The 107,986-nt window shown below is 71.6% G+C and carries 92 protein-coding genes and 3 pseudogenes; 47 read left to right on the top strand and 48 right to left on the bottom strand.

The genetic code is table 11. The features are described from left to right. From J2X36_RS18160 to J2X36_RS18140, 5 genes are all read right to left on the bottom strand, one after another. Positions 1–821: hypothetical protein (locus tag J2X36_RS18160; protein WP_310352322.1), on the bottom strand; the 821-nt coding region annotated here is incomplete at its 3' end. Further along, entirely contained in the window at positions 818–1,393 is a 576-nt protein-coding gene (gene gspG, locus J2X36_RS18155) for a type II secretion system major pseudopilin GspG (protein ID WP_132256683.1), read from the bottom strand. The genes J2X36_RS18160 and gspG, both read right to left, overlap by 4 nt. 33 nt (positions 1,394–1,426) lie before the next feature. After that, complete coding sequence (locus tag J2X36_RS18150; RefSeq protein ID WP_132256680.1) at positions 1,427–2,440, bottom strand: SCO family protein; 1,014 nt, start codon at positions 2,438–2,440, stop codon at positions 1,427–1,429. 56 nt (positions 2,441–2,496) lie between these two features. Beyond that, complete coding sequence (locus tag J2X36_RS18145; protein ID WP_245516742.1) at positions 2,497–4,911, bottom strand: multicopper oxidase domain-containing protein; 2,415 nt, start codon at positions 4,909–4,911, stop codon at positions 2,497–2,499. A 273-nt stretch (positions 4,912–5,184) separates the two neighbouring features. Beyond that, on the bottom strand, positions 5,185–5,835 hold the full coding sequence (locus J2X36_RS18140) for a response regulator transcription factor (protein ID WP_310352313.1): 651 nt from the start codon (positions 5,833–5,835) through the stop codon (positions 5,185–5,187). Positions 5,836–6,627: 792 nt separating this feature from the next. Between J2X36_RS18140 and J2X36_RS18135 the strand changes: the two genes are divergently transcribed. Next, positions 6,628–7,107: a MarR family winged helix-turn-helix transcriptional regulator gene (locus tag J2X36_RS18135; protein WP_310352311.1), complete on the top strand. Its 480-nt coding sequence runs from the start codon at positions 6,628–6,630 to the stop codon at positions 7,105–7,107. Between the two features lie 79 nt (positions 7,108–7,186). On the opposite strand, the gene J2X36_RS18130 is transcribed toward J2X36_RS18135, so the two are convergent. The 3 genes and pseudogenes from J2X36_RS18130 to J2X36_RS18120 form a co-directional block, all read right to left on the bottom strand. Continuing rightward, entirely contained in the window at positions 7,187–7,423 is a 237-nt protein-coding gene (locus J2X36_RS18130; RefSeq protein WP_310352310.1) for a hypothetical protein, read from the bottom strand. Between the two features lie 121 nt (positions 7,424–7,544). Next, positions 7,545–8,741, bottom strand: coding sequence for an MFS transporter (locus J2X36_RS18125; protein WP_310352337.1), 1,197 nt, complete (start codon positions 8,739–8,741; stop codon positions 7,545–7,547). Positions 8,742–9,046: 305 nt separating this feature from the next. Further along, positions 9,047–9,523, bottom strand: a pseudogene (locus J2X36_RS18120) (PQQ-binding-like beta-propeller repeat protein); the annotation flags it as partial. Positions 9,524–9,879: 356 nt separating this feature from the next. On the opposite strand from J2X36_RS18120, the gene J2X36_RS18115 reads away from it, so the two are divergent. Further along, positions 9,880–17,112 (top strand): hypothetical protein, encoded by a 7,233-nt coding sequence (locus tag J2X36_RS18115; protein ID WP_310352308.1) that lies wholly within the window; start codon positions 9,880–9,882, stop codon positions 17,110–17,112. Between the two features lie 113 nt (positions 17,113–17,225). After that, positions 17,226–18,689 carry a glucose-6-phosphate dehydrogenase gene (gene zwf, locus J2X36_RS18110; RefSeq protein WP_310352307.1) on the top strand — a complete coding sequence of 488 codons (1,464 nt, stop codon included), beginning with the start codon at positions 17,226–17,228 and terminating at the stop codon, positions 18,687–18,689. A gap of 78 nt (positions 18,690–18,767) precedes the next feature. On the opposite strand, the gene J2X36_RS18105 is transcribed toward zwf, so the two are convergent. Both J2X36_RS18105 and J2X36_RS18100 read right to left on the bottom strand, forming a co-directional pair. Continuing rightward, positions 18,768–19,073 (bottom strand): hypothetical protein, encoded by a 306-nt coding sequence (locus tag J2X36_RS18105; protein ID WP_310352305.1) that lies wholly within the window; start codon positions 19,071–19,073, stop codon positions 18,768–18,770. Continuing rightward, positions 19,070–21,367 carry an FdhF/YdeP family oxidoreductase gene (locus J2X36_RS18100; protein WP_310352303.1) on the bottom strand — a complete coding sequence of 766 codons (2,298 nt, stop codon included), beginning with the start codon at positions 21,365–21,367 and terminating at the stop codon, positions 19,070–19,072. Before J2X36_RS18100 ends, J2X36_RS18105 begins: the two co-directional genes overlap by 4 nt. A gap of 388 nt (positions 21,368–21,755) precedes the next feature. On the opposite strand from J2X36_RS18100, the gene J2X36_RS18095 reads away from it, so the two are divergent. The 6 genes from J2X36_RS18095 (at position 21,756) to J2X36_RS18070 (ending at position 27,744) form a co-directional block, all read left to right on the top strand. Further along, positions 21,756–22,727, top strand: coding sequence for a glutathione S-transferase family protein (locus J2X36_RS18095; protein ID WP_310352301.1), 972 nt, complete (start codon positions 21,756–21,758; stop codon positions 22,725–22,727). 130 nt (positions 22,728–22,857) lie between these two features. After that, entirely contained in the window at positions 22,858–23,739 is an 882-nt protein-coding gene (locus J2X36_RS18090) for a hypothetical protein (RefSeq protein ID WP_310352299.1), read from the top strand. Between the two features lie 82 nt (positions 23,740–23,821). Beyond that, on the top strand, positions 23,822–24,289 hold the full coding sequence (locus tag J2X36_RS18085) for a DUF3617 family protein (RefSeq protein WP_310352298.1): 468 nt from the start codon (positions 23,822–23,824) through the stop codon (positions 24,287–24,289). After that, complete coding sequence (locus J2X36_RS18080) at positions 24,286–25,311, top strand: histone deacetylase family protein (protein ID WP_405029812.1); 1,026 nt, start codon at positions 24,286–24,288, stop codon at positions 25,309–25,311. Before J2X36_RS18085 ends, J2X36_RS18080 begins: the two co-directional genes overlap by 4 nt. Positions 25,312–25,516: 205 nt before the next feature. After that, positions 25,517–26,647, top strand: a complete 1,131-nt coding sequence (locus J2X36_RS18075) for a DUF2778 domain-containing protein (protein ID WP_310352297.1) — start codon at positions 25,517–25,519, stop codon at positions 26,645–26,647. Positions 26,648–26,808: 161 nt separating this feature from the next. Continuing rightward, the gene (locus J2X36_RS18070; RefSeq protein ID WP_310352296.1) at positions 26,809–27,744 is read left to right on the top strand and encodes a hypothetical protein; all 936 of its coding nucleotides are present in this window, start codon (positions 26,809–26,811) and stop codon (positions 27,742–27,744) included. Positions 27,745–27,766: 22 nt separating this feature from the next. On the opposite strand, the gene J2X36_RS18065 is transcribed toward J2X36_RS18070, so the two are convergent. From J2X36_RS18065 to J2X36_RS18045, 5 genes are all read right to left on the bottom strand, one after another. Then, positions 27,767–28,921: a TAXI family TRAP transporter solute-binding subunit gene (locus J2X36_RS18065; RefSeq protein WP_310352294.1), complete on the bottom strand. Its 1,155-nt coding sequence runs from the start codon at positions 28,919–28,921 to the stop codon at positions 27,767–27,769. A gap of 27 nt (positions 28,922–28,948) precedes the next feature. Beyond that, positions 28,949–30,103 (bottom strand): hypothetical protein, encoded by a 1,155-nt coding sequence (locus J2X36_RS18060; protein ID WP_310352293.1) that lies wholly within the window; start codon positions 30,101–30,103, stop codon positions 28,949–28,951. A 395-nt stretch (positions 30,104–30,498) separates the two neighbouring features. After that, positions 30,499–31,338, bottom strand: a complete 840-nt coding sequence (locus J2X36_RS18055; protein WP_132256784.1) for a class II glutamine amidotransferase — start codon at positions 31,336–31,338, stop codon at positions 30,499–30,501. A gap of 140 nt (positions 31,339–31,478) precedes the next feature. After that, complete coding sequence (locus J2X36_RS18050; protein WP_310352289.1) at positions 31,479–33,248, bottom strand: N-acetylglutaminylglutamine amidotransferase; 1,770 nt, start codon at positions 33,246–33,248, stop codon at positions 31,479–31,481. A gap of 131 nt (positions 33,249–33,379) precedes the next feature. After that, entirely contained in the window at positions 33,380–34,711 is a 1,332-nt protein-coding gene (locus J2X36_RS18045) for an APC family permease (RefSeq protein ID WP_310352286.1), read from the bottom strand. Between the two features lie 188 nt (positions 34,712–34,899). Here J2X36_RS18045 and J2X36_RS18040 point away from each other — a divergent pair, with 188 nt between their 5' ends. After that, positions 34,900–35,799, top strand: a complete 900-nt coding sequence (locus J2X36_RS18040; RefSeq protein WP_310352282.1) for an MBL fold metallo-hydrolase — start codon at positions 34,900–34,902, stop codon at positions 35,797–35,799. Positions 35,800–35,826: 27 nt separating this feature from the next. On the opposite strand, the gene J2X36_RS18035 is transcribed toward J2X36_RS18040, so the two are convergent. Together J2X36_RS18035 and J2X36_RS18030 are read right to left on the bottom strand one after the other, a co-directional pair. Beyond that, entirely contained in the window at positions 35,827–36,282 is a 456-nt protein-coding gene (locus tag J2X36_RS18035; RefSeq protein ID WP_310352279.1) for a hypothetical protein, read from the bottom strand. A 67-nt stretch (positions 36,283–36,349) separates the two neighbouring features. Then, positions 36,350–37,531 carry a site-specific DNA-methyltransferase gene (locus J2X36_RS18030; RefSeq protein ID WP_310352278.1) on the bottom strand — a complete coding sequence of 394 codons (1,182 nt, stop codon included), beginning with the start codon at positions 37,529–37,531 and terminating at the stop codon, positions 36,350–36,352. Between the two features lie 674 nt (positions 37,532–38,205). Between J2X36_RS18030 and J2X36_RS18025 the strand changes: the two genes are divergently transcribed. From J2X36_RS18025 to J2X36_RS17995, 7 genes are all read left to right on the top strand, one after another. Further along, the gene (locus J2X36_RS18025) at positions 38,206–38,559 is read left to right on the top strand and encodes a septal ring lytic transglycosylase RlpA family protein (protein WP_310352276.1); all 354 of its coding nucleotides are present in this window, start codon (positions 38,206–38,208) and stop codon (positions 38,557–38,559) included. Positions 38,560–38,639: 80 nt separating this feature from the next. Beyond that, entirely contained in the window at positions 38,640–38,954 is a 315-nt protein-coding gene (locus tag J2X36_RS18020; protein ID WP_132250834.1) for a polyhydroxyalkanoic acid system family protein, read from the top strand. 84 nt (positions 38,955–39,038) lie between these two features. Next, positions 39,039–39,257 (top strand): hypothetical protein, encoded by a 219-nt coding sequence (locus J2X36_RS18015; RefSeq protein ID WP_132250832.1) that lies wholly within the window; start codon positions 39,039–39,041, stop codon positions 39,255–39,257. A 51-nt stretch (positions 39,258–39,308) separates the two neighbouring features. Next, complete coding sequence (locus J2X36_RS18010; RefSeq protein WP_310352271.1) at positions 39,309–41,126, top strand: ATP-binding cassette domain-containing protein; 1,818 nt, start codon at positions 39,309–39,311, stop codon at positions 41,124–41,126. Between the two features lie 427 nt (positions 41,127–41,553). Further along, positions 41,554–43,212 (top strand): porin, encoded by a 1,659-nt coding sequence (locus tag J2X36_RS18005; protein WP_132250828.1) that lies wholly within the window; start codon positions 41,554–41,556, stop codon positions 43,210–43,212. Positions 43,213–43,365: 153 nt separating this feature from the next. Then, on the top strand, positions 43,366–45,378 hold the full coding sequence (locus J2X36_RS18000) for a hypothetical protein (RefSeq protein WP_310352268.1): 2,013 nt from the start codon (positions 43,366–43,368) through the stop codon (positions 45,376–45,378). Positions 45,379–45,392: 14 nt separating this feature from the next. After that, a complete protein-coding gene (locus J2X36_RS17995) occupies positions 45,393–45,680 on the top strand; it encodes a hypothetical protein (RefSeq protein WP_310352267.1) in 288 nt (95 codons plus the stop codon). 48 nt (positions 45,681–45,728) lie between these two features. Here J2X36_RS17995 and J2X36_RS17990 read toward each other — a convergent pair whose 3' ends face one another. After that, complete coding sequence (locus J2X36_RS17990) at positions 45,729–48,032, bottom strand: transglycosylase SLT domain-containing protein (RefSeq protein ID WP_310352265.1); 2,304 nt, start codon at positions 48,030–48,032, stop codon at positions 45,729–45,731. 185 nt (positions 48,033–48,217) lie between these two features. Between J2X36_RS17990 and dapA the strand changes: the two genes are divergently transcribed. From dapA to J2X36_RS17975, 3 genes are all read left to right on the top strand, one after another. Next, the gene (gene dapA, locus J2X36_RS17985; RefSeq protein ID WP_310352263.1) at positions 48,218–49,114 is read left to right on the top strand and encodes a 4-hydroxy-tetrahydrodipicolinate synthase; all 897 of its coding nucleotides are present in this window, start codon (positions 48,218–48,220) and stop codon (positions 49,112–49,114) included. A gap of 81 nt (positions 49,115–49,195) precedes the next feature. Then, positions 49,196–49,669 carry an SsrA-binding protein SmpB gene (gene smpB, locus J2X36_RS17980; RefSeq protein WP_132250820.1) on the top strand — a complete coding sequence of 158 codons (474 nt, stop codon included), beginning with the start codon at positions 49,196–49,198 and terminating at the stop codon, positions 49,667–49,669. Positions 49,670–49,842: 173 nt separating this feature from the next. Next, positions 49,843–50,412: a peroxiredoxin gene (locus J2X36_RS17975; RefSeq protein ID WP_310352259.1), complete on the top strand. Its 570-nt coding sequence runs from the start codon at positions 49,843–49,845 to the stop codon at positions 50,410–50,412. On the opposite strand, the gene J2X36_RS17970 is transcribed toward J2X36_RS17975, so the two are convergent. The 4 genes from J2X36_RS17970 to rpoZ form a co-directional block, all read right to left on the bottom strand. After that, the gene (locus tag J2X36_RS17970; RefSeq protein WP_310352256.1) at positions 50,409–51,077 is read right to left on the bottom strand and encodes an NYN domain-containing protein; all 669 of its coding nucleotides are present in this window, start codon (positions 51,075–51,077) and stop codon (positions 50,409–50,411) included. The two genes, J2X36_RS17975 and J2X36_RS17970, sit on opposite strands and share 4 nt — an antisense overlap. A gap of 393 nt (positions 51,078–51,470) precedes the next feature. Next, complete coding sequence (gene pyrE, locus J2X36_RS17965; protein ID WP_310352254.1) at positions 51,471–52,061, bottom strand: orotate phosphoribosyltransferase; 591 nt, start codon at positions 52,059–52,061, stop codon at positions 51,471–51,473. Between the two features lie 76 nt (positions 52,062–52,137). Next, the gene (locus tag J2X36_RS17960) at positions 52,138–54,378 is read right to left on the bottom strand and encodes a bifunctional (p)ppGpp synthetase/guanosine-3',5'-bis(diphosphate) 3'-pyrophosphohydrolase (protein WP_310352251.1); all 2,241 of its coding nucleotides are present in this window, start codon (positions 54,376–54,378) and stop codon (positions 52,138–52,140) included. A gap of 203 nt (positions 54,379–54,581) precedes the next feature. Then, the gene (gene rpoZ / locus J2X36_RS17955; protein WP_109890881.1) at positions 54,582–54,995 is read right to left on the bottom strand and encodes a DNA-directed RNA polymerase subunit omega; all 414 of its coding nucleotides are present in this window, start codon (positions 54,993–54,995) and stop codon (positions 54,582–54,584) included. A 192-nt stretch (positions 54,996–55,187) separates the two neighbouring features. Here rpoZ and fabD point away from each other — a divergent pair, with 192 nt between their 5' ends. From fabD to fabF, 4 genes are all read left to right on the top strand, one after another. After that, positions 55,188–56,138 carry an ACP S-malonyltransferase gene (gene fabD, locus J2X36_RS17950; RefSeq protein ID WP_310352247.1) on the top strand — a complete coding sequence of 317 codons (951 nt, stop codon included), beginning with the start codon at positions 55,188–55,190 and terminating at the stop codon, positions 56,136–56,138. Positions 56,139–56,168: 30 nt separating this feature from the next. Then, a complete protein-coding gene (gene fabG, locus J2X36_RS17945; protein WP_132250810.1) occupies positions 56,169–56,909 on the top strand; it encodes a 3-oxoacyl-[acyl-carrier-protein] reductase in 741 nt (246 codons plus the stop codon). Between the two features lie 274 nt (positions 56,910–57,183). Next, positions 57,184–57,420 carry an acyl carrier protein gene (locus J2X36_RS17940; protein WP_018044468.1) on the top strand — a complete coding sequence of 79 codons (237 nt, stop codon included), beginning with the start codon at positions 57,184–57,186 and terminating at the stop codon, positions 57,418–57,420. A gap of 78 nt (positions 57,421–57,498) precedes the next feature. Then, positions 57,499–58,758 carry a beta-ketoacyl-ACP synthase II gene (fabF, locus tag J2X36_RS17935; protein ID WP_310352200.1) on the top strand — a complete coding sequence of 420 codons (1,260 nt, stop codon included), beginning with the start codon at positions 57,499–57,501 and terminating at the stop codon, positions 58,756–58,758. A gap of 8 nt (positions 58,759–58,766) precedes the next feature. On the opposite strand, the gene J2X36_RS17930 is transcribed toward fabF, so the two are convergent. The 5 genes from J2X36_RS17930 to J2X36_RS17910 form a co-directional block, all read right to left on the bottom strand. After that, positions 58,767–59,543: a YidB family protein gene (locus J2X36_RS17930; RefSeq protein ID WP_310352197.1), complete on the bottom strand. Its 777-nt coding sequence runs from the start codon at positions 59,541–59,543 to the stop codon at positions 58,767–58,769. A gap of 85 nt (positions 59,544–59,628) precedes the next feature. Next, entirely contained in the window at positions 59,629–59,982 is a 354-nt protein-coding gene (locus J2X36_RS17925) for a hypothetical protein (protein WP_310352196.1), read from the bottom strand. Positions 59,983–60,078: 96 nt separating this feature from the next. After that, complete coding sequence (uvrB, locus tag J2X36_RS17920; protein WP_132250804.1) at positions 60,079–62,787, bottom strand: excinuclease ABC subunit UvrB; 2,709 nt, start codon at positions 62,785–62,787, stop codon at positions 60,079–60,081. A gap of 47 nt (positions 62,788–62,834) precedes the next feature. Then, positions 62,835–63,863, bottom strand: a complete 1,029-nt coding sequence (locus J2X36_RS17915) for a PAS domain-containing protein (RefSeq protein WP_310352192.1) — start codon at positions 63,861–63,863, stop codon at positions 62,835–62,837. An 8-nt stretch (positions 63,864–63,871) separates the two neighbouring features. Beyond that, a complete protein-coding gene (locus J2X36_RS17910) occupies positions 63,872–64,918 on the bottom strand; it encodes a PAS domain-containing protein (RefSeq protein WP_132250800.1) in 1,047 nt (348 codons plus the stop codon). 496 nt (positions 64,919–65,414) lie between these two features. On the opposite strand from J2X36_RS17910, the gene J2X36_RS17905 reads away from it, so the two are divergent. Both J2X36_RS17905 and J2X36_RS17900 read left to right on the top strand, forming a co-directional pair. Continuing rightward, positions 65,415–65,945 carry an ankyrin repeat domain-containing protein gene (locus J2X36_RS17905; RefSeq protein ID WP_132250798.1) on the top strand — a complete coding sequence of 177 codons (531 nt, stop codon included), beginning with the start codon at positions 65,415–65,417 and terminating at the stop codon, positions 65,943–65,945. Then, positions 65,942–67,708, top strand: coding sequence for a pyrroloquinoline quinone-dependent dehydrogenase (locus tag J2X36_RS17900; RefSeq protein ID WP_405029811.1), 1,767 nt, complete (start codon positions 65,942–65,944; stop codon positions 67,706–67,708). The genes J2X36_RS17905 and J2X36_RS17900 overlap by 4 nt, the downstream gene beginning before the upstream one ends. A 27-nt stretch (positions 67,709–67,735) precedes the next feature. Here J2X36_RS17900 and J2X36_RS17895 read toward each other — a convergent pair whose 3' ends face one another. Together J2X36_RS17895 and J2X36_RS17890 are read right to left on the bottom strand one after the other, a co-directional pair. Then, complete coding sequence (locus tag J2X36_RS17895) at positions 67,736–69,061, bottom strand: O-antigen ligase (protein WP_310352186.1); 1,326 nt, start codon at positions 69,059–69,061, stop codon at positions 67,736–67,738. A 147-nt stretch (positions 69,062–69,208) separates the two neighbouring features. Next, positions 69,209–69,646 (bottom strand): DUF6894 family protein, encoded by a 438-nt coding sequence (locus tag J2X36_RS17890; RefSeq protein ID WP_132250794.1) that lies wholly within the window; start codon positions 69,644–69,646, stop codon positions 69,209–69,211. Between the two features lie 149 nt (positions 69,647–69,795). Between J2X36_RS17890 and J2X36_RS17885 the strand changes: the two genes are divergently transcribed. After that, positions 69,796–70,554 carry a Crp/Fnr family transcriptional regulator gene (locus J2X36_RS17885; RefSeq protein ID WP_132250792.1) on the top strand — a complete coding sequence of 253 codons (759 nt, stop codon included), beginning with the start codon at positions 69,796–69,798 and terminating at the stop codon, positions 70,552–70,554. 17 nt (positions 70,555–70,571) lie between these two features. On the opposite strand, the gene J2X36_RS17880 is transcribed toward J2X36_RS17885, so the two are convergent. Beyond that, a complete protein-coding gene (locus J2X36_RS17880) occupies positions 70,572–71,480 on the bottom strand; it encodes an alpha/beta hydrolase (RefSeq protein WP_310352182.1) in 909 nt (302 codons plus the stop codon). Between the two features lie 108 nt (positions 71,481–71,588). Beyond that, positions 71,589–72,620 (bottom strand): lytic transglycosylase domain-containing protein, encoded by a 1,032-nt coding sequence (locus J2X36_RS17875; RefSeq protein ID WP_310352330.1) that lies wholly within the window; start codon positions 72,618–72,620, stop codon positions 71,589–71,591. A 334-nt stretch (positions 72,621–72,954) separates the two neighbouring features. Here J2X36_RS17875 and J2X36_RS17870 point away from each other — a divergent pair. The 4 genes and pseudogenes from J2X36_RS17870 to J2X36_RS17855 form a co-directional block, all read left to right on the top strand. Then, positions 72,955–75,612, top strand: a pseudogene (locus J2X36_RS17870) (S8 family serine peptidase); the annotation flags it as partial. Positions 75,613–75,686: 74 nt separating this feature from the next. Then, positions 75,687–76,265 (top strand): annotated as a pseudogene (locus J2X36_RS17865) (autotransporter domain-containing protein); the annotation flags it as partial. Between the two features lie 122 nt (positions 76,266–76,387). Next, positions 76,388–78,016: an ABC transporter ATP-binding protein gene (locus J2X36_RS17860; protein ID WP_132250786.1), complete on the top strand. Its 1,629-nt coding sequence runs from the start codon at positions 76,388–76,390 to the stop codon at positions 78,014–78,016. An 11-nt stretch (positions 78,017–78,027) separates the two neighbouring features. Beyond that, complete coding sequence (locus J2X36_RS17855; protein WP_310352178.1) at positions 78,028–79,248, top strand: phosphopentomutase; 1,221 nt, start codon at positions 78,028–78,030, stop codon at positions 79,246–79,248. 172 nt (positions 79,249–79,420) lie between these two features. Here J2X36_RS17855 and J2X36_RS17850 read toward each other — a convergent pair whose 3' ends face one another. Beyond that, on the bottom strand, positions 79,421–79,723 hold the full coding sequence (locus J2X36_RS17850; RefSeq protein ID WP_310352175.1) for a hypothetical protein: 303 nt from the start codon (positions 79,721–79,723) through the stop codon (positions 79,421–79,423). Positions 79,724–79,938: 215 nt separating this feature from the next. On the opposite strand from J2X36_RS17850, the gene J2X36_RS17845 reads away from it, so the two are divergent. From J2X36_RS17845 to J2X36_RS17825, 5 genes are all read left to right on the top strand, one after another. Further along, positions 79,939–80,565 (top strand): TetR/AcrR family transcriptional regulator, encoded by a 627-nt coding sequence (locus J2X36_RS17845; RefSeq protein ID WP_132250780.1) that lies wholly within the window; start codon positions 79,939–79,941, stop codon positions 80,563–80,565. Between the two features lie 118 nt (positions 80,566–80,683). Next, on the top strand, positions 80,684–81,148 hold the full coding sequence (locus tag J2X36_RS17840) for a DUF2852 domain-containing protein (RefSeq protein WP_132250777.1): 465 nt from the start codon (positions 80,684–80,686) through the stop codon (positions 81,146–81,148). A gap of 120 nt (positions 81,149–81,268) precedes the next feature. Then, positions 81,269–81,910, top strand: a complete 642-nt coding sequence (gene upp, locus J2X36_RS17835) for a uracil phosphoribosyltransferase (protein ID WP_132250775.1) — start codon at positions 81,269–81,271, stop codon at positions 81,908–81,910. Between the two features lie 106 nt (positions 81,911–82,016). Then, complete coding sequence (locus J2X36_RS17830) at positions 82,017–83,033, top strand: NAD(P)H-quinone oxidoreductase (RefSeq protein ID WP_310352169.1); 1,017 nt, start codon at positions 82,017–82,019, stop codon at positions 83,031–83,033. Positions 83,034–83,296: 263 nt separating this feature from the next. Beyond that, on the top strand, positions 83,297–83,599 hold the full coding sequence (locus J2X36_RS17825; protein WP_132250771.1) for a hypothetical protein: 303 nt from the start codon (positions 83,297–83,299) through the stop codon (positions 83,597–83,599). Positions 83,600–83,629: 30 nt separating this feature from the next. On the opposite strand, the gene J2X36_RS17820 is transcribed toward J2X36_RS17825, so the two are convergent. From J2X36_RS17820 to J2X36_RS17790, 7 genes are all read right to left on the bottom strand, one after another. Beyond that, positions 83,630–84,511 carry a 3-hydroxybutyryl-CoA dehydrogenase gene (locus tag J2X36_RS17820; RefSeq protein ID WP_132250769.1) on the bottom strand — a complete coding sequence of 294 codons (882 nt, stop codon included), beginning with the start codon at positions 84,509–84,511 and terminating at the stop codon, positions 83,630–83,632. A gap of 188 nt (positions 84,512–84,699) precedes the next feature. Next, complete coding sequence (locus tag J2X36_RS17815) at positions 84,700–85,647, bottom strand: electron transfer flavoprotein subunit alpha/FixB family protein (RefSeq protein WP_310352165.1); 948 nt, start codon at positions 85,645–85,647, stop codon at positions 84,700–84,702. A gap of 94 nt (positions 85,648–85,741) precedes the next feature. Next, positions 85,742–86,491, bottom strand: a complete 750-nt coding sequence (locus J2X36_RS17810) for an electron transfer flavoprotein subunit beta/FixA family protein (protein WP_310352163.1) — start codon at positions 86,489–86,491, stop codon at positions 85,742–85,744. Positions 86,492–86,708: 217 nt separating this feature from the next. Further along, positions 86,709–87,281, bottom strand: coding sequence for a cob(I)yrinic acid a,c-diamide adenosyltransferase (locus J2X36_RS17805; RefSeq protein WP_310352161.1), 573 nt, complete (start codon positions 87,279–87,281; stop codon positions 86,709–86,711). A 34-nt stretch (positions 87,282–87,315) separates the two neighbouring features. Beyond that, positions 87,316–87,948 (bottom strand): acyloxyacyl hydrolase, encoded by a 633-nt coding sequence (locus tag J2X36_RS17800; RefSeq protein ID WP_310352158.1) that lies wholly within the window; start codon positions 87,946–87,948, stop codon positions 87,316–87,318. Positions 87,949–88,087: 139 nt separating this feature from the next. Further along, a complete protein-coding gene (locus tag J2X36_RS17795) occupies positions 88,088–88,273 on the bottom strand; it encodes a twin transmembrane helix small protein (protein ID WP_109890937.1) in 186 nt (61 codons plus the stop codon). Positions 88,274–88,352: 79 nt separating this feature from the next. Continuing rightward, positions 88,353–90,989, bottom strand: a complete 2,637-nt coding sequence (locus J2X36_RS17790; RefSeq protein WP_310352155.1) for a TIGR02302 family protein — start codon at positions 90,987–90,989, stop codon at positions 88,353–88,355. 222 nt (positions 90,990–91,211) lie between these two features. Here J2X36_RS17790 and J2X36_RS17785 point away from each other — a divergent pair, with 222 nt between their 5' ends. Genes J2X36_RS17785 through J2X36_RS17775 form a run of 3 tightly spaced genes read left to right on the top strand, consistent with a single transcriptional unit; the run spans position 91,212 to position 93,484 of the window. After that, the gene (locus J2X36_RS17785) at positions 91,212–91,463 is read left to right on the top strand and encodes a hypothetical protein (protein ID WP_132250757.1); all 252 of its coding nucleotides are present in this window, start codon (positions 91,212–91,214) and stop codon (positions 91,461–91,463) included. A 46-nt stretch (positions 91,464–91,509) separates the two neighbouring features. Beyond that, the gene (locus tag J2X36_RS17780; RefSeq protein WP_310352151.1) at positions 91,510–92,559 is read left to right on the top strand and encodes a low specificity L-threonine aldolase; all 1,050 of its coding nucleotides are present in this window, start codon (positions 91,510–91,512) and stop codon (positions 92,557–92,559) included. A gap of 34 nt (positions 92,560–92,593) precedes the next feature. Continuing rightward, positions 92,594–93,484: a dihydrodipicolinate synthase family protein gene (locus tag J2X36_RS17775; protein ID WP_310352149.1), complete on the top strand. Its 891-nt coding sequence runs from the start codon at positions 92,594–92,596 to the stop codon at positions 93,482–93,484. Between the two features lie 9 nt (positions 93,485–93,493). Here the strand turns inward: J2X36_RS17775 and J2X36_RS17770 are convergent, their stop codons facing one another. The 7 genes from J2X36_RS17770 to J2X36_RS17740 form a co-directional block, all read right to left on the bottom strand. Continuing rightward, positions 93,494–93,835, bottom strand: coding sequence for a type II toxin-antitoxin system HicB family antitoxin (locus tag J2X36_RS17770; protein ID WP_310352146.1), 342 nt, complete (start codon positions 93,833–93,835; stop codon positions 93,494–93,496). Then, on the bottom strand, positions 93,832–94,026 hold the full coding sequence (locus J2X36_RS17765; RefSeq protein ID WP_310352327.1) for a type II toxin-antitoxin system HicA family toxin: 195 nt from the start codon (positions 94,024–94,026) through the stop codon (positions 93,832–93,834). The genes J2X36_RS17770 and J2X36_RS17765 overlap by 4 nt, the downstream gene beginning before the upstream one ends. Positions 94,027–94,162: 136 nt before the next feature. Continuing rightward, positions 94,163–95,431 (bottom strand): diaminopimelate decarboxylase, encoded by a 1,269-nt coding sequence (gene lysA, locus J2X36_RS17760; protein WP_310352145.1) that lies wholly within the window; start codon positions 95,429–95,431, stop codon positions 94,163–94,165. 83 nt (positions 95,432–95,514) lie between these two features. Next, positions 95,515–95,862 carry an LPS translocon maturation chaperone LptM gene (locus J2X36_RS17755; RefSeq protein ID WP_132250745.1) on the bottom strand — a complete coding sequence of 116 codons (348 nt, stop codon included), beginning with the start codon at positions 95,860–95,862 and terminating at the stop codon, positions 95,515–95,517. 120 nt (positions 95,863–95,982) lie between these two features. After that, entirely contained in the window at positions 95,983–96,264 is a 282-nt protein-coding gene (locus tag J2X36_RS17750; RefSeq protein WP_310352142.1) for a 3',5'-cyclic-nucleotide phosphodiesterase, read from the bottom strand. A 152-nt stretch (positions 96,265–96,416) separates the two neighbouring features. After that, the gene (locus J2X36_RS17745) at positions 96,417–97,226 is read right to left on the bottom strand and encodes a hypothetical protein (RefSeq protein WP_310352141.1); all 810 of its coding nucleotides are present in this window, start codon (positions 97,224–97,226) and stop codon (positions 96,417–96,419) included. A gap of 157 nt (positions 97,227–97,383) precedes the next feature. Next, positions 97,384–97,998, bottom strand: a complete 615-nt coding sequence (locus J2X36_RS17740; RefSeq protein ID WP_132250739.1) for a DUF1134 domain-containing protein — start codon at positions 97,996–97,998, stop codon at positions 97,384–97,386. A gap of 260 nt (positions 97,999–98,258) precedes the next feature. Here J2X36_RS17740 and J2X36_RS17735 point away from each other — a divergent pair, with 260 nt between their 5' ends. Continuing rightward, entirely contained in the window at positions 98,259–98,717 is a 459-nt protein-coding gene (locus J2X36_RS17735; protein ID WP_310352140.1) for a YHS domain-containing (seleno)protein, read from the top strand. Here the strand turns inward: J2X36_RS17735 and J2X36_RS17730 are convergent. Beyond that, complete coding sequence (locus J2X36_RS17730; RefSeq protein ID WP_310352138.1) at positions 98,714–99,562, bottom strand: 3'(2'),5'-bisphosphate nucleotidase CysQ; 849 nt, start codon at positions 99,560–99,562, stop codon at positions 98,714–98,716. The genes J2X36_RS17735 and J2X36_RS17730 overlap by 4 nt on opposite strands. Before the next feature lie 162 nt (positions 99,563–99,724). Between J2X36_RS17730 and chpT the strand changes: the two genes are divergently transcribed. The 7 genes from chpT to J2X36_RS17695 all read left to right on the top strand — a co-directional run bounded on the left by chpT (position 99,725) and on the right by J2X36_RS17695 (position 107,786). Beyond that, positions 99,725–100,459 (top strand): histidine phosphotransferase ChpT, encoded by a 735-nt coding sequence (chpT, locus tag J2X36_RS17725; RefSeq protein WP_132250735.1) that lies wholly within the window; start codon positions 99,725–99,727, stop codon positions 100,457–100,459. A gap of 376 nt (positions 100,460–100,835) precedes the next feature. After that, positions 100,836–103,592: a hybrid sensor histidine kinase/response regulator gene (locus tag J2X36_RS17720; RefSeq protein WP_310352133.1), complete on the top strand. Its 2,757-nt coding sequence runs from the start codon at positions 100,836–100,838 to the stop codon at positions 103,590–103,592. A 25-nt stretch (positions 103,593–103,617) separates the two neighbouring features. Continuing rightward, positions 103,618–104,100, top strand: coding sequence for a chemotaxis protein CheW (locus J2X36_RS17715; RefSeq protein ID WP_132250848.1), 483 nt, complete (start codon positions 103,618–103,620; stop codon positions 104,098–104,100). Between the two features lie 25 nt (positions 104,101–104,125). Next, positions 104,126–104,506: a response regulator gene (locus J2X36_RS17710; RefSeq protein WP_132250731.1), complete on the top strand. Its 381-nt coding sequence runs from the start codon at positions 104,126–104,128 to the stop codon at positions 104,504–104,506. Positions 104,507–104,576: 70 nt separating this feature from the next. After that, positions 104,577–105,746 (top strand): chemotaxis response regulator protein-glutamate methylesterase, encoded by a 1,170-nt coding sequence (locus tag J2X36_RS17705; RefSeq protein WP_310352129.1) that lies wholly within the window; start codon positions 104,577–104,579, stop codon positions 105,744–105,746. Continuing rightward, the gene (locus tag J2X36_RS17700; protein WP_310352127.1) at positions 105,743–106,609 is read left to right on the top strand and encodes a protein-glutamate O-methyltransferase CheR; all 867 of its coding nucleotides are present in this window, start codon (positions 105,743–105,745) and stop codon (positions 106,607–106,609) included. The genes J2X36_RS17705 and J2X36_RS17700 overlap by 4 nt, the downstream gene beginning before the upstream one ends. 115 nt (positions 106,610–106,724) lie before the next feature. Then, positions 106,725–107,786 (top strand): SDR family oxidoreductase, encoded by a 1,062-nt coding sequence (locus J2X36_RS17695; protein WP_310352125.1) that lies wholly within the window; start codon positions 106,725–106,727, stop codon positions 107,784–107,786. Between the two features lie 71 nt (positions 107,787–107,857). Here the strand turns inward: J2X36_RS17695 and J2X36_RS17690 are convergent. Further along, the coding region (locus tag J2X36_RS17690; protein ID WP_310352324.1) for a helix-turn-helix domain-containing protein at positions 107,858–107,986 on the bottom strand (129 nt) is incomplete at its 5' end.

Raw genomic sequence — 107,986 nt, 5'->3', positions numbered from 1 at the left:
CGCGCCGCCTGCCGCCCCGCCAGGCCGCAGAAGCCCGTCAGAACCAGCGTCAGGCAGGCGAGACCCAGCCCCGCCGCCGCCCGCCCCGCCGAGGCTCGCGCAGGCGCGCGTGCCGGCCCGAACGGCAGCACCAGACAGGCCGCCTCCGGCGAAGCCATCTCGCCCTCCGGCCAAGCGATCTCGCCCTCCAGGCTGGCGATCTCGCCCCGCTTGAGCCCGAGCCGGGCCAGCGTCCGCTCGATCAGGCTGTCGGGCACCACGAGGTAGTGCACCCGCACCCGGTCCCCGCCCCCCGGCGCCACCGCGCAGGCCAGGGCGATCTCCTCCCGGCGCAGGGGCGTCTTGCGGCAGATCTCCTCGCGCACGATCGCCTCGGCCTGGGGCAGCGCCCGCCGGGGCAGGCTCAGGCTGCGCCCGACCGCGTGCGGCAGGGCGAGGCTGAGGGGCACGGGCCCGGCCCCGAGCCCGGCCCGGGCGGCGGCGCGGGCGGCCTCGGCCCGGGCGTGGGCGAGCGCGGCGGGCACGTCGGCGGCCCAGGCGACGCGCCCGGCGGACAGGTCGGAGGACCCGTCGGAGGACCCGTCGGAGGACCAATCGGGGGGCCACGCGGCTTGGGGCGTGCGCAGGCTGAGGCCGAGCCCGTCCGCGTCCGGGCGGAGCACGAGGCGCAGGGGCGGGGCGGCGGGCAGGCCGGAGCGCAGGTCTGGGCGCAGATCGGGGCGCAGGCTGCCGAGGCCGGCGCGCAGCTCCGCCCGCCACCAGGCGGCGAGCGCGGAGAGCGCGGCGGCGAGATGCGCGCGCCAGGGGGCGGCCGGGCTCATTCGGCCCTCCTCGGCCCGAGCTCGGCCTGGCGCCCGCCCGCCGGCGGGGCCGGGGCGGCGGGCAGCAGGGCCGGCCGGGGCGCGCGCGCGCCGGGCTCGCGCCCGTCGGGACCGGTGAAGGTGATGAGGAAGCTGCGGCCGCGGTCGGGCGAGGCGTAGAGGTAGGGGCGGCCCCAGGGGTCCCGGGGCACGGAGGCGCCCTTGAGGTAGGGTCCGTTCCAGGCGGCGAGGCCGCCGGGGGGGCTGACCAGGGCCTGCAGGCCCTCGGTCTCGAGGGGGTAGCGGCCGGTGTCGATGAAGAACAGCTCGACGGCGCTGGAGAGGGTCTCGACCTGGATGCGGGCGGTCTTGGCCTTGGAGTCGGTGAGGTAGCCGAGCACGCGCGGGCCGACCAGGCTCATGATCAGCCCCATGATCGACAGCACCACGATCACCTCGACCAGCGTGAAGCCCGCCTGCGACCGCCGGGCACGGGCTGCCGCCCGGGCGCTTGCCCGTCCCGCGAGGGCGGATCGCTTCGCGGGGTCCTCCGTGCGAACGGACGACGCTGGCGCTCTCGCGTGGCTCGACATGGCTGCGCTCCGTCCTCGAAGGGACCCGTCGCCTCAGTGATGGTGATGATGGTGGTGGGCGTGCGCGTCGGCCGGCTCAGCGCTCGCCTCCTTGTCCTTGGCCGCCTCCCGGGCGCCGTAGGTCATCGCCTCGACATAGGCGAGGACGTCGGCCGCGTCCGTGTCCGACAGGGACAGGTTCGGCATGCGGACCGACGGGAAGGCACGGGCGAGGTCGAGGGCCGTGGCGTCGCCCTGCGCGCGCATCCGCTGAGGGTCGGTGACGTAGGAGACGAGCCAGTCGCGGCTGCGCCGGCTGCCGACCCCCGCGAGGTCCGGCCCCACCCGGGTGCCGCCGCCGACGGTGTGGCAGGCGGCGCAGGTCTTCAGGAAGAGGCTCTGCCCCGGCAGGTCGGGCGCGATGCTGGCCTCGCCGATCGCGGGCGCGCCGCCGGTGGCGGCGGGTGTGCCGGCGCTGAAGGCCGGGTTCATGGCCCGGATGGTGCTGGCGAGGACGGTCAGGTCGCCGAAGGCCGAGTCGCGGGCCCATTCGCCGGTGGCGTCGTTGTAGAGCAGGATGGTCTTGCTGTGGTCCACGAGCTTCCGGCTGCGCTCGCCGAGCTTGTAGCGCACGAGCTCGATATCCTCGGGCCGGCCGGTGAGGAACGACCAGCCGGGGCCGACGCCGAAGGCCTCGGCGTAGTCCTTGAGCCGCGCCGGGGTGTCGGTCACGGGATCGATGCTGATCGCGACGAAGACCGGATCGGCCGCCCGCTCGGCGCCCCCTTTGTCCCGGCGCTCCTGGTTCAGCCTGTCCTGGACCTGCGCGAGGCGGGCGGTGACGACGGGGCAGATGTCCCGGCAGCTCGTGTAGATGAAGGCGATGACGGCGATCCGGCCCTTCAGCACGTCGCTGTAGAAGCGGCGGGTGCGGCCGTCCTGATCGGTGAGCGGCGCGTCCGGCAGGTAGCCCTCGCCCCAGGGAGAGGCCGCGGCGGCCGGGCCGGCCGCGAACAGGGCCAGGGCCATGCCCGCGATCATCGAGGTACGCATCAGAGGGCGGAACATGGGACCAGTCTCTCGCTGCGGGAGGGAGGGCGGCCCGCGGGGCCGCCCGCGGGGCCTCAGGCCCGTGTCGGCGGCTTGAAGGTCGGCTGGGCCTCGGGCAGCACCTCCGGCACGCGGAAGGTGACGCCGTCGGGCGAGGGGATCGGCGTGTTCGAGATCTGCCAGTGCGGCCGGCTGCCGGTCTTGGCGAAGTCCGGGTCATTCGGGGCCGGCGTGAGCAGCTGGTAGCGCAGCAGCATCGCGAAATCCTCGTGGACCGTGTTGTGGCAATGGTTCACGTACGAGCCGCCGAACTCGCCGAAGCGGACCTGAAAGCGCACGGTTCCGCCGGGGCGCAGGCGCCAGACGTCCTTGCGCACGAGCTTCTCGGTCGGGCCGATCGAGGCGCCGCCGCGATCGAGGGTGATGCCCTCCTCGAAATGCAGATGGATCGGGTGGTCCCAGCCCGTGCCCCCGTTCACGAGCGTCCAGTACTCGACCTCGCCGGGCTTCGGCACGAGGGCGCCGATCCGGTTGGCGTTCAGCGAATGGGCCGCCTGCCCGTTGATCTTCACGGCCCAGGGGAAGGATTCGATGGTCCCGCATTCGGGGATGCACTGGCCGGTCTTCGGGTCGCGGGAATCGCCGCCGCCCGACCGGTTGAACTCGATGACGCGCTCGCGCACGGGGGCGACAACCGGGATCTGGGTTGTCAGCGTCCTGAGGCCGCCCTTCCAGTCCGAGGTCGAGAAATCGGCGCTCGGGTCGGCCTCGAGCCCCGTATAGGTGCGGCTCGGGTCGTCGACGCTCTTGATGCCGCCCCTGCGGACGCGGAACTCCATGATCGGGCCGACGCAAGGGTCGGCGGCCACGCCCTTCAGGGCGTTCGACATGGAGACGGCCCCGTCGGGCTTCATGCCGCTCGTCTGCTGCAGCAGGTTGACGAGGTAGACGCTGTCGCCGTCGGCGAAGGCCGAGAAGTCGATGACAATGTCGTAGCGCTCGGCGACGCCCTGCTCCTCCATCTCCATCAGCTGGACCGGATTCACGAGCAGATTGCCGTCGTTGGCGATGAACCAGAACGGCACCGTCGTGCCGGACGAGAAGGTGCGGGAGTTGTTCACCGCCACCGCGAGCTTGATGAAGCGCGACATCGACGCGTTGAGGATGCGGAAGCGATAGCGGCGCGGCAGCACCTCCATGTAGGGGTAGTAGCTCCCGTTGACGGCCAGCATGTCGCCGAGGAAGCCGTCCGTGTCGAAGATGTCGAAGAAGAGCTGCCCGTCCTTGTCGAAGGCCGGGTTGGTGACCGCGAGGTTCACGTCGAAATCCTGGTTGCCCCAGGGCAGCGAATCGCCGCTGGGCAGGAGCAGGTTCACGCCGTCGACGACGCTGGTGCAGGCCCGGTCCGGGCCGCTGTAGTAGTTGCACAGGGCGAAGTTGCCCTTGTGCACGTTCTCCGCCGTGAAGAAGAACCGGTGGTCGTGGAACCAGAGCGTGCCCTGCAATTCCCGATAGTCACCCTCGACCATCACGAGACCGGTCCCGTCGTCTGGGCCGGAGGCCTTCCTCTGGTAGTTCGGGTCGTTGAAGGCGCGAATATTGGGCATGTCCCGCCGCGCCAGCGTCGTCCCCCAGTGATAGTCGTAGAACGTCCCGGGGAAGTGGTAGGCGTTGCAGGCGCCGTCGCTCTCGGCGCCGTTATGCGCGTTGTGGAAGTGGGTCGAGATCTCGTTGCGGCCGAAGCCCCCGTTCTGGGTGCGGTCGACGGGCAGGTCGTTGTAGATGCGCGTCAGCAGCGGCTCGCCGTAGCGGGCCTTGATCAGGCAGGGCGCGCCGTAGCCGAGGCGGGAGCCGGAATTCGAGCCCCGCCAACCCGCTTGGCGCGGCCCGAACGACCACATCGCGTTCGCGTTCTGCGCCGGCATCTCGTTGCAGTACTTGGTGCTCGACCGGCACTGCCCGAGGGACATGATGTAGCCGACCTTCGGGAAGAGGTCGCGGTTCGCGCTCGTCGGGTCCTTGGACCAGCGCTGATGGGCGAAGAACTCGCCCGGCGGGCGGCCCTCGCAGGGGCCGCGGCCGGTGAGCGGGTTCGACAGCCGCTGCCAGTTCGCGCCCTTCTTCGACCACTCGTCGTGGTAGGAGAGGCGCCGGCCCGGCATCTCGTTGGCGTAGGGCCGGCCGTTCGGATCCATCCAGAGCACGTCGTCGCTGCCCGCCGCGGCCACGAGCGGGATGCGCGGCTGCACGACAGCGCGGTTGAGCGGCTCGTGGAATTTCTGCGCGCCGAAGAGGGGGCTTGCCGGGGTGCCGGTCGGCACGGCGGCGTAGGCGCTGCGCACGAAGGGGCTGAGGCCGTGCTTGGCCGCGATCAGGCCGCTCGCACCGTAGATCCCCCAGCGGAACATGTCGCGCTTGGTGATCTCGCCATGCGAATGCGCCTTGACGATCTCGAGCCTGTTTTCGCGGGCGCGCTCGGCTTCCTGCATACGGATCCGAGAAGTCGTTTTACGGTCGAGAAACATGGCATTCGTTCCCGCAGAACTGGGATGATCCGATGTTACCGAGCCCGGTGCGCCCGAATACCAACCAAGGACCAGCTGTTCGCGGGGCCTAGGTCCTACATCCGTTCGGACCTTGGTCTGATCCGGCATCCGTCCCGGAATCGCGCGGGCCCCGCACCGGCACGGGGTGCCGGCGCGAGGCCCGAAGATCGTCCCCCGATGCGCGTCCGGCCCCCCGCGCCGGCGCGTCGACGGCTCTCAATGGCCGACGAGGTTCGAGCGGTTGTAGGCGAGGAGCGCCGCCTGCACGCGGTTCCGCACGTTGAGCTTGTCGAGGATGATCGTCAGGTAGTGCTTGACCGTCTTCTCGCTGATCTCCAGGCGGCCGCCGATCTCCTTGTTGCTCAGGCCCTCGGCCAGCAGCGTGAGGATCTGCTCCTCGCGGCCAGTGAGGCTGGAGAAGGGCGTCGGCTCGGGCTTAGAGGCGGCGGGGCGGGGCCGGGCGAACAGGCGGGCGGCCAGCGCCGGCGTGACGTAGCGCTCGCCGCGGTGGATCACCTTGACCGATTGCACCAGTTCCGGCCCGCTCACGCCTTTCAGGACGTAGCCCCAGGCCCCGCCCTGCATCGCCGAGCAGACATGCTGGTCGTCGACGATGCTCGTGAGCATCAGGATCTTCACGTCCGAGCAGTGGGCGACCAACGTCTCGACCGCCTCCGCGCCGCCGCCCAGCATCCCGATGTCGAGGATGACGACGTTCGGCTTCAGGGCGACCGCGAGCCGGAACGCGTCCGAGGCGGAAGCCCCCTCGCCGACGACCGTGATGTCGGCCTCGGCGTTCAGGGTGTAGGCCACCCCGGCGCGGAACAGCGGATCGCTGTCGATGATGACCACTTGGATCTCGGACACCTTCAACCCCCTGATCTATCGGAGTTGCGCAGAGCATGGGCGGCCGCGGCCGGTTCAGAACCGGCCCGAACGCTCCGATCGTCTGACCACTCTCGTCCTGCTTAATCGGACCCGCGCCGGCTCGTCGCGACGCGCCGACGGCGCGCCGTCACGGCCAGCCGCAATGCCGCGGACCTGTCCGCGCCACCCCCGAAAGCCGCCTCCCGTAAGCCCGCGCCGATGCCCGCCCGCAGGCGGCTCAACAGGTCTGCGACAATCTTCGGAAGGTGCCTGCTCATGGGTCTCGGCCGTACTTCGATTGCTACTTAAGTAATTCGCGCGCCATTCCCTGAGTTTCTTGTTCTTCTGCAGAGGATCCGACGCAGATCCACTGCACGTCCGATGTGCTGAGGCAATCCAAGAATTTTTGCAATAATTTTTTGTAATTAGACCTGTTTAGTACCCCTCTTCGGAAGGTTAGGTTTTCCGTGCGCGACCGTACCGGTCCGTCGGGCGGCTCGCTTGATCAAGGTTAAGCAAGATGACCCCGAGCCTCTGTCCACAGGGCCCTCGCAGGCGGATCCGGGCCGAATCAGGGGCGCGACGGCCCTCTTCGATTCGCCCCCGCGCCGCGCGGCGGCGACGAACCGGCATTTACGTTGATGCAAGGATTCCGTGGGCCGGACGTTTTCGAGGCCGCGAGCCGAGCCGCGAAGCGTCCTTCGGAAGAGCGGTTCCGACCCCGGATTCGGGTCGGCGGCCTGCGCCCGCATCCGCTAACATGTGCGGCGGCCGAGGCGGGGGATTCCGGACATGGCAGCAGGGCCGACGGGAGAGCGGGCGGATCCGAGCCTGTGCAGCAACGAAATGCTCCGGCAGGCGATGCGCAGCCTTGGCCAGATCTACGATGACGCCCTGGCGCCGAGCGGCCTGCGTGCCACGCAGCACGGGCTGCTCGCGAGCGTCGCGCGCCTCGGAACTCCGACGATGGGCGAACTCGCCGAGAGCCTCGTGATGGATCTGTCGGGTCTCGGGCACACCCTGAAGCCGCTCACGCGCGACGGATACCTCCGCCTCGTGCCGGACCTGCACGACCGCCGGGCGCGACGGGTCAGTCTCACCGATCTCGGGCGCGCGAAGCTCGGCGAGACCACGGCCCTGTGGAGCGGGGTGCAGGGCCGGTTCGAGGCGGCTTTCGGGCCGGAGCGCGCGGCCGAGCTTCGCGCGGTGCACGCCCTTCTCGCCTCCCGCGCCTTCCGGGAGCGGGTCGCGAGCGCGGCCAGCCGGGGGTGAGGGCGCCGACGACCTCAACCCGTTCGGGAGAGGGCGCTCCGCCCCGCGCGGGCGTCTCTGGAGGCCCGCTCAAGCCTCACTAGCGCCGCCGCGGCCGGTCATCGTCATCGTCGTCGTCATCCTCGATGTCCCGCCGCCGCTGATCGCGCCTCATCTCGCGGCGGGCGTCTTCCCGGTCCAGATCGCGCTCCCGTTCCCGGCGGCTCCGAAGGTCGATGTTCGGGCCGCCGGGACCGATGTCGATCGATTGCGCGTGCAACGGCGGTGCGCTGGACAGGCCGATCGCGATCAGCGATCCGGCAAGCAGGTATCTCATGGGTCGATCCCTCCTGGGGCTCAACGGCCTCGCGCGGCGAAAGCCGGCGCGACACCGTGATGGTAGGGGGGGCGAGCCGCACGGCAACGGGTCGCGGTTCGCGTTCGCACCGGTCTGCCCGTCAGCCCGGCTGCTCGCAGGCGCGTGGGTCGGCGCGGTCCGCGACCAGCGAGACGGCCCAGATCGCGAATCCCCCCAGCGCCAGGGCGACGCCGACGAAGCCCGTCGCGGGCAGGCCGAGCCCGTGCGCGATGGCGAGGCCCGCCAGCCAGGGGCCGAGGGCGTTCGCGAAGTTGAAGGCGGAGTGGTTGAGGGCCGCCGCCAATGTCTGCGCGTCCTCCGCGACGTCCATCAGCCGCGTCTGCAGGATGGTGGCGAGACCGCCGCCGCAGCCGATCAGGAACACGACGGGGGCGAGCGTCCAGAGGCTCCCCACGGCGAACGGGTAAAGGGCCAGAGCCGCCGCGCTCCAGACGAGGGTGAGGCCCGCCGCCGGCATCAGGGCGCGGTCGGCCGCCCAGGCGCAGGCGAGGTTGCCGACCGTGAGGCCGAGCCCGAACACGGCGAGCATGCCAGGGATCGCGGCGGGCGAGGCGTGCGTTACGGAGAGCAGGGTGGAGGCGAGATAGGTGTAGACGGAGAACAAGCCGCCGAAGCCGATCGCCCCCGTGGCGAGCGTCAGCCAGACCTGCCCGCGGCGCAGCGCGCCGAGCTCGCGCAGCGCGCTGGCGCCCGGGGCGACGGCACCGAGCGGCGCGAACAGCCGCACCAGGATCGCGGTGAGCAGCGCGAGAAGTGCCACGAGGCCGAAGCTCCAGCGCCAGCCGGCGAGCTGACCGATGGCGTTGGCGAGCGGCACGCCGACGACCGTCGCGATGGTGAGGCCGGCAATGACGCGGGAGACCGCCTGGCTCCGCCGCTCCCGCGGGACGAGCGCGGCGGCCACCAGCGCCGCCACGCCGAAATAGGCGCCGTGCGGCAGGCCGGCGAGGAAGCGGAACAGCAGCATCGTGCCGTAGCTCGGTGCCAGCGCCGAGAGGCCGTTGCCCAGGGCGAACAGCACCATCAGGCCGATGAGGAGCGTGCGCCGCGCGACTCGTGCGGCCAGCACCGCGATCACGGGGGCGCCCACCACCACACCCAGCGCGTAGGCGCTGATGACGTGGCCGGCGGTCGGTTCGTCGATGCCGAGATCCGGCGCGAAGTCGGGCAGCAGGCTCATCGCGGCGAACTCGGTCGTGCCGATCGCGAAGCCGCCCATGGCGAGCGCCAGCAGCACGAGGGTCGGGTGGCTCCCCTCGGCTGCCGCTCTCGCCACGGTCGCGGAAGGGCGGGCCGAGGGCTCGCTCAGGATCGCTCGGTCGGTCAATGCGTCGTCTCGCTTCGATCTCACGGGTGCCGGCTGACAGCTCGGGCCCACCTCGCCGGCTCGGGTGGGCCGGTGCGGCGAGGCTCTGCTGCATCTGCTCAGTTCGACGCTGCAGTGCGGCAAGCAGATCGGGACATAGGTCCCGAGGTCGGGCGGGGCGAGGGCGCCACGCTCGGCTCAGGTCTTCGCGGCGGGCATGGCCGCGGGAAAGCCCGATCCCGGATGGGGGGCCTCCGGCGCGTGCCGGTCCGGCGTCATTCGGGCAGCGCGAAGACCGTGAGTTGCTCGCCCGCCGCCGTATCGTGGGAGAGGGCCGCATATCCGCCGACCGCGCCGGATCCGTCGGCCGGGTCGGTCAGGCCCGCGGCAAGGCCGCTCCCCGCCCAGCCGCCGATTCCGGAGAGCACCGCCACGTATTGCCGGCCGCGATGGCGATCGGTGGTGACGTTCCCGACGATGCCGGACGGCGTCTTGAAGCGGTAGAGCTCCCGCCCGGTGCTGGCGTCGACGGCCTTCAGATAGCCTTCGGGCGCCCCGTAGAACACGAGGCCGCCCGCCGTGGCGAGCGCCCCCGACCAGACCGAGAAGGGCTCGGGGTTCGACCACGCGATCCGGCCGCGCGCACCGTCCCAGGCGATGAAGGCGCCGGTCCGCTCCTCGCCCGCCGGCGGGTGCAGGCTCAGCGTGGAGCCGACATAGGGCTGGCCCGGCACGTAGGTCACGCGGAAGGGCACCGGCCATCGGCGCAGCGTGCCGCGAGGTCAACCGGACCGGCTGCAGGATCGCGTCGCCCCGAGCGCGTCGCCGCGACCGACGTGTTCGGGGAGGCAGAGGCTCAAGGTCGCGCAGCCACGTCCGAGCCTCGGTGCCATGCCGCACGAAATCAGTACAGATCGCGGATCGGACTTTGGTCCGAAAAACAATCCGACCTTAGTCCGGCGTCGTTCGGACTTTACGTCCTGAATATCTCTTCAGAAAAATTGTATCCGATCATCAAGAATACTTTCTTCCTTCTCAAGGGAACGGCGGAACGAGGCTGAGTCCTCGGCCGCCCGAGATGGCGCACGCACGCCGGAGGCGACGGGTCATGGTTACATTGACGCGCTGGGGCAACACGCTCACCGACCAACTCAACGGCTTCAAGGTGGCCCAGACGACGGCCGTCGAGGATCAAGTCTCGGCCGCGGACAATGCCACCGATTTCTTCGCGGTCGCCTATCGTTCGACCGAGGCCGGCGGCGCCACGAGCATCTGGCTGAAGGCGCTCAACGCGGGCGGCGGCCTCTTCGACCAGGGATTGCTCAAGATCAGCACCGGACCGGGCATCGTCTCGCGGCCCGTGGTCGCGGGCGCGGGCGATGGGTTCGCGGTCGCCTACGAGTCGCGCTCGGCCCTCGGCGAGCCTGCCGACGTCAAGGTCCGCTTCGTCGGCGCGGTCGGGCTCGTGCCCGGCGAACTGACCCTCGGCTCGGCGGAGGACGACGATCACGGGGCGGTCGTCGCGGGATTCCAGAACGCGCGGGAGAACGCGGACAAGACGGTCGATGCCAAGACGATCCTGTCCACCGGGTTCAACGTCGCCTGGATCGCCACGCCCAAGACCCTGCCGGCCGGTGCCGACGCCCGCTACGGCGCGGTGAAGTTCCAGCGCTACGCGATCGATCCGACGAATCCGGACGGCGTGGCCCCCAAACCCGCCGGTCTCGACGGGGTCGTCGGCGGCACGGACGGCGACGCCGTCCTGACGCTCGCCGCAAGCGGGCGCAACGTCGCCATGACGAGCCTCCACGACGGCGAGAGCGTGATCGCCTGGATCGACCCGAACAACCACGTCCGGTTCGCGATCTTCGACGCCGACGGCTCGCAGAACGACATCCGCTTCAACCCGAACGCGGCCGGCGCGGGCGGGACGCTCGCCTCCGACGCCGCGGCGATGGACACCCTCGTCGATGCCATGCTCGGCACCGCGAATGCGGCGAGCAAGCTCGTGATCGCGAACATCGCGGGCACGACCGATTTCGTGATCGCTTGGGTCGAGACCGTGAACGGGATCACCTCGGTCGTCGCGCAGGTTTTCGCCGCCGGCCCGGTCGCGAACACCTGGACGGTCGATGCCGCCCGCGAGATCCGCTACGACCTGCCCGGCACTTTCGGCGGCACCTTCAGCATCGCCGGCCTCGGCGAGGGCACCTCGCAACTCGTGCTCACCTACGGGGTCACGAATTCCGACAGCACGACCGACGTGGTCTCGGTCGCGTTCGCGACGGACGGGACGCACAGCTCCGCCTCGACCGTCTTCCAGGGCGTCACCAGACCGGACGGCTTCGCCTCGACGGGACTCGCCGGCGACCGCGCCGTCATCGTCGGCAGCAACGGCGACGTGACCGCGCAATTCCTCGACACCCGCGACTACCTGGGACCGCCCTTCTTCCAGGAGGGCGACCGCCACCGCGCGGACGGCCGCGTCGACGCCAAGGTCGACACGATGATCGGCACGAGCTTCGACGACGACCTGCGCCCCGGCCTCGCCGCCGACACCGTCTGGGCCGGCTCGGGCGACGACCTGATCGAGGGCAGCGTCGGCAGCGACGCCATCCACGGCGGCGCCAACGGCTCGAAGGGCGATACGGTCTGGTACACCGGCCTGCAGAGCGCCTACAGCGTCAAGAAGAATGCCGACGGCTCGCTCAGCGTCGCCCACAACGGCGGCACCGAGGGGCCGGACACGCTCTGGGACGTCGAGCACATTGCCTTCAACGTGCATGTGAAGGCGGACGGCACCCTCGACCGCAGCCAGCAGACGATCCTCGACCTCGCCACCGACGTGCAGCCGCGCTCGGATTCCCCCTCGCACTGGGGCAACACCAACGCGGACCTGAACGGCTTCCAGGTCGATGCGGCGACGAGCGACCAGAGCCGGCCGGCCATCGCCGACAATTTCGGCGAGGTCTTCGGCGTGGCCGCGCTTGCGGGCACGGGCGCGGGCACGCAGGTGCGGCTCCAGCTCTACAACCACGACGGGACGCCGGACGCCTTCCTGCCCCTGCCCATGCGGCTCGACGACGGCAGCGGCACCATCAGTGCGGGTACCGGCGTCGCCCTCGTCGGATGGGGCGACGGCTACGAGGCGGTCTGGGGCGAGGCGACGAGCGACGGCGTGCGCCTCGCCGCCCGCTTCCTCGGGCCGGCGAGCATCATCGGCAACGAGGTCAAGCTCGGCCTCGGCGGCCCGCCCGCGGCTGGGCAGGTCGTCGACCAGCACAGCGTGGCGATGGCGGGCTACGAGAAGGTCGTCACCCTCGATGCTGCGGGCAAGCCGCTCGACGTCCGCACCGGCTTCAACATGCTCTGGGTCGAGACCGACCGCGCCGGTTCGCATGCGGCCGGCAACGGGGCTTTGGGCCACGTCTATTTCCAGCGCTACGAGGTGCAGGCGACCGCGGACGGCGCCTCCTTCCAGGAGCCGAAGGCCGCCGGCCTCGACGGGCAGGCCGACGCGACGCTCGCAGAGGGCGCATCGGGATCGGGGCCGAACAATGCCGTCTTCGAACTGACGGGCGGCGCCCTCGGGCGCGACCCGAGCGTCGCGGTGGCGCATGACGGCGAGAGCGTGATCTCCTGGATCGAGCGCGACGGGACGGGGCAGGACCGCCTGCGCGTCCGCCTCCTCGACCAGAACGGCGCCTTCATCGAAGGCGTCGCCCTACCCGACGGCGTCGCCGTGGCGAATGGCCAGCTCGCCCGCGCGGTCGCCCTCGGTGCCGGCAATTTCGGCCTGTTCTGGGTTGCCGATGCCGGCAACGGCGATCTCGTCGTCCTCGGGCAGACCTTCGTCCTCGGCGGCGCGCCGGGCACCTTCGTGGCGGGCGAGATCGTCGAGGCGGGCCGGCTCGGCAAGGCGTCGGTCTCCGGCGGCCCCGGCTTCACGGGCGAGTTCAACGTCGTCGGACTCGGCGAGGACAATGACGGCGGCGTCGTCACCTACAGCGTCTTCGAGAACGGCCAGACCGCCATCAAGGCGTTCAACTTCGACGGGGGCGCCAACGGCTTCGGCCACGCTGTCACCCTCAACACCGCGACGGGGCTGACCGAGAAGGGCCACGGCATCGCGGGCCTCGTCAGCGACAGGGCCGTCGTCGTCTGGAACGAGGTCTCGGCCGGCGACAGCGACATCAGGGTCCAGATCATCGACACCCGCGAGGGGCCGCAAGAGATCTTCGGGGACCTCGTGCGACCGGACGGCACGACGCAGGCGCGCCGCGACCTCATCGTCGGCACCGTCAACGACGACTTCATCAACGGCCAGGGTCTCGACGACACGATCCAGGCCGGGATGGGCAGCGACACCGTCATCGGCGGGGCCGGCAATGACCATCTCGACGGCGGCCAGGAGCGCCTCGGCGACACGCCCGGCCACGGCACCGACGACGACGTGGCGGTCTATTCGGGCACCCGGGCCCAGTATTCGGTGACCCTCAACGGCGACGGCAGCTTCACCGTCAAGGACATGCGCAACCCGCGCGAGCCCGCCACCAATGCGGGCCCCGACGGGCGCGACGTCGTCAAGGATTTCGAGCACCTGAAATTCGCCGACGGCGCCGTCGACATGACGGCCTTCCTTCCGCTTGCGCCGAACGCCTTCGTGCCCCCGACGCCGGACGGCACCTACGCCGTCCGTCCCTGGGGCCCGCATGCCGACACGGGCGACTTCATCGTCAACGACGGCGCCCTGCGCAATCCGGCCGGCACCGCGATCGCCAATCCGCGGGCCGGGCTGCAGCACGACCCCGTCGCGGTCGCGATGCAGGACAATTACGCCTTCCTGTGGGTGGAGGACGATGGCGCGGGCGGCCGCAGCCACCTCTACCTGAAGGCCTACACCTCGCTGGGCGAGGCCGATGCCGCCTTCGGCATCGGCGCGGGCGCGGCGGGCGTCATCCGCCACGAACTCGGCGACGGCACCGGCCTCATCGCCCACGTGGCGGCGAACGTCGCGGGTGATCTCGGCGTCGCGGCGGCCTGGGAAGAGACGGCGAGCCCCGGCGCGACGAGCCGGATCAAGGTCGGCTTCGTCTCGGCACTCACCGGCAATCTCGGCGAGATCGCGGTGCAGGATCACGGAACCGGCGCGCAGACCGGGGCCTCGGTCGCGGGCTACGAACTCCTCGACGCCAACAACAAGACCGCCGAGTTCGGCTTCAACGTCGCCTACGGCCAGGGCGGGCGGATCTACGTCGACCGCTTCGTTCTGCAGACGGGTACGGCCGGGCCCGAAGTGCTGCCGGGCTCAAGCCTCGGCTCCTCGGTCGATCTCGGCGCGGGCAGGGGCGCCTCGACCGCGATGCTGCATGACGGCCAGCTCGTGACGAGCTGGATCGACGACCAGGGCCGCGCCCAGTACGCGATCCTCGATCCCGCCAGGATCGGCACGGGCGCCGACCCGATCCTCGCCCGTTCGCCCGCGGGCGGCGACGGCGCCGCAACGGCCCAGGCGATCGTCGGCGTGGGCTTCAACTTCATCTTGGTCAAGCAAGACGCTGGCGGCCTCGTCACGGCAACGATCCACAACGCCACCGGCGACCCGCTCGGCAGCCTCGATGCGCCCCTGATGCTCACGGGTCTTGCCCCGGGCGCGACCTTCCAGGTGGTGCCGACCGCCGCCGAGCAGGGCTTCGCGATCTACTGGCACGACGCAGCCGCCCATCAGGTGAAAGGGCAGGTCTACGACGCGGCCGGCATCCATCTCGGCGGCATCTTCGACGCCTTCCCGGACGGGTCCACCACCCTCGGCGTGCCGGGCGTGGATCCGAGCTTCTCCTTCTCCGTCGCGGGGCTGGAGGACGGGCGCCAGATCGTGGCGGCCGAGGGCAGCGCCACCGCCGGCGCCACCGAGCAGGACATCGTCGGCCAGATCCTCGACACCCGTCAGCCCGGCAACCTGATCATCGGGCCGCGCGAGGGCGCGCCCCGCGACGTGATCAGCGGTACGGCGGGCGACGACATTATCGACGGGCGCGCGCTCGCCGACGAATTGCACGGTGCGGGCGGCAACGACCTGATCCTCGGCGGCAGCGAGAACGACCTCCTGTTCGGCGACACGGGCGACGACATCCTGATCGGCGGCAGCGAGAACGACACGCTCTCGGGCGGAGACGGGGACGACCTCCTCATCGGCGGCTTCGGGATCGACGACCTCGACGGGAATGCCGGCAGCGACACCGTCTCGTATCGCGGCGAGGTGGCCCGCTTCCTGATCGATCTCCTCGGCGGCCCCACGCCGGCGGACGGCACCACGCGCTCGAACCGCGATCCGAATACGGGGGCGACGAACGCGGCCTTCCAGGCCGAGGACACGCTCCACAACATCGAGAACGCGGTCGGAGGCGAGGCGGCGGACGAGATCCGCGGCACCAATGGCGCCAACGTGCTCGAGGGTCGGGGCGGCGACGACATCATCGACGGCCGCCTCGGCGACGACACGGCCGTCTTCAGCGGCAAGCGCGCCGACTACGACATCACGCAGGATGCGAGCGGCACCATCATCGTCAAGGGCGCCCGCGGCGACGGCCTGGCCGACGGCAGGGATACGGTCTCGAACGTCGAGCATTTCCGCTTCACGGACGGCGACTTCACGGTCCAGCAGCTCTTCAACACGAATACGGGCGGCGGAGGCACCGGCACGCCGAAGATCACCTTCGGCACGAACAGCCCGAGCGTCCTCGAGAATACCGAGCACGCCAGCATCACCACGCTCACGACGAGCGGCTTCCCGACCGGCACACCCGTCCTGAGCCTCGTGAGCAACCCCGGCGGCCTCTTCGCGATCGAGAACGGCGTCCTCGTCGTGGCTCCGACCAAGGCCCTCGATTACGAGACCGCCCGGACCTACAGCCTCGTCGTCCAGGCCCGCACCGCCGATGGAACGACGGCGACCGCGACGCTCAACCTCGCGGTCGGCGATGTGAACGAGGCCGCGACGACGCTGACCGCCGCCGGCACCGGCACGAACGGCGCCCTGACGGTCCTCGAGAATTCGCCCGGCGGCACCCTCGTCGCCAAGCTCGCGGCGAACGATCCGGATGTCGGGGACAGTCTCGTCTACACGCTCGGCGGGACCAACGCGGCCCTGTTCCAGATCGTCGGCAACGAGCTTCAGGTGAAGGCCGGCGCCCTGATCGACTATGAGACGGGGCCGCGCAACCTCAGCGTTGACGTCACCGTCCGGGATGGGGCGGGCCACACCCTGACCCAGACCTTCGGGGCCATCGCGATCGGAAATGTCAGCGGCAATTTCACGGGCACGGCGGCGAATGAGACCTTCGCCGGCACCTCCGAGGAGGACACGATCCGCGCGGGCGGCGGCAACGACGTGCTCAACGGTCAGGCCGGCGACGACCAGCTCTTCGGCGAGGCCGGCACCGACCGGCTCGACGGCGGGCTCGGCGCCGACCGGATGGACGGGGGCGCCGGCAACGATACCTTCGTGGTCGACAACGTCGGCGACGTGGTCATCGAGGGGGCGAACGGCGGCACCGACACGGTCGAATCCGCGATCAGCTTCAGCCTCGCCGCCCTGCCCAACGTCGAGAACGTGACGCTGACGGGTAGCGCCAGCATCAACGCCACCGGCAATGGCGGCCAGAACGTGCTGTTCGGCAATTCGGGCAACAACGTCCTCGACGGCGGCGCCGACCGCGACGCGATGACGGGCGGCGACGGCAACGACACCTACGTCGTCGACAACACGGGCGACGTCGTCACCGAGACGAACGCCAACGCCGCGGGCGGGATCGACACCGTGCTCGCCTCCGTGAACTACCGGCTCACCAACAACGTCGAGAACCTGACGCTGACGGGCAATGCCCAGACCGGACAGGGCAACGCGCTGGCCAACGAGCTGCGCGGCAATGCCCAGAACAACACCCTCGACGGCGATCTCGGCAATGACAGGCTGTTCGGTTTCGCCGGCAGCGATACGCTCCGCGGCGGCGAGGGCAACGACTTCCTCGCAGGCGGGGCGGGCAACGACACCCTCACCGGCGGGAACGGCAACGACGTCTTCGACTTCGAGATCGGGACCGGGCGGGACACGGTGACGGATTTCCGCAACGGCCAGGACCGGGTCGACGTCAGCGCCTTCCTGCACACGGGCACGGAGCTCAACGCCTACCTCAGCGGGACGCGCGCGTCCGGAAACTACGTGACGGCGGCGGGCAACAACGTCGAGCTGCACCATCTCGCCAACGGGGTCGACGAAGTGCTCGTGCTCACCGGCGTCACGCGGGCGCAGATCGACGCGAGCGATTTCCTGATCGGGTAGGCGGCCACGGGCGGGGGCCTCGGGCCCTCGCCCTCCAGACCATATTCCCATTTCCGCCGCTTTGGCGTGGCACTCCGGTTGCTTGCCCGGTCGTAGCGGCGGAGGGGATGCCCGTGCGAAAGATTCCTCCCGGCGTCGGGCCGAAATTCCCGCAGGTGGTGGTCCTCGTCGGGGCCACCGGCGACCTCGCGCGGCGCAAGCTCCTGCCGGGCCTGTTCCATCTCTGCAGCGCGGGCTTCATCCCCGAGTGCCGCATCGTCGGCGTCTCCCTCGACGATCTCGATGCGGCGGCCTTCCGGCGCCTCGCCCGGGAGGCGGTCGACCTGTTCTTCGTCCGCCCCGTCGACGAGGCGGCCTTCGCGGCCTTCGCCGAGATGCTCGACTACGTGCCGCTCTCCGGCGGCGCCCCGGCGCTCAGGGAGGCGGTGGAGCGGGCGGAGGCCACGATCGGTGCCGAGAGCCGGCGCCTCCACTATCTCAGCGTCCCGCCCGCGGCCGCGCTCCCGGTGGTGCGTCTTCTCGGCGAGGCGGACCTCGTCGCGCGCTCGCGGATCATCATGGAGAAGCCGTTCGGGACGGATCTCGAGAGCGCGCGCCTCCTCAACCGGATGCTCCACGAGGTCTTCCCCGAGGATCAGATCTTCCGGATCGACCACTTCCTCGGCAAGGAGCCGGCGCAGAACATCCTCGCCTTCCGCTTCGCCAACGGCCTGTTCGAGCCGATCTGGAACCGCAACTTCATCGACCACGTGCAGATCGACGTGCCCGAGACCCTGGGTCTCGGGCAGCGCGGCGCCTTCTACGAGGCGACGGGGGCCTATCGCGACATGGTGGTGACCCACCTGTTCCAGATCCTCGGCTTCATGGCGATGGAGCCGCCGACCTCGCTCGAGCCGCTGCCGATCAGCGAGGAGAAGAACAAGGTCTTCCGCAGCATGGTGCCGATCGACCCGCGCGACGTCGTGCGCGGCCAGTACAACGGCTACCGTGCGGAGGAGGGCGTCGATCCGGAATCGGATACCGAGACCTTCATCGCCCTCAAATGCGCGATCGACAATTGGCGCTGGGCCGGGGTTCCGTTCTTCCTGCGCACCGGCAAGCGCCTCGCGGAAGGGCAGCGCATCATCTCGATCGCCTTCCGCGAGCCGCCGAAGAGCATGTTCCCCGTGGGCTCCGGCGTGGGCGCGCAGGGGCCCGACCATCTCACCTTCGATCTCGCGGACGCGACCAAGATGTCGCTCTCCTTCTACGGAAAGCGCCCCGGGCCGGGGATGCGGCTCGACAAGCTGAGCCTGCAATTCGCTATGCGCGACACGGGCATGCTCGGCGAGGTGCTGGAAGCCTACGAGCGCCTGATCCTGGACGCGATGCGGGGCGACCACACGCTGTTCACCACCGCGGACGGCATCGAGCGCCTGTGGGAGGTCTCGACGCCGCTCCTCGAAGCGCCGCCGCCGGTGCGCCTCTACGAGCCGGGCTCCTGGGGGCCGAAATCGATCCACCAGCTCGTGGCACCCCATGCCTGGCGCCTGCCCTTCGAGCGCTCCTGGCGCGACCCGGATGCGCACGGGGCTTGAGCCGGGCGCGGGTCGCCTCTCCCGGATGGGAGAGGTGGCGCACGCCCAGGCCGCAAGCGCCCGGTCGAGACGTCGAGATCAGCCGTCGAGCCTCGCGAGGAGCGCCGCGCCCGTCGCGCTCACCGCGTAGCGCGTGCGCTGCGTCCGGGCATCGCGATCGGAGACCGCCAGGAGAGCCGCCGGGCCGGCCAGCGTCGCGAGCGCCCGTAGCACGAGGGCGTGCGCGATGCCGAAGACGCGGGCGAAGGTCAGGCTGTCTGCCGCCAGCCCCAGGCGCAGGCCCGCGAGGATCCCGGCCTCCAGCAGGGCCAGATCCGGCCGCAGGTCGGCGATCCGGTCGGTCTCGGCCAGGAACGTCTCGGCGTCGGCGGGCGGGGCGCTCATGCCGCCACCGCCCGCGGGCGGACCCGCACGAGCACCGATTTCGAGGTCGGCGTGTCCGAGTGCTCGCCGAAGCTCGACAGGGGCACCAGCACGTTGAGCTCGGGGTAATAGCCGGCGAGGCTGCCCCGCGGCATGTCGAACGGCACGAGACGGAAATCCGTCGCCACCCGCTCGACCCCGTCCTCGTGCGCGCAGACGAGATCGACCCGCTCGCCGGCCCGGGCGGTGAGCTCGGCCAGATCGTCTGGATGCGCGAAGACCACCTGACGCTCGCCGTAGACGCCGCGATAGCGGTCGTCGAGGCCGTAGATCGTGGTGTTGTACTGGTCGTGCGAGCGGAAGGTCTGCAGGACGAAGGTGTCGCCTGCCCTGCTCGCGCGCTGATGCTCGGTCTCGCCCGGGAGCGGGTCGGCCGAGAAGGTCGCCCGCCCGCCCGCCGTGTCGAAGACGCGCTCGGCCGCGAGGTTGCGCAGCTTGAAGCCGCGCGGGCGCCGGACACGCTCGTTGAAGCGCGAGAAGCCCGGGATCGTGTCGGCAATCAGGTCGCGGATCCGGTCGTAATCGTCCGCGAGCCCCGCCCAGTCGACCCGTTCCGAACCCACGGTCGCGGCCGCCATCCCGGCGATGATGCCGATCTCCGAGCGCAGCTCCGGCGAGGCCGGCTTGTTGATGCCGCCCGAGCCGTGGACCATGCTCATCGAATCCTCGACGGTCACGATCTGCGTCTTGCCCCGGCTGTTGCGGTCGATCTCGGTCCGGCCGAGGCAGGGGAGGATATAGGCGATCTGCCCCGGCAGCAGGTGGGAGTGGTTGAGCTTCGTCGCGATGTGGACGGTGAGCCTGCATCCGGCGAGGGCCTTGGCCACCACGGCGCTGTCCGGCGTCGCGCGGGCGAAGTTCCCGCCGAGCCCGATGAAGGCCTTGGCCGAGCCGTCGAGCATCGCCCGGATCGCGGCCAGAACGTTGTGGCCGTCCCGGCGGGGCGCCTCGAACCCGAAGCGGCGCTCCAGCGCGTCGAGGAGGGCCGCCGGCGGCCGCTCGTTGATGCCGACCGTGCGGTCGCCCTGCACGTTCGAGTGGCCGCGCACGGGGCACAAGCCCGTTCCGGGACGCCCGATATGCCCGCGCAGGAACATCACGTTGGCGATCTCGCGGATCGTCGCGACGGAGTGGCGGTGCTGCGTCACGCCCATCGCCCAGGTGGCGATCACCGTGTCGGCTCCGAGATAGACCTCGGCCGCGGCCTCGATCTCGTCCCGGCTCAATCCCGACTGGTCGAGGATCGCCGCCCAGGCGGTCGCCTCGACGGCGTCCCGATACGCCTCGAAGGCGGAGGTGTGCTGGCCGAGGAAGGCGTGGTCGAGCAGGGACGGGCGGCCCGCCGCGATCTCGGCCTCGTCCCGCGCGAGGACCACCTTGGCGATGCCGCGGAAGAATGCCATGTCGCCGCCGAGGCGCGGCTGCAGATAGTGGCTCGCGATCGGCCGGCTCGCGCCGCGCAGCATCTCCACCGTGTTCTGAGGATCGGCGAAGCGCTCGAGCCCCCGCTCGCGCACGGGGTTCAGCACGACGACGCGGGCGCCCCGCTCGGCGGCGCGGCGCAGGTCGCCGAGCATCCGCGGATGATTGGTGCCCGGGTTCTGGCCGACCACGAAGATGGCGTCGGCCTTCTCGAAATCCTCAAGCAGCACCGTGCCCTTGCCGGCACCGATCGCCGCCTGGAGAGCGATCCCGCTCGCCTCGTGGCACATGTTCGAACAATCGGGGAAGTTGTTGGTGCCGTAATGGCGCGCGAACAGCTGGTAGAGGTAGGCGGCCTCGTTCGAGGCGCGGCCCGAGGTGTAGAACTCCGCCTGATCCGGATGGTCGAGCCCGCGGAGCGTCGCGCCGATCTCGGCGAAGGCCTCGTCCCAAGCGACCGGCAGGTAGCGGTCGCTGCCCGCGTCGTAGCGCATCGGGTGGGTGAGGCGGCCCTCGCGCTCCAGCGCGTAGTCGGTCCAGCCGCGCAGCTCGGTGACGGTGTGGCGGGCGAAGAAGGCGGGCGGCGTGCGCTTGTCGGTCGCCTCCCAGGAGACCGCCTTCACGCCGTTCTCGCAGAACTCGAAGGAGGAGCCGTGCTCCGGGTCGCCCCAGGCGCAGCCCGGACAGTCGAACCCGTCCGGCTGGTTGGCGCTCAGCAGGGCGCGGGCGCCGGAGAGCGGCGCCCGGCTGCCGAGGAGGTGCCGGCCGCAGCTCTTGAGGGCACCCCACCCGCCCGCGGCGGAGGAGCGCTTGGGGGAAGAGGACCGATCCATCGGACGTGCGGCTCCGGTGACTGCGACCACGCGACCGGGCATGACGAAGCCCTCGCGGCGCACGGGGATGCGCCGAGGAAGCCCTCTCGGGCCGCACTCGCCTGTCCGGAACTTCGCCCTCCGCGGCACCTCTCAAGCGGGGCCGCGTCAGCAGGTCAGAAATAGCATCTCGCCGCGCCTCGTGGGTGACCGTTTCGCTGCCTGCGAGGTATGGGTGTCATGCATGGCTCGCGCAGCTTCTGCGGTGAGCCCTCTGCTGAGCGGGTAGCTGGTATGCCAAGCTTCGGTCCCGGTCCGCGCCCGTGCTGCCGCGCCGCGACCGAAGGGCGGTTCCGGCGTTGAAGCCGATCCGGCCGGTTCGGCGCCGGCTCCGGACATGGGGGAGACGATGGGTTCGCTCGTCGATGGACATTGGCAGCCGCGGCCACTCGATGTCGCCGGGTCGGACGGTCGCTTCCGCCGCCAGGAGAGCCGCTTCCGCCATTGGGTGACGCCGGACGGCGCCCCCGGACCAACGGGAGAGGGCGGATTTCCGGCCGAGCCCGGCCGCTACTGCCTCTACGTCAGCCTCGCCTGCCCCTGGGCGAGCCGCGCCACCATGATCCGGCGTCTGAAGGGACTGGCCGATCAGATCGAGCTCGCCGTGACCCACTGGCACATGGGCGACCAGGGCTGGACCTTCGCCGAGGGTCCGTGCGTGACCGGTGATCCGGTCAACGGCGCCGCCTACCTGCATCAGGTCTATGTCGCGGCACGGGCCGACTATACCGGGCGCGTCACCGTCCCGGTGCTCTGGGACAAGGTGCGCGGCACCATCGTCAGCAACGAATCCGCCGATATCCTGCGCATGCTGGGCAGCGCCTTCGATCAGGTTGGCGCCCGCCCGCTCGACACCTATCCGCCGGATCTCCGCGAGGAGATCGACGCCCTCAACGCACGGATCTATGCGTGCGTGAACAACGGCGTGTATCGCGCCGGCTTCGCGACGACGCAGGCGGCCTACGAAGAGGCTGTCCTACCCCTGTTCGAGACACTCGACTGGCTGGAGGACCGCCTCGCGCGCTCCCGCTACCTGACCGGAAGCACCCTGACCGAGGCGGACATCCGCCTGTTCACGACGCTGATCCGGTTCGACGCGGTCTATCACGGCCACTTCAAGTGCAACCTGCGCCGGATCGTCGACTATCCCGCGCTCTGGCGCTTCACGCGCGACCTCTATTGCCTGCCCGGCGTCGCGGAGACCGTGAACTTCCACCACATCAAGCAGCACTATTACGGGAGCCATCCGTCGATAAACCCGTCCGGCATCGTGCCGTCCGGGCCCGTGCTCGACCTCGGCTCCGTCGACGCAAGCGGCTGACCGGCGCCAGGGACATGCTCCCGAAGTGGTAGCTCGCATGATCGCGTCGTGGCGGGCCCCGACTCGCGGTAAAGATTCCTGATCTGGGCCGTGCCGCGCGCTGGCACGACCGCATCCGTCGGGAGGGCACATGCGTGCGATCGTTCGGGCGCTCCTCGGGGCAAGCCTCCTGTCCTCGCCGGCGACGCTCGCCCGGGCGCAGGACGTGCCGATCTCCTCGGCCGCGGCGGGCGTGCCGCCGGGACCGGAATCGCGCTCCCTGCCGGCGCCGCAGCCGGACCTGACCGCGCTGCCGGACCTGACCGCGCTGCCGCCCGCGCGGACGGAGGCGCCCACGATCGGTGAGACCACTCCGAACTACGAGACGATCTCGACCTACCAGCGCCGTGCGCAGCAGAAGCTCGACGAGGCCGAGCGGAACTGGAAGCGGATCACTGCCTCGATCTGCTCCGGCTGCGGCACGGCGCCCGCCCCGGCCCGCAGGAATGCCGTCACGCCGGGCGAGGTTCTGGCGCGTCGCCTTGTCCCCGCCGACGCCGCGGTTTCGACCGCGCAGGCGAGCGCACCCGCACCCGCCGCGCGCACGCGGCTCGCGCGCGGCGCCACAGGGGAGGTCGGCACCGTTGCGGCCGCCGAGGCGCCGAAGGTCGCCCGGCCGAGGGCGATCCGCTCGGCGCGCGTCGCCGCGGCTGCGCGCAAGCGGCTCCGCTTGGCCGTTCTGCGCCGCCAGCACGCGATCCGGTCGCGCATGGCCGCTCGACGGGCGCGCCTCGCGATGCTTCGCGCGGCTCGCCGTCAGAGGCAGGTCGCCCGCCCGCGGATCCGGGCTGTGATGGCGCTTCCGCGGGCCCGGCACGGCGTCCGGCAGCGGTTCGTGTCGCTCGGATTCGTGACGCTCGGCGTCCGGGACCGCAGCCTGCCCGCCCTCTCCGTGCGGCCGGGCTGCACCTTCGGCTACGGCTACGCGCCCGATCGCGAGGGGCGCGGTGGCGCCTGTCCGACGGGGCGCTGACGGACCTTCCGGATTCCCGAGCAGGAAGCGGGTCGCGCCGGCTCGCACGCTGTGCTTCCCTGTGCGGACGGGGAGGGGGCCGATGTCGTCGAGGAAGCCGATCCTGCCGAGCTTGTGCCTCGTTCCGCTTCTCGTCCCTCTCCTTGTCGTCTGCGCCGCGGCGACCGGATCCGGGATGCCGGAGGCCGGCCGATACCGGACCGAGATCCGGCTCGAACTGCCCCATCTGGATGGAGCGGGCGCCCGCAAGACCGTCGATCTTTGCGTGACGGAGGAGGCCGGCACGACGGGCGGGTTGAAGGTCCTCAGCGACAACAACCCGTTGGCGTCCTGCCCGATCTCGAACATGATCCGGGACGGCGCGAGCCTCAGCTTCGTGATCGCCTGCGAGGGCCGGAACGCCGCGTGGGGGCATGCGGCCTACACACTCTCGCCGACGGGGTTCGAGGGGCGGATCGCGATGCGGATGGGCGGCAAGAACATGACCATGACTGAGGTCCAGAGCGGGCATCGAACGGGGTCCTGCGCCGCTCCGGCGCCGGCGCCGTGACCGGCCACCTGACCCGGCGCGGCCTGATCGCCGGGGCCGCCTGCCTCCTGCCCGTCGCCGGCCGGGCCGGCGGTGGAGGCACGCTGCTCCTCACCCATCCCGCCTTCGCGGCGCACGAGACCGGCCCAGCCCATCCGGAGCGCCCGGCGCGGATGCGCGTCCTCGACGAGGCCCTGGCGGGACCGGATTTTGCGGGGCTCCGGCGCGAGGCGGCTCCGCTTCGGGCCGATGCCGAGGCGGCGATCCGCCTCGCCCACGATCCGGCCCATCTCGACCGCATCCGCTCGCTCGCCGCCGATCCGGGAGGTCTGCCCGCCCGGATCGACGCGGACACGGTGGTCTCGGCCGGGACCTGGGAGGCCGCCCTGCGCGCGGTCGGCGCGAGCCTGAGCGCCGTCGACGCGGTGATGGAGCCGGGATCGGGCATCGCCAACGCCTTCTGCCAGGTCAGGCCGCCGGGCCACCATGCGGAGCGGGCGCGGGCGATGGGCTTCTGCCTGTTCGACACGGCCGCCATCGCCGCCCTCCATGCCAGGGCCCGGCACGGGGCGGAGCGCGTGGCCGTCGTCGATTTCGACGTGCATCACGGCAACGGCACGCAGAGCATCTTCTGGCCGGATCCGAACCTGTTCTACGCCTCGACACACCGGATGCCCTGGTTCCCGGGCACCGGCTCCGCCTCCGAGCGCGGCGCGGGCAACATCTGGAACGCGCCGCTCAGGGCCGGCGACGACGGCGGCCCGTTCCGGGAGGCGTGGACGCGCCACCTGCTGCCGGCCCTCGACGCCTTCCGCCCCGATCTCATCGTCGTCTCGGCGGGGTTCGACGCGCATGAAGGGGACCCGCTCGGCGGGCTGCGGCTGCAGGCAGCCGATTTCGACGAGGTCACCCGCGCGATCGCCGAGGTGGCGCATCGGCGCTGCCGCGGCCGGATCGTCTCCGTCCTGGAGGGCGGCTACCGCCTCGACGCGCTGGCGGCCTCGGCGGCCGCGCATGTCCGGGCGCTGATCCGGGCGGCGTGAGCCCGCCCGCGCAGGCCCCGCGGGGCCGGACGGCTTCGTAGCATTTCGTTCCATCGCAGATCGGCCACAGGATCGCCCCAGAATGGTCGAGCCCGGGTGGATGTCTGCGCCGCGAGGATGCGGCGCGGAATGTCCGCCCGTCGTGACAGGCTCGGGAGAGCGGGACGGCGGCGGCTCCGGATCAGCGAGGGCCGGCAGCGGGATCATGGAACACGCTTCTCCGTCGACACAGGGGCGCGAGCGCGGTGCCCGGGCGGGCAGCAGCCCGCTGCCGGCGCTGCTCGCGCTCGCGGGTGCGGCCGGCCTCGGCCTCGCCGGCAGCCTGTGGGCCCCGACCTCGCCGCCGGCCCCGCGCCCCCAGCCGCCGACGCTGGCCGCCGCGCCCGTCCTGCCGGCCGCCGAACCCGAGGCGGAGCCGGCGGTTGACACGGCCGAGGCGCCGGCGCCGGACCCGGTCGAGCCCCTGGACGGGCAGGCTCCGATCCTCTGGCGGGAGGCGATCCTCGGGTCGCTGCGCGCGGGATCGCCTGATCACTTCGTGGCGGAATACGATCCTCTCCCGACGCCCTCGACGTTGATCGCGATCATCCCCGAGGACGGGCCGATGCTCGCGCAGACCGTGCCGCTGCCGGTGCCGCGCCCGCCCGAATTCCGGCGCCCGGGCACGACCGACCTCGCCCGCCGGGCGGAGCGCCTCGCGGCGCGCCGGGCCGGCGCGCCGGTACCGGCGGCCGTCGCCGAGGACGACCGGAACTTCTTCGAGAAGCTGTTCAACGTCGAGCGGGCGCCGGCCTCGGCCCTGTCCTACGCGTCGCTGTCGCCGAACCCGGCCGAGTCGCTCGCCCGGCGGTCCGCACCGCCCGCGCCGACGCCCTCGGGCGGGTCCGGCATCGCCGTCTACGACATCAGCGCCCGCGTCGTGGTCCTGCCGAACGGCGAGAAGCTCGAGGCCCATTCCGGGCTCGGCGAGAGCATGGACGATCCGGCCTCGGTCAACATCAAGATGCGGGGTGCAACCCCGCCGGGCACCTACGACCTCACCGAGCGCGAGCAGCTCTTCCACGGCGTGCGCGCGATCCGCCTGAACCCGGTCGGCGGCAGCGCCGCGGTCTACGGGCGGGCGGGCCTGCTCGCCCACACCTACATGCTGGGACCGAGCGGCGCCTCGAACGGCTGCGTGTCCTTCCGGGATTACGACAAGTTCCTGCAGGCCTATCTGCGCGGCGAGATCCAGCGCCTCGTCGTCGTGGCAGGCGCCCGGCAGGACCGGCTGCCGAGCCTCGCGCGGCAGGGCGGCCGGCCGGAGCGGCTGGCGCGCGTCGGCGACGACAGCTGACCGGGGCCACCCGGAGGGGCAATCCCTACTCCTGAAGTCGTAGTCACCTTGAGCCCGTCGTCGCCGTTGGCTCTTTGCGATACCCGTGTCGTCCGGACCCTGTGGGGCCGGGAAACGGGGGGCTCGGTGATCGGCGTCCGCAGGACGCCTCAGGAGGGCTCATGCGCGCAATGGTCAGGGCGCTCCTGTCGGCCGGCCTCCTCGCCGCGGGAGCGGCGCCGCTGGCGACCGCCCGCGCGGAGGACGCGGCCGCCTTAAAGGACGCGGCCGCCCCAAAGGACCCGGCCGCTCTCGGAGCCGCCCCCGAGCGCTCCCCTGCGCGCGACGAGACGGTCACCGAGATCCTGGAGCGCCTGAGGAAGGAGACGGGCGTGGGCCTGAAGGCCGCCCCGGAACCCGCCTCGACCGAGGTGACGATCCAAGCCTACCGGACGCGCGCGCAGCGGAAGCTCGACGAGGACGAGCGCGCCTGGAAGCGCATCACCGCCTCGATCTGCAGCGGCTGCGGCGCCTCCGCGCCGGGGCGGGCCGTCCCCGTGACGCCCGGCGAGGTCCTGGCGCGGACGGCGCCGGCCGCGCGCACCGCCGAGACCGCCGAGAATGCAGGCCCCGTCACCGGGGATCCCGTGCGGACGACCGAGGCGCGAGCGCCCCGGCTGCGCTACGCGCGGTTGCGCCGCCAGCTCCTCGGCCAGCCGCGGGCGCCTGTCGCCCGGTCGAGGCTGGCGACCGAGCAGGCGGCCGCCGCCGGGCGGCGGAAGGCGGCCTATGCCGTGCGCCGCCATCTGCGCTACGCAGCCTACCGGCGCCACCTCCTCCGGCAGGCGCGCGCCGCAGCCGAGATCCGGCGCCGCGCCCGCTACGCCCGGCTGGGACGCGTGCTGCGGCCGGTCGGGCGAGCGCGGGACCGGCTGGCCCTCTCGCGCCGTCCCGTCGAGAGACGGCAGCTCCTCGCATCCCTCGGCGGTGGCGGGGCGGGCGACCGGCGCTCCTCGCTGCCGCGGCCCGTCCGCTCCCACGACGCGCTCTGCACCTACGGGTACGGGCCGTTCGTGCCGACCGGCGGCTACCCGTCGGTCTGCGTGACCGGGCGATAGCGGCCCGGTCCGTCGCGGCCCCTCAGCGCCGGGCCATCCCGTAGCTCGCCTGCTGCGCCCGCCGCCACGCCAGATAGGCCTGGTAGACCTGCTCCTTGTCCGCGGCGAGGTCCTGCGGCTGCTCGCTGAGGAACCGGTCGATCTCGGCGCGCGGAGTCGGCTCCTCGCGATGCGCGTCGAGCCAGTCCTGGGCGGGCTTGAAGCGCGTCCAGCCCGTGACGGAGGCCGCGAGGTTGACCTCCCGCCATTTCGGGTGGCGCTGCGGCGCCAGGAACTTGTCGAACTGGCCGAAGAACGCGCCCACGAAGCGTTCGAGCTTCCTGTAGCGCTCCGACCCCTTCGGGTGGTTGTAGACGCCGAGGATGGTGCCGACCGCGAGGGTCTCGACCGGCTTGCCGCCGTCCACGAGCTTCGGATAATCGGCGCCCGTCAGCGTCGCGGGCACGTAGGCCTCGCTCACGGTCTCGAGGTAGGGGATCGCGACGAGATGGAAGCGGTCCCCGGGATCGAACCCGGCCACCACCGAGACGGGCTTGGCCGCGACCGAGACCACGGCGTCGACCTCGCCCTTGCGCAGCATCTCGAGGGCGGTGGGCTGGTCGACGTTGACCGCCTCCACCTCCAGGCCGAGGCCGCGGAACATGGCCCGGCCGCTGTAGTCGGTGCCGCTGCCCTTCACGTCGAAGGTGACGCGCTTGCCCGCGAGCTGGCGCACGTCGTCGATCCCCTTCGGCGCGATCACGTGGAGCTCGTCGTTGAACAGCTTGGCGATGTAGTGGATGCGCTGCTCGACGTCCCGCAGGCGCTTGTCCTGCCGGAGCTGGTCCAGGGTGTCGGTGCGCACGAAGCCGAGATCGACGCCCTTGAGGAAGCGCAGGTCGTAGGCGTTCTCGCCCGCGCCCTTGCCGAGGATCGGCAGGACGCGGATCCTGTCCCCGTCGTTCAGGACGAAGGCGAGGTCGGCCCCGATGCGGAAGTAGGTGCCGCCGGGCGTCCCCGTGATGACCGAGACCGTGTTCGCGTTCATGGCCTCGCCGATCATCGCCTCGTTCGTCGCCTCGGGCCTGGCCTCCCGAGACGGTTCCGGCGGCCTCGCCTCGCGGGCGAGGGCGGCCGGCGCGGCCAGGAGGGCCAGGGCCCCGAACAGGGCGGACAGCGTGGTGCGCCTCGACGTCATCGGCGTGCTCCGTTTCGATTCAGGGGCTCAGCGCATCGCATCCGCGAGGCTCTTCGGGTCCGCGAGACCCTCCCGGGCGGCGCGGGCGTAGAGGGCGCTCGCCCGTTCCGGGTCCGCCTGCAGGCCCTGGACCTTCCAGGCCCGCAGCATCCGCGGATCGCAGGTCTGGGCCAGCAGGAAGGCGGCGCGGGGTTCGCCCCGCTCCATCGCCCGCTCCAGGACGAGGCGGGCCCCGCTGATGTCGCCGAGCCGGATCAGCCGCTCCGCCCGCTCGACCAGGGCGCGCGGGCTGGGCTCCCCCGGAGCCGGCGGCTTGGCGGCCTGCGCCTGGGCGGTGCGCGTGGGCGCCTGCGCCTCGGTCGGCTGGGGAAGCGGCGCGGGTTTCGCGTCGCCGGGCGTGAGGGCCGACGGCTTGGCGGGAGAAGGACCAGCGAGAGAGGGATCGGGGGGAGACGGCTTGGCGGGAGAGGATTTAACGGGATTGAGCTTGGCGATGGGCGCTTTGGGCTCCAGCGGCGCGATCGGGGGAAGCTGCGGGACGTAGATCTCGGCGGCGCCCGCCGGCGCAGGGGCCGGCAAGTTCGCAGGCGAGTTCGCGGGCGAGTTCGCGGGCATGTTCTGAGGCACGTTCGCTTCCAGGGCCGCCACGGTCGGAGCCGCCATCTGCGCGGCGGCCTTCACAGGCCCCGGGTCGGCAAGGGGCGCGGGCTCCGGCAGATCGGGGGCCTGGGCGTTGATCGTGAAGGTGGAGCGGGCCAGCCGCAGCGGCTCGCCGTTTCCGGGTCGCGTCAGGGCGGCGACCGCGAGCGTGAACGTGCCCGTCTGCTCCGGCTGCAGGGTCACGGACAGGTCTGGCAGGTTCCAGCCGGTCACCTCGACGATCGACTTCTCCTCCGCGGCGGTCACCGCGTGGGTGGCGTCGGCGACGCGCGCGCCCTTGGGAAGGCCAAGGAGATAGGTGCTGGGATCGGACCTGTCCGGCAGCCGCTGCACCTCGATCGCGAGGGGGATCGGCGCCCCGGCCGCCCCGGCGACGTCCCGCGCCAGCACGAGCGGCGGCGGCCCCGGCGTCTCGGATACGCCCTCCGCCGCGAAGGCCGCCGAGGCCATCACCCATCCCGCCGCCACCAGCGCCACGGCGGCGGGTGCGCGGCGGTGCCCGGAACGAGGAGCGCTCGACATTGGCATCCCTCCCGATGAGGGGCCGACGCATCGCGGCCGATTGAGCCGCGTGCGCGCGGCCGCGCGTGACAGTCCCGAGATCGAGGCTTGCGGAGAACCGGCGGGTCAAAGACCTGCTCCACGGCCACGATGACAGATCGCGCGCCGCATCGCAGAATGCAGCGCTCGCCGTGCGCCGATCTACATCAGTGGAAAGGCGCCGAGTTCGGCATCGCGAGCATTAACATATGCGGCCGCTACTCCCTTATAGGCCGCGAAAGACCGTCTCCGCCTGTTCTGGCGGGTGCGACGGCAGATCTCGCGCGGAAATGGCGCCGTTCCGCTTGCGCGTTCCCGTCGCGCGGCGGGTTCCCGATCCGCCCCCCAGATGGCGCGTCCGGGCCCGCCGGGGCCTTCTAGGCGGTCATCCGGGCCGGGAGGCGGGAGATGCCGGCGCGGTGGGGAAGGCCGAGATCGGTGAGCGAGCGAACCTCCACCGCCTCGTCCTTGCGGGCGATCACGACGCTGTGGTCGGGGACCGCGATCCACTCGTCGTGCTTGCGGTCCACCGGCTCCGAGGCGACGACGACCCCGTCCTCCGACTGGCGGTAATAGAGGCTGTTGGCCGCGTCGTTCGCCGCGTAGCGGAAGGCGTAGAGGTCGCGGCCGTCGGCCAGCGCCGCCGTGAAGCGGAACGGGTGCGCCCCTTCGTCGGCGTCGACGAGGCGGGTCAGGGCGCGCAGGGTCTCGAGGGTGGCGGTGATGGGGTCCTGGCGCTCGCCCGGGCCGATCAGGCCCGCCCCGGCGATGGCGAGGAAGATGGCCTCGGAATCCGTGGTGCCGCTGCGGGTCGGGTAGAGCGCGTCCGGGATCAGCCCCTCGATCGGGCGGCGCAGCCGGGTCCAGTCCCCGATATAGCCGTTGTGCATGAACAGCCAGGGGCCGCAGGCGAAGGGATGGCAGTTCGGCCGGGTGATGGGCGTGCCCGTGGCCGCCCGCACATGCGCGAAGAACAGGTGCGAGTGCAGGTGGCGGCACAGGTAGCGCAGGTTGTCGTCCGACCAGGCCGGCTGCACCTCGCGGTAGCGTCCGGGCTCCGGGTGCTCGCCGTACCAGCCGAGGCCGAACCCGTCGCCGTTGAGGCTCACCGTCGATTCGAGCGCCTGGATGCTCTGGGAGACGAGGGAATGGGCCGGCTCGGTCACGTAGTGCTCGAGCGCGATCGTGCGGCCACGATAGGCGATCCAGCGGCACATGATGATCTCTCCCCCGTGATGTCTCGGCTGCAGCCCATTCGGCACGATCGTGGAGAAACGACGTCACCTTGAGCGCTGTGGAACCGCGCCGGCCGGGCGAAGCGCCGGCGCGGCGTGACCGCTGCCCCGGGCGGGCCCGGTCAGAGTCCGTGCGTCTGCAGCCAGCTCTCCAGCAGGGCGACCTGCCAGAGCTTCGAGTTGCCCTTGGGCGTCAGCGTCCCGTCCGGGTCGGCCAGGAGTTTATCGACGTAGGCGCGGTTGAACAGGCCGCGCTCGCGCGCCGCCGGGCGGTCGAGCACCTCGCGCACGAAGTCGAGGAAGGGCCCGCGCAGGTGCTTCAGCGCCGGCACCGGGAAGTAGCCCTTCGGCCGGTCGATCACCGCGGCGGGCACCACCGCGCGCGACGCCTCCTTCAGGATGAACTTGCCGCCGTCCCGCACCTTCAGCTCGGCCGGGATGCGCGCGGCGAGCTCCACCAGCTCGTGATCGAGGAACGGGACGCGCGCCTCGAGCCCGTGGGCCATCGTCATGTTGTCGACGCGCTTCACGGGATCGTCGACGAGCATGATCTGCTGGTCGAGCTGAAGGGTCTTGTCGATCGCGGTGCGGCTCTGCGATTGCGCGAAGAACCGCGCAATGTAGTCGCGGCTGTAATCGCCGTTCAGGAGGTCGGGGGCGAGCGCCTCCCGCATCTCCGCATGGTCCCGGTCGAAATAGGCGCGGGCGTAGTCCGAGACCGGATCCTCCGAGCCCATCAGCTTCGGATACCAATGGTATCCGCCGAAGACCTCGTCCGCGCCCTGGCCGCTCTGGATCACCTTCACGTGCCGGGCCACCTCCTGCGACAGCAGCCAGAAGGCCACCGCGTCGTGGCTCATCTGCGGCTCGGCCATCGCCGCGATCGCGGCGGGCAGGGCGTCGAGGGTGCGCGAGCCGTCGATGACGAGCTTGGTGTGGTCGGTCCCGAACTCCCGGGCGATGATGTCGGAGTACTTGAACTCGTCGCCCTCGACGCCGTTGACCGCGTCGAACCCGATCGAGAAGGTCTTCAGCCCCGCCTGCCCCTTGCGGGCGAGCAGCGCGACGATGACCGAGCTGTCGAGGCCGCCCGAGAGCAGCACGCCGGTCGGCACGTCGGCGACCTGGCGCCGCTCGACCGCGGTGCCGAGCGCCTCGAGCACGGCATCCCGCCACTCGGCCTCGCTCATGCCGCGATCCTGGTCGCGGGCGCCGACCCTGAGGGTCCAGTAGACCTCTTCCCGGCGGGAGCCGTCGGCCTCGAGGGTCAGGATCGTGGCGGGGGCGAGCTTGCGCACGCCCCGGACGATGGTGAGCGGCGCCGGCACGCCCGCGTGCCAGCTCATGTAATGGTGGAGGGCGGCCGGATCGATCGCGGTGTCGATGTCGCCGGCGGCGAGCAGGGCCGGCAGGGTCGAGGCGAAGCGGAAGCGGCCCTTCGGCTCGCTGTAATAGAGCGGCTTGATGCCGAGTCGGTCGCGGGCGAGGGTGACGCGGCCGCTCTCGCGCTCGAGGATGGCGAGGGCGAACATGCCGAGGAAGCGCGCGACGCAAGACGGCCCCCAGGCGTGGAACGCCTTGAGGACGACCTCGGTGTCGCTCGTGGAGAAGAAGCGGTAGCCCTTGGCCTCCAGCTCCGCGCGCAGCGGCTTGTAATTGTAGATGCAGCCGTTGAAGACGAGGGAGAGCCCGAGCTCCGGGTCCTGCATCGGCTGCTGGGAGGCGCTGCTCAGCCCGATGATCTTCAGGCGGCGATGGCCGAAGACGACCCTGTCGTGGCCGAGGATGCCGCCGGAATCCGGCCCTCGCGGCACCATCGCATCCACCATGCGCTTCACGGCGGCCGGATCGGCCGGCCCGTTGAACCTGATCTCGCCGCAGAGCCCGCACATCCGCCGCTCGTCCCTCCGCCCCGTCCTCGCGCCGGTCGCACCGGCATCCTCACAGGGCCGCAACGCATCGGCGCTCGCCCCGGTTCGATTGCTCCGCGGTCCGATGCGATTTCCGAGCCAGCGCCCGGCGCTCAGGTCTGAGGACCGCCGAGACGCCCGGCCCGGCCGAGCAGCACGCCCCCGCCCATCCAGGCGATGACGACGAGGGGCCAGAGGAGCCCAGGCCCATCGGGCAGCGGGTAGAGGCTGTTGAGGAGCGGCCAGGCGAGCAGAGCGGCGCCGAGCCCGCCGACGAGGGCCATCGCGCGGCGTCCCTCGCGGACGGCCTGCACCATCTGCGCGGCGGCCACGGCCATGTAGACGAGGATGAGCACGAGGGTCGCGACCGTCGCGAAGGCCTCGCTGTAGGCCCGCGATCCGGCGAGGCTCCCGAACAGGGCGAGGGCGAGGAGATTGCCGGCACCGACGATCCGGAGCGCCCGCCGCGGCGCGCCGTGCACCGGGTCGATCGCGGCGAGCCGCGCGCCGAGGCCGTTCCGCCCGAGGGTGGCCAGGATCCTCGCCGCCGCCGCGGCGGTGCCGAGGGCGCAGGCCAGCGAGCTCACGCCGGCCGCGAGATCGAGGCAGATCGCGTAGCGGTCCGAGATGAAGCGGGAGGCCAGGGTATCGAGGGGAGCGTGCGCCGCCGCCAACGCCTGCACGCCGTCCGGCCCGTAGCCGGCGACCTGCGCGTAGGAGACGAGCGTGTAGAGGAGCGTCGCGGCCGCGAGCGACCCGACGATCGCGAGCGGGATGGAGCGGTGCGGATCGCGGGTCTCCTCGGCGAGCGTCGCCGCGCCCTCGAAGCCCGCGAGCGAGAGCACGGCGAAGACCATGCCGAAGCCGATGCCCGACCAGCCGCGCCCCGGATCGGGCAGGAAGGGCGCGGCGGAAAGCGGCGTCCGGGCCAGGATGATCCCGGCCAGCACGAGGATCGCGAGGAGGGCCGCCGCCTCGATCGCCAGCATGAGCGCGGTGATGCTGCGGATCTCGCGGCCGCCGAGGTGGATCACGAGCAGGCCGCCCGCCGCCGCGATACCCTGCCAGAGGCCGGGCAGGCCGAGCCCGAGATGCTCCAGCGCCACGGCGAGGAAGCCGCCGACGAGGCCGGTCGCCGAGGCGAGGAAGGCACCATAGGCGAGGAGCAGGCCCCATCCCGCCAGGAAGCCGAGGCGGCGCCCGAACACGGCCTCGACATAGGCGAAGGCGGAGCCGGCCGTCGCGATGCGCCGGCTGAAGGCGACGAAGGAGAGGCCGATCAGCGCCATCGCCCCGCCGCCGATCAGGAAGGCGAGGGGCGCGGCCCGGCCCGCCGCCTGCGCCGCCAGCGGCACGTTGAAGGCCATGGCGAGCGTCGGCGCGATGATCGCGAGGGAGAGGACGAAGGCCTCGAAGGCGGTGAGGGGGCGTCGCGGGGGCATCATCCGGCGATCTTCGCAAATGGGGCGCCGAATGCGACCGCCCCGATCGGCGCCGGGCCGGGCGTCGCGGCCCCGAAGGGTCGCGGGCCCGGAACAGTGGCGCCGGAGCCGGGGTTGGCCGAGCGATCCCCACGTGTGATCCCCACGTGTGGACGCCGTGCGCATCCTCGGCCGCCGGGAGCAGACAGGTCATGGTCCAGCAGATCCCGATCACGCCCGACAGCCGCGCCGACGATCCCCGCGCCGACGCCGCGCGCGGCGACGAGACCCACGCGATCGCGGACGATCTCGCCTACCGCCGCCTCGTGATCGCGAACGTCGTCTTCGTCGGCCCGTCCGGCGCGGGCGATCGCGGCTGGGTCCTGGTCGATGCGGGCGTGCCCGGCTCGAAGGGCGCCATCACGGAGGCGGCCGCGGCGCGGTTCGGGGCGGGCGCCCGCCCCAAGGCGATCGTGATGACGCACGGCCATTTCGACCATGTCGGCGTGCTGGAGGACCTCGCGGCGGAATGGGACGCGCCGGTCTACGCCCACGCCCTGGAGCGGCCCTATCTCGACGGGAGCGCCGCCTACCCGCCGCCGGACCCGAGCGTGGGCGGCGGCCTGATGGCACGGATCTCCCCCCTCTATCCGACGCGCCCGGTCGACGTCTCGCGGCACTTACGCCTCCTTCCGGAGGATGGCAGCGTGCCCCCGATGCCGGGCTGGCGCTGGCTGCACACGCCCGGCCACACGCCGGGCCACGTCTCGTTCTGGCGGGAGGAAGACCGCAGCCTGATCGCCGGCGACGCCTTCGTCACGACGGCGCAGGAATCGGCCTACGCCGTCGCCACGCAGCGGCCCGAGATCCACGGGCCGCCGATGTACCTCACAACCGATTGGGCGGCGGCGCACCGCTCCGTCGAGGCGCTCGCGAGGCTCGAGCCGGAGCGGGTCGTCACCGGCCACGGCCGGCCGCTCGCAGGGCCCGAGATGCGCCGCGCGCTCGCCGCGCTGGCCCAGACCTTCGAGGCGGTGGCGGTGCCGAAGCAGGGCCGCTACGTCGAGACCCCAGCGCGCGCGGAGGACGGATCGGCCTATCGCGAGCCCTGAGAGAGGGCCTCGCCCGTCCGGTCGCCCTCAGCGGGACGGGTCGAACCGCGTGCCGGTCCAGTACAGGGTCGTGCCGCAGGGCTCGATGCCGGCCTTCCCGCAGGCATTGCCGTGCAGGCCGAGCAGCATCGCGGGGCGGCCCTTCACGTGTTTGAAGTCCAGCCTCCGCACGTTCTCGTCCAGGACCTTCGCGTAGCCGCCCTTCGTGGAGGCGAAGACCTGCATCGTGCAGCCCGCGCTGCCGCAGAAATAGGTCGCGTCGCCGCCGCAGGCGAAGGCGCCGTAATCGAGGATGACATCCTCGATCCCGTCGCCGTTGACGTCCTTCCTTGCGATGAAGCCGGGACGGATCTCGGCCTTTTCCGGCGCGCAGGCTTGGCGCTGCTCCCGGATCGCCGCTTCGACGGGCGCCGGCAGGTCGCCCGCGCGCGACGGGGTGGCGGCCGCGAGGGCGAGAGCCATCACGAGCGCCGGTCCGAGCATGGGCGTCATCGTCGGGCTCAAGAATCGGGGAGCAGGGAGGCGGGGCGGTCGATTCCCGGGGCGGGCCTCAGCCCATCCGGGAGCGCATCTCGGCGCGGTAGGTGTCGATCACGACCCGCCGCCCGTTCCGCTCCGCGTGCCAGAAATCCCACCCGTTGCAGGCCGGCAGGCCCTGGACGAGGGCGCCGATCTTGTGGATCGAGCCGCTGACGGGACCCGCCATCAGGGTGCCGTCCGGCCGCACCACGGCCTTGAAGCGTCCGCGCGCGTCGGTGAGCGTCTCGCCCGGGCGGACATGGCCCGCCTCGACGACGCTGAGGAAGGGGACGCGCGGCTCGGCGCGCTTGGTGGGCGCGAGGGCGAGCGTCGCCTGGGAGAGGGGCTCGACGGCGGCGATGCGGCGGCGCGCGGCGTCGGCATAGACGGTCTCGCGCTCGATGCCGATGAACCGGCGCCCGAGACGCTTGGCGACGGCGCCGGTCGTCCCGGTGCCGAAGAACGGATCGAGCACCACGTCGCCGGGATTCGTCGCCGAGAGCAGGGTGCGGGCGAGAAGCGCCTCCGGCTTCTGCGTCGGGTGGACCTTCTGGCCGGCGGCATCCTTCAGCCGCTCCTCCCCCGTGCAGAGGGGGATGAACCAGTCCGAGCGCATCTGGAGGTCCTCGTTGCCCCCTTTCAGCGCCTCGTAATGGAAGGTGTATTTCGCGCTCGGATCGCGCGAGGCCCAGATGAGGGTCTCGTGGGCGTTCGTGAAGCGCTTGCCGCGGAAGTTCGGCATCGGGTTGGCCTTGCGCCAGACGATGTCGTTGAGGATCCAGAAACCAAGATCCTGCAGCACGCTGCCGACGCGGAAGATGTTGTGGTAGGAGCCGATCACCCAGAGCGTGGCGTTGGGCTTCATCACCCGGCGGCAGGCGGCGAGCCACTCGCGGGTGAAGGAATCGTATTGCGACAGGCTCGCGAACTTGTCCCAGTCGTCGTCGACGGCGTCGACGCGGCTCTGGTCCGGACGCAGGAGCGAGCCCTCTCCGAGCTGGAGATTGTAGGGCGGGTCGGCGAACACGCAGTCGACGGAGGCAGCCGGCAGGCTGTTCATCGCGGCGACGCAGTCTCCGATCAGGATATCGTCGAGGGGAAGACGCTGGACGGCGGGTACGAGACCCATCCGTGGCGCCGACGCGAGCCGCCCGGTACGCGAAACTTGTTTCCGGGCGGCGGCGCCGGCGACCACGGTACGCGGGGAAGCCATGGCAAACACCGGTTACGCGACTGACCGGGGCACCATGCTGCGGGTAGGGTAAAGGTCGGGTTGCCGAGTCGATGAGAATGCGTCTCGATTTGGGGCTGCAGATTTTGCCCAGTCCCCCGCATCATCTCGAACAATCCGACGCCGCGCTGCGGTAAGCCTTGCTCTCGCATGCGAAAATCGCTGCCTGTTCACGCCTGTTCTTCGATTGCGCGGATGGGTGCTTTCCGATGCGCTGACCGGCTCCGACCCGTCGGACCGACAGCGGCCTGATCCCGGATCCAGGCGACATTTCGGGCCACGCCATCGCGAGTGGCGGCCGCGCCGGATAAGCGTGCTGGCCAAGGGTGCAGGCCAAGCGTCGCGGCCGATCCCGGATTTTGTTCCCGCTCCGAGCGGGAGGCAGGGTTTCGCTGCGTGCAGATCTCGGGCGATGAGCACCGGTTTTCGATCGACTTTCGCACTTCTTGCGGCGTCTGCACACCGATGTATTTCGGGAATTTTCCGAAATGGTGGCAAAGATGTCAGATCTTGCCCGATGCTTTCTGGCGGCGAGGCGATTTTTCGCGGGAGATATAGCCTGAATCTCCCCTGAACGCCTTCCGGAAATCGCGTCTCATTTTGGCCGAGATCCGGTTCATTTTCCGCGGCCATCATCAACAACAAGGGAATGCGGGATGCACACGAAGCCCGTTCGTTGGACCGCCGCCGCCATCTTCGGAGCCGTTCTCTCCGTTGCCGCCCTGAATGCCGCCTCGGCCCAGTCGGGTGCGGCCTCCTGGTACGGCAGCGGCAGCCGGACCGCGAATGGCGAGCGCTTCAACCCGAACGGGTTGACCGCCGCCCACCGCAGCCTGCCCTTCGGCACCCGCGTCCGGGTCGCCGATTCGCGCACGGGGCGCTCGGTCGTGGTCCGCATCAACGACCGGGGTCCCTTCGTGCACGGGCGCATCATCGACCTGTCCCGCGGCTCGGCCCGGGCGCTCGGCATGGGCGGAACGACCTACGTCTCGCTCCAGGTCCTCGACTGAACCGCGCTCCGGCCGGCGTTGTCCGACGCGCCGGCCGGCCCCATCTGTGCGAGACATCCCAACGAGGACGACACGCACACATGGCCAAGCCCCTCATCGTCGACATCCCGCACGACCTCGGGCGGGACGAGGCCCGGCGCCGCATCGAGACGGGCGTGGAGCAGGGGCGGGCGCTGCTCGCCAAGAGCGGCGTCACCATCGGCAATCTCGCCTGGACTGGTGATCGGCTCGATTTCGCCCTCTCGGCGCTGACGCAGAGCGTCGACGGGCAGATCGATGTCGGCCAGGACAGCGTGCGCGTCGAGGTTCGGCTGCCGCTCCTGCTCGCCCTCTTCGCCGAGAAGATCCGCAAGTCGGTCGGCAAGGAGGGCAATCTCCTCCTCACGAAGAAGTAGGAGACGCGCGCCGCTCCGGAGGAACTGCCTCACCCGGGCGCCGTTGGCGACGAGATCCCCTCCGCACCCAGAGGACTGTCGCGCATGTCGAATCCCGGCCCGATCCCCGAGGCTCCGATCCCGGAGACCCCCTACGAGCCGCCGCAGACCCCGACGCCCGGTCCCGGCCCCGAGATCCCGGGCGAGACACCGCAGGAATCTCCGGGCGGGCGCCCGGCCGAGATCCCGATCAACGATCCGGGCGAATCCCCGCAGATCACGCCCGACCCCGCTCCGACGGGCCCGGCCAACCCGACGGCGTGAGGCGCGCGCCCCTCGATTGTTCGCGGCCGCGCGCACTGTCATAAGCCCGCGATGGCCGCACCCCCGCTCCTCACCCTTCAGGACGTCGCGCTCACCTTCGGCGGCACCCCGCTGATCGAGCGCGCCGAGATCGCGATCGCGCCGGGCGAGCGCGCCTGCCTCGTCGGCCGCAACGGCTCCGGCAAGTCGACGCTGCTGCGCATCGCCGCCGGCCTCCTGGAATCCGACCGCGGCGCGCGCTTCGTGCAGCCGGGGACGACAATCCGCTACCTCGCGCAGGAGCCCGACTTCTCCGGCTTCGAGACGGTGCTCGCCTTCGCCGAGGCCGGCCTCGCGCCGGGCGACGACCCGCACCGCGCCCGCTATCTCCTGGAGAATCTCGGTCTCACCGGGGCCGAGGACCCGCGCCGGCTCTCCGGCGGCGAGGGGCGGCGTGCCGCGCTCGCCCAGGCGCTCGCGCCCGAGCCGGACGTGCTGCTCCTCGACGAGCCCACGAACCACCTCGACCTGCCCGCGATCGAGTGGCTCGAGTCCGAATTGAAGACCACGCGCTCCGCCCTCGTCCTGATCAGCCACGACCGGCGCTTCCTCTCGGCCCTGTCCCGCTCCACGATCTGGCTCGACCGCGGCGTCACGCGGCGGATCGAGCAGGGCTTCTCCGGCTTCGAGGCGTGGCGGGACGCCTTCTTCGAGGAGGAGGAGCGGGACCGGCACAAGCTCGACCGGAAGATCGCGGCCGAGGAGGATTGGCTGCGCTACGGCGTCACCGCGCGGCGCAAGCGCAACGTCCGGCGCCTCGGAAACCTGCACGATCTGCGCCGGCAGCGCCGGGAGGACCGGCGCCCGGTCGGCACCGTGACCATGAATTCGACGGAGGCCGAGGCCTCCGGCACCATCGTCGTCGAGGCGCGCGGCGTCGGAAAATCCTACGGCGCGCGGCGCATCGTCGACGGCCTGTCGCTGCGCATCGCCCGGGGCGACCGCCTCGGCATCGTGGGCGCGAACGGGGCGGGCAAGACCACCCTCGTGAACCTGCTGACGGGCAAGCTGGAACCCGATTCGGGCGCCGTGCAGCTCGGCACGAATCTCCGGATGATGCTGCTCGACCAGGCGCGCGCCGTGCTGGAGCCGGGCCAGACCGTCACCGAGGTGCTGACGGGCGGGCGCGGCGACACGGTCTCGGTCGGCGGCCAGAGCCGGCACGTCATCGGCTACCTGAAGGACTTCCTGTTCACGCCCGAGCAGGCGCGCACGCCCGTGAGCGTGCTCTCCGGCGGCGAGCGCAACCGGCTCCTCATCGCCAAGGCGCTGGCCCAGCCCTCGAACCTCCTCGTCCTCGACGAGCCGACCAACGACCTCGACCTCGAGACCCTCGACCTCCTGCAGGAGATGCTCGGCGAGTATGCGGGCACCCTGATCCTCGTGAGCCACGACCGCGACTTCCTCGACCGCGTCGTCGGGAGCGTGCTGGTGAGCGAGGGGGAGGGGCGCTGGATCGAGTATGCGGGCGGCTACTCGGACATGGTGTCCCAGCGCGGCGCCGGCGTGCAGGCCCGCGAGGCGGCCAAGCAGAAGGCGCCCCCGCGCGAGCGGGCCGCCGCGCAGGATCCTTCGCCCGGGAGCCCCGCCCGGACGAAGCTCGGCTTCAAGGAGCAGCACGAGCTGAAGACCCTGCCGGCGCGGATCGAGAAGCTCGAATCGGCCATCGCCAAGCTCCGCGAGATCCTGGCCGACCCCAACCTCTACGCCCGCGACCCCGGCCGATTCGAGAAGGCGTCGGCGACGCTCGTCGACGCGGAGACCGAGCTCGCCGCCGCCGAGGAGCGCTGGCTGACCCTCGAGATGCTGCGCGAGGCGGCCGGCGCCTGACGCCTCCCGAGTCGAGGTCGAATCGAAAGCCTGATGCAGCCGAGATTAACCTTCTGCCGGAAGTTCAACCTACGCGCGATACCTTCTCCGATCTTGTGAAGTCGGCTCTCGATCGCCGATTTCTCGCGCCGGGCGAGCGGAAAGTCTCGGGTTCGACGACGGATTCGTTGCCGGCCTGCAACAGCGCCCTGCAAAGCCTCCTCACGCGGGTTTGAAGGCGCTGATCCATGTTGCCGCGGGCCGGCCCCTCCCTCATGGTACGGCCAAGGCAGGGATGAAGTCCCGCCCAAGGTTCGGCCGATGCCCGTGCGGGGAGGGCCAGACCTCCACGGGGTAAAAGGACGAACGGACAAGCCGGCGCACAACGGAAGCCGGTGCCGACATAACGTCCGGTCCCGAGGGTCTCGAAGCTTTTGGAGGTTTCACTATGAAGCTCGTGAAGAGCCTTCTTCTGGGGTCGGCGGCGGGGCTGACCGTCGTCGCAGGGGCTCAGGCCGCGGACCTTCCCGTCAAGAAGGCCGTTCCTGTCGAGTACGTCCGCGTCTGCTCTGCCTACGGGGCCGGCTTCTTCTACATCCCGGGCACCGAGACCTGCCTGCGTATCTCGGGCCGCGCCCGGTACGAGGTCGGCTACATGACGGACGGTAGCCGTCAGATCGCCGGCGCCGGCGACGCCCTCCAGAACCGCGGCCTGCTGCGCCTCAACCTCGATGCGCGCACCCAGACGGGCTACGGCACGCTGCGCGCCTTCGTCCGCGCCGAGATCGCGAGCCGCACCGGCCAGAGCAAGATGTCCTCCGGCACGCAGCAGCGCATCGCCAACGCCTTCCCGGCCTTCGGCCAGGATACGTTCGGCCGCGTCCAGGAATTCGTCGTCGCCGACAAGGCCTTCGTGCAATTCGCCGGCCTGACCGCCGGTCGCGCCTCGTCGTTCTTCGACTTCTACGCCCACGACTTCGAGATCATCGCCTCGACGCTCGGCTCCGACGTCCCCTCCACGAACCTCCTCGCCTACACGGCGAAGTTCGGCGAGGGCTTCTCGGCGACGATCTCGATGGAAGATCCGATGTTCCGGAAGAACCCGCTCTACTCGCAGGCCGCGGGTCCCGCGGCCGGCGCCGGTACGGCGGCCGCCTTCTTCCAGGGCACGACCGCTCCGACCCCGATCATCATCTCGCGCAACGCCGCGGGCGTGGTCACCGGCGTCACCCAGATCGACGCCGTCGAGCGCTCGCGCATGCCCGACTTCGTCGGTGCGCTCCGCTACGATGCGGCCTGGGGTTCGGCCCAGCTCTCGGCTGCCGTCAAGGACGTCAACGTCGGCGGCCCGCTCGCGAACTCGACCTTCGTCGGCGGCGCGGCCGGAGCCCGCATCGCGACCAACGCCTTCGCCGGCGCTCAGACCGCCTACGGCTGGGCCGTCCAGGGTGGCGTGAAGGTCAACGCGCCCTTCATCGCCCCCGGCGACGCCCTCTACCTGCAGGGTGCCTACGGCGAGGGTGCCTCGATCTACACGGGCTACACCGCCTTCACCGGCACCTACATCAACCAGACCTCGGTTTACGGCGGCAACCCGTTCAACCAGTGGCTGGCCGACGCCGTCGTAAACCCGAACACCGGCCGCATCGAGCTGTCGAACAGCTTCACGGTGGTCGGCTCCTACCTCCACTACTGGGCGCCCGAGTGGCGGTCGGCCTTCTTCGGCAGCTACGGCGAGATGCGCTTCCCGTCTGGCGTCCGTGCGGCCCTGGCCAACATCGGAACCGCCGCCGGCACGCTCACCAACGGCGCGACCACCTACACCACGACCAACCTGATCACCTCGGCTCCGGGCACCCTCGGCTTCGGCCTCAGCCCGGTCCTGCGCGACACGTACCAGGTCGTCGCGGGCGCCAGCCTGATCTGGTCGCCGGTGAAGGATCTCGATATCGGCGCCGAGGCCCAGTACATCCGCGTCGGCACGCTGAACGGCCGTGTCGCCAACGCCGACCGCACCACCGCGGCCAACGGCGTGGCGGGCGCCCTCTACAGCGTCACCAAGGAAGACACCTTCCAGGCCCGCTTCCGCGTGCAGCGCGACTTCTAAGTCGCCGCATCGGGCGAGCCCCGCGCTTCAGAACCCCGGCCGAGAGGCCGGGGTTTTTTCGTTGACCGACCGCAGGATTGCGGGGATGGCCTTCAAGCTGCCGTGAAGGCAGCGTCCACTCGACCGACGCCGAGGCTCATCATCGGACGCATCGTGGTCTCCCTTCTTCCCTCTCCCACGGCCCGCCGGCGCCATGGCTGGCTGCTCGGCCTGCCCCTCCTCGGCCTGGTCTGGGTCGCGGCCACCCTCCACGCGCAGCCCGAGGTCGAGCGCGCGGTCGAGGCATCCGCGCGGGCGGCGTCCTCGGGCCAACAGGATGCGGTGGACGCGACCGGGGAGACGTGGTTTCGCCTGACGGGGCAGGGGCGCGACCTCGTCGTGAAGGGCGACGCGCCGGATGCGGCCTCTCGCGAGCGGCTCCTGCTGCGCCTCGCCGATGCGGGGGCCCCGCGGCGCGTCCTGTCCGCCATCGGGCTCGTCGAGGAAGTCTCGCCCTTCGTCTGGACCGCGATCCGGACCCGCGAGGACCGGATCGACCTGTCCGGCAGCCGGCCGGCCGAGATCGGCCGCAGCGCCCTCGACGCGCGGCTGAGGGCGGAACTGCCGGCCTCCGTCGCCCTCGCCGATGAGGCGCGCGCCGTGCGCGGCGGCCCTCCCGATTTCCCGTCCGTGGCGGCCTTCGCCCTGGCGCGGCTCCAGGCCCTGGCACCCGGCGGCGTCGCGACGGTGCGCGACACGACGCTGGGGCTCGAAGGCGAGGCGGCGGGGCCGGACAGCTACGAAACCCTGCGCGCGGACCTTGCGAACCTGCCCGCCGGCTACAGTGCCGGCCGTATCGAGATCCGGCCGCCCCGCGTCGCCGAGTTCCGTTTCGGCGTCGAGCGGCGGGCGGATGGCGGCCTGACGCTGACGGGCAACGTGGTCTCCGAGACGGCCCGCACGCTCCTGCGCAAGGCGGCCCAGGAGGTCGCCGAGGGCGCCCCCGTCGAGGATCGCACGCGCACGGCGCGGGGGCTCGGCGAGGGCATCGATCCGGAGGCCCTGACGCGCTTCACCCTCCAAGCCGCCGGGTTGCTGCGCGAGGGCAGCGTGACGTTCGACGGGATTCGCCTCTCCGCCGCCGGCAGCGCCGTGGACGGGCAGGCGGTGGCCGAGATCGGGGTCCTGCTGCGCGAGCGCCGCCCGCAGGGTGTCGCGCCGGGCAGCCTGGACCTGCGCGCCGCGCCGCTCTCACCCTACCGGGTGACCCTCCGGCGGGACGGCGACGGCCTCACGCTCGCCGGGCACCTCCCGGACGCCGCCGCGCGCGAGCGCGTCCTCGCCGCGATCCGCCCCCGGTTCATCCGCGAGCGCATCGTCGATCGCACGCGGCTCGCGGAGGGCGCGCCCCCCAACCTCGTCGCCGCCCTGGAGACCGCGATCCCGCAGCTCGCGCTCCTCGCGAGCGGCGAGCTCGCCGTTGCCGACCGAGACATCGCCCTAACCGGGACGAGCCTCTATCCGGAGAGCGGCCGTCGCCTGCGCACGAGTTTCCCGGCGGCGCTTCCGGCCGCGTGGCGGGCCACCGCCTCGGTCAGCACGCCGGGCGCTCCGGAGCGGCGCGAGATCGAGGCCTGCCGGCGCGACCTCGCCGCCGAGACGCGCGCCCATCCGCTGCATTTCGCGCCCGGGAGCAGCGCCTTCGCCGCGGATTTCTATCCGGTGCTCGACGCCATCGCCGCCCTGGCCAAGCTCTGCCCCGATCTCCGGTTCGAGGTCGCCGGGCATCTCGACCCGCCGGGCAGCCGGCGCGAGACGCCGTCAGCCGACGCGGGCGCCGTCCAGACGACGGCCTCGATCGACAAGGACGCGGCGAAGGAAGCCGCAGGACGCAGCGCGCCCGGCAAGGACGCCGCCCCCGGCAAGGATGCGAAGGCGGGCAAGGCCGCCGCCGACAAGAACGCCACCGCCGACAAGAACAAGGCCGACAAGAGCGCCAAGGCCGCCAAGGGCGCGAAGCCGGCCGACGCTCCCGTTGCCGAGCCGGAACCGGACATCGCCCGCCTGCGCGCGCAGGCGATCGTGGATTACCTCCTCCAGGCGGGTGCCGCGGCCGATCAGGTCGGCGCGGCCGCCGGCGCGCCCGAGGCCGGCGCGCAGGCCATCGTCTTCACGCTGCGGGGGTGAGTGGGATGGATTCGGTGACCCTGCTTCTCGGAAGCCTCTGGCCCGGTCTCGCCGCCGGCCTCGCCCTCGGCCTCTGCGCCGGCTGGCTCGGCGGCTGGCCGCGCGGCGCCGCGGCCGGGCTCGGGCTCCTCACCGCCGCCTCGCTCCTCGGCGCGGTCGCCATGGCCGGGCTGGTGCCCGGGGAGGCGGGCTTCTGGACGGAGAGCGCGGCGCTGATGCTCTGGACCTATCTCGGCGGCTGCGCCCTCGGAGCCCTCGCGCGCGGTGAGCGCAGCGATCACGAGCCGGCCGCCGGCGCGTAGATCGCGATCATCCCCCGAGGCCGGCCCGGACCGGCGCTCGGCAGCCCCTCAGCGCGCGCCGCGCTGCAGGTCGCCCTCGATCAGGAGCGCGCTCTTGCCGTCGAGGCGGTTCCGGTAGACCTGCAGGTTCTCCATCACCCGCTGAACGTAGTTGCGGGTCTCCGTGAAGGGGATGCGCTCGACCCAGTCGATCGCGTCGACCTGCCCCTTGCGGGGGTCTCCGTAGGCGTCGATCCACTTCTTCACGTTGCCGCCGCCCGCGTTGTAGGAGGCGAAGGCGAGGATGTAGGAGCCGCGCCAATCCTCCATCAGCTCGCCCAGATGGGCTTGGCCGAGGCGGGCATTGTAGGCGGGGTCGCTCGTGAGCCGGTCCTGGTCGTAGCTTGTGCTCACGCGCTTGGCCGTGCGCTGGGCGGTGGCCGGCATCATCTGCATGAGGCCGCGGGCGCCGACGCCCGATTGCGCCCGCGGATCGAACTGGCTCTCCTGGCGGGCGATCGCGTAGACCATCGCCCGCTCGACCAGGGGCACGGCGGAGAAGGCCTCGAAGGCCGGGATGCCGATCGTCGGGTAGGCGTGGGCATCGAGCGGCAGGCCGCGCTGCACCGCGAGCTTACCGATGGCGACGAGGGCGCGGGCATCCTTCAACTCGGTCGCGAGGTCGCCGAGCGCCTGCAACTCGCTCGGGTCGGTGAGCTTCTGCGCCGCGTCGATGTAGAGCGGCAGCGCGAGTTCCTTGAGCGAGGCCTCGCCGAGGAGGCGCAGGGCGCGCACGCAGAGGCGCTGGTCGAAGGCCGCGCGGGCGGCCGCGTCGAGGGGGGCGGGGCTGCGCAGGGGCAGGCTGGTCTGGCCGAGCTTCGCCCGGGCGAGCTGCCCGTAATAGGCGATCGGCTGAAGGGCCGCCCGCTCGTAATAGGCCTTGGCGTCGGCGGGCTGGTCGAGCACCTCCGCGGCCCGGCCCTGCCAGTAGGCGGCCCGCGCCACCGAGATCGGGGTCTCGGCGATGTCGGCGGCGCGCCGGAAATGCAGGCTCGCGGCGACCGCGTCGCCCCGGAAGCGCAGGGCGATCCAGCCGGCGTGGAACTCGGCCTCGATCCGCTTCTCGACCGTGCGTGCGCTGTGGCCGCTCGCCACCGCGTAGGCGGTCCGGGCGTCGCCGAGATCCATCAGCTTGCGGGCGACGATCCGGCGCTCGACCCACCACTCGTCCCCGTCGGCGAGGACGTCGGGGTTCGTGGGCGCGGCGGCGAGCAGCGTCGCCGCCTCCCCCGTCCGGTCCGCCCGGCGGTGATACTGCGCGCGGGACAGGATGTAGGACGAATCGCTGCGCAGGCTCGGCGGCACGGCGTTGAGCGCGGCGAGCGCGCCCGAACTCTTGTCCTCGACCGCCCGGCGCGCCCGCACCAGCGTCGCGTAGGAGCCGCCCGCCTGGGCCGCCGCGCGGCCGGCCGTCTCCCAATCCTCCTTCAGGAGTGCGCGCTCCATGCGGTAGCGGTGGTCCGCCCGGCCGAGCACGCCGGGAAACGCGTCGAGCACCTTGGCTTCGAGGGTGCGCCCGAACGTGTCCTCGCGCCACAGCTCGCGGACGAGCGTGGCGGCATCCTCGTTCAGCCCCTCCGCCCTGAAGGCGAGGGCGAGGGCGAAGCGGCCCGGCGCGCTCGACGGCTTCGAGGTCGCGAAGAAGGCGCGCACCGTGGCGGGGCTCTTCCGCTCGGCGAGCAGCGCCTCCTCGGCCCGGCGGCGCAGGAGCGGGCCGGCCGGCCAGTCCGGGTTGGTCCGCTGGAAGGCCGTGACGCGCTCGAAGCCGATCCCGGCGCCGGCGCGGATCGCCACCCATTCGAGGAGGGCGCGGGCGGCGGGGTCGGCGAAGCCGTCGCGCAGGCGGTCGCCCTCCGAGACCTTGCCCTTGCGGTAGAGGTCGATCGCCTGGCGCAGCTGCGTCACGTCGGTCTCGCCGCTGCGGGCGGCGCGGGCCGGATCGGGCAGTTCCGGCACGGGCGCGGCCGGCGTCATCCCGGCATCGGGGAGCGGGAAGGCGATCGGCGCCTCCGGATCGGCGGAGGCGTAGGAGGTGGCCGCAGGCGGCACGGCCTTCGCCGGCGGCGATTCCTCGGTGCCCGTCTCGACCCGGAGGGCGTCCGCCGCGACCGGGTCGGCCGGCTTCGCGTCGGAGACCTGGGCGGAGGGCGCCGTCGCGTCGCTCGCGGGCGGCGTCGGCTGCGAGGCCGGCTCGCTGGCCGGCGCCTGCTGCGCCGCGGGCAGCGTCGCGGCGAGGGCGACGCCGGCCAGGGTCGCGCCCGCCATCAATGTGAGGGCGAGGGCCGCCAGCGGGGGCCGGGAGAGTGTCGCCATGGCTCGGATCAGTCCCCGACGGGAGGGCGCATGTCCCAGGCTCGCCCCTCCTCCGTTAAGAAGTCATTAGCTGCGTCCGCAGATGGTTTGCGCGCGCGGTAGGGAAGCCCTATGTCTGCGCCGCTCCTCGCGGGGAGCGGCCGGGCATCCGGCGAGAGAGCAGACCGACGGCTGGGAACGCCAGGATGACCGAGACACACCCGCGCCTTCGCGGCTCGATGACCGCGCTTGCGACCCCGTTCCGCGAGGGCGCCTTCGACGAGGCGGCCTTCCGCGCCTTCGTCAGCTGGCAGATCGCGCAGGGCACCCACGGTCTCGTGCCGGTCGGCACCACCGGCGAGACGCCGACGCTCAGCCATGCCGAGCACGACCGCGTCGTCGAGGTGTGCATCGACGAGGCCGCCGGCCGGGTGCCGGTGGTGGCCGGCGCCGGCTCGAACTCGACCGCGGAGGCCGTCGAGCGGGCGCGTCATGCGGAGCGGGCCGGAGCGGACGCGGTGCTCATCGTCACGCCCTACTACAACAAGCCGACGCAGGACGGGCTGTACGCCCACTTCAAGGCCGTCAACGACGCGGTCGGCATCCCGATCATCATCTACAACATCCCCGGCCGGTCGGTGGTCGACATGAGCGTCGAGACGATGACGCGCCTGTTCGAGCTGAAGAACATCGCCGGCGTGAAGGACGCCACGGCCAAGCTCGACCGTGTCAGCCTGCAACGCCAAGCCATGGGTGAAGATTTCATCCAGCTTTCTGGCGAAGATGCGACGGCTTTGGGGTTCAATGCGCACGGAGGCCGCGGCTGCATCTCCGTCGTCTCGAACGTGGCCCCGCGTCTCTGCGCCGATCTGCAGGAAGCGACGCTCGGCGGAGACTACGCGAAGGCCCTGCGCATCCAGGACCTTTTGCTGCCGCTGCACACGAGCCTCTTCCTCGAGACCAACCCGTCCCCGGTGAAGTACGCTCTCGCCCGGCTCGGACACATGCGCGAGGACGTCCGCCTGCCGCTGCTGCCGGTGAGCGCCGGCACCCGCGCCATCGTCGATGCCGCCCTGCGCCACGCCGGGTTGCTCGAGGTCTGATCGGCCTCGCCGCGCGCGGGCGCGAACCCCATATGGACCGGCCCGGTCGCACCTTGGCGGCCGGCGTGAGACGAAAGCGCGATGGCCCCGAAACCCGATCCGTCCCGCCGCGTCGTCGCGGACAACCGCGCGGCGCGCTTTCACTACGCCATCATGGAGACCCTCGAGGCCGGCATCTCGCTGACCGGCACGGAGGTGAAGTCCCTGCGCAACGGCAAGGCGACGATCGGGGAGGCCTATGCCGGACCGTCCGGCAACGACCTGATGCTGTTCAACGCCTACATTCCCGAATACCTCGAGGCGAACCGCTTCAACCACGACACGAAGCGGCCGCGGCGCCTCCTCCTGCATCGCCGGCAGATCGACAAGCTGATCGGCGCCACCCAGCGGCAGGGTTTCACGGTGGTCCCGCTGAAGATCTACTTCAACGAGCGCGGCCGGGCGAAGGTCGAGCTCGGCCTCGGCAAGGGCAAGCAACTCCACGACAAGCGCGAGACCGCCAAGCAGCGCGACTGGGAGCGCGACCGGGCCCGCCTCCTGCGCGACCGGGGCTGAGAGGCGGGCTGGAAGCGAGCGCGGACGGATCCCGAGCCGCCCACCTCTCCCGAACGAGAGAGGTCGCATCCCTCACCCCAGCCTTCTCCCCAACGGGAGTGGGGCTGCGTCGCGCTCTCCTCGCCGCCCGCGGCTCCGGCGGCTAGGATGAACGCCCGCGCGGAGGGTCTCTCATGGAACCGGACTTTCTCAGCCTGCCCCCGGACCTGCCGGTGCCGGAGGATGACGGGGCGGCGGCCCATCTCGTCGGTCGGCGGCTGCCGAACGTGTCGCTCGAGGCGACCGATGGCGGGCGCGTCGCGCTCTCCGCTCTCGCCGGGCGCAGCGTCGTCTACGCCTATCCGCGCACCGGCGAGCCGGGGCGCCCGAACCTCGTTCCCGATTGGGACCTGATTCCGGGCGCGCGCGGCTGCACCCCGCAGACCTGCAGCTTCCGCGATCATCACGCGGCGTTGCGCGCCCTCGGCGTCGCCCACCTGCATGGGCTCTCGACGCAGACGAGCGCCTACCAGCGCGAGGCGGCGGAGCGGCTGCACCTGCCCTTCACGCTGCTGGCCGACCCGCATCTCGCCTTCACCAAGGCGCTCGGCCTGCCGACCTTCGTCGCGGCCGGACAGACCCTCCTGCGGCGCCTGACGATGATCGTCGACGAGGGCGTGGTGACGAAGGTGTTCTACCCGGTCTTCCCGCCGGATCGCAGCGCCGACGACGTCCTCGCCTGGCTGCGCGCCCCGGACGCCTAGACCTCGCCGGATTCGTCGGGCGCCGGCCCCTGGCGGATGCCGTAGCGGGTCTCCAGGCCCGGATTGCTGCGCGGCGGCGCCCGATCGGCGAAGTCGCGGGACGGGCGCCCGTTCTCGCCGGCGGACCGCGTATTCCGCTCACCCGGATCGCGCCCGACCTTGGGCATGAGGTGGACGAGGTCGACGAACTCGTCGGCCTGCCGGCGCAGGTCGTCCGCGATCATCGCGGGCTGCGTCTGGATGGTCGAGACCACCGTCACCCGGACGCCGCGGCGCTGCATCGCCTCGACGAGCGAGCGGAAATCGCCGTCGCCCGAGAACAGGATCATGTGCTCGATGTAGGGGGCGAGCTCCAGGGCATCGATCGCGAGCTCGATGTCCATGTTGCCCTTGATCTTGCGGCGGCCCATCGAATCCGTGAATTCCTTCACGGGTTTCGTGACGACGCGGTAGCCGTTGTAGTCCAGCCAGTCGATCAGCGGGCGGATGGAGGAATATTCCTGATCCTCGATCATGGCTGTGTAGTAGAAAGCCCGGATCAGATTATCCCGGCTCTGAAATTCCTTCAGCAAACGCTTGTAGTCGATGTCGAAGCCGAGTGATTTCGTTGTCGCGTAAAGATTGGCGCCGTCGATGAAAAGGGCGCTTCGTTGTTGTGTGCTCATGGCGCGGTTCGCCTGTTCTGAAAAAATGAATCGATCGAAGGGATTTAATGGCTCTGGGCTTCGGCAATGCACGGCAGTTTCAGATTGGTACCTGACGCCCGGGAGATGAATGGCTGAGTGGAATGTTACCGACTGAAGTCTTGAAAAACGATTGCGACAAAGATTGTGCGCCAGGCTTTTCGAGTAAAAAGGCGTTCGTTTCTCAGCCGACTTGCTTGGTGAACCTGCAAAGAGCTTTGGAAGCCGGATTCGCGCGTGTCAAGCCGCGCCCATGACAATGTCATGTGCAGGTGCCGGCAGCGGATGCGGGCATTTGCGTGCCCGAAACCTGAGGTTACCTGCGCGCTCGCTCCCAGCCGGAGGCGGGCGCAAAGGGAGCCTCGGGCAGAGGCGTCAGGCGAGCGGTATGGCGCGGCTGCCCGGCTTCACCGCCGGGATGGCGGCGAGGTCCGGCGGCAGCGCGTCGGCCGGATAGGCCGGGATGTCGAGGGTCACGAGGGAGAGCAGCGGCACGCCGATCTCGCCGCGCCCGCCCGAGCGGTCGATCAGGCAGGCTGCGCCGACGATCTCGCCCTCCTGGTCCCGGAGCGAGGCGAGGCATTCGCGCGCCGACAGGCCGGTCGTCACGATGTCCTCGACGATGACGGCCCGGGTCCCTTTCGGAATCGCGAAGCCGCGCCGGAGCTGGAAGGGGCCGCCGGGCTCGCGCTCGACGAAGATCGCCCGGGCGCCGAGATGGCGCGCCGTCTCGTAGCCGGGCACGATGCCGCCGATCGCGGGCGAGACCACGATGTCGATCGCGCCGAAGCGCGCGCGGATGGCCTCGGCGAGCGCCCGGCACAGGCGCTCGGTCCGCGGCGGCTCGGAGAAGATCGCCATCTTCTGCAGGAACACGCCCGAATGCAGGCCGGAGCTGAGGACGAAATGCCCCTCCAGCAGGGCTCCGGCATTCCGGAATTCTTCGAGCACCTGCTCCGGCTTCATGGGGTCGCGGCTCCGCGGCGGGGGATCACGGGCCGCTTGTGGCAGCGGCGAAACGGCGAGGCAAGCGGAGCGGCCCTCAGCCGTTGACCCGGTCGACCCGGCTGACCGCGCGCTTGCCGCGCAGTTCCGCGACGATCGCGTTGAGGTGCTGCAGGTCCCAGACCGAGAGATCGATCACGATCTCGGTGAAGTCCTGCGTGCGCCGCTTCATCGAGACGTTGTCGATGTTGCCGTCGTGGTCGGCGATCACCTGCGCGATCTGCGCCAGGGTACCGGGCTCGTTGATCGATTGCAGGGCGATGCGCGCCGGGAAGCGCTCGCTCGATCCGGCCTCCACGTCCCAGCGCACGTCGAGCCAGCGGTCGGGCTCGTTGTCGAAGGCGGCGAGCGCCGCCGACTGGATCGGGTAGATCGTGACGCCGATGCCGGGGGTGAGGATGCCGACGATGCGGTCGCCCGGCACCGCGCCGCCGTTCGGGGCGAAGCTGACGGGCAGGTCGCCGTCCAGCCCCCGGATCGGGATCGCGTCCGATTGCCCGTCCTCCGCGGCGCCGTTCCCGCCGGGAAAGGTGAGCCGCATCGTCTGGTCCTTCGAGCGGGTGAGGCGGCCGGCCCCGTTCGCGGGCGGCTGCTGCACGGAGGCGCCGCCGGCGCGCCGCTCGTCCTTGTAGTCGGGATAGACCGCCTTCACGACGTCGCCCGAGAACATCTCGCCGCGCCCGACCGCCGCGAACACGTCCTCCGTCGAGCCGCGGGCGAGGCGGGGGAGGGCACCCCGCAGCTTGTCCTCGGAGAAGCTCTTGCCCGCCCGCTCGAAGGCGCGGTCGAGGATCTGGCGGCCGAGGCCGGCATATTGGCGGCGCACGGCCGAGCGCGTCGCCCGCCGGATCGCGGCGCGGGCCTTGCCGGTGACGACGAGGGATTCCCAGGCCGCGGGCGGCGTCTGCCCGTCGGAACGGGCGATCTCGACCTCGTCGCCGTTGGCGAGCTCGTGCAGGAGCGGCGCCATCCGGCCGTTGATCTTGGCGCCGACCGCCGTATTGCCGACGTCGGTGTGGACCGCGTAGGCGAAGTCGATCGGCGTTGCGCCCCGCGGCAGGGCGATGAGCCGGCCCTTGGGCGTGAAGCAGAAGACCTGGTCCTGGAACAGTTCGAGCTTGGTGTGCTCCAGGAACTCCTCCGGGCTGTCGCCCTCGGCGAGCAGCTCGATCGTGCGGCGCAGCCACTGGTAGGCGCCGCTCTCGGTGGCGAGCTTCGGGTGGATCGAGCCGTCGCCGGCCCGGTTCGCCTCCTTGTAATGGGCGTGCGCCGCGATGCCGTACTCGGCGATCTCGTCCATCTCCGCGGTGCGGATCTGCAATTCGACGCGCTGGCTCTTCGGTCCGATCACCGTGGTGTGGATCGAGCGGTAATCGTTCTGCTTCGGGGTCGAGATGTAGTCCTTGTAGCGGCCCGGCACCATCGGCCAGCTCGTGTGGACGACGCCGAGCGCGCCGTAGCAATCGGCCACCGTGTCGACCACGACGCGGAAGCCGAAGATGTCGGAGAGCTGCTCGAAGGCGACCGACTTGCGCTCCATCTTCGACCAGATCGAGTAGGGCCGCTTCTGGCGCCCCGACACCTCCGCGGTGATGCCGCGGGCGCCGAGCTTGGCCGTCAGGTCCTGCTCGATGCTCTCCACGAGCCGCTCGGACTTCGCCGAGAGATCGGTGAGGCGCTGCGCGATGGTGGCGTAGATCTCGGGCTTGAGATTGCGGAAGGCGAGGTCCTCGAGCTCGTCGCGCAGTTCCTGCATGCCCATGCGGCCGGCGAGCGGCGCGTAGATGTCGAGCGTCTCCTCGCCGATGCGGATCCGCTTCTCGGGCGGCATGTGGTGGAGGGTGCGCATGTTGTGCAGGCGGTCGGCGAGCTTGACGAGGAGCACGCGCACGTCCGCCGCCACGGCCAGCAGCAGCTTGCGGAAGTTCTCGCCCTGGGCGGCCCGCTTCGAGACGAGATCGAGCCGCTTCAGCTTGGTCAGCCCGTCGACGAGGGCGCCGATCTCGGGGCTGAACAGCTCGCGGATCTCGTCGAGGGTGGCGGCGGTGTCCTCCACCGTGTCGTGCAGCACCGCGGCGACGATCGTCGCATCGTCGAGGCGCAGATCCGTGAGGATCGCCGCGACCTCGAGGGGATGGGCGAAGAACGGGTCGCCGGAGGCGCGCTTCTGCGTGCCGTGGGCCCGCATGGCGTAGACGTAGGCGCGGTTGAGCAGGGCCTCGTTCGCGGCGGGGTTGTAGCGTTTCACCCGCTCCACGAGTTCATACTGGCGCATCATCCGCCGACGGACCCTTCCCCTGCTTGCAATGCCGCGCCGCGAGACCGCGGCGGGCGCTGTCCCGCGCGATCGGGCGTCAAGTCTCCCGCATCGCACAGGCGCGCGCCAGACCCTCGGCGTCGCAGAGGCGCCGAATTCGGCCGGAAACGAGAAAACCCGGCCTCGCGGCCGGGTTTCGAGACGGGGAGCCTGTCCGTTCCGGCTCAGTCGCCCTCGTCGTCGGTCTCCACCGGCGGGGCGAGGTTCTCCAGGCCGCGCAGGAGGTCCTCCTCGCTCATCCGGTCGAACTGCACCGCGCTGTCGTCGCTGGAGGCGGCCTGCGGGGCCACCGCCGCGGCGGCGGGCGAGGAGGAGAGCAGCGGCACGGTCTCGGCCTCCGGCTCGTCCACCTCGACGTATTTCTGCATCGAGTGGATCAGCTGCTCCTTGAGGTCGTCCGCCGTGATGGTCTCGTCGCCGATCTCGCGGAGCGCCACGACGGGGTTCTTGTCGCGGTCGCGGTCGACGGTGAGCGGCGCGCCGGCGGCGAGCAGACGGGCGCGGTGGCTGGCCAGCAGGACCAGCTCGAAGCGGTTCTCGACCTTGTCGATGCAGTCTTCAACGGTGACGCGAGCCATGGGCGGCGGCTCCTTCCTGGACTTAAGACGCGAGGATTTTCGGAGATGATCGCGCGTCTTACACCGGTTGGCGCCCTGCAACAAGCTGAACGGTGGCGGCGATTTGTGCGCTGCATTGTTGACACCCGAGGGCTTGCGATGCGACTGCGCCGCGCTTTCTCAAGCCTTCAGAGCGACGAAGGGCGGCTCTCCATGACGCGAGCACTCATCTTCCCCGGTCAGGGCAGCCAGGCGGTCGGCATGGGCAAGGCGCTCGCCGAGGCGCACCCGGCGGCCAGGGACGTGTTCGCCGAGGTCGATGCCGCGCTCTCGCAGAACCTGTCCCGGATCATGTTCGAGGGGCCGGCCGAGGAGCTGACGCTGACGGCGAACGCCCAGCCCGCCCTGATGGCGGCGAGCCTCGCGGTGCTGCGCGTGCTGGAGGCCGAGCGCGGCCTCGACCTTTCCCGGGACATCGCGAGCGTGGCCGGCCATTCGCTGGGCGAGTACTCGGCGCTGGCCGCCGCCGGGACCTTCTCGGTGGCGGATGCGGCCAAGCTCCTGCGCATCCGCGGCGAGGCGATGCAGCGGGCGGTGGCGCCGGGCGAGGGCGCCATGGCGGCGCTGATCGGCGCCGAGCTGGAGGCCGCCCGCGAGATCGCGGCGGAGGCCGCAGAGGAGGCCGCAGGGGGCGGGGTCTGCGACGTGGCGAACGACAACGGCGCCGGTCAGGTCGTGCTCTCCGGCCACAAGGCGGCGGTGGAGCGGGCCGTGTCCATCGCCCAGGCGCGCGGCATCAAGCGGGCCGTGCTCCTCAACGTCTCCGCCCCCTTCCATTGCAGCCTGATGGGCCCGGCGGCCGACGCGATGCGCGAGGCGCTGGGCGCGGTCCGCATCGCCGCCCCGATCATTCCCGTCTACGCAAATGTCCGCGCCGCGCCCGTGACCGATCCGGAGGCGATCCGCGCCGCGCTCGTCGAGCAGGTGACGGGCACGGTGCGCTGGCGCGAATGCGTCGCCGCCATGGCCGGGGCAGGCGTCGACACGTTCTACGAGCTGGGTTCCGGCAAGGTGCTGACCGGCCTCGTCAAGCGCATCGCGCCGGGCGCCGCGGCCAGCCCCGTCGGGACGCCGGACGACGTCGCGGCCTTGCCCACGCTCTGACCATCCGCCACACGCGAGGGACGTAACCCCATGTTCGATCTCACCGGCCGCAAGGCCCTCGTCACCGGCGCCACCGGCGGCCTCGGCGGGGCCATCGCCCGGGCGCTGCACGCGCAGGGCGCCTCCGTGGCGTTGTCGGGCACCCGCCAGGAGGCGCTGGAGGCGCTGGCGGGCGAGCTCGGCCATGAGCGGGTCCACGTCACCCCCTGCAACCTCGCGGACGCGCAGGCCGTCGAGGCGCTGGTGCCGGCGGCCGAATCGGCGCTCGGCGGGCTCGACATCCTCGTCAACAATGCCGGCATCACGCGGGACAACCTGTTCCTGCGCATGAAGGACGAGGAGTGGGAGCAGGTGCTCGCGGTCAACCTCACCGCCGCCTTCCGCCTCTCGCGCGCGGCCGTGAAGGGCATGATGCGCCGCCGCTCCGGCCGCATCGTGAATATCGGCTCGGTGGTGGGCTCCACCGGCAATCCGGGCCAGGGCAATTACGCGGCGGCGAAGGCCGGCCTCGTCGGCCTCACCAAGGCGCTCGCCGCCGAGGTCGCCTCCCGCAATATCACCGTCAATTGCATCGCGCCCGGCTTCATCGCCTCGCCGATGACCGACGAGCTCAATGACAAGCAGCGCGAGGGCATCCTGACCCGCGTGCCGATGGGCCGGCTCGGCAGTGGCGCGGAGGTCGCGGCGGCCACCGTCTACCTCGCCTCGGACGAGGCGGCCTACGTCACCGGCCACACGCTGCACGTGAACGGCGGCATGGCCATGCTCTGACCGGCGGGGCTCCCCCGGCGCATCCTCCGGCCCCGGTACAACCCGAGGAAAACGTTCGGAAAACCACAGGGATGAACGGTTCGTGAACCGGCTCTCGCCAGCGCGGGAACCCTGTGTTAACACCCCGGCAGCCGTGCAAGGGGGGTTGACGGTTCAGCGGGTTGCAAGTCCAAGACGACACGCGATCGGACACCGGCCGCTTGAGCGAAACGCCCGGCAACGGGAGAGCGGCCACGGCGCCTTCACCATCACGATGGACACACGAGGACCAACAATGAGCGATATCGCTGAGCGCGTGAAGAAGATCGTCGTCGAGCACCTGGGCGTGGAGCCCGAGAAGGTGGTCGAGGGCGCGAACTTCATCGACGATCTCGGCGCCGACAGCCTCGACACCGTCGAGCTCGTGATGGCGTTCGAGGAGGAGTTCAACGTCGAGATCCCGGACGACGCCGCGGAGACCATCCAGACGGTCGGCGACGCGGTGAAGTTCCTCGAGAAGAACTCCGCGTAAGATATTTCGAGCGGCGCGGCCGGGGCCGAAACGCCCCGCCCGCCGTTCATAGGGAACGGAACGGTTCGGGATAGCGCGATGCGTCGGGTTGTCGTTACGGGTCTGGGCATGGTCACGCCGCTGGGCAGCGGAGTGGAGCACACCTGGAGCCGCCTGATCGCGGGCGACAGCGGGGCGGCGAAGGTCACGGCCTTCGCCACGGACGACCTCGCCTGCAAGATCGCCTGCTCGATCCCGTTCGGCGACGGCACCGACGGCACCTTCAACCCCGACCGGGTGATGGAGGTGAAGGAGCAGCGCAAGGTCGACCCCTTCATCGTCTACGCCATGGCGGCGGCGGACGAGGCGCTCAACGATGCCGGGTGGCACCCCAAGACGGATGACGATCAGTACGCCACGGGCGTGCTGATCGGCTCCGGCATCGGCGGCATCGGCGGCATCTACGACGCCTCGATCACGCTCCACGAGAAGGGGCCGCGGCGGGTCTCGCCCTTCTTCATCCCCGGCCGCATCATCAACCTCGCCTCCGGCCAGGTCTCGATCGCGCACGGGCTCAAGGGCCCGAACCACGCCGTCGTCACCGCCTGCTCGACGGGCGCGCACGCGGTGGGCGACGCCGCCCGCCTGATCGCCCTGGGCGACGCCGACGTCATGGTGGCGGGCGGGGCCGAATCACCCGTGAACCGCCTCTCGCTCGCGGGCTTCGCCGCCTGCCGGGCGCTCTCCACCGGCTTCAACGAGGAGCCGACCCGCGCCTCCCGCCCCTACGACAAGGACCGCGACGGCTTCGTCATGGGCGAGGGCGCCGGCATCCTCGTGCTGGAGGAGTACGAGCACGCCAAGGCCCGCGGCGCGAAGATCTACGCCGAGATCGTCGGCTACGGCCTCTCGGGCGACGCCTACCACATCACCTCGCCCTCGCCGGACGGCGACGGGGCCTTCCGCTGCATGACGGCCGCCGTGAAGCGCGCCGGCATCGACCCGAGCGAGATCGACTACATCAACGCCCACGGCACCTCGACGCCGATGGGCGACGAATTGGAGCTGAAGGCCGTCGAGCGCCTCCTCGGCCCCGCCGCCGCCAAGGCCTCGATGTCCTCCACGAAATCGGCCATCGGGCACCTCCTGGGCGCCGCGGGCTCGGTGGAAGCGATCTTCTCGGTCCTCGCCATCCGCGACGGCGTACTGCCCCCGACCCTCAACCTCGACAACCCGAGCGTCCAGACCGAGATCGACCTCGTGCCGCACGAGGCGAAGCGCAAGCGGGTCGACGTGGTTCTGTCGAACTCGTTCGGGTTTGGTGGTACGAATGCGTCGCTGGTGATGCGGCGGGTTTAATTACACCGTCACCACCGCCTCCGCTCCTCCTCACCCGGAACCCGCCCCTGCGGCGTCAGCCCGTTGATCACCTCCGGCAGCACCTGCGCGAGTTGCGAGAGCAGCGTGTCGCGGTTCATCCCGGTCTGGCGCTCCAGCGTGTCGAGCGTGTCGGGGCCGAGCGCCTGGGCGAGCTGGTTCGGCTGAACCGGCCGGTTCTGGCCGTGGCCGATCCAGGATCCGATCACGTCGCCGAGGCCGCCGCGCTGGAAGCGCTCGACCAGGCCGTCGAGGCCGCCGAGATCGGGGCCGCCGCCTTGGCCGCCTGGGCCGCCCTGCCCGAACGGGTCCCCGGGCTCGCGGTCGAGATGGGCGTAGGGGCCGGCGCCCGGGCCGCGGCCTGAGCCGGCATCGCCCGGCCCGTCGAGCATGCCGGAGAGGTCGCTGTAATCGCCCTCGCGCGGGGGAGGGCCGTCGCGGCGGGCGCCGCTCGGGTCATAGCCGCCCTGGTTGAAGCCGCCGATGTCGCCGGACGGGTCGCGGTCGTCGCGCCCGTAGGGGCCGGCGCCGCCGGAGCGGTCGTCCTCCGGGCCCGGCTCGTCGTCGGGCCGGTGCTGCGGGCCGCCGCGCCCGAAAATGTCGCCGAAGCCGCCGCTCGCGCCCTTGGCGAGGAGCAGCATCAGGAGGGCCTTCACCAGCGGCGACATGCCGGGGCCGCCCTGGGCGCTGCCGGGGCCGCCGGACCCGCGCCCGCCGCCGAGCACCTGTCCCAGCACCCCGCCGATGACCGAATCGAGAAGTCCCATGGCGCGCTCCCTTGCCGGCATTCCCGTCTCAACGGCGGAGATGCGGGCGCGGTTGCGCGAGCGGGGCGGTTCGGGCGCTGCGCCGCTATTCCCGGCGGCCGCTCAGGCCGACGCGGTCGCTCTTCGGCAGGTGGTCGAGGGGGTTCGTCACCGCCGCCTTGCCGCCGCCCGAGGCGGGCACGACCGCGGTGGTCGAGCGGATCGCGCTCGGGGGCGCCACGCCGCCGACCCGCTGGTCGGCGCCGCGCTCGCCGCTCTTCACGGTCGGGAAATCGGCGGGGAGGGTCGAGGCGTTCGGCTGGTCGCGCCGGCTCTCGACGCTCTGCGCCTTCGCCGGCACGGCGATGGCGGCGGTGGCGGCGACGAGGAGGCCACCGAGGAACAGGCCGGTCGCCGCGCCGCCGGCGCGGGGACGAAGGCATCGACGAGAATGGGGCACGACGGCCTCCCGGTCAGGCAAGGTGAGCCGCAGCATCTGCGGTGTCTTGCCGAAGGAAAGCGCGAGGTCTCCCCAGGTTCCGGACCTGCCCGTTGCTCACCGGTCCCGCGAGCCGCGGCCCTTGTATTTCGGGCGCTGGCCGCCGATTCCCTGCGTCGAGCGGGCCTTCGGCCGCTCCTGCCACGCGGGCGGCGGGCCGCCTACGGGCACTTCGCGGTCGGTGCCCGGTCCCATGTCGTCGAGGCTGGGCTTGGCGATCCGGCTGCCGCCGGAGGGCCGCCCACGTCCGCCGCGCTCGCCGTAGCGGCCGGCCTCGCGCTCCACGTCCGCCTGCCGGGCCATCGGGTCGTCGGCGACGAGGAGTTCGGTCGCCTGGAGCCGCTTCAGCTCGTCGCGCAGGCGCGCCGCCTCCTCGAAGTCGAGATCGGCCGCGGCCGCCCGCATCCGCTTCTCGAGATCCGCCAGCACGGCCTTCATGTTGTGGCCGACGGTGACGGCGTCCTTGGCCAGCCCCGTATCGACCCGCACGTGGTCGCGCTCGTAGACGCTCTCCAGGATGTCGCCGATGTTGCGCTTGACCGATTGGGGGGTGATGCCGTGCTCGGCATTGTAGGCGAGCTGCTTCTGGCGCCGCCGCTCGGTCTCGGCCATCGCCCGCTCCATCGAGCCCGTGACCTGATCGGCGTAGAGGATGCAGCGGGCATCCGCGTTGCGGGCGGCGCGGCCGATCGTCTGGACGAGCGAGGTCTCGGAGCGGAGGAAGCCCTCCTTGTCGGCATCGAGGATGGCGACGAGGGCGCATTCGGGGATGTCGAGACCCTCGCGCAGCAGGTTGATGCCGATCAGCACGTCGAAGGCGCCGAGCCGGAGATCGCGGATGATCTCGATCCGCTCCAGCGTGTCGATGTCCGAGTGCATGTAGCGCACGCGCACGTTGTTCTCGTGCAGGTACTCGGTCAGGTCCTCGGCCATGCGCTTGGTCAGCGTCGTCACCAGCGTCCGGTAGCCGGCCTGCGCCACCTCGCGCACCTCGCCCAGCAGGTCGTCGACCTGGCTTCGGGCCGGGCGCACCTCGATCACGGGATCGACGAGGCCGGTCGGGCGGATGACCTGCTCGGCGAAGACGCCCGCCGTGCGCTCCATCTCCCACTTGCCCGGCGTCGCCGAGACGTGGACCGATTGCGGGCGCATCGCGTCCCATTCCTCGAAGCGCAAGGGGCGGTTGTCGAGGCAGGAGGGCAGGCGGAACCCGTACTCGGCGAGCGTCGCCTTGCGGCGGAAGTCGCCCCGGTACATGCCGCCGATCTGGGGCACGGTGACGTGGCTCTCGTCGGTGAAGACGAGGGCGTTGTCGGGCAGGTACTCGAACAGGGTCGGCGGCGGCTCGCCGGGCTTGCGGCCCGTGAGATAGCGCGAGTAGTTCTCGATGCCGTTGCAGGAGCCCGTTGCCTCGATCATCTCGATGTCAAAGGTGCAGCGCTGCTCGATGCGCTGCGCCTCGATCAGGCGGCCCATCCGGGTCAGCTCCTCGACGCGGCCCTTCAGCTCGTGCTTGATGCCCTTGATCGCCTGCTGCAGCGTCGGGCGCGGCGTGACGTAGTGGCTGTTGGCGTAGACCTTCACGAACTTCAGCTCGTTGATCTTCTTGCCCGTCAGCGGGTCGAACTCGACGATGCTCTCGATCTCGTCGCCGAACAGCCCGATCCGCCAGCCGCGATCCTCCAAGTGGGCCGGCCACAGCTCGATCACGTCGCCACGCACCCGGAAGGTGCCGCGGGCGAAATCCGACTGGATGCGCTTGTATTGGAGCGCCACGAGGTCGGCGATGAGCTGGCGCTGCTCGATCTTCTCGCCGAGCGAGACGGTGAACGACATCGCCGTGTAGGTCTCGACCGAGCCGATGCCGTAGATGCACGAGACGGAGGCGACGATGATCACGTCGTCCCGCTCCAGGAGGGCGCGGGTCGCGGAGTGGCGCATGCGGTCGATCTGCTCGTTGATCGAGCTCTCCTTCTCGATGAACGTGTCCGAGCGCGGGACGTAGGCCTCCGGTTGGTAATAATCGTAGTAGGAGACGAAGTACTCGACCGCGTTGTCGGGGAAGAAGCTCTTGAACTCGCCGTAGAGCTGCGCGGCGAGCGTCTTGTTCGGCGCGAGGATGAGCGCGGGGCGCTGCGTCGCCTCGATCACCTTGGCCATGGTGAAGGTCTTGCCCGAGCCCGTGACGCCGAGCAGCACCTGGTCGCGCTCGGCCGCCTTCACGCCCTGGACGAGCTCGGCGATCGCGGTCGGCTGGTCGCCCGCGGGGGTGAACTCGGATTTCAGCCGGAAGGGGACGCCGCCCTCCGATTTCTGCGGGCGCTCCGGCCGGTGCGGCACCCAGGTCTGCCCGTCCTTGAAGAGCGGGTTGCCCTCGGTCAGAAGCCGCTGGAGCGCGTCGACCGTGGCCGAGACGCCGTCCGCGGCGAGCGAGGTCTGCCCGTCCTCGACCGCGCCCTCGGGCGCCGGCCCGTCCTCGCCGTCGCGCAGGCCGAGCGCCTGGGCGAGGCGCGGGTCGACATCGGCCGCGCTGCCATGCGCGTAGCTCGCCTGGGGCGCCTCGCCGAAGCCCGTCGCGGCGGCCGGATCGGCCTTCTTCGCGCGGCCCTTCCGCTTCGGCTCGCCGGGTCTCGCCGGCGGCGGCTCCGGCAGGCGGTTGCGGTTCAGGGCCGGGTTGAGGAGTTCGGCCAGGAAGGGGTCGAGCGGCTTCAGCTCGGGCTTCTCGGCCTTTCCCGAGGTGTGGCGGGGCTTCTTGGGAATCGGCATACCCCGAATATGGCGGCTGCGGCCCGCGCCGGAAAGGGCAGCGCCCGTCAGACCTTGGCGACGGCGATGGCACCGCCGTCGAGGAGCGAGAAGCGGATGCCGGCGGCGCGGAGCGCCGCGACCGCCATGTGGCGCGACCGCGCGGCGGTGGCCTCGGCATCCTCCTCAAGTCGTCGGATCGTCGAGAAGGACAGGCCGCTCGCCGCAGCCAGATCGTGCATCGACCAGTCGAGGAGGCCACGGGCCGCTCGCACGTGATGGCCGCCGACCCGCTCCTGCAGCGCGCGCAGCAGATCATCGGTCGGCAGCGTAGCCTGGCGATCCGCCGGGAACACGAAATTGTCCCACCTCTCGATCCCCCCATCCGCATTCAGCGTCGGAACGACGACGGTGGGGAAGCGGGCCGTCTGCCCATCTGCCAGCATCAGAAGCGGCTTGGCGATGAAGGGCTTGCCGGACGGAAAGTACTCGTTCCCGAACGCGATCCAGAAGGCTCGTTCCTCCCTGGCGATGATGAGACCACGCTCTGAGCGCAAGATCTCCGGAGCCAGGCCGGTCAGGACACTGAGTTCGTGCGGGAGATTTCCGATGGGGAAGTTCGAGACCGAGTACGTGAAGGAGCGGGTCTGCTCGAACAGGGCCCATTTCCGCCGCCTCTCGACAGCCCGCGCGCGGACCAGCGCCTCGCGGTCGGTGACGTTCAGCACGATCCCGGCGGCTGCCTGCGGGCGCCCGTCCGGCGCGACGTAGATCTCGGCCCGGATCGACAGGATGCGCATCGCGCCGTCCGGCCGGATCACCCGTACGGTGGCCTCGCGCGCCAGCCCCGCCCGCACCTCGGCGGCGGTGTCGATCGATGCGCGATCCTCGGGATGAACGAGGTGGAGGAGCAGGTCGTAGCTCGGCCGCACGAGTCCAGGCTCGAGCCCGAGCAGCCGGAACAGCCCGGGCGACCAGACGTGCTCATCCGTCGCGAAGGTCCAGCCCCAATGGCCCGTCAGACCAAACTCCTCGATCATCCGCAGGAACTCGCGGGAGGAGAAGGCGAGGTCAGAGGCGGTGACGGGACCGTTCACGGCAGGCCTCAGACCTTGGCCACCGCGATGGAGGAACCGTCGATCCGCGGGAACCGGATCCCGGCCTCGCGCAGGGCGGAGATCACGGCCCGGCGGGAGCGGTTGGCCGGCCCTTCCGCGTTCTCCTCGAGGCGCCGGATCGTCGAGAAGGAGAGGTTGCTGGCATTGGCGAGATCCGTCATCGACCAGTCGAGCAGGCCGCGCGCCGCCCGCAGGTGGTACCCCTCGATCCCCTCGTCGAACTCGGCGCTCTCCTCGGCGCGCAGATCGGATTCGGGGCTGGCCGGCTGCATCAGGCTGATCCATTCCAGGATGGAGCCGTCGACGTCGCGCATCGGCACGAGCGTCGTCTGGAAACGCTCCCGGCGCCCGTCGGGCAGGGCGAGTGTCCCGATCGAGGTGAAGGTGTTGCCGCTGCGGAAACCGGCCTCCAGCACCTCGCGCCAGAGCGCGTGCTCCCCCGGCTCCCCGCCAGCCCCGACCGCAGCCCCGACCGCGGCGCTGGAGAGGCCCGTCAGGGTGGCGAGGTCGGGCGTCTCGCCCTCGGCCAGCACGGGCGGCAGGGTGTGCGTGATCACGCCGGCCTGCTCGAACAGCGCCTGCTTCCGGCGCCGCTCCGCGGCCTGGGCGCGGGCGAGCTGTTCCTGGCCCGTCACGTCGAGGACGATCCCGGCCGCGGCCCGCGGCCGCCCGTCGGCCGTGAGGTAGACCTCGCCGCGGCCGGACAGGATCCGGAGCGACCCGTCCGGACGGATCAGCCGGTAGGTGTGGTCGTGCAGGATGCCGTCCTGCATCACCTGCGTCGTGGTCTCGATCTCGGAGCGGTCGTCGGGATGGACGAGGCTGAGGAAGTAATCGTAGCTCGGGCGCACGCGGCTCGGGTCCAGGCCGAGAATCCGGTAGAGCCCGGGGGACCAGACCTGCTCGTTCGTGGCGAAGGTCCAACCCCACGTCCCGGTCAATCCGCAGCTCTCGATGAGCCGCAGGAACTCGCGCGAGGAGAAGGCGAGCCCCGTCGGGGCGATAGAGGCTCGGTTCAGTGCGTCGTCCCGCATGCGATGCTCACAGGCGTCGTGTTTCGGTCTCTCTCAAGCCTCGGCTTGGCGCGTCGAGCCTCCGAGAAATCCGCGCCGTCCCGCTTCGCAGCCACAGTTCTGGCGCCGGCCTCACAAGGTTTGCGAGCGCTTCCAGTCGCGCCTCGGGGCGAAACGCAGGACCAAGCCCGGCGCGTCCGATCCATGCTGCGCCGGTAAGCGATCACAGTTAACATATGATAAGCGCGAAATGTGTTCGAAGCAAGCGGCGGAGCCGAACTTTTGTTCAGGTTGCTCCGGCGGGGGCAGGTTTTGCTTGAGCATGACGCTGTAGACTGAAAAGATTCCGTTTCTGGGCGGTTTCGCCCCATGCCGCATCAGTATCGGCTCCACCGCGTGCCTGCCGCCGCGAGCGGCGGGTCCGGTTGCGCCCGCGTCGAAGCGTGATGCGCGGGCGCTGGACAGGTGATGCGTCGAGTCCCAGATGCGCGGGCGTTCTTCCTGATCCGAGACCTCGATGCCCGACGCTCCCGACACCCCGCCCCGGACCCTCGACGACGACACCATCGCCTTCGCAGGCCGCGTCTTCCAGATGTCCCGGATGGGGCATGCGGAGGACCTCGCTTCCCTGTTCGGCCAGGGCCTGCCCGCGAACCTGCGCAACGACAAGGGCGACAGCCTGCTGATGCTCGCGGCCTATAACGGGCAGGAGGAGGCCACGCGCGTGATCCTGGAGGCGGGCGGGGACCCGGAACTCGCCAACGATCGGGGCCAGACGCCCCTGGCCGGCGCGGCCTTCAAGGGCGAGATCGGGATCGCCCGGCTCCTCCTCGCGCACGGGGCGGCGGTGGACGGGAGCGGCGAGGGCGGCCGCACCGCCCTGATGGTCGCGGCGATGTTCAACCGGACCGAGATGGTCGACCTGCTCCTCGCTCACGGGGCGGATCCGGACCGGCGCGACGCGGGTGGCCAGAGCGCGTCCGAGATGGCGCAGGCCATGGGCGCGGCCGACACCCCCGCCCAGCTCGCCAAGGCGGTGCGCTCATGATGGGCGGCCGGCTCGCCGCGGCGCTGGCTCTCGCCGCCGCCTTCCCGGTCTGTGGCCCCGCCCACGCCGAGGATTGGCCGATGTTCGGGGGCGATCCCTCGAACCGGCACCATGCCGGGCTCGCGCAGATCGACCGCGGCAACGTCGCCGCGCTGCGGCCGGCCTGGATCTTCCAGACCGGGGTGACCGGCTACTTCCAGGCCGAGCCCGTGATCGTCGAGGGCGTGATGTACGTCTCGGCGACGGGCAACCACGTCGCCGCGCTCGAGGCGAAAACCGGCCGCGTCCTCTGGACCTACACCCACAGGGCGCGAACGGAGAAGATCTTCGGGCCGCCCTCGAACCGGGGCGTCGCCGTCGCGAACGGCCTCGTCTACGAGGCGACGATGGACGGGCGCGTCATCGCCCTCGACGCGAGGACCGGCAAGCTCGTCTGGGACAAGGAGGCGGTGCGCCCGGAGGAGGGCGAGACCGAGACGGCCTCGGCCCTCTCGGCGCAGCTCGGCGACAAGCCGGTCCAGGGCTCCAGCCGCCTCGGCTTCAAGATGCCGCCGCTCGTCGCCGAGGGGCTCGTCATCGTCGGCGTCACGGGCGCCGGCTACGGGCTGCACGTCGAGGACGACAAGGGCGGCCTCGACGGCGGCTCCGTCGTCGGCATCGAGGGCGGCTACGGCCGCCGCGGCTGGCTCGCCGCCTACGACGCGAAGACCGGGGAGGAGCGCTGGCGCTGGTACGTCACCAAGCAGGACGGCTGGGAGGGCGAATTCCGCGCGACGACGCCGGACGGCGTGCCCCTCCACCGGGACATCGCCGCCGAGAAGGCGGCGGCCCCGCAGCACCGCGAGGCGTGGCGGGTGGGCGGCGGCTCCCTCTGGATGACCCCGGCCTACGACGCGCAGGCCGGCCTGATCTTCCTCGGCACCGGCAACCCGGCACCCCAGAATTTCGGCCTGACCCGCCCCGGCGACAACCTCTACACGATGAGCCTCGTGGCGCTGGACGTGCGCACGGGCGCCTTGCGCTGGCACTTCCAGCAGGTGCCTCACGAGGAATGGGGCTACGACGTGGCGAGCCCGCCCTTCCTCCTCGACCACCCGACGCCGGACGGTCCCGTGAAGGCGGTGGCGCAGGCGAGCAAGACGGGCTGGATCTACGTGCACGACCGGGCGACGGGCCGCCTGCTGGCCCGCTCCGAGCCGGTCATCGCGCACAAGAACCTGTTCGCCCCCCCGAGCCCCGAGGGCACGATCGTGAGCCCCGGCCCCCTCGGCGCGATCTCCTGGCACCCGGTCGCCTACGACGCGGCTCTCGGCCGGGCCTTCGCGCAGGTCCGCCACGGGGCCGCGACCTACACGGTCAAGACCGTGCCGGCGGCCGGCGGCCGGCCCGAGATCCGCTACACCGAGACGAGCGAGGCGAGAGGCGAGCCCGCCTTCAGCACGCTCACCGCGGTCGATCTCGCGCGGGGCGGCGCCATCGCGTGGTCGGTGAAGGCGGGAAGCCGCCTGTCGGGAGGCACCCTCTCGACGGCAGGGGGCCTCGTCTTCTCCGGGGAGGAGGACGGCCATCTCGACGCCCACGACACGCGGGACGGCCGCCTGCTGTGGCGCTTCCAGTGCGGCGCCGGCATCAGCGGCCCGCCGGTGACCTACGCGGTCGACGGGCGCCAGTACGTGGCGGTGGCGGCCGGCGGCTCCTCGTTCACCAAGGCGTCCGGCTTCGGCACGGGCGACGCGCTCGTCGTGTTCGCCCTGCCCGAGTGAGGGGGCGCCTCCCTCGTGCGGCGCGGGTCAGCGCCGCACGAGCGCGTGCTGCGTGCGCATCCGCAGCCCGAAGATCGCGAGCATCACCATGCAGCAGGTCGGGTTGTTGCCGTTGAAGAGCACCGACTCGAACGAGGCCGAGATCATCGCGAAGAACCACAGCCGGATGAACAGCATCGTGGTCGGGTCGATCGTGCGCGCGCCCGCGATGCGGTTCAGGTCGCGCAAGGGGCCGTAGAGATAGACGAGCAGCGCGATGCCGAGGCCCGGCAGGCCCGTGGTCAGGGCCGTGTCGAGGAAGGCGTTGTGGGCATGGCGCGCCCCGTTCACCCAGGTCGAGATCGTGGCGCTGCCGTACATGGTACGCTCGGTGAGCCAGAAGGCGCCGTAGCCCCAGCCCTGCACCGGCCGGACGAGGATGTTGTCGACGGCGAATTGCCAGATCTCGCTGCGGCCGGTGAAGCTCGCGTCCTTGAGGAGGAGTTCGAGCACGTCCTTCACGGGAGGCAGGAAGATCGAGCCGATCGAGAGGATGGAGAAGGCGAGGATGGGCGCCACGAGGAGCAGGGCGCGCAGCCACGGGCCGCGGAAGACCTGGCAGAGGCCCGTCACCGCGAGGATGACCGGCACCGTGGCCATCGCGGTCTTCGAGTTGGTGCCGACGAGGAAGATCGCGGAGAGCAGCACGATGACCCAGCCGGTGAAGCGGCTCAGCGTCGCCGCCACGTAGAGGCCGACGAGGATCAGGATCACCATCACCGAGCCCGCCTCGTTCTTGTGCGGGAAGATGCCCCGCCAGAGGCCGGCATGGTCCGGCTCGGCCTGGACGTCGAAGGCCGAGTGAACCGAGAGCTGCGGCACCAGGGCCACCGCCAGGAAGGACGAGATGACGATGATGAGCGCGCTCGCCGCTAGGGTCAGCGCGAATTGGCGAGCCGAGCGCGCGACGACGAGCACGCCCGCGGCGAGCATCGCCGCGATCAGAAGCAGGATCGCGCGCCGGATCGAGAGGAGGGGCTCGACGGAGGTGAGGATGGTGAGGGCGAGCCAGCCCGCGCAGAGCAGGATCGGCCAGCTCATCAGCGGGCGCAGCCGCTCCAGGCCGAGCCGCCAGAGGGCGGCACCCATGGCCAGGGCCAGGGCGATGAAGATGCCCTGCGTCAGCAGGCTTCCCGATTCGGCCGCCTCCAGGAGGCTGCGGTCGCTGAGGTCGGCGAACCAGAGATGGTTCCAGAAGACGACGATGACGGTGCCGTTGAGGGCGATCCGCATCCAGTCGGGGATGTCCCGGGCGGCGCGCCCGGAGCGCGCCTCCGCGATACTGCCGGCGTCGATCTGTGCGGCCGATGACACGGGACGTGGCCTCTCAGCGGGGGGTGGGCGGCTGACCCGCGGACGGGGCGCATCCTAGCGCAAGCCCGCACGCCTTCCGTGCGCGCAGGCCAGGTTCTGCCCCGAATTCGCGTCGTAAGGTTGACGGGCCGGAGCCGAACCCCCTGGTCAGGGCCGCGTCCGGTTGAGGCCGCGCTGTCCCTCGGACAGGGCGCGCAGGCGCGTCATCAGGAGCTGCGTCTCGCCGAGCGTCGCCTGGAGAGCCTCGCGCTGCTCGCCGACGGACGCGATCAGCCGGCGGGTGCGCTCGATCTCGGTCTGCGCCTTGATCGCCGAGGCGGGCATGCGGCGCGGCCGGGAGGAGAGTCCGTCGAGGACCTCCGTGAAGGGCACGTCCATCAGGAGGCGGCCCTCGGCGTCGGTGATCTCGAAGGCGTAGCACCGGACCTCCGTCCGCGGACGTCCCGTCTGCAGATACTCGACGGCGATCTCGCGGACCGCCTGGCAAACGTCGAGATAGGCTTCGTCGAGCCCCGGAAAGCAGACGCCCTCCGGGTCCCATTGCAGCGCATCCCGGGTGCGGAGATGGAAGTAGTATCGCGGCATCCAAAAACTCGGTTGCGCACAATCATGCACCGGGCCGGGTCGAGTGTCCAGAAGAGTACGCCCCGCCCAGTCGAGTTCTCTTCACATAGTTGAGTTTCGGGCGGGGGGTGTGTGCTACTGTGCCGCTACTCTGGCAGGAGAGGCATGGCATGCCGCAGCACTTCATCCGCAAGCTGGAGCAGTTCACGCGCCTGTCCGCCGCGGATCGGCGCGCGGCCTGGGACATCGCCAGCCAGCGTGTTCGCTGCCTCAGGCCCCACCAGGACATCATTCACGAGGGTGACCCGCCCGAGCACGTCAACCTGATGCTCGACGGCTGGGCCTGCCGCTACAAGACGCTGGAGGACGGGCGCCGGCAGATCATCTCGTTCTTCCTGCCGGGCGACCTCTGCGACCCGCACATCTTCGTCCTGCGCGAGATGGACCACTCGATCAGCACCATCACCCAGGTCCGCTTCGCGGAGATCGCGCGCGAGCAACTCCTCGACCTGACGGAGCGGCATCCCCGGATCACCCAGGCGCTCTGGTGGGAGATGCTGGTCACGGTCGCCGTGCAGCGGGAATGGACGGTCAATCTCGGCCAGCGCACCGGGCTTGAGCGGGTCGGGCACCTCTTGTGCGAGCTGTTCATCCGCCTGCGCGCGGTCGGGCTGACGGAGGGGGACAGCTGCCTCCTGCCGGTCACCCAGGTCGATCTCGGCGACGCGACGGGCCTGTCGAACGTGCACGTCAACCGGGTGCTGCAGGAATTGCGCGGCAACGGGCTGATCGTCCTCAAGGGCCGGCAGCTGACGATTCCCGATCTCGAGGCGCTGCAGCGCGTCTCGCTGTTCAGCGCGAATTACCTGCATCTCGACCGCGAGGGCCGCCACCTCGACGCCAACGGGACCGACCTGCTCCAGGCCTGAGCGGCCGGCGGGGCGGCTCAATACCGGACGCCCACCGTCATCTGCTGGCGGGAGGCCGCCTGCGCCTTGAGGAAGGCCGCCATCTCGGCGAGTTCCGGCGCCTTCGAGCGGAAGGTCACGGAGAGGGCGAGCAGCGTGTCGCTGTGGTCGAGCCCCGGATAGATCCGCTCCTGCACCGGCACGCGGGCCGCGCGGAGCTTGGCCGCGAGGCTCTGCGTGTTGCGCGGGCGCACGACGGTGTCGGCCTCGCCGGTCGCCAGGAAGGTCGGCGGTGAGTGCGGGCCGGCGAAGGTGACGGGTTGGGTGAGGGTCGGGTCGGCCGCCTGACCGAAGACGCGCTTCGAGGTATCGTGGTCGAAGGGTAGGAAGTCGTAGGGACCCGACAGGCCCGCGACCGCGCGGATTACCTTGGGGTCGACGCCCGCCGAGCGCAGGTAGCGCGGGTCGAGTCCGAGCATCACCGCGTTGTAGGCCCCGGCCGAGTGCCCCGCGAGCACGATCCGGCGCGGGTCGCCCCCATAGGCCGCGATGTTGTCGCGCACCCAGGCCACCGCCGCCGCCCCGTCCTCGAGGAAGCCGGGGAAGGTCACCTCCGGGTAGAGGCGGTAATCGGGCAGGACGGTGACGAAGCCCTGTGCGGCGAGCGCGTGGCCGACGAAGGCGTAATCCTCCTTCGAGCCGCTCTGCCAAGAGCCGCCGTAGAAGAACACGAGGACCGGCGCCTGCGCCGGCGCATCGACCGGCACGAACACGTCGAGGCGGCGGCGCGGGTTCTCGCCGAAGGGCTGGTTCCTCAGGGCCTGCCGTCCGCCGTGGTCCCGCGGCCCGAGCGCGTCGAACAGGGCGAGCGGCGAGCAGCCGCCCATCCCGAGCGCCGCGAGGGCGAGGCAGACGAGACCGGCGAATGCGGTGATGGCTCTGAGCATGCGTCTCTCTGGTTCGCGCCGAGCCGCGTGATCGCACGCCGGTCGGGGCGGATTCATGGCCAAGGTATGGTTTCGGACGGATTCCGGCCGGGCCTTCGGGTGGTGCGGTCAGGTCTTCAGGACGATGCAGGCGCCGCCCACGGTGCGGATCTTGCCGCAAAGCGTGTCGGCGGCCTGCCGGCTCTGGGCCGGGATGCGGATGCGGTAGAAGGCGCGGGTGCCCCTGTTGCGCAGGCGGGTGCCGATGATCATCGGTCGGACCTCGCCGATCACGCTCGCGTAGAGGTTGCGTGCCCGCGAGAAGCTCTGCAGGGCGAGCGACTTCGAGAAATTGCCCGCGAGCTGGATGCCCCAGGGCGCGGCCGGCCCCTCGTTCAGGCCGAGGGCGAAGCGGTCGCCGCGCGACGGGATGCGGAGCGCCGCCGTCACCTGCAGGCAGGTCTGGGGGCCCTCGATGTCCACCGCGTTCCGCTCGTTGTTGCTCGTCCTCCCTGTGCCCTCCGGCGGACCCGCCCCGGGCGGCCCCGCTTTCGCGTCGGGCTGCGCCGGCGTCTTGTCGGGCTGCGCCGGCTTCTTGTCGGGCTGCGCCGGCGTCTTGTCGGGCTGCGCCGCTTGGCCCCCCTCCGGCGCCCCCAGTTCGACGCTGCCCGCGCCCGGGCGCCAATCCTCGGCCGGGCGCCCCGTGATGGCGTAGACGTAGGAGCGCGTCTCGGCGGGCAGGCCGCCCGAGCCCGCGAGCCAGTTCGCGACGCGTGTCGGGCCGCCGTTATAGGCCGCGGCCGCGAGCCCGAGATTGCCGAACTGGCGCCGGTGGTCGGCCAGGAGATGCGCGGCGTGCGGGATCGCCTGCTCCGGGTCGAACGGGTCGAGGAGGCCGCGCTCGCGGGCGGTGCCCGGCATGAACTGGGCCACGCCCTGCGCGCCCGCCGGGCTCACGACGCCGACCCGGAAGCTGCTCTCCCGCCAGATCAGCCGGGTCAGGAAGGGCACGGGCAGGCGGTGGGTGCGGGCCGAACCCTCGATCAGGCGGCAGAGCGCCTGCTCGACGGTCTCGGTGGCGCCCTCCGTCGGAAGGGCCTGCGCGGGCGCGGCGAGGACGAGGAGGCAGGCCGCGGCCGCCGGGATCTTGGCTGAGGGAATCACCCGGCGGGTTCTAGAGCCTCCGGCCGCTCGTTCAATGCGCAAGCGGCGTCCGGTCTGCCGGGAGGGATTTGGCCGCGCCGGCTCAGGCGGAGGCCGGCCGCCGCCGCGCGCCAGATGTTGCAGGATTGCAAGAAAATCTCACTTTCAAATCGCAAGTTGTACTATCGGGTCAAGGAGCTAACATCTGTCGATATCTGCCTTCGCGAAGTCTAAATTTCAATCTGTGTTGCTTTTGCGCTCTCGTCGATTGAGGCGGCCCGTCTAGGCTCGCGGCGGGGAGCACGGCGCGGCAGGCGAAGCGGGGGCTTCGGCCGCCGGATACGCTCGGCGCATGCGCGCATCCCCTGGGGAAATCCGCATGCTCGCAGGCCGCGCTTCATCGTCCCGTCGCGTGCGGGCCGCGCTCCTGGTCTCGGCCGCGCTCGCGGGTGCCGATCCGGCCCGGGCGCAGACGGCGCCGGACCTGACCACCTTCCCCTATTTCCAGCCCCGGACGCCGCCTGCGACGGAGCAGGATCCCTACGGCTTCGCCTTCCGGCAGCCGACGCTCGCGGCGGGCACGCCCCAGGGCACGGTGCTGGAGTTCAACGCGAACTGGGGCAACCGGGCGGTCGGGCAGGCCGCCGCGCTCAACGCGACGGCCCGTCCGGACGGCGCGCCGGTTGCCGGCGGGCTGACGGGGCAGGGCGTCACCGTGGCGGTGATCGATTCCGGCATCGACGCCACGTTCCGCACGGGGAACCCGGCGGAGGGCTTCGCCAGCACCCACCCGGAATTCGCGGGACGGATCGACGCCCGCAGCCGGGCCTTCCCGCGGGACCAGGACCCCACGCTCGGGATCATCGACGTCGACGGGCACGGCACCCACGTCGCCGGCACGATCGGCGCGGCCCGGGACGGCGTCGGCATGATGGGCGTGGCCCCGGACGTGAACCTCGTCGTCCTGAAGGGCATCGGCGCCGAGAGGGAGGGCGCCTTCGATTCCGATCGCGCCCTCGATTATGCCGCGGGTCTCGCCGACGTCCGGGTGATCAACGGGAGCTACGGGCCGACGATCGCGGCGAGGGCCCGGATCTGGCGGACGGGCGATCTCGGCCGGGAATACGAGGCGGCCTCGAAGGCGCTCGCGGCCGGCAAGATCCTCGTCTACGCCAATGGCAACGACGCCACGAATGCGCCCGCCACCGCCGGAAACCCGACCGGCGTCGCGCTCTTCCCCTATATCCGCCCGGAGAACCGGAGCCGCGGCGTCTACGACGATGGCGGCCGCTCCTACGACTTCTCCGCCCTGGGGCGGCTGCCCGGCAGCATCGTGGCGGTGGCCAATGTCGGCGCCGACCTCACGATCGCGCCGAGCTCGAACCGCTGCGGCGTCTCCGCCCGCTGGTGCGTCTCCGCGCCCGGCGGCGGCAACAGCAGCGGCGCGGAGGGCATCCTCTCGACCTATCCGCGCTCCGTGAGGACGGACGTCGTCGGTCCGAACGCCGAGGCGGTCTACCACTACACCGCCGGCACCTCGATGGCGGCGCCGCACGTGTCCGGCGTGCTCGCCGTCCTCTTCCAGGCCTTCCCGACCTACTCCTCCCTCGACATCGTGCGGCTGCTCTTCGGCACGGCGCAGGATCTCGGCGCCCGGGGCACCGACGAGATCTACGGGCGCGGCCTCGTGCGCCTCGACCTCGCATTGAGCAAGGCGCAGATCGACCCGGAGGCCGACCAGACCCTCGTGACGCTCGGCCCGGGCGAGGCGCGCTACTGGTCCGCCCCCGTCGCCGCGAAGGGCGAGATCACGGTCACGGGGGCGGGCAGCGCGGAGGGCACCGGCAGCAAGGTCGAGGTGGCCGGCCGCACCACCCTGCGGGGTGCCCTGCGGGCGCAGAACGTCGAAATCGAGGTCGATGGGACCCTGACGACGCCGCGCCTGACCATCGCCCGCGATGCCGCCCTCAGCGGCGAGGGCGACATCTTCGGCACCGTCGAGGTGAAGGGTCTCCTGAGCCCCGGCTCCGGCAATTCCGGCGACCTCGTGGTCCACGGAAACCTGACGCTCGATCCCGGCGCGACCTTCCAGGCCATCGTCGACGGAGCCGACGCGGCCGAGGCCGGCCTCGGCTACAGCGTCGCGGTGGTCTCGGGCGCGGGCCACGCCTTCACCGCCGCCGGGCGGCTCGTGTTCGACATGTTCGGCATCCCGGCCGGGAGCGTCGTCGCGCCCATCGGCACCCGGTTCCCGGTCGTCATGGTCGAGGAGGGCGCCCGCATCCTCGGCCGCTTCGCGAGCGTCGAGGTCACGTCCGAGACCGGCGCCACGGGCCTGCCCGCGGCCTCGCGGATCGATCTCCTCTACCGGCCGGACGCCATCCTCGGCGCGGTCACTCCCGCCGCCTACGGCGGCCTGGAGGCGAACGGCGTGCCGCTGAGCGCGCGCCAGCGCGCCGTCGGCGCGGCCCTCGACCGTGCCCGCGGCGCCCCCGGCGACGCGATGAGCGAGCGCGCCCTCGCCCTGTTCGACCCGCTCTTCGGCCGGGCCGCGGCCGATCTGCCGCGCGTCTTCGACGCGCTCTCGGGCGCCGGCAGCGGCGCCGTCGCCCAGGCCGCCGTCGAGGATGCGCGCCGCCTGACGGGCCTCGTCGGCCAGCGCCTGGCCTCGCTCCGCTCCGGCACCGCCTCCGTGCAGGGCGGCTTCGCCCCGAGCCTCGCCACCGCCGCGACCGGCCTCGGCACAGGCGGCCTCTACCTGTCGCCGATCGCGACCCTGCCCACGCGCTTCTCCGCCCTCGACGGGGGCTTGCCCGGTGCGCCGGCCGTGGGATCCGGCGTCTGGGGGCTCGGCTTCGGCAACGCCCTGAGGATCGGCGCCGACGCGGCGGGGCCGGGCCTGCGGGCGCAGGGCGGCGGCGTCATGCTCGGCGCCGACCGCGCCGTCGACACGGACCTCCTCGTCGGCGCGGCCTTCGGCTACGCCCGCTCCGGCGTCTCGGCGTCTCGGCGCCGGGCGTCGGCGGCACGGCCGACACCTATCTCGGCGCGGCCTATCTCGGCTTCCAGCGGGGCGGCTTCGAGCTCGACGCGAGCGCCGGCGGTGCCTACGCGGATCTCGACGCGCGCCGCAGCCTCCAGCCCTTCGGCGCGACGCTCACGGCGCGCGGGCGCACGGAAGGGCTCGGCGCCCTCGCCTCGGTGGAGGCGGGCTACCGGCTCCTCGTCCCGACGCAGGCCGGGCTTCTCGGGGTGAAGCCGCTCGCGGGCCTCTCCTACAACGATCTGCACAGGGCGGGCTTCGCCGAGACCGGGGGCTTCGGCCTCGCCTTCGCCGGCCAGACCTTCGGTCGCGCCACCAGCCTCGTCGGCCTCGCCCTCGGCCTCGACGCGCTGCCGGAAAGCTGGGCGCGCCTGCGGCCGGACATCCGCCTCGGCTGGACGCACGACCTCGTCCAGGCGGCGCCCTTCGCCACGGCCTTCCTGCTCGACCAGCCGTTCCGCGCCCGCGATGCCCGCGCCGGGCGCGACGGGCTGCTCGTCGAGACGACGCTGAGCCTGTGGTCCTCGGACAGGGTCAGCCTCTTCGTGGGCTATCGCGGGGAGTACCGCGCCCGGGCCGCGAGCAACCAGGGGCATGCGGGCCTGCGCGTGACGTGGTGAGGCGGCGCCCTCGCGGAGGATGAGGGGGACCCTGCGTTTCCGCGCCCCGGCGCAGCCGTTCGCCCTCGGCGCCGCCCGCGCTATAAGGACGGCACACGCCGTGTCCGCCCGCCGGGATCTCGATGACCGAACCCCTCCTGTCCGTCGAAGACCTGTCGGTCGCCTTCCGCACCCGAGAGGGCGAGGTCCGCGCGGTCGATCGGGTCAGCTTCACGATCGAGCCCGGCGAGACCGTGGCGCTGGTCGGCGAATCCGGCTCCGGCAAGTCGGTGACCGCGCTCTCCATCCTGCGCCTCCTCGACGGGGCGGCCCACCATCCGGGCGGGCGCATCGTCTTCAAGGGGCGCGACCTCCTCGGCCTGCCCGAGCGCGCGATGCGCGAGGTGCGCGGCGCCGACATCACCATGGTGTTCCAGGAGCCGATGACCTCGCTCAACCCGCTGCACACGATCCAGCGGCAGATCGGCGAGGTTCTCTCGCTCCACCGCGGCCTGACGGGCCGGAAGGCGCGGGCGCGCATCCTCGAACTGCTCGAACTCGTCGGCCTGCGCGACGCCGAGCGGCGCATGGGCGCCTATCCGCACGAGCTCTCCGGCGGCCAGCGCCAGCGCGTGATGATCGCGATGGCACTCGCCTGCGAGCCCGACCTCCTCGTCGCCGACGAGCCGACCACCGCCCTCGACGTGACGGTGCAGGCGCAGATCCTCTCGCTTCTGGCCGACCTCCAGAAGCGCCTCGGCATGGCGATGCTGTTCATCACCCACGATCTCGGCATCGTGCAGCGGGTCGCCTCCCGCGTCTGCGTGATGCTGCGTGGGCAGATCGTCGAGGCCGGTCCCGTGGCCGAGGTGTTCGCGCGGCCCCGCCACGAATACACGCGGCGCCTCATCGCCTCGGAGCCGCGGGGCCACGCCAACCCCGTGCCGTCCGACGCACCCTTCCTCGTGGAGGCCGGCCCGCTCAAGGTCTGGTTCCCGCTGAAAGAGGGCCTGTTCCGGCGCACCACCGGCCACGTGAAGGCGGTCGACGGGGTGAAGCTCCTCGTGCGCGAGGGGGAGACGGTCGGCGTCGTGGGCGAATCCGGCTCCGGCAAGACGACGCTCGGCCTCGCGCTCCTGCGGCTCACGGGCTCGGAAGGGCCCATCGTCTTCCTCGGCCAGAAGATCAGCCGCTACGGCGTCTCCGAGATGCGGCCCCTGCGGCGCGACATGCAGGTCGTTTTCCAAGACCCCTACGGCTCGCTCTCGCCGCGCATGTCGGTGGCCGACATCGTGGCCGAGGGCCTCGTCGTGCAGGGGCAGGTCCGCTCCTCGGCGGAGCGCCGGGCCGTGGTCGCGCAGGCGCTCGCCGATGTCGGGCTCGACCCGGCCACGATGGACCGCTACCCGCACGAATTCTCCGGCGGCCAGCGCCAGCGCATCGCCATCGCCCGCGCGATGGTGCTGAAGCCCCGCTTCGTCGTCCTCGACGAGCCGACCTCGGCCCTCGACCGCTCGGTGCAGGCCCAGATCGTCACCCTGCTGCGCGACCTGCAGCGGGAGCGCAAGCTCGCCTACCTGTTCATCAGCCACGACCTCAAGGTGGTGCGGGCGCTGGCCAACTACGTCCTCGTGATGCAGCACGGGCAGGTGGTGGAGGAGGGGCCGGCCGACCAGATCTTCGCCCGGCCGCAGACGGACTACACCCGCACCCTGTTCTCGGCGGCCTTCGCCCTCGAGAGCCGCGAACTCGCCGACACCGAGACGGCCTGAGCCCCGCGCCGATGCCCCGCACCCTGCTCATCGTGCTCGATTCCGTCGGCATCGGCGGAGCGCCGGACGGCGCGCGCTACGGCGATGCGGGGGCCGACACGGTCGGCCACATCGCGGAGGGCTGCGCGGCCGGGCGCGGCGACCGTCCGGGGCTGCGCGCCGGGCCGTTGCGCCTGCCGAACCTGACGGCACTCGGCCTCGGCCTCGCCGCGCAGGGCGCCACGGGCCGCGTGCCACCGGGCCTGGAGCCGCAGGGGCCGGTCCGGGGCGCGCACGGCCACGCCGCCGAGACGGCGGCCGGCAAGGACACGCCGTCCGGCCACTGGGAGATCGTCGGCCTGCCGATGCTGGAGGATTGGGGCCACTTCCCCGACACGCGTCCCGCCTTTCCCGCCGAGCTGACGCGGGCGCTGATCGAGGCCGGCAACCTGCCCGGCATCCTCGGCGACCGCCACGCCTCGGGCATCGCGATCATCGACGATTGCGGGGCGGAGCATGTCCGCACCGGCAAGCCGATCTGCTACACCTCCGCCGACAGCGTGGTCCAGATCGCCGCCCACGAGGAGGCGTTCGGCCTGGAGCGCCTCTACGATCTCTGCCGCATCGCCCGCGACCTCTGCGATGCCTACCGCGTCGGGCGCGTCATCGCCCGGCCCTTCGTCGGCACGGCGGAGACGGGCTTTCGGCGCACCGGCAACCGCAAGGATTTCGCGGTGACGCCGCCGGCCCCGACGCTCCTCGACATCCTCGCCGATGCGGGGCGCGCCGTGGTGAGCGTCGGCAAGATCGGCGACATCTTCGCCCATCGCGGCACCGGCCGCGAGATCAAGCCCGGCAGCAACGCCGCCTGCCTGACAGCCGCGCTCGACGCCCTCCGCGACCTGCCCGATGGCGGCCTCGTCTTCGTCAATCTCGTCGATTTCGACACCGAGTACGGCCACCGCCGCGACCTGCCGGGCTATGCCGCCGAACTCGAAGCCTTCGACGCGCGGGTGCCGGAGATCGAGGCGGCGCTCGGCGCGGGCGATCTCTGCATCGTCACCGCCGACCACGGCAACGACCCGACCTGGACCGGGACCGAGCACACCCGCGAGCAGGTGCCGATCCTCGCCTTCGGGCCGGGCGTTGCGGCGCGCGACCTCGGGGCGCGGGCAAGCTTTGCCGATATCGGCGCGACGGTCGCGGCCCATCTCCGGGTCCGGGCGCCGGAGCACGGGATCTCGTGGCTTTAGGAAGCGGAGCGGCAGGCCCGTCTCCCGAATGGAAGAGGGGACCCGCGGCTGATCGTTTCAGGGTCGTGTGGAGGGGCCGACGCCCCATCTCTCCCGTTCGGGAGAGGTCGAGTCGGCGCGAGCCGACCGGGTGAGGGGTGCGACCCGTCCGGACGTGCGATCCGGCCCCCGATCACGCCGTGCCGGCTGCCCGCCGCCCGCGCTCCTCCTGCGCCACCGTCTCGATGTCGGCGGCCTCCACCGCCTCCAGGGGGCGGCGGATGCGGAAGGCGCGGGTCGGCTCGCGCGCGCGCATCACGAGGACCACCGTCTCGATATCGGGGCAGCCCGGGTCGGGGCAGGCGATCGCGTTGACCGTGAGGGCGTCCTCCGGGCCAAGCGCGAGGGCCGCCGCGATCTCGGATTTCAGGCGGGCCGACTGGGCGGCCTGCTCGGCCGAGCGCGCCTTCCAGGCTTTCAGGCTGATGAAGGCCATCGTGTCAGGCCGCGAAGGCGTCGGGATCGCGCATCGCGCCAGCGTTACAGGCGGGCGGCGGCCGCCTCAAGGCGCCCGCGGAGCCAGACTCCTGTCTACTGTTGCACGTTGCAGGTCGAAAACGGCCGGTCCCGTGATAGGGATGGCCTCCGCGATTGAAACCATGCGGCCGCTCGCCCGTATGCGGATGGGCGGATGCGTGTGAGGAGAGTTCTGTGCGACCGTGGCGCGAGGGACCGGGCGACCGGCGCAGCTACCATCACGGCAACCTGAAGGAAGCCCTGATCGAGGCCGCCCGCCGCTTCATCGCCGAGCGCGGCGTCGGTGGCTTCACGCTGGTCGACGCGGCCCGCCTCGTCGGGGTGACGCCGGCCGCGCTCTACCGCCATTTCCGCGGGCGCGAGGCCCTGCTCGAAGAGGTGGCCGGCCGCGGCTTCACGGACCTCGCCGAGCGCCTCGCCCGGGCGCTCACCTCCCGCGGCACGCCGCTGGAGCGCTTCACCCGCATGGGCGAGGCCTATCTCGCCTTCGCGGAGGAGGAGCCCGGCTACTACGCAGCGATCTTCGAGACGCGCAGCGTCCAGCTCGGGCCCCCGCAGCCGGGCCGGCCGAGCCCGTTCGACCTCCTCGTCGAGGCCCTGCAATCGACCTTCCCCGAAGGCTTCGGCGGGGTGGATCCGCGCTTCATCGCCCTCGAGGTCTGGGCGCTCTCGCACGGGCTCGCGACCCTCTCGGCGGCGGGCCAGCTCCCGAAAGGGCCGGGCGTGCCCGACAAGTACGAATTGCTGCGGGCCGGCGTGCTCGCCCTCGTGCACGGCGCGAAGGCCGCGAACCCCTCCTGACGCGCCCGCCCCACGCGGCATCCGGACGCGCCGAGAAAACAGGAGGCAGCTGCCCTTGAAAGCCCGCGGCCTCGCCCGCATGTGAATGTGGTTCACATTAACATCGGAGCCGTGAACCGTGAGCTTCTCCTCCACTTCCTCCTGGTCGAGCGGCAAGGTGTGCCGCAGCGGCCCCTTCCCGCGCCGATCGATCGAGATCGGTGCGATCGTCGTGAGCTTCATCTACTGGTGGCCGCTCGCGGTTGCCTACATCGCCTGGAAGCTCGCGGGCTACCCGGCGCTCACCGAGATGCGTGACCTCGCCACCCGCGGCGTCTCCTCCTGGAACGGCGGCCCGCGCCCCGCCTCCCGCTTCGCCCGCGCCTTCGAGGCGGCGAACGGCAGCACCGGCAACCTCGCCTTCGACGAGTACCGCAAGGCCGAGCTCGACCGGCTCGACGCGCAGCGCCGCGCCCTCCAAGAGGAGAGCCGGGCCTTCGCCGAGTTCGTCGAGGAACTGAAGCGGGCGAAGGACCGCGAGCAGTTCGACGCCTTCATGGCCAAGCGCCGGTCGCAGGGGCCGAACGGCACGACGAGCGTCTGAGCCGCCCCGCATCGGGACCGCACGGATCCGGGCTCCCCGCCTCACGGTGGGGAGCCCGTCTTGCATGTGGGCGTCCGTTGCGCCTTTCGTGTCGGCGCGCGCTACGGCAGGAGAGGATCGATGCACGTCCAGACCGCGACCGTCACGGTGGTCGATCACCCGCTCGTCCAGCACAAGCTGACCCTGATGCGCGACCGGGAGCGCTCGACCCAAGGCTTCCGGCGCCTCCTCAACGAGATCGGGATGCTGATCGCCTACGAGGTGACCCGCGACCTGCCTCTGGAGCCCGTGACCATCGAGACGCCGCTCCAGGCGATGGAGGGGCGCCAGATCCAGGGCAAGAAGCTCGTCCTCGCGCCGATCCTGCGGGCGGGCGTCGGCTTCCTCGACGGGATGCTCTCGCTCCTGCCCTCGGCGCGCGTGGCGCATGTGGGCCTCTACCGCGATCCCGAGACGCTGGAGGCCGTCGAGTACTACTTCAAGGCCCCGTCCGACCTCGCCGACCGCACGGTGCTGGTGCTCGATCCCATGCTCGCCACCGCCAATTCCGCGGTCGCCGCCCTCGACCGGCTGAAGCAGCGGGGCGCGCAGGACCTTCGCTTCGTCTGCCTGCTCGCCGCGCCCGAGGGCATCGCGCGGCTGCAGGCCGCCCACCCGGACGTGCCGATCTGGACAGCGGCGATCGACAGCCACCTGAACGACCACGGCTACATCGTGCCGGGCCTGGGCGATGCCGGCGACCGCATGTACGGGACGCGCTGACGGGCCGGAAGCAGGTGGACGGGCGGGACGCCGCCCTTGCCAAGGCAGCGCCCGGCCGCAACTAAGGGCGCGACTCGAGAGACGCCAACCCTCAGGAGACGCCGCGATGCCAGCCACCGGGACCCTGCCCGAGACCATGCGCCAGATCCGCTTTACCGGAGCCGGCGGGCCGGACGTGATCGCGGTGGAGACGGCGCCGCTGCCGGTGCCCGCATCGGGGCAGGTGCTGATCGAGGTGGCGGCGGCGGGCATCAACCGGCCCGACGTGATGCAGCGCCTCGGCAATTACCCGCCGCCGAAGGGCGCGACCGAGATCCCGGGCCTCGAGGTCGCCGGCCGCATCGCGGCCCTCGGCGAGGGCGTCTCGGGCCTCTCCCTCGGCGACGAGGTCTGCGCGCTGACGATCAGCGGCGGCTACGCGGAGTTCGCCGTGGCCGAGGCGGGCCAGGTCCTGCCGAAGCCGAAGCCCCTGTCGCTCGTCGAGGCGGCCGGCGTGCCCGAGACCTTCTTCACGGTCTACTCGAACGTGATCCAGCGCGGCCGCCTGAAAGCCGGCGAGACCTTCCTCGTCCATGGCGGATCGAGCGGCATCGGCTCGACGGCGATCCAGATCGCCAAGCGCCACGGCGCCCGCGTCTTCGCCACCGCCGGCTCGGCCGAGAAGTGCCGCTTCTGCGAGGCGCTCGGTGCGGATGCCGCGATCGATTACCGCGAGGCCGATTTCGTCGAGGCGGTGAAGGGCCTGACCGAGGGCAAGGGCGTCGACGTGATCCTCGACATGATCGGCGCGAGCTACCTCCGGAAGAATCTCTCCTCCCTCGCCGTCGAGGGCCGCCTCGTGATGATCGCGCTCATGGGCGGCTACAAGGTCGAGGGGCTCAACATCACGCCCGTGATGCTCAAGCGCCTGACCTTCACCGGCTCGACGCTGCGGGCGCGCCCGAAGGGCGAGAAGGCCGAGATCGCCGAGGGCCTGCGCCGGGACGTCTGGCCGGACCTCGAATCCGGGGCGATCAAGCCCGTCATCCACGCGACCTTCCCGCTGGAGGAGGCGGCCAAGGCGCACGAGCTGATGGAATCGAGCGCCCATCTCGGCAAGATCCTGCTCGTGACGGGGCGCTGACATCCGGCTCGGCCCGGGCGTCCACCTCTCCCGAACGGGAGAGGGGGCGCGAGGCGCCTCCCGCACCGGCTTCGATGCCTCGCCGTCCAGGACGAACGGGCGGGATTTCCGCCCGGCAGCGGCGCCTCGCGGCGCCCCTCATCCCCAGCCGTCGGGCCTGCCCGGAGGAACTTGGCCCCGGAGCGCCGCGTTTTCGGCCGTCACGATCGCGTGTCGATCCCGAAGATTCACCCGCCCCCGGCGGCGGAAAGACGAGGTTTGCTATGGCTGAACGGCTTCCCGACGAGAATGCGCGCCAAGGATCCCGGGGCAAGCCGGTCCTCTACGTCCTGCTCGCGAGCCTCGTGCTGCTCGCGATCGCGACGGTCGGCCTGCTGACCTGGAACGGCGCCAACTCCCCCAAGGACTACGCGAGCCAGAGCCAGGACGCCTCCCGCAAGGAAGTGACGGGCTCCGTCACCGGCAAGTCCAACGCGCCCGCCTCCTCGAACAGCGGCAGCGTGCCGACCGAGAACCCGGCCTACCCGCAGCCCGCCCAGCCGAACGCAAACGGCAACGCGCGCTGATCTTGGTAAAGCAGCCCCGGGCCGGCCCGCTCAGCGGGTCGGCACCGGGTGCTCGCCCCGGTAATCGTAGAAGCCGCGCTTGGTCTTGCGGCCGAGCCAGCCGGCCTCGACGTACTTCACGAGGAGCGGGCAGGGCCGGTACTTCGAGTCGGCCAGCCCCTCGTACAGGACCTGCATCACCGACAGGCAGGTATCGAGGCCGATGAAATCGGCGAGCTGCAGCGGACCCATCGGGTGGTTCGCCCCGAGCCGCATCGCGGTGTCGATCGCCTCGACCGAGCCCACGCCCTCGTAGAGCGTGTAGATCGCCTCGTTGATCATCGGCAGCAGGATGCGGTTGACGATGAAGGCCGGGAAATCCTCCGACATCGTCGAGGTCTTGCCGAGCTTGGCGATCAGGGCCTTCGCGGATTCGTAGGTCGCATCCTCGGTCGCGATGCCGCGGATCAGCTCCACGAGCTGCATCACGGGCACCGGATTCATGAAATGGATGCCGATGAACCGCTCCGGCCGGTCGGTCGCGGCGGCGAGCCGCGTGATCGAGATCGAGGAGGTGTTCGTCGCGACGAGCGCCTCGGGCTTCAGCTGCGCGCAGAGCATCGAGAAGATCTGCCGCTTCGTGGCCTCGTCCTCGGTCGCGGCCTCGATGACGAGGTCGCTCGGTGCGAGGTCCGCGAAGCCCGGGGCCGGGACGATGCGCTCGCGGGCGGCGCGGCGCTGCTCCTCGGTGATCTGGCCCTTCGAGACCGCGCGCGCGAGATGGCCGTCGATCGTGGCGAGCCCCGCGGTGATCCGGTCCGGATCGCGGTCGTTCAGCAGGACATCGAGCCCGGCGATCGCGCAGACCTGGGCGATTCCGCTGCCCATCTGGCCCGCGCCGATGATGCCGATCGTGTTGACGTCGATACCCATGTCAGCCCTGTGCCCCCGCCGCGCGGCCCCCGGGCCACGCTACCTACACCGAACGGCGCCGATTCCGCCGAGGCCTGCCGGGGACGCGTCGTCTCGGTTACTTAGAACATTCCCGCGTCGCGGTGGAGCCCATCTCCGCAGGAACGGGGACGGGCGCGAACGCCCGCCCGAGACTGTCGCGCCTCAGGTCACCCCTTGGCCTTGCCGATCTCGGCCTGCAGCTCGGGGACGATCTGGAACAGGTCGCCGACGAGGCCGTAATCCGCCACCTGGAAGATCGGCGCGTCCTCGTCCTTGTTGATCGCGACGATCACCTTCGAATCCTTCATGCCGGCGAGGTGCTGGATCGCGCCCGAGATGCCGACGGCCACGTAGAGGTCCGGCGCCACGACCTTGCCGGTCTGGCCGACCTGCCAGTCGTTCGGGGCGTAGCCGGCATCGACCGCCGCGCGCGAGGCGCCGACCGCCGCGCCGAGGCTGTCGGCCAGCGGCTCGATCAGCTCCTTGAACTTGTCGGCCGAGCCGAGCGAGCGGCCGCCCGAGACGATGATGCGGGCGGCGGCGAGTTCCGGACGGTCGGACTTGGCGATCTCCTCGCCCTTGAAGGTCGAGCCGCCGGCCTCGGGCGCGGGCGCCGAGAGGGCCTCGACCGCGGCCGAGCCGCCTTCGCCCGCCGCCTTGAAGGCGGCCGTGCGCACGGTGATGACCTTCTTGGCCTCGCTCGTCTGCACGGTCTGGATCGCGTTGCCGGCGTAGATCGGCCGCTCGAAGGTGTCGGGCGAGACGACCTTGATGATGTCCGAGACCTGCGCGACGTCGAGGAGGGCGGCCACGCGCGGGAGCACGTTCTTGCCCGTGGTGGAGGCCGCCGCCACGATCGCCTCGTAGGGCCCGGCGAGTCCCGCGATCAGCGCCGCGGTCGGCTCGGCGAGGAGGTGATCGTAGATCGCATCCTCGGCGTTCAGGACCTTCTCGAGGCCCTCGAGCCTGGCGGCGGCTTCCGCGGCCGGCTTCGAGCCGGAGCCGAGGACGAGGGCGTGGATAGGGGCGCCGAGTTCCCGGGCGGCGGAGAGAGCCTTGAGGCTCGAATCCTTCACCGCGCCGTTGTCGTGCTCGATCAGGAGGAGGGTTGCCATGAGTCTCAGACCTCGGATGGTCGGCCCGGGATCCGCGTCGGGACCGCGCGCGGGCTTCTGTGACGGGAGGGCGGGGCGGCAGGCGCCCCGCCGGTCAGAGGACGCCGGCCTCGACCTTGAGCTTCTGGACGAGCTCGGCCGGCGAGCCGACCTTCACGCCGGCCTTGCGGCCCGGGGGCTCCTCGGTCTTCAGCACCTTGAGGCGCGGGGTCACGTCGACGCCGAGCGCGTCGGGCGCCACCTCCTCCAGGGGCTTCTTCTTCGCCTTCATGATGTTGGGCAGGGAGGCGTAGCGCGGCTCGTTGAGGCGCAGGTCCGTGGTGACGATCGCGGGGAGCTTGAGGGTCACCGTCTGCAGGCCGCCATCGACCTCGCGGGTCACGTCGAGCGCGCCCTCGCCGAACTCGACCTTGAAGGCGAAGGTGCCCTGTGGCCAGCCGAGCAGGGCGCCGAGCATCTGGCCGGTCTGGTTCGAATCGTCGTCGATCGCCTGCTTGCCGAGGATGACGAGTTCCGGCCCTTCCTTCTCGACCACCGCCTTGAGGAGCTTGGCGACGGCGAGGGGCTCGCAATTCACGTCGGTCTTGACGAGGATCGCGCGGTCGGCGCCCATGGCGAGGGCGGTGCGCAGCGTCTCCTGCGCCTGCTGCGGGCCGATCGAGACGGCGACGATCTCGGTGACCTTGCCCTTCTCCTTGAGGCGGATCGCCTCCTCGACGGCGATCTCGTCGAAGGGATTCATCGACATCTTGACGTTCGACAGCTCGACGCCGGAGCCGTCCGCCTTGACGCGGATCTTGACGTTGTAGTCGACGACCCGCTTGACGGGCACCAGAACCTTCATGGCGGTCTCAATCCTCCGCACGGGACATCGTGGACGGGCCGGCGCGTGATTCCGCGCGGCCTCATTGCGATCTCAAGGGATCGAACCCCGCTCTCGCAGGGCGGCGGACCGTAACGGCCACATTTCCGCCTTGTCAACGCGTGTGCGAAGGCTCCGGCGCCGCGCTGCGGCAACGCCGGTATCGGGGCCGGATTTGAAAACGCGGTACGGTGAAGGCCTAGCGGTTCTTGCCGGGGACCCAGAGCACGTCCTGGGCGCCGTTCGCGTTGGCGGAACGGCTCGCCACGAACAGGAAGTCCGACAGCCGGTTGAGGTATTGCAGGGCCTCCGGCGAGATCCGCTCGCCCTCGACCGAGGCCAGTTCGACGGCGAGGCGCTCGGCGCGCCGGCAGATCGTGCGGGCGAGGTGGAGCGCGGCCGCGGCCGGGCTCCCGCCCGGCAGGATGAAGGATTTCAGGGGCGCGAGGTCGGCGTTCAGCGCGTCGATATCGGCCTCGACCCGCTTCACCTGCGCCGCCACGATCCGCAGGGGCTCGTAGGCGGGCGGCTCCGGCCCCTCGGGCGTGGCGAGGTCGGCGCCGAGATCGAACAGGTCGTTCTGGATCGCGGCGAGCATCGCGTCGAGGCGCGGCTCGGCGTGGAGGCGGGCGAGACCGATGCAGGCATTGGTCTCGTCGACCGTGCCGTAGGTCTCGACGCGCAGATCCGCCTTCGAGCGGCGCTCGCCGTTGGCCAGCGCCGTGGTGCCCTTGTCGCCCGTACGGGTGTAGATGCGGTTCAGCGTGACCACGGCGCCCGGACGCTCCCTCGGAATGGACCTTCGCTCAGAAGGTATAGCCGATCTTGCCGCCGAAATTCGTCAGGCCGCGATTCTCGATGCAGAGCCCGGCATTCGACATGTGCTCGACCGTCGCCATGATGCTCAGGTGCTCGGTGATGCGGAAGCCCAAAGCCGCCGCCTCGCGGAACAGCGGGTTGCAGCCCAGCGCGTTGAAGCCCGGCGGCAGCAGCGCCTTCGGCCCGGTCTTGCCGTCGTGGAAGCCCGCGCCGAAGAAGCCTTCGAGGAAGACCACCCGGTTGAAGGTCTCGGGGAACAGGTCGACCGTCCAGGTGGCGCCGAGATAGCCGTAGCTGGTGCGGCCGCCGAAATTGTAGCTGCCGCCGGCGGTCGGGCGCGGCACGAAGGCCTGCCAGAACGGATCGATGCTCACGAGCGGCTTGGCGAACAGGATCTCGCCGTTGATGTTCGAGGTGTTGCGCTCCGCGCTCCCGGGATCCTGCACCGAGCCGCCGATGCGGACCTCGGAGACGATGCTCATGGGCGCCACCGGGGGGGTGTAGGCGACGGGCGCGGGGGCCCGGCTCACGAGATCCGCCGCGCTCCCCGGATGGCCGGCCAGGGCGGTCGCCGAGATGGCGAGCGCGCCGACGAGGGAGCGGAGGGATCGAGCGATCATGCGGTGCAAATCCGGTTGTACCGTCCGTGACTAGCACGGGGTCCGGAAGGCCGGCAGTCGGCGCCGCGCCTCGCCGCCGCGAAATCATCCCGCCCCGGGCCGATCCGGGGCCTGTGCGGCGTTCACGCCACAGTGGCGCTCAGGCCGAGCGCCACCAGACCACGCCCATGATCAGGAGAATCGCCAGGAATTGCAGCAGCACGCGCAGGCGCATCAAGCGCTGCGAGAGGTTGGCGCTGCCGCCCCGCATCATGTTGGCGAGGCCGAGAAACAGCACCAGCGCCACGGCGAGGCAGGCAATCAGGACGAGCGTGTTCGAGGACATGGGGCCGGATGGTTCGGGACGGATGCGCGCGCGCGCACCATAGACGCGCCGGCCCCCGAGGGGCAGGGGTCGGCCCTGCTCAATTGCGCCGCAGCAGGCGCTCGAAATAATCGAGCTCCTCGCGCGGCCGGGTCGGGTCGCCGAGCTTGCGCCGCAGCTCCTCCATGATGCGCCGCGCCCGCTGCACCGCCGACTCGTCGGCGGTGGGCACGCGCACGCGCCCGTCCGACATGTCGCGGCCCCGGGTCGGGCGGCCGAGGGGGTCGTCGTCGCGGGCGCCGGCCTGGCCCTGCTGCCCGGGCTGCTGACCGCCCTCCTGCTCGCCCTGGCCCTCGCCCTCGGCCATCTCCTGCGCCTGCTGCTGCATGCCCTCGGCGCCGCGCTTCAACCCGTCGAGGGCGCGGCCCTGCGCGTCGACCGCCTCGCCCTCCTTGCCCTGGCGGAGCGCGTTCTCGGCCTGCCGCATGGCGTCCTCGGCGTCGGAGAGACCCTCCTCGCCGCGCATGCCGTTCTCCTTCATGCGCCGCTGCAGGTCCTCCAGGCGCTGGCGCAGGGCCTGCTGGCGCTCGCCGACGCTGCCGCTGCCCGACCCGCCGCCGCTGCCCGGGCTGCCCTGGCCCCGCTGGCCGCGCTGCTCCTCGCCCTGGCCCTGCTGGGCGCCCTGGCCGGGATCCTTGCTCTGCCCCTGGCCGCGCTGGCCCTGCTGCTCGCCGCGCTGCTGCGGGCGCTGGCCGCCGCGCTGGCCCTGCTCGGCGCCGCGCTTCTGCTGGCCCTCCTTGAAGGTCTCGTCGCGCAGGTCCTGCTGGTCGCGGGCCATCTGGTCGAGGTCGCGCATCTGCTTGCGCATCTCGCGGGAGGCCTGGTCGGACTTGCCGCCCTGCTCGGCGGTCTGCAGGTTCTCCAGGATGTTGCGCAGCTGCTCCATCAGGCGCTGCGCCTCGGCGGTGTCGCCGCGCTTCATCGCCTCGGCGAGGTCGTTCAGCATCTTGTCGAGATCGTCCGGCGTGACGGTCTTCGATGATTGCTGGCCCTCCTTCTGGCGCTCGCCGGGCTCCCGCGGCTCCCGGCGCTGCTTGTCGGCCAGCTCCTTCATGAATTTCGAGAGGGCCTGCTTCAGGTCCTCGGTCAGGCGCTTGATCTCCTCGTCCGGGGCGTTGCGCTCGATCGCCTCCTTGAGCCGGTCCTGCGCCTGGCGAAGCTGCTTCTCGGCGTCGGAGAGGTCGCCGTCCTCGATCTTGAGGGCCATCTCCCACAGGAGGTCGGCGACCTCCGTGAGAGCCTCGTCGGTGCCGGCCTGCCGCAGGCGGCGGGCGGCGGTCTTGAGGCCGAGGAAGATCGCGGGCTGGGGCGTGAACTGGTCCGGCGCGATGAGCAGGGCGTCGAGGGCGGTCTGCACCCGGCGGCGCTCCTCGTCCGGCGCCGTCACGAGGCGGCGGCGCTCCTCGGCGAGGGAGCGGGCGAGGGGATCCTTGAAGGGGCGCGCCGGCAGCGTCATCTCGACGGGCGCGGTGCGGCCCTCTTGCCCGGCCTCGTCCCTGACGACGATCGTGAAGCGGATGCGCGCGCCGGACCAGGGATTGTCGGTCAGGTCGACCAGCGTCTTGGTGTCGGCCTCGCCGCTCGCATCGGCGGGCAGCGCCAGCGCGATCTTCGGCGGCGGCACGAGCGAGCGGCCGGGCTTCAGGGGCTCGACGAGCCCTTCCGCCGCGCTGATCCCGTAATCGTCCTTGGCGCGGTAGGTCAGGTTGAAGGTGCCCCGGCCGTTCACCTCGGGGCCGCCGACGCTGCGCACCTCCGGCGGGTTGTCGGGGATCGCCTCCACCACGAGGCGCTGGTTCTGGCCCCCCGCCGCGATGGCGAGCTCGGCCAGCGGCCCGACGACCTGGAAGCGGTCCTCCCGCAGGTCCGCGCGCGCCTCCTTGCCGGGCAGCGGCTTGAGGCCCGGATTCGGCGTCAGCGCCGCCTGGCCCTCTCCGGCGATGCGCACGATCAGCTGTGAGTTCACGGGCGCGCGCAGTCGCTGCTCGGCGCCGTTCATCGTCACGATGAGGGGCGGCATCCGGGTGTAGAGGGGCGGGTCGATCCAGCCGTCGACGCGGAAGTTCGGGCCGGCGGCCGGCGGCTCGCGCCAGTCGAAGGCCGTGCCGATGCGGTCGCGCCACTCGGAGCCGGCGACGAACAGGCTCGCCACCGCCGCCACCGTGAGCGCCGCGCGCAGGGCGTAGGGGTCGTGCCGCACCATCATCGGCCGCGGCAGGCCGACCTGCAGCCGCGCCACCGCCTCGGCCGCCCGCCGCTGGTGGAGCGCCCAGAGGGCGCGGGTCGCGGGGTCCTGCGTGCCGACGGCGAGCGTGTCCTCGATCGCCCGGGCCGGGCCGTGGGCGAGCGCCCCGTCGCGGGAGGCGGCCTCGCGGTCGATCCGGGCGAGCGCCTCGCGCCGGTCCGGCCGGCCCGTGCGCAGCAGCGGCAGCAGCGCCGCGGCGAGGGCGAGGGCGAAGGCGGCGAGCCCCGCCATCCGCCAGGGGGGCGAGAGGTCGAGCCAGAGGCCGAGCCAAGAGGCGGCGAGGAAGGCGAGGAGAACGCCGAGCCCCCGCCACAGGACGGGCCAGGCCCGCTCCCACAACCCCGCCGCGCGGGAGCGCGCGACGAGGCGGTCGAGGCGCGCACGCATGTCGGTCGCACGCATGTCGGTCCCGGCCGGTCTCGGAGAATCCATGCTCACGCGCGTCGTCGTCCCGTGCCCCGCCCGTTCCTGCCGCAAGGTGGCGCGCTTTCGTTGGCGCATCCACCGCCCGTCCAGGCTAGCATGCTGGGACAGACGGGCGCATTTGGTCAAATGCGCCCAGGCCGAGGCTCTCCGCGCCGTCGCGCCGTCTGTTCAGGAATGGATGGCGGGCCTATGAGACGGTTGCAGGGGCAACGGTGGGGTGCCAAGCTGATGACGACCGGAGCCGAGGCCATGCCGACCTACCGCCTTCGCGTCGCCTGGCGGGAGCGGAACGGCATCGTCCGTTCCCCGGTGAGCGACGAGGGAATCGAGGCGCCGAGCCTGCGGGAGGCCATCGCCGTCGCCCTGACGCGGTCCCACCAGCTCCTCGCCGCGGACACCAATCTCGCCTGGATCGTCGATCCGGACGGGCATGTCGCCTGGACGCTGCGCATGGACGAGGGCAGCGCGGTCGCCGTCTGACGGGCGCCGCGTTATCGTCGGACGAGACGCGGCGAGGGCTCCCCAGATGCCATCCGACGACGCACAGCAATTCGCGAGCGACAATTACTCCGGCATCTGCCCCGAGGCCTGGGCGGCGATGGCGGAGGCGAACCGGGGCCACGCGGCCGCCTACGGCGAGGATGCCTGGACCGCGCGGGCGGCGGACGGTTTCCGCGCTCTGTTCGAGACGCCCTGCCAGGTCTTCTTCGCCTTCAACGGCACGGCGGCGAACTCGCTGGCGCTCGCCTCCCTCTGCCAATCCTACCACAGCGTGATCTGCGCCGATTCGGCCCATGTCGAGACGGACGAGTGCGGCGCGCCGGAATTCTTCTCGAACGGCTCGAAGCTCCTCACCGCCCGGACGACGGGCGGCAAGCTGACCCCGGAGGCGATCCGCGCGCTCGCCACGAACCGCAGCGACATCCACTTCCCGAAGCCCCGCGTCGTCACGATCACGCAGCCGACGGAGACGGGGCAGGTCTACAGCCTCGACGAGTTGCGGGCGATCTCGGCGACCTGCCGGGAGCTGGCGCTCAGCCTGCACATGGACGGGGCGCGCTTCGCCAATGCCTGTGCGAGCCTGAAGTGCAGCCCCGCCGCGATGACGTGGCAGGCGGGCATCGACGTGCTCTGCTTCGGCGGCACCAAGAACGGCATGCATGCGGGCGAGGCGGTGCTGTTCTTCGATCCCGACTTCGCGGAGGATTTCGGCTACCGCTGCAAGCAGGCGGGCCAGCTCGCCTCGAAGATGCGCTTCCTCGCCGCGCCCTGGGTCGGCATGCTGGAGAGCGGGGCTTGGCTCGCCAATGCCCGCCACGGCAATGCCTGCGCCGCCCGCTTCGCGCAGGCCGTCGCCGGCCTGCCCGAGGTCGAACTGATGTTCCCGGTCGAGGCGAACGCGGTGTTCCTGCGGATGCCGCCCGCCCGGATGGAGGCGTTGCGGGCGCGGGGCTGGCGCTTCTACACCTTCATCGGCGGGGGCGCCCGCTTCATGTTCGCCTGGGACGCCGACCCGGCCCGGGTCGACGCGCTGGCGCGGGACCTGCGGGCGGTGGCGCTGGACGAGGCGGCCTGAGGGGCGCCTGCCGGACGCGGGAGGGCTCGACGCCATGACGCTCACAGGGCTGTCCGCCTTTCCGATCACGCCGGCCGCCGCCGACGGCCGGGTCGACGAGACCGCCCTGCGCCGGCTCGTCGAGCCGCTCTGCGCGGCTGGCGTCGACTCGGTCGGCCTGCTCGGCAGCACGGGGACCTACGCCTATCTCACCCGCACGGAGCGCCGCCGCGCCCTCGATGCCGCCCTCGACGTGTCGGGGGGCCGGGTGCCGATCCTCGTCGGAATCGGCGCCCTTCGGACCGACGAAGCGGTGCGCCTCGCGCAGGATGCCAGGGCGGCCGGCGCCGCCGCCGGGCTCCTGGCTCCCGTCTCCTACACGCCGCTCACCGAGGACGAGGTCTTCGCGCACGTCGCCGCGGTCGCGCGGGAGGGCGGCCTGCCGGTCTGCCTCTACGACAACCCGGCCACGACGCATTTCCGGTTCACGCCGTCCCTTGTCGGGCGCCTCGCGGAGGTTCCCGGGATCGTCGCCCTCAAGAGCCCGGCGCCGGACACGCAGGCGGCCGGGGATTACCTCGCCGCATGGCGCGGCGTCGTCCCGAACGGGTTCTCGCTCGGCGTCAGCGGCGACTGGAACTCCGTCGAGGCGCTGATCGCCGGCGCCGACGCCTGGTTCTGCGTGATGGCGGGCCTGTTCCCGAGGACCGGCCTGCGGATCGTCCGGGCGGTTCGGGACGGAAACGCCGCGGAAGCGCGGCGGCTGAACGCCACGCTCGCGCCGCTCTGGGACCTGTTCAAGGCGTATTCGAGCCTCAGGGTGATGTACGCGAGCGCCGACCTGCTCGGCCTCTGCCGCGCCGAGCCGCCGCGCCCGATCCTGCCGCTGACCGGCCTGCCCCGGCAGCAGGTCGCGGACGCGCTGCGCAGACTCGATCTGAGCTAGGGGCGGGGCTCAGCCCACGGCCTTGCGGCTCGCTTCCGCCAGAACCTCCTCGCCCCACGGGTTGAGGCTCTTCCCGGCCAGCCTTGCGGCCAGCGCCGCGCGGGCATGCACCTCCGGCGCCACGCGCAGCATCACCTTGCCGGAATAGGGTTTCTCCGGGGCCTTTCCCACGGCTTCGCACGTCGCGACATAGTCCTCGACCGCCTCGTGAAAGGCTTCGGTCAATCCGGCCACGGTATCCGCGTGGAAGCCGACGACGTCGTTGATCCCGGAGAGTTGCCCGACGAAGAGGCCATCATCCGGATCGAACGCGACGCGGGCGTGAAAGCCCCTGTAGGCCATCGTGTTCACGGCTTCACTCCGAGCTTGAGCAAGAACTCGCGAGCGGCACGCACCTGATACCGCTTCGCTTCCTTCGCAGGGTGCGGGCGATGAAAGCTGGCGATGATGCGTTGCTTCTCGAAGCGGACGCGAGATCCGGCCCCTTCGACGCGTTGGCAACCCACCGCCAGAAGCACAGCCTCGACATCCTGCCACGCGATCGCCCGTTAGGCCGGATCGGGGAAGACGGCCTGCAGCCGTTCGCGCCTGCCTCGCGTCTCTGCATCGCCTCCCGGGCAAGCCTATCATGCGAGTCGGAAGAAGGCAGAAGGAACACAGGGAAAGTCGGCCGCCCGCTCAGCCCAGCCAGTCCGGCACCCGGTCGAGGCCGATCAGGTCCTCGTAGCTCTGGCGCGGGCGCACGATGGCCGCGTCGGCGCCGCGCACCAGCACCTCCGGCACGAGGCGGCGCGTGTTGTAGGTGCCGGCCTGGACCGCCCCGTAGGCGCCGGCCGTCATCACGGCGATCAAATCGCCGGGCGCCACCTCGGGCATCTCGCGGTTGAGGGCGAGATAATCCCCCGTCTCGCAGACCGGGCCGACCACATCGGCGACGATTCGGGGGGTGTCGGGCGCGGGCTCCCGCACCGGGCGGAGCGCGTGGAACGCCTCGTAGAGGGTCGGGCGGATCAGGTCGTTCATCGCCCCGTCCACGATCACGAAGGTGCGCCCCTCGGAGTGCTTCACGAAGATCACGCGGGTGACGAGGATGCCCGCATTGCCCGAGATCATGCGGCCGATCTCGAAGACGGGGCGCAGGCCGAGCGGCCGGAAATGCGGGCGCAGCACCGCGGCGAGCGCCGCGGGGTCGGGCGGGGGCGCGTTGTCGTCCCGGTAGGGGATGCCGAGGCCGCCGCCGAAATCGATGTGGTGAAGGTCGTGCCCCGCCGCCATCAGGTCGCGGGCGAGGCCGGCGAGCAGCCGGGCCGCGCTGTCGAAGGGCGCGAGATCCGTGATCTGGCTGCCGATATGCATGTCGACGCCCGAGACCCTGAGGCCCGGCAGCCGCGCGGCCTCGGCGTAGACCGCGGGCGCCCGCGTGATCGGGATGCCGAACTTGTTCTCGTACTTGCCGGTCGAGATCTTGGCGTGGGTGCCGGCGTCGACGTCCGGGTTCACCCGGATCGAGACCGGTGCGGTCAGGCCAAGGCTCGTCGCCACCGCGGAGAGCGCGGCGAGTTCGGGCTCGCTCTCGACGTTGAAGCAGAAGATGCCGGCCCGCAGCGCCGCCTCCATCTCGTCGCGCGTCTTGCCGACGCCCGAGAAGACGATGCGCTGCGGATCGACGCCGGCGGCCAGCGCCCGGCGCAGCTCGCCCTCCGAGACGATGTCCATGCCTGCGCCCGCGCGGGCGAGGGTGCGCAGCACCGCCTGGTTCGAGTTCGCCTTCATGGCGAAGCAGACGAGGGCGTCGTCGCCCGCGAAGGCGTCGGCGAAGACGCGGTAGTGCCGCTCCAGCGTGGCGGTGGCGTAGCAGTAGAAGGGGGTGCCCACCGTGTCGGCGAGGCCGGTCAGGTCGACGTCCTCCGCGTGCAGGCGGCCGTCGCGGTAGTGGAAATGATGCATGGCAGCGGCCGGCGCGGGGCGGGTTCGGGTCTCGGGGATGTGGGGGGCCGGGGGCCGGGGCGCGAGCCCGCGCCGATCGTCCCCTAGAGCAGCGGATCGAGGAGGAAGGGCTGCCTGGGCACCGTGTAGCCGCGCCGCGCGCCGCGCCCCGTCGTCTGCGGCGCCTCGGTGCCGCTCGGCGGGATGGCGGAGAGGGGCAGTTCGTCGCCGGCCTGGACCGCGGCGGGATCGGGGGAGGCGGCGCCGTTGCCGAGGCCGATGCTCGTCGGCAGCGAGCGGGCGCTGGCGGGCGCCTGGGGGCCGCCGGCCACCGGGCCGGGCCGGGCGGCGCCGTCCGGCGGCTCGAGCGCGCCGCGCCGCCCGCAGGCCGAGACCGCCAGGGCGATCGCGCCGGCCGCGATGAGGAGCTTCAGGGAGCGGGAAGGCAGCATCGACGCGGGTCCGGCACGCTTGGCGGTTTCGCCCGGGGGGCGCTCCACCTTAGCCGCAGGCGATAGCCGAGACGAGCGCGCGGGCGCAACAGCCGAGCTGAAGCCCCGCGCGCCGATCGCTCAGCCCCGCTTGTTGCCCGCGCCGGGCTGGGTCTTCTGGTAGGCGTCGATCGCCCGGCGGCAATTCTCGGAGAGCTTCTTCCAGTTCGTCTCGAAACAGGCGTCCGTCGCCGGATCCTCGGGGGCGAGGTTGCCGCAATAGGTCAGGTAGTCGCCCGTGCAGTACTTCTTCAGCGTCTCGTTGCCCCGCTTCGTCTGCGGCGCGGGGTCGGCGAGGGCCGGGGCGGCAAGCGCGGCGGCGAAGCCGAGCGCGAGGGCGAGGGACGGGAACTTCGAGGCCATGAATGGACGGTCCTGGTCGATCGAGAAACGAATGATGCCCCGATGATGCCACTCGATGGTCGAAACAAGGCACGGGGCGGTGATCCGGTGTCGATGCGGCAGCCTTCAGGTGCGGGTCCGCACGCTCAAGGCAGCGCCCGGGCGCGGCGACGTCATGATCGCGCCGCCGCGGGGAAGGCGTCGACGCTGGGCAGGCGCTCCCGCCCGGCCACGGCGTCGGCCACCTCGGTGATGCGCCGGCGCAGGTCGGCGTTCTCGCGGGCGATGTCGGGGCCCGCACCCTCGCCGCGATCGGACAGGGATTGCGCGAGGGCATCCTCCGCGGCGGCGAGGCTCGCCCGCAGCGCCTCGCGCTCGGCGAAGAGCTCCGCGTGCTGCCGGCGCAGGTCGGCGACGGCCGAATCCACCGCGAGCGGCTCGGGCTTGGCGGCGGCGTCCGCCTCGGCCGCCCGCTCGGCCGCGGCCCGGGCCGCGTCGCGCTCGTGGCGGGTGGCGATGAGGTTGTCGAGGAGTTCGCAATGCGCCTCCTCGAGGGCGTGGAGCGTCGCGAGCCCCGTCGCGCCCTCGGAGCGGGCGGCGTCGAGGTCGCCCGAGAGCCGCACGATGTCGCCCCGGGCCGCCGCGATCTCGCCGATGCGCTCGGCGAGCGTCGTGTCGCGGGCCTCGACCAGTTGCGCGAGCTTGGCGACCTCCATGCTGCGCGCGCCGATCTCGGCCATGTCGGCGTGGCGCTTGGCGAGGGCGGCCTCGACCCGGCGCTCCAGCCGGCGCTGCTGCACGGCGAACTGGGCGCGCAGGAAATCCTTCTCCGCCGCGATCTCTCCCGAAGAGAGCGGGAACATGGCCTCGACCCGGCGGCGGGCGAGCCGGGCGGCGCGCGCGTTGACCGCCGGCAGCACGAGCAGGATGCACAGGCTCGCCGCCAGGAAGCCGAGCGCGAAGATCAGCAGGGTTTCGATCACGCGGGCACGCTCATCGATCGGACAGGCCTCCGCGGCCGGGTCCCGCCTCGCGGGCTCCGTCGCGGCCGAACCCCGTCTTTAACCCATCTTCGCGCGCAGCGGGCAAGTTCCGCAATGCGGCCGGGCGGGATGCCCCTGCGCGGGGCGCAGCGCGGCCTCAGAACGGGTTCCAGGTCGGCCGGCTGGTGAATTTCAGGTAGCCGACATTGATGCCGAGCCGGGCCCCGACGCCGCTGCGGATCGGCACCACGACGATCCCGTCCGCGGTGGCCGCCGTCATGCCGAAGCCGCCGACGAGATAGGCCGAGCCGTCGACGCCGCCGAAGCGGCGGTAGAGGTCCTGGACCGAGGTCAGGTTGTAGACGAGCATCATGGTGCGCGCCCCGTCGCCGCCCACGTCGAAGCCGAGCGTCGGCCCCTGCCAGTAGACCCGCCGCTGGCCCGCGTTGCGGGTGTAGAGCGTGCCCTCGCCGTAGCGCAGGCCGCCGACGATGGCGCCGGAGGCTTCCTGGCCGAGGATGTAGCCGTTCGGCTCGCCCCAGCGGCGGCTCGCCTCCTGCACCGTGAGGGCGAGGCCGCGCGAGACGGTGCCGAAGAAGCGGTGCCCGGAATCGACGATCTCGGCCGGCCGGAAGGAATCCGGGTTGCCCGGGTCATCGCCCGGCCGGGCGAGCGCGGCGACGGGGCCGAGGGCGAGGGCCGCGCCCGCGGCGAGGGCGCCCGCCAGGATGCGGCGCCGGTCGGAATCGTGGTTTCGGTCTGGCTTCGACATCGGTTCCTCCTCGCTCGCCATCGGGCGTTCCGAGCGGTCGGGCTTCGGCGCCCGGCGGCAGGATCCGCCGGCCGCCTCCATCCCGCCGGCCCCATTGTGGCGAAATGCCGGGTCGTCGGGCCCGCCGCGGCGTCGCAGGCCGGCGGCGGGATTGCCATCGCCCCCGCGCTGCGCTCGAAGGCGGCTGGCCGGGCGCGACCTGATTCGGCGAGTCTGACGCGAAATTTTGCAGGATGTGGTTAACGCGCCGTCAATGCTTCGTGATCATCGCCGCGGCGGCCGGCCGGCCCGCGCGGGCCGGGGGCGGGCCGGAGGCGGAGGAGCGCCTGCGCCGTCTCCCCGCGCTCGCGCCGCTGGCCCTGCACGGCTACGACGCGGTGAGCTACTTCCTGCCCGGCGGCCCCGTCGCCGGGCTCCCGGCCCACGAAGTCGCCTGGGCCGGGCGGAGCTGGCGCTTCGCGAAGGGCGCCAACCGCGAGGCGTTCCGGCGCGATCCCGAGATCTACGCGCCCCGCCTCGGCGGCCACGATCCGGTCGGCGTCGCGCAGGGGCGCATCGTCGATGCCGATCCCCTCGTCTTCGCGATCCTCGACGCGCGGCTCTACCTGTTCCGCGACGCGCAGCGCCGGGCGCGCGCCCTCGCCGAGCCGGAGATCCTGGGCCGGGCCGAGGCGGGCTGGCCGGCCCTGCGGCCGCTGATCGAGGACCCGCCGCGCTAGAGCCCGTCCGCCGAATGCGGCCGGATCAGCGGCCCGCGATCCGGCAGGCCGACCCGGGCGGCGTAGCTCCGGTCGCCCAGCGCCGCGAAGGGCCCGTTGCGGTAGGAGAGGGCGTGGCGCCCGTAGATCATCGGCCGGCCCGTCGGCGTCAGGGTGCAGCCGCCGGCCACGGTGAGGACGTGGTCGCCGGCCGCCGTGTCCCATTCCATGGTCGGGCCGCAGCGCACGTAGATGTCGGCCTCGCCGGAGGCGATCAGGCAGAATTTCAGGGCCGAGGCGGCGCCGCGCCGCGCCCCGATCGGCAGGGCGGCGAGGCAGGCCTCGGTCTCGACGTCCCCGTGGCGGCGGCTGACGAGCGCCACGAGGCCGCTTGCCGGGGCGGCGCGCACGCGGATCGGGCTCGCCTCGTCCGGGCGGCCCTCCCGGATCGGCGCCTCGCTGGCCTGCGCCCCCGCGAACCAGACCCGGCCGAGGCCGGGCGCGGCGAGCGCGGCGGCGACGGGCCGGTTGCCCGCGATGAGGCCGATATTGACCGAGTATTCGGGGTTGCCGGCGAGGAAGTCGCGCGTGCCGTCGAGGGGGTCGACGAGGAAGAACAGGTCGGCCGGCGGCGCGTCGTGGGAGGTCTCCTCGGCCACGACCGGGATCTCGGGAAAGGCCTGGGCGAGGGATTGCAGGATGTGCTGCTCGGCCGCGAGGTCGGCCACGCTGGAGGGCGAGCCGTCCGGCTTCAGCACGTGCGGGCAATCGCCGCCATGGTGGGCCCGCAGGATCTCGCCGGCCTCGCAGGCGATCCCCGCCAGCGTCGCGGCGATGCGGTCGCGTTGCGGCTCCGTGAGCGTCATCGGGCCGTCATGCCCGAGGCGTCCGCGCTTGTCGACCCGATGCGGCGGGCGACGCCGCCGCTTTTCAAAGCGGGATGCGCCGTCTATCCGTGCGGCATGGGCCCTCGCGGCGCGAGCCGGCGGCCCGAGCCGACACCCGATGAACCACGCGCGGAGCGCGCCATGACCACCGTGAATCTCGATTCCCTCGACCTCTCGGCCCTGCTCTGCTCCCGCGTCTGCCACGACGTGATCAGCCCGGTCGGCGCGATCGTCAACGGGCTCGAGGTGCTGGAGGACGACAACGACGCCTCCATGCGCGACTTCGCCCTGGATCTCATCCGCAAGAGCGCGCGGCAGGCCTCGGCGCGGCTGCAATTCGCCCGCATCGCCTTCGGCGCCGCCGGCTCGGCCGGGGCGGCGATCGACCTCGCCGACGCGGAGAAGGTCTCCCGCGGGATGTTCGCGGACGACAAGACCCAGCTCACCTGGAGCGCGCCCCAGGCCCTGTTCCCGAAGAACAAGGTCAAGCTCCTGCTCAACCTCGTCATGATCGCCACGAGCGCGATCCCGCGCGGCGGCCTCATCGACGTGAAGGTCTCCGGTGACGGCGAGGCGCCGACACTCCTCTTCAAGGCCAAGGGCTCGCACGCCCGCATCCCCGCCCATGTCGAGGAGCTCATCGCGGGCCGCCCGGAGAGCGGCACCGTCGACGCGCACGGCATCCTGCCCTTCTATGCCGGCCTCGTGGCCCGCGCCGCGGGCATGAGCGTGCGCTTCTCGATCGAGGGCGACGAGGTGACGATCCTCGCCGAGCCGGTCTCGGCCTCCGCCGAGCCCGAGGCGCCGGCCCCCGCCGCCACGCCCGAGGATGCGCGCCCCGCCGACAGCGAGCCCTCGGACACGCAGCTGGCCTGAACTACCCCGCCGCTCCCGTTCGGCAGAGGTCGCGGGCAGGGCTCGCGCACCGGGCGAGGATCGCAATCTCTCCGGATTCGGCGAATCCCCACCCCTCTCCCGAACGGGAGAGGGGAGACGCGCTCAGCCCCGACGGCCCCGTGAGCGTTTTCGTCTCTCGCCGCCCACGCGGCCTGCGCCTCTGTGCGCGCACCCGTCCGGCCGGCCCGGAACCAGCCCCGGCGCCCCTTCCGCTCCCGATCCGTCAACCGAAACCGCTCACGGAGACCGCCTCGACGGCCGGTCGCCGGGTGCTTGCTGCAACGGTTCTCTAACCCATCCCGGTCACATTCGGTGAAGTACGAATACCGTGCGGATCTCGAACCGAGCACTTCCGATGGACGACTTGCTGCGTGAGTTTCTGACCGAGAGCAGTGAGCATCTCGACACTGTCGACACCGAACTGGTGCGGTTCGAGCAGGATCCCAACAACCAGCAGATCCTGAGAAACATCTTCCGCCTCGTCCACACCATCAAGGGCACCTGCGGCTTCCTCGGCCTGCCGCGCCTCGAGGCGCTGGCGCACGCCGCCGAGACGCTGATGGGCCGCTTCCGGGACGGCTTGCCCGCCACCGCCGCCTCGGTCACCCTGATCCTCTCGACCCTCGACCGCCTCAAGGCGATCCTCGCCGATCTCGAGGCGACCGGCACGGAGCCCGCGGGCTCCGACGAGGACCTGATCGGCGCGCTGGACAAGATGTCCGAGGGCACGGTCGAGGCCGCTCCCGCCCCGGCGCCGGTGGCACCGCCGCCCCTGCCGGACCCGGTGGTCCGCGAGCTGAAGCCCGGCGAGGTCTCGCTCGACGATCTCGAGGCCGCCTTCCTGGCCGCGCCCGGGCCGGACGAGTTCGCGCCCGAGCCCGTTCTCGCCGAGCCCGCCTTAGCCAAGCCCGCCTTAGCCAAGCCCGCCTTCGCCGAGCCCGCCTTCGCCCCGCCCGCCGTGGCGGAGCGTCCCGCAGCGCCCGCTCCGGCGCCGGAGCCGGCCCCCGTCGCCGCCGCGCCCGCGAAGGCGGCCACCCCCGAGGCCCCGGCCGCCGAGGGCGAGGCGGCGGTGAGCAAGGTGCAGACGATCCGCGTCAACGTCGACACGCTCGAGCACCTGATGACGATGGTCTCGGAGCTGGTGCTGACCCGCAACCAGCTCCTCGAGATCGCGCGTCGGCACGACGACACCAGCTACAAGGTGCCCCTGCAGCGCCTCAGCCACGTCACGGCCGAGCTGCAGGAAGGCGTCATGAAGACGCGCATGCAGCCCATCGGCAATGCCTGGCAGAAGCTGCCGCGGGTGGTGCGCGACCTCTCCTCCGAACTCGGCAAGCAGATCGACCTCGTGATGCAGGGCGCCGAGACGGAGCTCGACCGCCAGGTCCTGGAGGTCATCAAGGACCCGCTCACCCACATGGTGCGCAACTCGGCCGACCACGGCATCGAGGGCGCCGCCGAGCGGAAGGCCGCCGGCAAGCCCGCCCGCGGCACCATCCGGCTCGCCGCCTATCACGAGGGCGGCACGATCACGATCGAGATCTCCGACGACGGCAAGGGGCTCGACCTCTCCGCCATCCGCCGCAAGGCGGTCGAGCGCGGCGTCGCCTCGCAGGCCGACATCGAGAAGATGACCGACGCGCAGGTCGCGAAGTTCATCTTCCACGCCGGCTTCTCGACGGCCAAGGCCGTCACCTCGGTCTCGGGCCGCGGCGTCGGCATGGACGTCGTCAAGACGAACATCGAGACGATCGGCGGCGTCATCGACATCAACACGCAGCTCGGCCGCGGCACCACCTTCACGATCAAGATCCCGCTGACGCTGGCCATCGTCGCCGCCCTCATCGTCAAGGCGGGCGAGAACCGCTTCGCGGTACCCCAGGTCGCGGTGCTGGAGCTGGTGCGCGTCGACAAGAGCACCGGCCAGCGGGTCGAGCGCATCAACGGCTCGCCGGTGCTGCGCCTGCGCGAGCGCCTGCTCCCGATCGTCACGCTCACGGGCCTCCTCGGCCAGAGCGACGGCGCCGAGGTCGATACCGGCTTCGTGGTCGTGGCCCAGGTCGGCCGCCAGCGCTTCGGCATCCTCGTCGACGAGGTCTTCCACACGGAGGAGATCGTCGTGAAGCCGATGTCCTCCAAGCTCCGCCACATCCCGCTGTTCGCCGGCAACACCATCCTCGGCGACGGCGCCGTGGTGCTCATCGTCGATCCGAACGGCGTCGCCCGGCAGGTCAGCCAAAGCGCCCAGGCCGGCTCGATCCCGGTCGAGTCCGAGGTCGAGGAGACGGAAGCCGGCGACGCCAAGGCGACGCTCCTCGTCTTCAAGGGCGGCAACAGCACCTTCAAGGCGGTGCCGCTCTCCCTCGTCACCCGGCTCGAGGAGATCGACGCCTCGAAGGTCGAGTGGCTCGGCGGGCGCCCCCTCATCCAGTATCGCGGCCGCCTGATGCCGCTGGTGCCGGCCGACGAGGCGATCACGATCCGCTCGGAGGGGACGCAGGCGCTCGTCGTGTTCTCGGACGGCGAGCGGGCGATGGGCCTCGTCGTCGACGAGATCGTCGACATCGTCGAGGAGCGCCTCGACATCGAGATCACGGCCGAGCGCTCGGACCTGATCGGCTCCGCGGTTCTGCGCGGCCGGGCGACCGACATCATCAACATCGCCCACTTCCTGCCGCTCGCCTACGACGACTGGGCGCGCGGCCCGAAGAAGGCCGAGAAGCGCGGCTCGACCCTGCTCCTCGTCGACGATTCCGCCTTCTTCCGCGACATGCTCACCCCCGTCCTCAAGGCCGCGGGCTACGCCGTGGTCTCGGTCGAGAGCGCGGAGCAGGCGCTCGCCGCCCTCCAGGCCAATGCCCGCATCGACGTCGTCGTCACCGACCTCGAGATGCCGGGCCGCAGCGGCTTCGACCTCGTGGCGGCCATGCGCGGGGCCGACCAGCGCCTCGCCGGGCTGCCCGTCATCGCCCTGACGGGCTCCGTCGGCGCCGACGCGGTCGAGCGCGCCCGCTCGCTCGCGATCAGCGACCTCGTCGCCAAGTTCGACCGCTCGGGGCTGATCGCGGCGCTCGCCGAGGTCGACGCGGTCACCCTCGCTCAGGCGGCCTGAGCCCGCTTTCCGGAGTACGATCATGATGCAGGCCGCCAACACCAACGCCGATGCCGGCGCCACCACCGAGTTCGTCACCGTCTTCGTGGGCGAGACCATGTTCGGTCTCGCCATCAACCGGGTGCACGACGTCTTCATCCCGGCGGGCGTCACGCCGGTGCCGCTCTCGCCGCCGGAGATCGTCGGCCTCCTCAACCTGCGCGGGCGCGTCGTCACCGCGCTCTGCCTGCGCCGCCGCCTCGGCCTGCCGCCGGCCGAGACCGAGGGCAACAAGATGGCGATCGGCCTGGAGCAGGGGGGCGAGACCTTCGCCCTCGTGGTCGACGGCGTCGGCGAGGTGCTGAAGCTCGGGGCGGACACCCACGAATCCGTGCCGATCAACCTCGATGCCCGCTGGCGCGACCTCGCGCTCGGCGTGCACCGCCTCGACGGGCGCCTGCTCGTCATCCTCGACGTCGACGCGCTCCTCGCCTTCGGCGGCGAGCGGCGCGGTTCCGTCGCCGCCTGATCGATCGGACAGCGTGAGGAGTACCATGAAGACCTGTCTCGTCGTTGACGATTCCGCCGTGATCCGGAAGGTCGCCCGCCGCATCGTGGAGACGATCGGCCTCCGGGTGATCGAGGCCGAGGACGGCGCCAAGGCGCTCGACCATTGCACCGAGGCGATGCCCGACGCGATCCTCCTCGACTGGAACATGCCCAATATGGACGGCTACGCCTTCCTCCGCGCGCTGCGTCAGGCGCCGGGCGGGACGGCGCCGAAGGTGCTCTTCTGCACCACCGAGAACGACGTCGGCGCGATCGCCCGCGCGCTCCACGCGGGCGCCGACGAGTACATCATGAAGCCCTTCGACCGGGACATCCTGACGGCGAAGCTGGAGCAGGTCGGCCTCGCGGAGGCGAAGGCGGCCTGAGCCTGCAACCCGGGGGCGGGCAAGCCCCCGGCACCGACCCCGTCACGCGTATTGAAGGCGTAACCCCCCCATGCTGGCAGCCACCGCCACCCATCCGCCCGCGCCGGGGGGACATGCCGCGCCGGGCCGGATCAAGGTCCTCATCGCCGACGACTCGGCCGTGGTGCGCGGGCTCGTCGCCCGCTGGATCGGGGAGGCGGGCTTCACCGTGGTCGGCACCGCCGCCAACGGCCGCATCGCCCTGGAGATGATGGCCCGCCACGACCCCGACGTGGTGCTCCTCGACATCGACATGCCGGAACTCGACGGCACCCAGGCGCTGCCGCTGCTGCTGGCCAAGAGTCCCGGCCTCCAGGTCGTGATGATGTCGACGCTGACGACCCGCAATGCCGACATCTCCCTGAAATGCCTCGCGCTCGGCGCCGTCGACTACCTCGCCAAGCCCGAGAGCAACCGCGGCGTCACGACCTCGGACGCCTTCCGCGTCGAGCTGATCGAGCGCGTGCGGGTGTTCGGCGCCGCCCGCGCCCGCCGCCGCGGCCCCCCACCCGCGCCCGCGCCTCTGCCGGGGGTGCCCGCCGCGCCCGCCCCGCTGCCGCCGCGCCCCGCCGCGCCGATCGCCCTGCGCCCGCGGACCCGCACGGCGGCGCCGCCGAAGGTCTTCCTGATCGGCTCCTCGACCGGCGGCCCCCGCGCCGTCGGCGAGGTCCTCGAGAAGATCGGCGCGGCCACCCTGCGCCGCCTGCCGGTGCTGATCGTGCAGCACATGCCGCCCGTCTTCACCGCCGTCTTCGCCGAGCATCTCGGGGCCCGGGTCGGCCTGCCCTCGGCCGAGGGCAAGGCGGACGAGGCGCTCCAGCCCGGCCGCATCTACGTGGCGCCGGGCGGGCGCCACATGCGCCTCCAAGGCGGCGGGGGCCGAGAACCGGTGATCCGCCTCGACGACGGGCCGCCCGTCAATTTCTGCCGCCCCGCGGTCGACGTGTTGTTCCAGGACGCCGCCGCCCTGTTCGGGGCGGCCACCCTCTCGGTGATCCTCACCGGGATGGGCTCGGACGGCACCAACGGCGCCCGCAGCCTCGTCGAGGCCGGCGGCGCGGTGCTCGCCCAGGACGAGGCGACCAGCACCGTCTGGGGCATGCCGGGCAGCGTCGCCAAGGCCGGGCTCGCCCAGGCCGTGCTGCCGCTCGGCGAGCTCGGCCCGGCGCTCCGCAACCTGATCACGGGGCAGGGCGCATGACCGAGCTCGAGTTCGACTTCCTGCGCGGCTACCTCAAGCAGCGCTCCGGCCTCGCCCTGACCGCGGAGAAGCGCTACCTCGTCGAGAGCCGGCTCGGGCCGGTCTGCCGGCGCTTCGGCCTCGCGAGCCTGCGCGACCTCGTCGGCGCCCTCAAGGTCTCCCGCGACACCGCCATCGAGCGCGCCGTCGTCGAGGCGATGACGACGAACGAGACCTTCTTCTTCCGCGACCGGGTGCCCTTCGACCTGTTCCGGGAGACGCTGCTGCCGGGGGCGCTGACCCGCCGCGCGGTCCAGCGCCGCCTGCGGATCTGGTGCGCCGCCTCCTCGACGGGCCAGGAACCCTATTCCCTGGCGATCCTCCTGCAGGAGGCGGCTCCCCGCCTCCAGGGCTGGCACGTCGAGATCGTGGCCACCGACCTCTCCACCGAGGTGATCGAGAAGGCCCGGCTCGGCCTCTACAGCCACTTCGAGGTCCAGCGCGGCCTGCCCGTGCAGATGCTGCTCAAGTACTTCACCCAGGTGGGCGAGCAGTGGCACATCGCGCCCTCGATCCGCAGCATGGTCGATTACCGGCAGCTCAACCTGCTGAACCCGTTCGAGTCCCTCGGCCAGTTCGACATCATCTACTGCCGCAACGTGCTGATCTACTTCGACGCGCCGACCAAGGCCGACGTGCTCGGCCGGCTCGCCGGCTGCCTCGCGCCGGACGGGGCGATCCTCCTCGGCGCGGCCGAGACCGTGATCGGCCTGACCGACCGCCTCGCGCCGAACCCGGAGCACCGGGGCCTCTACGGCCACCCGCCGGGCGCCCGCATCGCCGAGGCCGCCCCGCGGCCCCTGCGCTTCGCCGGCCTGCGCTGAGGGCAGGGGAGGGCGGCGCCCGCCGCCCGCTTCCGCCGCGCCGCCACGCTGGCGGGCAGGACCCGGCCTCCCTAACTGCCGCCTCAGCGGGGGCGGCAATCGGGAAGGATCGGACATGGCAGGCAGCGCACTCATCGTCGGCGCGAGCGGCATCGTCGGCAGCGCCACGGCCGAGCTGATGGTCGCGCAGGGCTGGGAGGTGGCCGGGCTCGCCCGCAATCCCGGCGACCAGCCCGGCGTGCGGCCGGTCGCGGCCGATCTCCAGGACCCGGATTCGCTGGGTCGCGCCCTCGCGGGCCTGCGTCCGAGCCACGTCGTGCTGGCGACCTGGGCCCGCCGGCCGACGGAGGCCGAGATGATCGCGATCAACGCCGCGATGGTGCGAAACGTGATCGCTGCGCTCGCCCCCGCGGGCACGATCAGGCACGTCGCCCTCGTCACCGGCCTCAAGCATTATCTCGGACCGTTCGAGGCCTACGGGCAGGGCCGCGTGCCCCAGACCCCCTTCCGCGAGGAGCAGGGCCGGCTCGACATCGACAACTTCTACTACGCGCAGGAGGACGCCGTCTTCGAGGCCGCCGCCCGCGACGGATTCAACTGGAGCGTGCACCGACCGCACACGATCATCGGCAAGGCCGTCGGCAACGCCATGAATATGGGCACGACGCTCGCCGTCTACGCCACGCTCTGCCGCGAGACCGGCCGCCCCTTCCGTTTCCCCGGCTCTGCCGCCCAGTGGAACGGCCTGACCGACATGACGGACGCCCGGATCCTCGCCCGCCACATCCTCTGGGCCTCGACGAATCAGCAGGCGGCGAACGAGGCCTTCAACGTCGTCAACGGTGACGTCGTCCGCTGGAGCTGGATGTGGGGCCGCCTCGCGGACTGGTTCGGCATCGAGGCCGCTCCCTTCGACGGCACCGTCAGCCCGCTGGAGGAGCAGATGGCGGGGGACGCGCCCCTCTGGGCCGAGATCGCGGCCCGCCACGGGCTGGCCGAGCCCGATCTCGCCCGCCTCGCCTCGGCCTGGCACACCGATGCCGATCTCGGGCGCCCGATCGAGGTCGTCACCGACATGAGCAAGAGCCGCCGCCTCGGCTTCCTCGACTACCAGCCGACCGACGACGCCTTCTTCGACCTGTTCGCCCGGCTGAGGGCGGACCGGCTGATCCCGTAGGCTGAGCGTCCCCGGAAACGAAAAAGCCCCGCCGAGGCGGGGCCGTTCGCGAGGGGAGGGGACCGGCCGGATCAGACGGCGATCCGCTCCTCGCCGTCGACGGGCTCGCGCAGCACGTAGCCGCGGCCCCAGACCGTCTCGATGTAGTTCTTGCCCTGGCTGGCATTGGCGAGCTTCTTGCGCAGCTTGCAGATGAAGAC

This window comes from Methylobacterium sp. BE186 (genome assembly GCF_031457035.1).
GTDB classification, from domain to species: Bacteria; Pseudomonadota; Alphaproteobacteria; order Rhizobiales; family Beijerinckiaceae; genus Methylobacterium; species Methylobacterium segetis.
Note: the sequence above shows the minus strand (reverse complement) of the source record. Positions and strands in the feature narration are given on the sequence as shown.

Excerpts from the sequence above, each read along its gene's own strand:
- gspG (WP_132256683.1), bottom strand. The coding sequence starts at position 1,393 with ATGTCGAGCCACGCGAGAGCGCCAGCGTCGTCCGTTCGCACGGAGGAC.
- J2X36_RS18150 (WP_132256680.1), bottom strand. The coding sequence starts at position 2,440 with ATGTTCCGCCCTCTGATGCGTACCTCGATGATCGCGGGCATGGCCCTG.
- J2X36_RS18145 (WP_245516742.1), bottom strand. The coding sequence starts at position 4,911 with ATGCAGGAAGCCGAGCGCGCCCGCGAAAACAGGCTCGAGATCGTCAAG.
- J2X36_RS18135 (WP_310352311.1), top strand. The coding sequence starts at position 6,628 with ATGGCAGCAGGGCCGACGGGAGAGCGGGCGGATCCGAGCCTGTGCAGC.
- J2X36_RS18130 (WP_310352310.1), bottom strand. The coding sequence starts at position 7,423 with ATGAGATACCTGCTTGCCGGATCGCTGATCGCGATCGGCCTGTCCAGC.
- J2X36_RS18115 (WP_310352308.1), top strand. The coding sequence starts at position 9,880 with ATGGTTACATTGACGCGCTGGGGCAACACGCTCACCGACCAACTCAAC.
- J2X36_RS18105 (WP_310352305.1), bottom strand. The coding sequence starts at position 19,073 with ATGAGCGCCCCGCCCGCCGACGCCGAGACGTTCCTGGCCGAGACCGAC.
- J2X36_RS18100 (WP_310352303.1), bottom strand. The coding sequence starts at position 21,367 with ATGGATCGGTCCTCTTCCCCCAAGCGCTCCTCCGCCGCGGGCGGGTGG.
- J2X36_RS18095 (WP_310352301.1), top strand. The coding sequence starts at position 21,756 with ATGGGTTCGCTCGTCGATGGACATTGGCAGCCGCGGCCACTCGATGTC.
- J2X36_RS18090 (WP_310352299.1), top strand. The coding sequence starts at position 22,858 with ATGCGTGCGATCGTTCGGGCGCTCCTCGGGGCAAGCCTCCTGTCCTCG.
- J2X36_RS18085 (WP_310352298.1), top strand. The coding sequence starts at position 23,822 with ATGTCGTCGAGGAAGCCGATCCTGCCGAGCTTGTGCCTCGTTCCGCTT.
- J2X36_RS18075 (WP_310352297.1), top strand. The coding sequence starts at position 25,517 with ATGGAACACGCTTCTCCGTCGACACAGGGGCGCGAGCGCGGTGCCCGG.
- J2X36_RS18070 (WP_310352296.1), top strand. The coding sequence starts at position 26,809 with ATGCGCGCAATGGTCAGGGCGCTCCTGTCGGCCGGCCTCCTCGCCGCG.
- J2X36_RS18065 (WP_310352294.1), bottom strand. The coding sequence starts at position 28,921 with ATGACGTCGAGGCGCACCACGCTGTCCGCCCTGTTCGGGGCCCTGGCC.
- J2X36_RS18060 (WP_310352293.1), bottom strand. The coding sequence starts at position 30,103 with ATGTCGAGCGCTCCTCGTTCCGGGCACCGCCGCGCACCCGCCGCCGTG.
- J2X36_RS18055 (WP_132256784.1), bottom strand. The coding sequence starts at position 31,338 with ATGTGCCGCTGGATCGCCTATCGTGGCCGCACGATCGCGCTCGAGCAC.
- J2X36_RS18050 (WP_310352289.1), bottom strand. The coding sequence starts at position 33,248 with ATGTGCGGGCTCTGCGGCGAGATCAGGTTCAACGGGCCGGCCGATCCG.
- J2X36_RS18045 (WP_310352286.1), bottom strand. The coding sequence starts at position 34,711 with ATGATGCCCCCGCGACGCCCCCTCACCGCCTTCGAGGCCTTCGTCCTC.
- J2X36_RS18040 (WP_310352282.1), top strand. The coding sequence starts at position 34,900 with ATGGTCCAGCAGATCCCGATCACGCCCGACAGCCGCGCCGACGATCCC.
- J2X36_RS18035 (WP_310352279.1), bottom strand. The coding sequence starts at position 36,282 with ATGCTCGGACCGGCGCTCGTGATGGCTCTCGCCCTCGCGGCCGCCACC.
- J2X36_RS18030 (WP_310352278.1), bottom strand. The coding sequence starts at position 37,531 with ATGGCTTCCCCGCGTACCGTGGTCGCCGGCGCCGCCGCCCGGAAACAA.
- J2X36_RS18025 (WP_310352276.1), top strand. The coding sequence starts at position 38,206 with ATGCACACGAAGCCCGTTCGTTGGACCGCCGCCGCCATCTTCGGAGCC.
- J2X36_RS18020 (WP_132250834.1), top strand. The coding sequence starts at position 38,640 with ATGGCCAAGCCCCTCATCGTCGACATCCCGCACGACCTCGGGCGGGAC.
- J2X36_RS18015 (WP_132250832.1), top strand. The coding sequence starts at position 39,039 with ATGTCGAATCCCGGCCCGATCCCCGAGGCTCCGATCCCGGAGACCCCC.
- J2X36_RS18010 (WP_310352271.1), top strand. The coding sequence starts at position 39,309 with ATGGCCGCACCCCCGCTCCTCACCCTTCAGGACGTCGCGCTCACCTTC.
- J2X36_RS18005 (WP_132250828.1), top strand. The coding sequence starts at position 41,554 with ATGAAGCTCGTGAAGAGCCTTCTTCTGGGGTCGGCGGCGGGGCTGACC.
- J2X36_RS17990 (WP_310352265.1), bottom strand. The coding sequence starts at position 48,032 with ATGGCGACACTCTCCCGGCCCCCGCTGGCGGCCCTCGCCCTCACATTG.
- dapA (WP_310352263.1), top strand. The coding sequence starts at position 48,218 with ATGACCGAGACACACCCGCGCCTTCGCGGCTCGATGACCGCGCTTGCG.
- smpB (WP_132250820.1), top strand. The coding sequence starts at position 49,196 with ATGGCCCCGAAACCCGATCCGTCCCGCCGCGTCGTCGCGGACAACCGC.
- J2X36_RS17975 (WP_310352259.1), top strand. The coding sequence starts at position 49,843 with ATGGAACCGGACTTTCTCAGCCTGCCCCCGGACCTGCCGGTGCCGGAG.
- J2X36_RS17970 (WP_310352256.1), bottom strand. The coding sequence starts at position 51,077 with ATGAGCACACAACAACGAAGCGCCCTTTTCATCGACGGCGCCAATCTT.
- pyrE (WP_310352254.1), bottom strand. The coding sequence starts at position 52,061 with ATGAAGCCGGAGCAGGTGCTCGAAGAATTCCGGAATGCCGGAGCCCTG.
- J2X36_RS17960 (WP_310352251.1), bottom strand. The coding sequence starts at position 54,378 with ATGATGCGCCAGTATGAACTCGTGGAGCGGGTGAAACGCTACAACCCC.
- rpoZ (WP_109890881.1), bottom strand. The coding sequence starts at position 54,995 with ATGGCTCGCGTCACCGTTGAAGACTGCATCGACAAGGTCGAGAACCGC.
- fabD (WP_310352247.1), top strand. The coding sequence starts at position 55,188 with ATGACGCGAGCACTCATCTTCCCCGGTCAGGGCAGCCAGGCGGTCGGC.
- fabG (WP_132250810.1), top strand. The coding sequence starts at position 56,169 with ATGTTCGATCTCACCGGCCGCAAGGCCCTCGTCACCGGCGCCACCGGC.
- J2X36_RS17940 (WP_018044468.1), top strand. The coding sequence starts at position 57,184 with ATGAGCGATATCGCTGAGCGCGTGAAGAAGATCGTCGTCGAGCACCTG.
- fabF (WP_310352200.1), top strand. The coding sequence starts at position 57,499 with ATGCGTCGGGTTGTCGTTACGGGTCTGGGCATGGTCACGCCGCTGGGC.
- J2X36_RS17930 (WP_310352197.1), bottom strand. The coding sequence starts at position 59,543 with ATGGGACTTCTCGATTCGGTCATCGGCGGGGTGCTGGGACAGGTGCTC.
- uvrB (WP_132250804.1), bottom strand. The coding sequence starts at position 62,787 with ATGCCGATTCCCAAGAAGCCCCGCCACACCTCGGGAAAGGCCGAGAAG.
- J2X36_RS17910 (WP_132250800.1), bottom strand. The coding sequence starts at position 64,918 with ATGCGGGACGACGCACTGAACCGAGCCTCTATCGCCCCGACGGGGCTC.
- J2X36_RS17905 (WP_132250798.1), top strand. The coding sequence starts at position 65,415 with ATGCCCGACGCTCCCGACACCCCGCCCCGGACCCTCGACGACGACACC.
- J2X36_RS17900 (WP_405029811.1), top strand. The coding sequence starts at position 65,942 with ATGATGGGCGGCCGGCTCGCCGCGGCGCTGGCTCTCGCCGCCGCCTTC.
- J2X36_RS17890 (WP_132250794.1), bottom strand. The coding sequence starts at position 69,646 with ATGCCGCGATACTACTTCCATCTCCGCACCCGGGATGCGCTGCAATGG.
- J2X36_RS17885 (WP_132250792.1), top strand. The coding sequence starts at position 69,796 with ATGCCGCAGCACTTCATCCGCAAGCTGGAGCAGTTCACGCGCCTGTCC.
- J2X36_RS17880 (WP_310352182.1), bottom strand. The coding sequence starts at position 71,480 with ATGCTCAGAGCCATCACCGCATTCGCCGGTCTCGTCTGCCTCGCCCTC.
- J2X36_RS17860 (WP_132250786.1), top strand. The coding sequence starts at position 76,388 with ATGACCGAACCCCTCCTGTCCGTCGAAGACCTGTCGGTCGCCTTCCGC.
- J2X36_RS17855 (WP_310352178.1), top strand. The coding sequence starts at position 78,028 with ATGCCCCGCACCCTGCTCATCGTGCTCGATTCCGTCGGCATCGGCGGA.
- J2X36_RS17850 (WP_310352175.1), bottom strand. The coding sequence starts at position 79,723 with ATGGCCTTCATCAGCCTGAAAGCCTGGAAGGCGCGCTCGGCCGAGCAG.
- upp (WP_132250775.1), top strand. The coding sequence starts at position 81,269 with ATGCACGTCCAGACCGCGACCGTCACGGTGGTCGATCACCCGCTCGTC.
- J2X36_RS17830 (WP_310352169.1), top strand. The coding sequence starts at position 82,017 with ATGCCAGCCACCGGGACCCTGCCCGAGACCATGCGCCAGATCCGCTTT.
- J2X36_RS17825 (WP_132250771.1), top strand. The coding sequence starts at position 83,297 with ATGGCTGAACGGCTTCCCGACGAGAATGCGCGCCAAGGATCCCGGGGC.
- J2X36_RS17820 (WP_132250769.1), bottom strand. The coding sequence starts at position 84,511 with ATGGGTATCGACGTCAACACGATCGGCATCATCGGCGCGGGCCAGATG.
- J2X36_RS17815 (WP_310352165.1), bottom strand. The coding sequence starts at position 85,647 with ATGGCAACCCTCCTCCTGATCGAGCACGACAACGGCGCGGTGAAGGAT.
- J2X36_RS17810 (WP_310352163.1), bottom strand. The coding sequence starts at position 86,491 with ATGAAGGTTCTGGTGCCCGTCAAGCGGGTCGTCGACTACAACGTCAAG.
- J2X36_RS17800 (WP_310352158.1), bottom strand. The coding sequence starts at position 87,948 with ATGATCGCTCGATCCCTCCGCTCCCTCGTCGGCGCGCTCGCCATCTCG.
- J2X36_RS17795 (WP_109890937.1), bottom strand. The coding sequence starts at position 88,273 with ATGTCCTCGAACACGCTCGTCCTGATTGCCTGCCTCGCCGTGGCGCTG.
- J2X36_RS17790 (WP_310352155.1), bottom strand. The coding sequence starts at position 90,989 with ATGGATTCTCCGAGACCGGCCGGGACCGACATGCGTGCGACCGACATG.
- J2X36_RS17785 (WP_132250757.1), top strand. The coding sequence starts at position 91,212 with ATGACGACCGGAGCCGAGGCCATGCCGACCTACCGCCTTCGCGTCGCC.
- J2X36_RS17780 (WP_310352151.1), top strand. The coding sequence starts at position 91,510 with ATGCCATCCGACGACGCACAGCAATTCGCGAGCGACAATTACTCCGGC.
- J2X36_RS17775 (WP_310352149.1), top strand. The coding sequence starts at position 92,594 with ATGACGCTCACAGGGCTGTCCGCCTTTCCGATCACGCCGGCCGCCGCC.
- lysA (WP_310352145.1), bottom strand. The coding sequence starts at position 95,431 with ATGCATCATTTCCACTACCGCGACGGCCGCCTGCACGCGGAGGACGTC.
- J2X36_RS17755 (WP_132250745.1), bottom strand. The coding sequence starts at position 95,862 with ATGCTGCCTTCCCGCTCCCTGAAGCTCCTCATCGCGGCCGGCGCGATC.
- J2X36_RS17750 (WP_310352142.1), bottom strand. The coding sequence starts at position 96,264 with ATGGCCTCGAAGTTCCCGTCCCTCGCCCTCGCGCTCGGCTTCGCCGCC.
- J2X36_RS17740 (WP_132250739.1), bottom strand. The coding sequence starts at position 97,998 with ATGTCGAAGCCAGACCGAAACCACGATTCCGACCGGCGCCGCATCCTG.
- J2X36_RS17730 (WP_310352138.1), bottom strand. The coding sequence starts at position 99,562 with ATGACGCTCACGGAGCCGCAACGCGACCGCATCGCCGCGACGCTGGCG.
- chpT (WP_132250735.1), top strand. The coding sequence starts at position 99,725 with ATGACCACCGTGAATCTCGATTCCCTCGACCTCTCGGCCCTGCTCTGC.
- J2X36_RS17720 (WP_310352133.1), top strand. The coding sequence starts at position 100,836 with ATGGACGACTTGCTGCGTGAGTTTCTGACCGAGAGCAGTGAGCATCTC.
- J2X36_RS17715 (WP_132250848.1), top strand. The coding sequence starts at position 103,618 with ATGCAGGCCGCCAACACCAACGCCGATGCCGGCGCCACCACCGAGTTC.
- J2X36_RS17710 (WP_132250731.1), top strand. The coding sequence starts at position 104,126 with ATGAAGACCTGTCTCGTCGTTGACGATTCCGCCGTGATCCGGAAGGTC.
- J2X36_RS17705 (WP_310352129.1), top strand. The coding sequence starts at position 104,577 with ATGCTGGCAGCCACCGCCACCCATCCGCCCGCGCCGGGGGGACATGCC.
- J2X36_RS17700 (WP_310352127.1), top strand. The coding sequence starts at position 105,743 with ATGACCGAGCTCGAGTTCGACTTCCTGCGCGGCTACCTCAAGCAGCGC.
- J2X36_RS17695 (WP_310352125.1), top strand. The coding sequence starts at position 106,725 with ATGGCAGGCAGCGCACTCATCGTCGGCGCGAGCGGCATCGTCGGCAGC.